At 39.4% G+C, this 115,343-nt stretch carries 98 protein-coding genes, 1 other RNA gene, 5 pseudogenes and 1 riboswitch (1 of these 105 running past the window's edge); of the genes and pseudogenes, 61 read left to right on the top strand and 43 right to left on the bottom strand.

All coding sequences use genetic code 11. The annotated features are described in order from the left end of the window. The 3 genes from mnmG to FTT76_RS12875 all read left to right on the top strand — a co-directional run. A protein-coding gene (mnmG, locus tag FTT76_RS12885) for a tRNA uridine-5-carboxymethylaminomethyl(34) synthesis enzyme MnmG (RefSeq protein WP_180003879.1) crosses the window boundary here: on the top strand, positions 1-1,578 show its 3' portion. It extends 303 nt beyond the left edge of the window; the window shows 1,578 of its 1,881 coding nt (coding positions 304-1,881); its start codon lies off the left edge, out of view; the stop codon is at positions 1,576-1,578. Positions 1,579-1,921: 343 nt separating this feature from the next. Then, complete coding sequence (gene mhpT, locus FTT76_RS12880; protein WP_180007765.1) at positions 1,922-3,127, top strand: 3-(3-hydroxy-phenyl)propionate transporter MhpT; 1,206 nt, start codon at positions 1,922-1,924, stop codon at positions 3,125-3,127. 114 nt (positions 3,128-3,241) lie between these two features. Further along, positions 3,242-3,568: a hypothetical protein gene (locus tag FTT76_RS12875; protein WP_078193710.1), complete on the top strand. Its 327-nt coding sequence runs from the start codon at positions 3,242-3,244 to the stop codon at positions 3,566-3,568. Between the two features lie 70 nt (positions 3,569-3,638). Here the strand turns inward: FTT76_RS12875 and glnG are convergent, their stop codons facing one another. Together glnG and glnL are read right to left on the bottom strand one after the other, a co-directional pair. After that, positions 3,639-5,114 carry a nitrogen regulation protein NR(I) gene (gene glnG, locus FTT76_RS12870; RefSeq protein ID WP_180007766.1) on the bottom strand — a complete coding sequence of 492 codons (1,476 nt, stop codon included), beginning with the start codon at positions 5,112-5,114 and terminating at the stop codon, positions 3,639-3,641. Continuing rightward, positions 5,104-6,210, bottom strand: a complete 1,107-nt coding sequence (gene glnL / locus FTT76_RS12865) for a nitrogen regulation protein NR(II) (protein WP_078188727.1) — start codon at positions 6,208-6,210, stop codon at positions 5,104-5,106. The genes glnG and glnL overlap by 11 nt, the downstream gene beginning before the upstream one ends. Positions 6,211-6,562: 352 nt before the next feature. On the opposite strand from glnL, the gene rimO reads away from it, so the two are divergent. From rimO to lpxA, 12 genes are all read left to right on the top strand, one after another. After that, the gene (rimO, locus tag FTT76_RS12860) at positions 6,563-7,906 is read left to right on the top strand and encodes a 30S ribosomal protein S12 methylthiotransferase RimO (RefSeq protein ID WP_180007767.1); all 1,344 of its coding nucleotides are present in this window, start codon (positions 6,563-6,565) and stop codon (positions 7,904-7,906) included. Positions 7,907-7,951: 45 nt separating this feature from the next. Then, positions 7,952-8,680: a UMP kinase gene (gene pyrH / locus FTT76_RS12855; protein WP_078193535.1), complete on the top strand. Its 729-nt coding sequence runs from the start codon at positions 7,952-7,954 to the stop codon at positions 8,678-8,680. 79 nt (positions 8,681-8,759) lie between these two features. After that, on the top strand, positions 8,760-9,314 hold the full coding sequence (gene frr, locus FTT76_RS12850; RefSeq protein WP_078188724.1) for a ribosome recycling factor: 555 nt from the start codon (positions 8,760-8,762) through the stop codon (positions 9,312-9,314). 6 nt (positions 9,315-9,320) lie between these two features. Further along, a complete protein-coding gene (uppS, locus tag FTT76_RS12845; RefSeq protein ID WP_078188723.1) occupies positions 9,321-10,076 on the top strand; it encodes a polyprenyl diphosphate synthase in 756 nt (251 codons plus the stop codon). Further along, a complete protein-coding gene (locus tag FTT76_RS12840) occupies positions 10,077-10,901 on the top strand; it encodes a CDP-archaeol synthase (protein WP_078193533.1) in 825 nt (274 codons plus the stop codon). Further along, the gene (ispC, locus tag FTT76_RS12835) at positions 10,902-12,098 is read left to right on the top strand and encodes a 1-deoxy-D-xylulose-5-phosphate reductoisomerase (RefSeq protein WP_180007768.1); all 1,197 of its coding nucleotides are present in this window, start codon (positions 10,902-10,904) and stop codon (positions 12,096-12,098) included. A gap of 3 nt (positions 12,099-12,101) precedes the next feature. Beyond that, positions 12,102-13,457, top strand: coding sequence for an RIP metalloprotease RseP (gene rseP / locus FTT76_RS12830; protein ID WP_180007769.1), 1,356 nt, complete (start codon positions 12,102-12,104; stop codon positions 13,455-13,457). Between the two features lie 40 nt (positions 13,458-13,497). Further along, positions 13,498-16,041: an outer membrane protein assembly factor BamA gene (gene bamA / locus FTT76_RS12825; RefSeq protein WP_180007770.1), complete on the top strand. Its 2,544-nt coding sequence runs from the start codon at positions 13,498-13,500 to the stop codon at positions 16,039-16,041. A gap of 41 nt (positions 16,042-16,082) precedes the next feature. Continuing rightward, the gene (locus FTT76_RS12820) at positions 16,083-16,583 is read left to right on the top strand and encodes an OmpH family outer membrane protein (RefSeq protein WP_180007771.1); all 501 of its coding nucleotides are present in this window, start codon (positions 16,083-16,085) and stop codon (positions 16,581-16,583) included. Between the two features lie 3 nt (positions 16,584-16,586). Next, positions 16,587-17,657, top strand: a complete 1,071-nt coding sequence (gene lpxD / locus FTT76_RS12815; protein ID WP_180007772.1) for a UDP-3-O-(3-hydroxymyristoyl)glucosamine N-acyltransferase — start codon at positions 16,587-16,589, stop codon at positions 17,655-17,657. Positions 17,658-17,662: 5 nt separating this feature from the next. Further along, on the top strand, positions 17,663-18,148 hold the full coding sequence (gene fabZ / locus FTT76_RS12810; protein WP_171263789.1) for a 3-hydroxyacyl-ACP dehydratase FabZ: 486 nt from the start codon (positions 17,663-17,665) through the stop codon (positions 18,146-18,148). After that, entirely contained in the window at positions 18,145-18,933 is a 789-nt protein-coding gene (gene lpxA, locus FTT76_RS12805) for an acyl-ACP--UDP-N-acetylglucosamine O-acyltransferase (protein ID WP_168377606.1), read from the top strand. The genes fabZ and lpxA overlap by 4 nt, the downstream gene beginning before the upstream one ends. A gap of 61 nt (positions 18,934-18,994) precedes the next feature. Here the strand turns inward: lpxA and FTT76_RS12800 are convergent. Beyond that, positions 18,995-19,856, bottom strand: a pseudogene (locus tag FTT76_RS12800) (YbgF trimerization domain-containing protein). 291 nt (positions 19,857-20,147) lie between these two features. Here FTT76_RS12800 and ffs point away from each other — a divergent pair. Further along, positions 20,148-20,244, top strand: an RNA gene (gene ffs, locus FTT76_RS12795) — signal recognition particle sRNA small type. Positions 20,245-20,351: 107 nt separating this feature from the next. Here the strand turns inward: ffs and FTT76_RS12790 are convergent. From FTT76_RS12790 to FTT76_RS12775, 4 genes are all read right to left on the bottom strand, one after another. After that, on the bottom strand, positions 20,352-20,996 hold the full coding sequence (locus FTT76_RS12790; RefSeq protein WP_180004627.1) for a regulatory protein RecX: 645 nt from the start codon (positions 20,994-20,996) through the stop codon (positions 20,352-20,354). A gap of 80 nt (positions 20,997-21,076) precedes the next feature. Then, on the bottom strand, positions 21,077-22,120 hold the full coding sequence (gene recA, locus FTT76_RS12785) for a recombinase RecA (protein WP_078193524.1): 1,044 nt from the start codon (positions 22,118-22,120) through the stop codon (positions 21,077-21,079). Positions 22,121-22,266: 146 nt separating this feature from the next. Beyond that, positions 22,267-22,707, bottom strand: a complete 441-nt coding sequence (locus FTT76_RS12780) for an RNA-binding S4 domain-containing protein (protein ID WP_180007773.1) — start codon at positions 22,705-22,707, stop codon at positions 22,267-22,269. Beyond that, positions 22,700-23,401: an HAD-IA family hydrolase gene (locus FTT76_RS12775; RefSeq protein WP_180007774.1), complete on the bottom strand. Its 702-nt coding sequence runs from the start codon at positions 23,399-23,401 to the stop codon at positions 22,700-22,702. The genes FTT76_RS12780 and FTT76_RS12775 overlap by 8 nt, the downstream gene beginning before the upstream one ends. A gap of 13 nt (positions 23,402-23,414) precedes the next feature. Here FTT76_RS12775 and FTT76_RS12770 point away from each other — a divergent pair, with 13 nt between their 5' ends. Together FTT76_RS12770 and FTT76_RS12765 are read left to right on the top strand one after the other, a co-directional pair. Then, positions 23,415-24,266 (top strand): 3'(2'),5'-bisphosphate nucleotidase CysQ, encoded by an 852-nt coding sequence (locus FTT76_RS12770; protein WP_180007775.1) that lies wholly within the window; start codon positions 23,415-23,417, stop codon positions 24,264-24,266. Positions 24,267-24,335: 69 nt separating this feature from the next. Further along, on the top strand, positions 24,336-25,079 hold the full coding sequence (locus FTT76_RS12765; protein ID WP_078188709.1) for a histidine phosphatase family protein: 744 nt from the start codon (positions 24,336-24,338) through the stop codon (positions 25,077-25,079). Between the two features lie 89 nt (positions 25,080-25,168). Here FTT76_RS12765 and FTT76_RS12760 read toward each other — a convergent pair whose 3' ends face one another. Beyond that, complete coding sequence (locus FTT76_RS12760; RefSeq protein WP_180007777.1) at positions 25,169-25,612, bottom strand: hypothetical protein; 444 nt, start codon at positions 25,610-25,612, stop codon at positions 25,169-25,171. A 444-nt stretch (positions 25,613-26,056) separates the two neighbouring features. Between FTT76_RS12760 and FTT76_RS12755 the strand changes: the two genes are divergently transcribed. After that, positions 26,057-28,651 carry a M66 family metalloprotease gene (locus FTT76_RS12755; RefSeq protein ID WP_180007778.1) on the top strand — a complete coding sequence of 865 codons (2,595 nt, stop codon included), beginning with the start codon at positions 26,057-26,059 and terminating at the stop codon, positions 28,649-28,651. 104 nt (positions 28,652-28,755) lie between these two features. Here the strand turns inward: FTT76_RS12755 and rpsT are convergent, their stop codons facing one another. Next, the gene (gene rpsT, locus FTT76_RS12750; RefSeq protein WP_078188707.1) at positions 28,756-29,022 is read right to left on the bottom strand and encodes a 30S ribosomal protein S20; all 267 of its coding nucleotides are present in this window, start codon (positions 29,020-29,022) and stop codon (positions 28,756-28,758) included. A 215-nt stretch (positions 29,023-29,237) separates the two neighbouring features. On the opposite strand from rpsT, the gene FTT76_RS12745 reads away from it, so the two are divergent. The 6 genes and pseudogenes from FTT76_RS12745 to FTT76_RS12720 form a co-directional block, all read left to right on the top strand. Then, a complete protein-coding gene (locus FTT76_RS12745; protein ID WP_180007779.1) occupies positions 29,238-29,903 on the top strand; it encodes an NAD(P)H-binding protein in 666 nt (221 codons plus the stop codon). A gap of 10 nt (positions 29,904-29,913) precedes the next feature. Next, positions 29,914-30,426 (top strand): ribonuclease E activity regulator RraA, encoded by a 513-nt coding sequence (gene rraA, locus FTT76_RS12740; RefSeq protein ID WP_180007780.1) that lies wholly within the window; start codon positions 29,914-29,916, stop codon positions 30,424-30,426. Positions 30,427-30,569: 143 nt separating this feature from the next. Next, the gene (locus FTT76_RS12735; RefSeq protein WP_180007781.1) at positions 30,570-31,349 is read left to right on the top strand and encodes a glutathione S-transferase N-terminal domain-containing protein; all 780 of its coding nucleotides are present in this window, start codon (positions 30,570-30,572) and stop codon (positions 31,347-31,349) included. 226 nt (positions 31,350-31,575) lie between these two features. Continuing rightward, positions 31,576-32,259 (top strand): response regulator transcription factor, encoded by a 684-nt coding sequence (locus tag FTT76_RS12730; protein ID WP_078188703.1) that lies wholly within the window; start codon positions 31,576-31,578, stop codon positions 32,257-32,259. Between the two features lie 53 nt (positions 32,260-32,312). Continuing rightward, positions 32,313-34,151 carry an ATP-binding protein gene (locus FTT76_RS12725; RefSeq protein WP_257224244.1) on the top strand — a complete coding sequence of 613 codons (1,839 nt, stop codon included), beginning with the start codon at positions 32,313-32,315 and terminating at the stop codon, positions 34,149-34,151. Between the two features lie 42 nt (positions 34,152-34,193). Further along, positions 34,194-34,628 (top strand): annotated as a pseudogene (locus FTT76_RS12720) (nitroreductase family protein); the annotation flags it as partial. A 156-nt stretch (positions 34,629-34,784) separates the two neighbouring features. Here FTT76_RS12720 and FTT76_RS12715 read toward each other — a convergent pair. Continuing rightward, positions 34,785-36,572 carry an acyl-CoA dehydrogenase gene (locus FTT76_RS12715; RefSeq protein ID WP_180007783.1) on the bottom strand — a complete coding sequence of 596 codons (1,788 nt, stop codon included), beginning with the start codon at positions 36,570-36,572 and terminating at the stop codon, positions 34,785-34,787. A 122-nt stretch (positions 36,573-36,694) separates the two neighbouring features. On the opposite strand from FTT76_RS12715, the gene FTT76_RS12710 reads away from it, so the two are divergent. Continuing rightward, entirely contained in the window at positions 36,695-37,681 is a 987-nt protein-coding gene (locus FTT76_RS12710; protein ID WP_180007784.1) for a GlxA family transcriptional regulator, read from the top strand. Positions 37,682-37,688: 7 nt separating this feature from the next. Here the strand turns inward: FTT76_RS12710 and FTT76_RS12705 are convergent, their stop codons facing one another. The 5 genes from FTT76_RS12705 to FTT76_RS12685 all read right to left on the bottom strand — a co-directional run bounded on the left by FTT76_RS12705 (position 37,689) and on the right by FTT76_RS12685 (position 42,111). Beyond that, positions 37,689-38,888, bottom strand: a complete 1,200-nt coding sequence (locus FTT76_RS12705) for an MFS transporter (RefSeq protein ID WP_180007785.1) — start codon at positions 38,886-38,888, stop codon at positions 37,689-37,691. After that, positions 38,872-39,321, bottom strand: a complete 450-nt coding sequence (locus FTT76_RS12700) for a MarR family winged helix-turn-helix transcriptional regulator (RefSeq protein WP_373686551.1) — start codon at positions 39,319-39,321, stop codon at positions 38,872-38,874. Before FTT76_RS12700 ends, FTT76_RS12705 begins: the two co-directional genes overlap by 17 nt. A gap of 188 nt (positions 39,322-39,509) precedes the next feature. Beyond that, the gene (locus tag FTT76_RS12695) at positions 39,510-40,283 is read right to left on the bottom strand and encodes a DUF805 domain-containing protein (protein WP_180007787.1); all 774 of its coding nucleotides are present in this window, start codon (positions 40,281-40,283) and stop codon (positions 39,510-39,512) included. A 139-nt stretch (positions 40,284-40,422) separates the two neighbouring features. Then, the gene (locus FTT76_RS12690) at positions 40,423-40,977 is read right to left on the bottom strand and encodes a thermonuclease family protein (protein ID WP_180007788.1); all 555 of its coding nucleotides are present in this window, start codon (positions 40,975-40,977) and stop codon (positions 40,423-40,425) included. 216 nt (positions 40,978-41,193) lie between these two features. After that, positions 41,194-42,111 (bottom strand): LysR family transcriptional regulator, encoded by a 918-nt coding sequence (locus FTT76_RS12685; RefSeq protein ID WP_180007789.1) that lies wholly within the window; start codon positions 42,109-42,111, stop codon positions 41,194-41,196. Positions 42,112-42,204: 93 nt separating this feature from the next. Here FTT76_RS12685 and FTT76_RS12680 point away from each other — a divergent pair, with 93 nt between their 5' ends. The 5 genes from FTT76_RS12680 (at position 42,205) to FTT76_RS12660 (ending at position 47,477) form a co-directional block, all read left to right on the top strand. After that, positions 42,205-43,446: an acyl-CoA dehydrogenase family protein gene (locus FTT76_RS12680; protein ID WP_180007790.1), complete on the top strand. Its 1,242-nt coding sequence runs from the start codon at positions 42,205-42,207 to the stop codon at positions 43,444-43,446. A gap of 110 nt (positions 43,447-43,556) precedes the next feature. Further along, positions 43,557-44,678, top strand: a complete 1,122-nt coding sequence (locus FTT76_RS12675) for a phosphotransferase family protein (protein ID WP_180007791.1) — start codon at positions 43,557-43,559, stop codon at positions 44,676-44,678. Next, entirely contained in the window at positions 44,675-45,373 is a 699-nt protein-coding gene (locus FTT76_RS12670) for a histidine phosphatase family protein (protein WP_078193820.1), read from the top strand. Before FTT76_RS12675 ends, FTT76_RS12670 begins: the two co-directional genes overlap by 4 nt. Before the next feature lie 19 nt (positions 45,374-45,392). Continuing rightward, positions 45,393-46,136 carry an SDR family oxidoreductase gene (locus tag FTT76_RS12665; protein WP_180007792.1) on the top strand — a complete coding sequence of 248 codons (744 nt, stop codon included), beginning with the start codon at positions 45,393-45,395 and terminating at the stop codon, positions 46,134-46,136. A 294-nt stretch (positions 46,137-46,430) separates the two neighbouring features. Further along, positions 46,431-47,477, top strand: coding sequence for a fatty acid desaturase (locus FTT76_RS12660; RefSeq protein WP_180007793.1), 1,047 nt, complete (start codon positions 46,431-46,433; stop codon positions 47,475-47,477). Positions 47,478-47,541: 64 nt separating this feature from the next. Here the strand turns inward: FTT76_RS12660 and FTT76_RS12655 are convergent, their stop codons facing one another. Next, positions 47,542-48,942 (bottom strand): alpha/beta hydrolase-fold protein, encoded by a 1,401-nt coding sequence (locus tag FTT76_RS12655; protein ID WP_180007794.1) that lies wholly within the window; start codon positions 48,940-48,942, stop codon positions 47,542-47,544. A 192-nt stretch (positions 48,943-49,134) separates the two neighbouring features. Between FTT76_RS12655 and FTT76_RS12650 the strand changes: the two genes are divergently transcribed. Together FTT76_RS12650 and FTT76_RS12645 are read left to right on the top strand one after the other, a co-directional pair. Next, on the top strand, positions 49,135-49,851 hold the full coding sequence (locus tag FTT76_RS12650; RefSeq protein ID WP_180007795.1) for an SGNH/GDSL hydrolase family protein: 717 nt from the start codon (positions 49,135-49,137) through the stop codon (positions 49,849-49,851). Positions 49,852-49,890: 39 nt separating this feature from the next. Next, complete coding sequence (locus FTT76_RS12645; protein WP_180007796.1) at positions 49,891-50,499, top strand: uracil-DNA glycosylase family protein; 609 nt, start codon at positions 49,891-49,893, stop codon at positions 50,497-50,499. Positions 50,500-50,538: 39 nt separating this feature from the next. Here FTT76_RS12645 and FTT76_RS12640 read toward each other — a convergent pair whose 3' ends face one another. Together FTT76_RS12640 and FTT76_RS12635 are read right to left on the bottom strand one after the other, a co-directional pair. After that, entirely contained in the window at positions 50,539-51,033 is a 495-nt protein-coding gene (locus FTT76_RS12640; RefSeq protein ID WP_180007801.1) for a pyridoxamine 5'-phosphate oxidase family protein, read from the bottom strand. 132 nt (positions 51,034-51,165) lie between these two features. Continuing rightward, positions 51,166-52,041 carry a DMT family transporter gene (locus FTT76_RS12635; protein WP_180007797.1) on the bottom strand — a complete coding sequence of 292 codons (876 nt, stop codon included), beginning with the start codon at positions 52,039-52,041 and terminating at the stop codon, positions 51,166-51,168. A gap of 253 nt (positions 52,042-52,294) precedes the next feature. Between FTT76_RS12635 and FTT76_RS12630 the strand changes: the two genes are divergently transcribed. After that, positions 52,295-53,686 (top strand): PLP-dependent aminotransferase family protein, encoded by a 1,392-nt coding sequence (locus FTT76_RS12630; protein WP_180040324.1) that lies wholly within the window; start codon positions 52,295-52,297, stop codon positions 53,684-53,686. 74 nt (positions 53,687-53,760) lie between these two features. Here the strand turns inward: FTT76_RS12630 and FTT76_RS12625 are convergent, their stop codons facing one another. Then, complete coding sequence (locus FTT76_RS12625; protein ID WP_180008896.1) at positions 53,761-54,198, bottom strand: hypothetical protein; 438 nt, start codon at positions 54,196-54,198, stop codon at positions 53,761-53,763. A 138-nt stretch (positions 54,199-54,336) separates the two neighbouring features. On the opposite strand from FTT76_RS12625, the gene FTT76_RS12620 reads away from it, so the two are divergent. Continuing rightward, positions 54,337-55,005, top strand: a complete 669-nt coding sequence (locus FTT76_RS12620; RefSeq protein WP_180008894.1) for a class I SAM-dependent methyltransferase — start codon at positions 54,337-54,339, stop codon at positions 55,003-55,005. A 94-nt stretch (positions 55,006-55,099) separates the two neighbouring features. Here FTT76_RS12620 and FTT76_RS12615 read toward each other — a convergent pair whose 3' ends face one another. Further along, a complete protein-coding gene (locus FTT76_RS12615; RefSeq protein ID WP_180008892.1) occupies positions 55,100-56,656 on the bottom strand; it encodes a phospholipase D family protein in 1,557 nt (518 codons plus the stop codon). Between the two features lie 125 nt (positions 56,657-56,781). On the opposite strand from FTT76_RS12615, the gene FTT76_RS12610 reads away from it, so the two are divergent. The 3 genes from FTT76_RS12610 (at position 56,782) to FTT76_RS12600 (ending at position 60,414) form a co-directional block, all read left to right on the top strand. Further along, the gene (locus FTT76_RS12610; RefSeq protein ID WP_078193885.1) at positions 56,782-57,897 is read left to right on the top strand and encodes an S-(hydroxymethyl)glutathione dehydrogenase/class III alcohol dehydrogenase; all 1,116 of its coding nucleotides are present in this window, start codon (positions 56,782-56,784) and stop codon (positions 57,895-57,897) included. A gap of 292 nt (positions 57,898-58,189) precedes the next feature. Continuing rightward, on the top strand, positions 58,190-59,209 hold the full coding sequence (locus FTT76_RS12605; RefSeq protein ID WP_180008888.1) for a flavin reductase family protein: 1,020 nt from the start codon (positions 58,190-58,192) through the stop codon (positions 59,207-59,209). Between the two features lie 35 nt (positions 59,210-59,244). Beyond that, positions 59,245-60,414: an acyl-CoA desaturase gene (locus FTT76_RS12600; RefSeq protein WP_180008886.1), complete on the top strand. Its 1,170-nt coding sequence runs from the start codon at positions 59,245-59,247 to the stop codon at positions 60,412-60,414. Between the two features lie 491 nt (positions 60,415-60,905). Here the strand turns inward: FTT76_RS12600 and FTT76_RS12595 are convergent, their stop codons facing one another. After that, positions 60,906-62,489: an ATP-binding cassette domain-containing protein gene (locus FTT76_RS12595; RefSeq protein WP_180008884.1), complete on the bottom strand. Its 1,584-nt coding sequence runs from the start codon at positions 62,487-62,489 to the stop codon at positions 60,906-60,908. A gap of 700 nt (positions 62,490-63,189) precedes the next feature. Here FTT76_RS12595 and FTT76_RS12590 point away from each other — a divergent pair. Beyond that, a complete protein-coding gene (locus FTT76_RS12590) occupies positions 63,190-64,272 on the top strand; it encodes a 3-deoxy-7-phosphoheptulonate synthase (protein WP_180008883.1) in 1,083 nt (360 codons plus the stop codon). A gap of 270 nt (positions 64,273-64,542) precedes the next feature. Beyond that, a complete protein-coding gene (locus FTT76_RS12585; RefSeq protein WP_168377534.1) occupies positions 64,543-65,733 on the top strand; it encodes a PilT/PilU family type 4a pilus ATPase in 1,191 nt (396 codons plus the stop codon). A gap of 97 nt (positions 65,734-65,830) precedes the next feature. Here the strand turns inward: FTT76_RS12585 and gcvH are convergent, their stop codons facing one another. The 11 genes from gcvH to FTT76_RS12530 all read right to left on the bottom strand — a co-directional run bounded on the left by gcvH (position 65,831) and on the right by FTT76_RS12530 (position 78,289). After that, a complete protein-coding gene (gcvH, locus tag FTT76_RS12580; RefSeq protein ID WP_180008881.1) occupies positions 65,831-66,205 on the bottom strand; it encodes a glycine cleavage system protein GcvH in 375 nt (124 codons plus the stop codon). Between the two features lie 72 nt (positions 66,206-66,277). Continuing rightward, positions 66,278-67,306: an AraC family transcriptional regulator gene (locus FTT76_RS12575; protein ID WP_180008879.1), complete on the bottom strand. Its 1,029-nt coding sequence runs from the start codon at positions 67,304-67,306 to the stop codon at positions 66,278-66,280. Between the two features lie 149 nt (positions 67,307-67,455). Then, positions 67,456-67,905 (bottom strand): MaoC family dehydratase, encoded by a 450-nt coding sequence (locus FTT76_RS12570; RefSeq protein ID WP_180008877.1) that lies wholly within the window; start codon positions 67,903-67,905, stop codon positions 67,456-67,458. Continuing rightward, the gene (locus FTT76_RS12565) at positions 67,883-69,757 is read right to left on the bottom strand and encodes an ABC transporter ATP-binding protein (RefSeq protein ID WP_078193808.1); all 1,875 of its coding nucleotides are present in this window, start codon (positions 69,755-69,757) and stop codon (positions 67,883-67,885) included. The genes FTT76_RS12570 and FTT76_RS12565 overlap by 23 nt, the downstream gene beginning before the upstream one ends. A 95-nt stretch (positions 69,758-69,852) precedes the next feature. Further along, positions 69,853-71,136: a sensor domain-containing diguanylate cyclase gene (locus tag FTT76_RS12560; RefSeq protein ID WP_257220935.1), complete on the bottom strand. Its 1,284-nt coding sequence runs from the start codon at positions 71,134-71,136 to the stop codon at positions 69,853-69,855. 635 nt (positions 71,137-71,771) lie between these two features. After that, positions 71,772-73,028 carry a mechanosensitive ion channel family protein gene (locus FTT76_RS12555; RefSeq protein WP_373686548.1) on the bottom strand — a complete coding sequence of 419 codons (1,257 nt, stop codon included), beginning with the start codon at positions 73,026-73,028 and terminating at the stop codon, positions 71,772-71,774. 241 nt (positions 73,029-73,269) lie between these two features. Beyond that, on the bottom strand, positions 73,270-73,806 hold the full coding sequence (locus tag FTT76_RS12550; protein WP_168377529.1) for a DUF2058 domain-containing protein: 537 nt from the start codon (positions 73,804-73,806) through the stop codon (positions 73,270-73,272). 12 nt (positions 73,807-73,818) lie between these two features. Next, positions 73,819-74,493 (bottom strand): YoaK family protein, encoded by a 675-nt coding sequence (locus FTT76_RS12545; protein WP_180008875.1) that lies wholly within the window; start codon positions 74,491-74,493, stop codon positions 73,819-73,821. Between the two features lie 34 nt (positions 74,494-74,527). Continuing rightward, a complete protein-coding gene (sstT, locus tag FTT76_RS12540; RefSeq protein WP_180008874.1) occupies positions 74,528-75,721 on the bottom strand; it encodes a serine/threonine transporter SstT in 1,194 nt (397 codons plus the stop codon). 204 nt (positions 75,722-75,925) lie between these two features. Continuing rightward, entirely contained in the window at positions 75,926-77,662 is a 1,737-nt protein-coding gene (locus FTT76_RS12535) for a SulP family inorganic anion transporter (RefSeq protein ID WP_180008872.1), read from the bottom strand. A 309-nt stretch (positions 77,663-77,971) separates the two neighbouring features. Next, complete coding sequence (locus FTT76_RS12530; protein ID WP_078193801.1) at positions 77,972-78,289, bottom strand: helix-turn-helix transcriptional regulator; 318 nt, start codon at positions 78,287-78,289, stop codon at positions 77,972-77,974. A gap of 282 nt (positions 78,290-78,571) precedes the next feature. Between FTT76_RS12530 and cysK the strand changes: the two genes are divergently transcribed. The 5 genes and pseudogenes from cysK to FTT76_RS12510 all read left to right on the top strand — a co-directional run bounded on the left by cysK (position 78,572) and on the right by FTT76_RS12510 (position 83,495). Beyond that, positions 78,572-79,570, top strand: a complete 999-nt coding sequence (gene cysK / locus FTT76_RS12525; RefSeq protein WP_180008870.1) for a cysteine synthase A — start codon at positions 78,572-78,574, stop codon at positions 79,568-79,570. A 570-nt stretch (positions 79,571-80,140) separates the two neighbouring features. Continuing rightward, positions 80,141-80,302: pseudogene (locus FTT76_RS17820) on the top strand (cation transporter); the annotation flags it as partial. Positions 80,303-80,374: 72 nt separating this feature from the next. After that, positions 80,375-82,813, top strand: a complete 2,439-nt coding sequence (locus tag FTT76_RS12520) for a copper-translocating P-type ATPase (protein WP_373686550.1) — start codon at positions 80,375-80,377, stop codon at positions 82,811-82,813. Position 82,814: 1 nt separating this feature from the next. After that, positions 82,815-83,234 (top strand): Cu(I)-responsive transcriptional regulator, encoded by a 420-nt coding sequence (gene cueR / locus FTT76_RS12515; RefSeq protein WP_180008866.1) that lies wholly within the window; start codon positions 82,815-82,817, stop codon positions 83,232-83,234. Positions 83,235-83,300: 66 nt separating this feature from the next. Beyond that, a complete protein-coding gene (locus tag FTT76_RS12510; RefSeq protein ID WP_180008864.1) occupies positions 83,301-83,495 on the top strand; it encodes a heavy-metal-associated domain-containing protein in 195 nt (64 codons plus the stop codon). A gap of 67 nt (positions 83,496-83,562) precedes the next feature. Here the strand turns inward: FTT76_RS12510 and FTT76_RS12505 are convergent, their stop codons facing one another. Then, positions 83,563-84,168 (bottom strand): TetR/AcrR family transcriptional regulator, encoded by a 606-nt coding sequence (locus FTT76_RS12505; protein WP_078190941.1) that lies wholly within the window; start codon positions 84,166-84,168, stop codon positions 83,563-83,565. Positions 84,169-84,774: 606 nt separating this feature from the next. Between FTT76_RS12505 and FTT76_RS12500 the strand changes: the two genes are divergently transcribed. The 4 genes from FTT76_RS12500 to FTT76_RS12485 all read left to right on the top strand — a co-directional run bounded on the left by FTT76_RS12500 (position 84,775) and on the right by FTT76_RS12485 (position 89,998). Beyond that, a complete protein-coding gene (locus FTT76_RS12500) occupies positions 84,775-86,553 on the top strand; it encodes an acyl-CoA dehydrogenase C-terminal domain-containing protein (RefSeq protein ID WP_180011711.1) in 1,779 nt (592 codons plus the stop codon). A 101-nt stretch (positions 86,554-86,654) separates the two neighbouring features. After that, positions 86,655-87,824 carry a thiolase family protein gene (locus tag FTT76_RS12495; RefSeq protein WP_180008861.1) on the top strand — a complete coding sequence of 390 codons (1,170 nt, stop codon included), beginning with the start codon at positions 86,655-86,657 and terminating at the stop codon, positions 87,822-87,824. 133 nt (positions 87,825-87,957) lie between these two features. Beyond that, the gene (locus FTT76_RS12490) at positions 87,958-89,457 is read left to right on the top strand and encodes a succinate CoA transferase (RefSeq protein ID WP_180008859.1); all 1,500 of its coding nucleotides are present in this window, start codon (positions 87,958-87,960) and stop codon (positions 89,455-89,457) included. A gap of 223 nt (positions 89,458-89,680) precedes the next feature. Then, a complete protein-coding gene (locus FTT76_RS12485) occupies positions 89,681-89,998 on the top strand; it encodes a hypothetical protein (protein ID WP_180048939.1) in 318 nt (105 codons plus the stop codon). Positions 89,999-90,089: 91 nt separating this feature from the next. On the opposite strand, the gene FTT76_RS12480 is transcribed toward FTT76_RS12485, so the two are convergent. Beyond that, a complete protein-coding gene (locus FTT76_RS12480; RefSeq protein WP_180008858.1) occupies positions 90,090-90,791 on the bottom strand; it encodes an HAD family phosphatase in 702 nt (233 codons plus the stop codon). Positions 90,792-90,981: 190 nt separating this feature from the next. Between FTT76_RS12480 and FTT76_RS12475 the strand changes: the two genes are divergently transcribed. The 4 genes from FTT76_RS12475 (at position 90,982) to uca (ending at position 97,224) form a co-directional block, all read left to right on the top strand. Beyond that, positions 90,982-91,875, top strand: coding sequence for a LysR substrate-binding domain-containing protein (locus FTT76_RS12475; protein WP_078190935.1), 894 nt, complete (start codon positions 90,982-90,984; stop codon positions 91,873-91,875). 198 nt (positions 91,876-92,073) lie between these two features. Continuing rightward, positions 92,074-92,185: riboswitch (guanidine-I (ykkC/yxkD leader) on the top strand. 29 nt (positions 92,186-92,214) lie between these two features. Further along, a complete protein-coding gene (locus tag FTT76_RS12470; protein ID WP_180008856.1) occupies positions 92,215-92,952 on the top strand; it encodes an urea amidolyase associated protein UAAP1 in 738 nt (245 codons plus the stop codon). 11 nt (positions 92,953-92,963) lie between these two features. Beyond that, positions 92,964-93,614, top strand: a complete 651-nt coding sequence (locus FTT76_RS12465) for an urea amidolyase associated protein UAAP2 (RefSeq protein WP_180109110.1) — start codon at positions 92,964-92,966, stop codon at positions 93,612-93,614. A gap of 4 nt (positions 93,615-93,618) precedes the next feature. Then, complete coding sequence (uca, locus tag FTT76_RS12460; RefSeq protein WP_180008852.1) at positions 93,619-97,224, top strand: urea carboxylase; 3,606 nt, start codon at positions 93,619-93,621, stop codon at positions 97,222-97,224. Positions 97,225-97,270: 46 nt separating this feature from the next. Here the strand turns inward: uca and FTT76_RS12455 are convergent, their stop codons facing one another. Next, positions 97,271-100,045, bottom strand: coding sequence for a TrlF family AAA-like ATPase (locus FTT76_RS12455; protein WP_180008850.1), 2,775 nt, complete (start codon positions 100,043-100,045; stop codon positions 97,271-97,273). Between the two features lie 105 nt (positions 100,046-100,150). On the opposite strand from FTT76_RS12455, the gene FTT76_RS12450 reads away from it, so the two are divergent. Beyond that, on the top strand, positions 100,151-100,354 hold the full coding sequence (locus FTT76_RS12450) for a hypothetical protein (protein ID WP_180008848.1): 204 nt from the start codon (positions 100,151-100,153) through the stop codon (positions 100,352-100,354). 8 nt (positions 100,355-100,362) lie between these two features. Here FTT76_RS12450 and FTT76_RS12445 read toward each other — a convergent pair. Both FTT76_RS12445 and FTT76_RS12440 read right to left on the bottom strand, forming a co-directional pair. Beyond that, a pseudogene (locus tag FTT76_RS12445) lies at positions 100,363-102,311 on the bottom strand (lipase family alpha/beta hydrolase). Positions 102,312-102,499: 188 nt separating this feature from the next. Beyond that, positions 102,500-103,582, bottom strand: coding sequence for a putative zinc-binding metallopeptidase (locus FTT76_RS12440; RefSeq protein WP_180008846.1), 1,083 nt, complete (start codon positions 103,580-103,582; stop codon positions 102,500-102,502). A gap of 447 nt (positions 103,583-104,029) precedes the next feature. On the opposite strand from FTT76_RS12440, the gene FTT76_RS12435 reads away from it, so the two are divergent. Genes FTT76_RS12435 through FTT76_RS12425 form a run of 3 tightly spaced genes read left to right on the top strand, consistent with a single transcriptional unit; the run spans position 104,030 to position 105,695 of the window. Beyond that, a complete protein-coding gene (locus FTT76_RS12435) occupies positions 104,030-104,470 on the top strand; it encodes a ribbon-helix-helix protein, CopG family (protein ID WP_180008844.1) in 441 nt (146 codons plus the stop codon). A gap of 11 nt (positions 104,471-104,481) precedes the next feature. Beyond that, on the top strand, positions 104,482-104,676 hold the full coding sequence (locus FTT76_RS12430) for a hypothetical protein (RefSeq protein ID WP_180008842.1): 195 nt from the start codon (positions 104,482-104,484) through the stop codon (positions 104,674-104,676). Beyond that, positions 104,673-105,695 carry an ABC transporter substrate-binding protein gene (locus FTT76_RS12425; protein WP_180008840.1) on the top strand — a complete coding sequence of 341 codons (1,023 nt, stop codon included), beginning with the start codon at positions 104,673-104,675 and terminating at the stop codon, positions 105,693-105,695. Before FTT76_RS12430 ends, FTT76_RS12425 begins: the two co-directional genes overlap by 4 nt. 67 nt (positions 105,696-105,762) lie before the next feature. On the opposite strand, the pseudogene FTT76_RS12420 reads toward FTT76_RS12425, so the two are convergent. Further along, positions 105,763-106,238, bottom strand: a pseudogene (locus tag FTT76_RS12420) (epoxyqueuosine reductase QueH); the annotation flags it as partial. Positions 106,239-106,858: 620 nt separating this feature from the next. Here FTT76_RS12420 and FTT76_RS12415 point away from each other — a divergent pair. The 4 genes from FTT76_RS12415 to FTT76_RS12400 all read left to right on the top strand — a co-directional run bounded on the left by FTT76_RS12415 (position 106,859) and on the right by FTT76_RS12400 (position 110,766). Next, the gene (locus FTT76_RS12415; protein WP_180008838.1) at positions 106,859-107,848 is read left to right on the top strand and encodes a putative oxygenase MesX; all 990 of its coding nucleotides are present in this window, start codon (positions 106,859-106,861) and stop codon (positions 107,846-107,848) included. A 270-nt stretch (positions 107,849-108,118) separates the two neighbouring features. Next, on the top strand, positions 108,119-109,147 hold the full coding sequence (locus tag FTT76_RS12410; RefSeq protein WP_106984404.1) for a methionine synthase: 1,029 nt from the start codon (positions 108,119-108,121) through the stop codon (positions 109,145-109,147). 104 nt (positions 109,148-109,251) lie between these two features. Beyond that, positions 109,252-109,746, top strand: coding sequence for a flavin reductase (locus FTT76_RS12405; protein ID WP_111884696.1), 495 nt, complete (start codon positions 109,252-109,254; stop codon positions 109,744-109,746). A gap of 219 nt (positions 109,747-109,965) precedes the next feature. Beyond that, on the top strand, positions 109,966-110,766 hold the full coding sequence (locus tag FTT76_RS12400) for a sulfite exporter TauE/SafE family protein (RefSeq protein WP_180008836.1): 801 nt from the start codon (positions 109,966-109,968) through the stop codon (positions 110,764-110,766). A 140-nt stretch (positions 110,767-110,906) separates the two neighbouring features. Here FTT76_RS12400 and FTT76_RS12395 read toward each other — a convergent pair whose 3' ends face one another. The 5 genes from FTT76_RS12395 to FTT76_RS12375 all read right to left on the bottom strand — a co-directional run bounded on the left by FTT76_RS12395 (position 110,907) and on the right by FTT76_RS12375 (position 115,046). Beyond that, complete coding sequence (locus FTT76_RS12395) at positions 110,907-111,236, bottom strand: multidrug efflux SMR transporter (protein WP_168377505.1); 330 nt, start codon at positions 111,234-111,236, stop codon at positions 110,907-110,909. Between the two features lie 7 nt (positions 111,237-111,243). Then, positions 111,244-112,125: a hypothetical protein gene (locus FTT76_RS12390; protein ID WP_180008834.1), complete on the bottom strand. Its 882-nt coding sequence runs from the start codon at positions 112,123-112,125 to the stop codon at positions 111,244-111,246. After that, on the bottom strand, positions 112,122-113,138 hold the full coding sequence (locus tag FTT76_RS12385) for an isopenicillin N synthase family oxygenase (RefSeq protein ID WP_180008900.1): 1,017 nt from the start codon (positions 113,136-113,138) through the stop codon (positions 112,122-112,124). Before FTT76_RS12385 ends, FTT76_RS12390 begins: the two co-directional genes overlap by 4 nt. An 82-nt stretch (positions 113,139-113,220) precedes the next feature. Next, complete coding sequence (locus FTT76_RS12380; protein WP_120367011.1) at positions 113,221-114,102, bottom strand: ABC transporter ATP-binding protein; 882 nt, start codon at positions 114,100-114,102, stop codon at positions 113,221-113,223. Next, positions 114,102-115,046 carry an ABC transporter permease gene (locus FTT76_RS12375; RefSeq protein ID WP_180008832.1) on the bottom strand — a complete coding sequence of 315 codons (945 nt, stop codon included), beginning with the start codon at positions 115,044-115,046 and terminating at the stop codon, positions 114,102-114,104. Before FTT76_RS12375 ends, FTT76_RS12380 begins: the two co-directional genes overlap by 1 nt. Positions 115,047-115,343 lie beyond the last annotated feature (297 nt).

Here is a 115,343-nt window from a genome sequence, read left to right as displayed (position 1 = left end):
ATTCGTTATAAAGCTGCGATTCGTGAAACCTTAGAAAATCAAGCGAACTTGGATATTTTCCAACAAGCAGCTGACGACTTAATCGTTGAGGGCGACACTGTAAAAGGTGTGGTTACTCAGATGGGTATTCGTTTTGATGCGAAAACTGTTGTATTGACTACAGGTACATTCCTAGGTGGTGTGATCCACGTAGGTCTAAATAATGCTTCAGGTGGTCGTGCGGGCGATCCTCCTTCAATTTCATTGGCTGCGCGCCTTCGTGAATTGAACTTACCTGTAGGTCGTTTAAAAACTGGTACACCACCACGTATCGATGCACGATCAGTTGATTTCTCTGTGATGACGCCACAGCCGGGTGATTTCCCATCTCCGACTATGTCGTTCATGGGTGATGCGTCGATGCATCCTGAGCAAATCAATTGCTATATCACACATACCAATGAGAAAACTCACGATATCATTCGTGGTGGCTTAGACCGTTCACCAATGTATACCGGTGTGATTGAAGGTGTGGGTCCACGTTACTGCCCATCGATTGAAGATAAGATTCATAAATTTGCCGATAAAGATTCGCATCAAGTGTTCTTGGAACCTGAAGGTTTGGACACACATGAGCTTTATCCAAACGGTATTTCAACTTCTTTACCATTCGATGTTCAGTTTGAATTGGTTCGCTCGATTCGTGGTATGGAAAATGCGCACATTTTGCGTCCAGGTTATGCGATTGAGTACGACTATTTCAACCCACAATCATTGAAATTCTCTTTAGAAACCAAATCGATTAATAACTTGTATTTTGCAGGTCAAATTAACGGTACAACGGGTTATGAAGAAGCGGGTGCGCAAGGTTTGCTTGCAGGCTTAAACGCAGCACGTCGTGCATGGGATCAAGAGCAATGGACACCAAAACGTGATGAAGCGTACATGGGTGTATTGGTTGATGACTTGATTACTTTGGGTACTAAAGAACCGTACCGTATGTTCACTTCGCGTGCGGAATACCGTTTGATGTTGCGTGAAGACAATGCGGATCAGCGTTTAACTGCCATTGGTCGTGAAATGGGTCTGGTAGATGATGCGCGTTGGGATTCGTTCTGCCAAAAAATGGAAGCTGTAGAAACGGAGAAAGGTCGTTTACAACACCTTTGGGCAGCGCCAAACAATCCACTAGGCAAAAAATTCGTTGAAATGACTGGTGATGACCTGTCTAAAGAAACCAATGCGATCGATTTGCTCAAACGTCCAAATATCAACTTTGCGCAAATTGCTGAATTGACTGGTTCAGAAGTTTCAGCATTTGTTGGAGAGCAAATTGAAATTGCTGTGAAATATGCGGGTTATATTAACCGTCAGCAAGAAGACGTTGCGCAAATGAAACGTTTGGAAGATACACGTATTCCTGCTGATTTTGATTACGATGTAGTTTCTGGTCTTTCACGTGAAATCACCATGAAGCTGAAAAATGTATTGCCTGAAACATTGGCACAAGCAAGTCGTATTCCAGGTGTAACACCTGCGGCTGTTCAATTGGTGATGATTACGATTCGTAAGAATAACCAAGCGAAAAAATCTGCATAAGATTTTGAGTTAAATAAAAAACCCGCTCAGTTGCGGGTTTTTTATTGCCAATAAATTATTGGCTGTTGCTATTTGATCGGATTAAATGAATATTTTGATCATCATTAGTTTTAGCTATGGTTTGATTATTAAAATCTTTCATAAACTTAAGTGATTGATAATGAATTATAAATACAAAAAATAAGATCTAAAAACTATTGATATACAAAGTTTTAGGTCTTAATGGTGGGCTTTTGGTCGTGTGAATTCCGACCTTTGTAGTGGTATTTATTCTACCCAATAAAGCCGAAACTTCAGGGCATGGCGTACAAGTGGGTTTACGCTACATGAATGGAGTTCGATTATGGCAAATCAACAATCGGGAAAAATGCAAAAATTTCTAACGGTATTTTTGTGTTTCTGGGTAGCATTTTTTGAAGGTTTTGACCTGCAAGCGCCCGGTATCGCAGCAAAAGGAATCGCAGCGACATTTTCCTTAGATCAAGTGCAAATGGGCTATGTATTTAGCTTAGGTGTGTTTGGTATGTTATTTGGCGCGTTCTTTGGGGGGCGTGTCGCTGACTATTTGGGACAGAAGAAAGTCCTGATGCTGTCGATTTTTATCTTCGGTGTATTTATGTCTATCACGGCAGTTGCACCAAGCATTGAAATTTTATATATCGCACGATTCTTTACAGGTTTAGGTTTGGGCGCTGCGATGCCAACGATGATCTCGGTGGTGGGTGATGAAGCGACGGATGCTAACCGTGGGCGCTTAAATAGTTTGATGTACTGCGGCTTACCTGTAGGTGCAATCTTTGTTGCTGGCTTGGGTATTATTTTTAAAGATATCTCTTGGCATACATTGTTTTTAATTGGTGGTTTAACGCCTTTAATCCTGATTCCATTCATGGCGCTTATCTTAAAAGATAAGCGTACTGAAAAAGTTCAGGCAGAAAGCAAAGAAGCGGTTCCAGCGATGGGGCAAATCCTTTTTGCTGAACAGCGTTATAAATATACATTGCCGCTATGGTTAAGCTTCTTCTTTACCTTAATGGTGAACTATATTCTGATCAGTTGGTTGCCTAACTTGCTTATGGAACAAGGGTTGGAAAAGCAACAAGCTTTCATGATCATGTTGATGTTCCAAGTGGGCGCAGTGATTGGTACGCTGGGTTTAGGCTACTTGCTTGATCGGCTAAAATTATGGCAAATGGCAGTGATTATCTATTCAGGTTTGTTTGTGGCATTGTTTGTGCTGTTTACAACAAATTCCATTCCTGTACTTATCGCAGCAGGCATCATGGGCGGAATTTTCTCTACAGGCGGTCAATCGATTTTGTACGGGATCTCTCCAATTTTCTATACACCAGCTGGGAAAGTAACAGGTGTGGGGAGTGCGATTTCATGGGGTCGTTTGGGTGCAATGACGGGTCCATTACTCACAGGTAAGATTTTGGCACTAGGACTGGGAACGACAGGTATTTTAATTGCAAGTGCGCCGGGTATTGCTTTGTCGGCTATCGCAGTGGCTGCATTGTCGGCCTATAAGTCATCTCTTAAGAAATAATCGAAATCAGTTATATTTAAAGGAGCTACGGCTCCTTTTTTATTGAATAAATACCTTTAGCTGAAACTAAGTTTTGTTAGAATAAATCTAATATTCATGAATAAATTTACTTCTATGTCTTATCAATTGATCGAACTTGATATTTCTCCTTCAGATAACATTCAGTGTCCACATTGTCAGCAGCAAGTGATTGATTGGTCAGAAGAGCAGTATGTGCAGCCATGTGAGCATGTGCTGTTTATTGCAATGGATATTGGTTTTGAGTTTATTACCGATGAATTTGAGCAAACTATGCAGCATACAGTCGATGACTTGCATGCCAATGATGATCAATATCATATGTTTACTGAAATTACCGCCTCGAGCTTCCCTGAGTTTCTGATTTATAAGTCTGATTTAGGGGTGGAAGGTTATTCACGTTATGTCGGCTTTACGGCATAAAATATTGCTAAAAAATCTCAAAATAAAAAAGCCAGTCAAGTGACTGGCTTTTTTAATGTAAATTAGAAAATTAACTTTCTAATTCTTCTTCGACATCATCTTCGGCACTGTCCATACCGAGTTCTTTAAGTTTACGGGTTAAGGTATTGCGACCCCAACCTAAAAGTTCTGCTGCATGGCGCTTACGGCCACGTGTTTGCTGTAGTGCTGCATTGATGAGGGTGCGTTCAAACATTGGTGTGGCAATGTCGAGAATTTTCATCTCACCGTTTTTCAGTTTTTGTACGGCCCATTGACCAAGTAATTCATCCCAATGATGCACACCAATACGATCAATCCCTTGAGCAGCAGGGTTGCCATCTGTGCCTTGAATTGGAATCTGTTTTAATTCAGACGGTAAATCTTCTGGATAAACTTCACGTCCTGTAATCATCACGGTGAGCCAGCGACAGGTATTTTCAAGCTGACGCACATTACCTTGCCACGGCAATTTTTGCATGTATTCTTGCGTTTCAGGACGCAGAATTTTCGGGCTTACCCCAAGCTCTTTGCCTGCACTTGCTAGGAAGTGCTGTGCAAGCATCGGAATATCTTCACTACGATGTGCAAGTTTTGGAATATGAATACGAATCACGTTTAGACGGTGGTACAAGTCTTCACGGAAGCGACCTTCATGTACTAATTTTTCTAAGTCTTGGTGTGTTGCAGCAACGATACGGACATCCACCTTGACTGGGATGTGACCACCAACGCGGTAGAATTCGCCATCCGCTAAAACACGCAGTAAACGTGTTTGGGTTTCAAATGGCATGTCACCAATTTCATCAAGGAAAAGAGTCCCGCCATTGGCTTGTTCGAAACGACCCTGACGCTGCGTATTGGCACCGGTGAACGCGCCTTTTTCATGACCAAATAATTCAGTTTCGATCAAATCTTTTGGAATTGCCGCCATGTTGAGCGCAATAAAAGGTTTGTTACCACGTGGTGAGTGTTTGTGCAACGCATGCGCAACCAATTCTTTACCCGTGCCTGATTCACCATTAATTAATACAGTAATGTGTGATTGAGAAAGACGACCAATGGCACGGAAGACTTCCTGCATAGCAGGTGATTCACCAATAATCTCTGTAGATTGAATCGGTTGAGCGGTTTTAGCAGATTCTTGTTGTTGCAATTTGGTAATATGCAAAATTGCACGGTTTACAAGTGCTAAGGCTTCATCAATATCAAAAGGTTTTGGTAGATATTCAAAAGCACCCGTTTGATAGCTCGACACAGCAGATTCTAAATCTGAATGTGCAGTCATAATGATCACAGGTAAGTCAGGGTAGTTGCCTTTGACTTTACCTAAAAAGGTCAGTCCATCAATACCCGGCATACGGATGTCTGTCAAAATAACATCTGGCGCATCGACACTTAACTGATCTAAAGCGGATTGTGCTTCTTCAAAACTGGTAACATCAAAACCTTCTTCTTTGAATGTTTTTTCCAGCACCCAACGCATGGCGCGATCATCATCGATGACCCAAATCTTATTACGCGACATGATCTGACTCCCAAGGTAAATATAGGCTAAATACTGTTTTTCCAGGAACTGATTGGCATTCAATCATTCCGTTATGTTGATGCATAATATTTTGTGCAATGCTCAGGCCGAGACCTGTGCCTTTCGCTCGTCCTGTCACTAAAGGATAAAATACGGATTCTAATATTTCTTGTGGGACACCCGGTCCATTGTCCTCAATGTCAATGCGTACCGCAGAACGTTTTAATACACCATTGATGGTGACTAAGCGTTGAATACGTGTGCGCAAGGTCAGTTCTGGTTGATGCTCAACAAAGAACTCTTTATTTTCAGTCATCGCCTGAACGGCATTGACGCTGATATTCAGCATGACCTGAATCAATTGATCACGATCTGCCAGAACATCCGGTAAAGAAAGGTCGTAATCACGGGTGATCTTAATTTTCTTTTTAGTTTGGTTGACGATCAGTGAACGGACACGTTCAAGTGGTTCATGCACATTGACTGGCTCGTAACTTGGCAATTGTCTTGAACCCAGCATGGTGTCAGCAAGATTTCTTAATCGATCCACTTCACTAATAATAATGTCGGTGAATTCACTGTACTTCGGATCATTTAAGCTACGCGCTAAAAGTTGTGTCGCCCCACGGATACCACCAAGTGGATTTTTAATTTCATGGGCAACGCCACGAATCAGTTGTCGTGCAACTTGATGTTGTTGAATCAGGTTTTCTTCTTTAGAGATTTTTAACATCCGGTCGATTTGATTGAGCTCAATCAATAGCAAAGGGTGGTAGGGTTTACCTGAGTTGAGCTGTGACACGGTGTAATCGACATGAATGTCTTTAAAGTTGACATTAATCGTTGCTTCTCGGCGCGTATAGTGTTGACCAGAAGTTAATGTATTCATTAATGCATCATGCGTATTGAATTCATCATCGGGCATATGAAGTAAATTTAATACAGGCTGACCTGATGCACGAAGTAAGCTTATGTCAAAAAGCGCTTCACAAGATGAATTTAAATAAAAAATATTCAGGTTGCTATCGACCAATAAAATGGCAGTGGTTAAATTATCCACTAAAAGCCGGTAATCAATCGTCATAGTCTGATCCATTAGCGAGAGGTTCCTGTCTTAAAATGGCGCAATGGCATCTTCATAAAGCAAATCGTTCAATCTAATAAGGTTCGAATTGATGCAAGTTATGCAAGATATAAGCCAACTATTTCAGAAATACGCTAAGTTTTGATGCTTATTTGAATAAATGCGCTTATTTAAGACTTTAAATAAAGTGTATAGCTGATTAAAAACAGGCTGTAAATCTAAAATGCATTAAAATGGTGCAAATGAAATTATATGGATGAATTTATAGCTTTATTTTGGTGCGTGATATAAAGAGTGACCTTTTCACCTGTTTTTATGTTTTGAAAAGACATACAATACGCGGATTATAGTGGAGCGCAGATTCATGAAATCCCCCAAAGTCGGTTTTGTTTCTTTAGGTTGTCCTAAGGCATTGGTAGATTCCGAACGAATTTTAACTCAGTTAAAGACTGAAGGTTATGATGTAGCATCAGATTATGATGGTGCCGATTTAGTAGTTGTAAATACCTGTGGTTTTATTGAATCTGCAGTACAAGAGTCGCTAGATGCCATTGGTGAAGCGATGAGTTCAAACGGTCGCGTAATTGTGACTGGTTGTTTAGGTAAAGACGAAGACAAAATTCGCCAAATGCACCCAAATGTCTTAAAAGTGACAGGTGCTGCGGCATATCAAGAAGTGATGGAAGCTGTGCACGAATACGTGTCTGAGCCACCGAAACACAATCCGTTTATTGATCTAGTACCTGAACAAGGTATTCGATTAACACCAAAACATTATGCTTATTTGAAGATTTCAGAAGGTTGTAACCATCGTTGCACATTCTGCATTATTCCGAGCATGCGTGGTGATTTGGTTTCTCGTCCAGTAGGTTCAGTATTGACTGAAGCTCAAGCGCTGAAAAAAGCAGGCGTAAAAGAAGTCCTTGTGATTTCTCAAGATACATCGGCTTATGGCGTAGACACCAAATACAAATTGGACTTCTGGAACGGTCAGCCCGTTAAAACCAAATTCTATGACATGTGTGAAGCATTGGGTCAATTGGGTATCTGGGTGCGTCTGCACTATGTATATCCATATCCACATGTAGACGCTGTGATTGACTTAATGGCACAAGGCAAAATTTTGCCGTATTTGGATATTCCATTCCAACACGCAAGTCCTAAGATTCTAAAACTCATGAAGCGTCCTGCGCACAGTGAAAATACACTGGAGCGTTTAAAAGTTTGGCGTGAGAAATGTCCTGATCTTGTGATTCGTTCTACATTTGTTGTGGGCTTCCCGGGTGAAACTGAAGAAGACTTCCAAATGTTGCTTGATTGGTTAAAAGAAGCGCAGCTTGATCGTGTGGGTTGTTTTACTTACTCACCAGTTGAAGGTGCGACTGCAAATGATTTGCCAGATCATGTGCCTGAAGAAATCAAACAAGAGCGTTATGAACGTTTCATGCAAGTTCAGCAAGAAATCTCTGCTGCGAAATTGCAAAGTCGTATCGGTCAAAAAATGACAGTACTTGTGGATGATCTTGAGGAAGAGTTCCCAGTTGCTGTTGCGCGTTCTTATGCAGATGCACCTGAAATTGACGGTAATGTTTTTGTTGAAGATATCGATAAGTCAGTGATTAAAGCAGGTGATTTACTTGAAGTAGAAATCACAGATGCAGATGAATATGACTTATTTGCAAAACTAATCTCGGTTAAGTCTGCTTAAACGATTCATTAAAAATAATTGAAATTAAATAATTCGGAGTTGATGATGCTTGATTCTAAAAAACCACGTTTTGGTCGCATCCTGCTTAAGCTTTCAGGTGAAGCTTTAGCGGGCAATAAAGAGATGGGTATCGATGCACAAGTGCTCGATCAAATGTCACTCGCAATTGCGCACCTTGTTGGTTTAGGTGTTCAAGTGGGGATCGTTGTCGGCGGTGGTAACCTTTACCGTGGTAGCCAATTACAAAAAGATGGTTTGGTTGGCCGTGTAACAGGTGATCAAATGGGTATGTTGGCCACTGTAATGAACGGTTTGGCACTTCGTGATGCTTTGGTGCGTCGTAATATCAAAACTCGTCTAATGTCAGCTTTACCTATTGGTGCTGTAGTTGAATCATATTCTAGCCGTGATGCTATTCGTCATTTAACTCGTGGCGAAGTTTGTGTATTTGTTGCAGGTACGGGTAACCCATTCTTTACAACAGATACAGCAGCTTGCTTACGCGGTATCGAGATTGAAGCCAATCTTATCCTTAAAGCGACGAAGGTTGATGGCGTATACAACAAAGATCCAAGCAAGTATGAAGATGCAGTGAAATACGATGCATTAACATTTGACCAAGTTTTAGATGAAAAACTGGGTGTGATGGATTTGACAGCGATTTGCTTGTGCCGTGACCACAACGTTCCACTTCAAGTATTTGATATGAACAAATCAGGTTCATTACTTTCAGTGGTAATGGGTGAAAAAGAGGGTACTCACGTTACGAACTAATGTACGTGGGCCCTAAAGCTCTTTATACTACAAGCTATTTTAGAATTTACATCTTTTCGAATTAAGTAAGGAAGATCACATGATTAACGATCTTAAAAAAGACGCAGAAGACCGTATGAACAAATCTCTAGATTCTCTAGAGCATGGTTTTGCCAAAGTTCGTACAGGCCGCGCGCACCCATCAATTTTAAACGGTGTTATGGTTCCTTACTATGGCTCTGATGTGCCATTAAACCAAGTAGCTAACGTGGGTGTAGAAGACTCTCGTACTTTACTTGTTCAGCCTTTTGAACGTTCAATGGTTGCTGCAATTGATAAAGCAATCCGTGAATCTGACTTGGGCTTAAACCCGATTACTGCTGATGCGATCCGTGTTCCAATGGCTGCATTAACAGAAGAAACACGTAAAGACATGCAGAAAGTTGCACGTAACGAAGCTGAAAATGCAAAAGTTGCGATCCGTAACATCCGTCGTGATGTTTTAGGTGATATCAAAGCATTGTTGAAAGAAAAAGAAATTTCTGAAGATGATGAGCGTCGTGCGGGTGATGACATTCAAAAAATCACAGACAAATTCGTTGCTGAAGTTGAAAAACGTCTGGCTGCAAAAGAAGCTGAATTGATGAAGGTCTAAGTTTTAATGACCTCATCTGAAGAAACTTCCCGTCTTCCAAAACATGTTGCCATCATTATGGATGGCAACAATCGTTTTGCCAAAAAGAATCAAATGCAAAAAGGTGAAGGGCATCGTTCTGGAAAGGACATCCTAGATCCCATCGTTGAACATTGTCGTAAAAGAAATATCCAAGCACTGACCGTTTTTGCTTTTTCGAGTGAAAATTGGAATCGTCCTCAGTTTGAGGTTGATTTGTTAATGGCTCTTCTCGAAGAAACCATTCATGAGCAGTTGCCACGCATGGAAAAATTTAACATTTCCCTACGTTTTATTGGTGATCGTTCTCGTTTATCTCCTAACTTACGTGACTTAATGTTGCAAGCCGAACAAAGGACTGCTAATTTCGACAGCATGACTTTAACTATTGCAATTAGTTACGGTGGTATGTGGGATATGGCACAGGCTGCAAAACAAATCGCAGCAGATGTTTTAACTAACAAAATAGATCTTGAAGCAGTGGATGCTGAAGTCTTTGGTCAATATGTCAGTTTAAGTGATCTACCTCCGGTAGATTTGTTAATTCGTACAGGTGGTGATTTCCGTCTCTCGAACTTCTTGCTTTGGCAAGCTGCGTATGCAGAACTTTATTTTACCCAGACATTATGGCCTGAATTTACCATTGAAGAATTTGACGACGCACTAGCAGTATTTGGTGGTCGTGAACGTCGTTTTGGTAAGACCTCAGAGCAGATTCAACAAGAGCAGTTTGAGAATAAATAAATGTTAGAGCGGATAATAACCGCATTGGTACTGGTTTCAGTTGTACTGAGTTGCATGTTTGCAACCGAGTCTAAATACCCAATGCTTGTGCTGATGATTATTGCATCAGCTGTCGCGGGTTATGAGTGGTTTAAACTCATGCCGCGTAATACACAAAATGTGATTAAACCTTTCGCTTGGGGCTATGGTCTAGTCACTGCTATTCTTTCAGCACTAGCATTGCATTTTACAGATGTTGCATTACTGCTTTGGGCGGCTTCGATCTTTACTTGGATCTTAAGTGTTTATTGGGTGAAGTCTTATCCTGATTACGATAACTGGTATAACCCGAGTCTGAGTGGTATTGGTTTAGTCTTAGTTCCTGCTGCTGTAACCGCTATTTTTTCTGTGTGGATGAACTCACCGTGGTGGCTCATGTATCTGTTCCTGTTGGTATGGGGTGCAGACAGTGGTGCATACTTCGTGGGACGTAAATTTGGTAAGAAAAAACTTGCACCAGATGTGAGCCCGAATAAATCGATCGAAGGTTTATACGGCGGTCTATTTACTGCAATGCTAATTGTCATTGTTGTTGAAATTATTTATCTAGATTTAAGCATCGCTGAACATATTTTATTTTTAATACTTTCAGTAATAACGGTATTTAGTTCAGTACTTGGTGATTTATTTGAATCGATGATCAAGCGTCGTGCAGGGATCAAAGATTCTGGTCGTATTCTTCCCGGACATGGTGGTGTGCTGGATCGTATTGACTCGTTGCTTGCTGCAGCACCTATCTTTGCAGCAGGTATGTATGTTTTAAAATTAATTGGCGTAGATTTATAGATGTCACAATCTGTTTGTATATTGGGTGTAACAGGATCCATTGGTCAAAGTACTTTAAAGATTCTGCAACAGCATCCCGAAGAGTATTCAGTTTTTGCAGTCACTGCACATAGCCGAATTGTAGAACTTGTCGAAATATGCAAACAATATCGACCGAAAATCGCAGTTGTTCCATTCAATAAAGTGGATGAACTGCGCCAATTACTCGTAGCTGAAAAATTAACTGATATTGAAATCCTGCATGATGAAGAAGGATTAATCGCAGTAGCAGAACATCCACAGGTTGATGTGGTCATGGCAGCTATTGTTGGTGCGGCAGGGTTGCTACCTACATTGGCTGCTGCGAAAGCAGGTAAACGCGTGTTGCTTGCAAATAAAGAAGCGCTGGTGATGTCGGGTGACATCATGATTCAGACCGCACGTGAAAATAATGCTTTGTTGCTGCCAGTCGATTCTGAACACAATGCAATCTTCCAATGCTTACCTGAAACTTATCTACAAGGTGAGCGTCATGGTCAGCCAAAGCTAGGTGTCAAACAAATTTTACTTACCGCTTCTGGTGGTCCATTTTTGCATCATAGTTTAGAACAATTGCAAAGTGTGACGCCTGCACAAGCCTGTAAGCATCCAAATTGGTCGATGGGGCAAAAAATTTCTGTTGATTCTGCAACGCTGATGAATAAAGGCTTGGAATTGATCGAAGCCTGTCATCTTTTTGCAGTTGAAGAACAATTTGTAACAGTTGTTGTCCATCCACAGAGTATCATTCATTCAATGGTTCAATATGTAGATGGTTCGACTTTGGCACAAATGGGAAATCCTGATATGTGTACGCCTATCGCTCATGCATTAGCGTGGCCAAAGCGTATTCAAACACATGTGCCTCCATTAGATTTATTTGTTCATTCACAGTTAAACTTTGAACAGCCTGATATACAGCGATTCCCAGCACTAAAATTAGCACGTCAAGCCATGAAGGCTGGAGGCTTAGCTCCTACGATTTTAAATGCAGCCAATGAAATCGCCGTGGCAGCATTTTTGCATGAGAAAATTGGCTTTACTCAAATCCCGCAAATTGTGGAACATGTGTTGGGGCAAGTTGAAAACTCAGCTGCAAATAATATTGATGTTATTTTGCATGCAGATAAATCGGCACGTATGGTTGCTGAAAAAGCAGTATTGAATTCAGGAAGTTAAGACATGAATGCCTTGTTTATGATTATTGCAGCAATATTGCTACTTGGACCGCTGATAGCGATTCATGAATTTGGGCATTATTTCGTTGCACGTAAACTGGGCGTAAAGGTTTTAGTTTATTCGATTGGTTTTGGCCCAACACTGCTCAAGTGGACGTCGAAGAAATCAGGTATTCAATATCAACTGTCTGCATTACCACTGGGTGGTTATGTCAAAATGTTAGATGAGCGTGAAGGTGATGTCGCAGCAGAAGACTTACCGAAAGCATTTAACAGACAACACCCTTGGAAACGTATTGCAATTGTTGCTGCAGGGCCACTCATCAACTTGGCTTTTGCTGTGGTGTTGTTTTGGATTTTATTTTTACCTGCACAGGAACAGCTCAATACGCGCGTAGGTAAAATTTTACCAAATACACCAGCAGCGGCTGCGCAAATGCAGTCTGGTGATAAAATTACTGCCGTAGATGGTACTCAAGTATCCACTTGGGAGCGCTTGAATTATGCCTTGGTTGATCGTGTGGGTGAAACTGGCAACATTCAAATTCAAGCTGAACGTGCAGGGCAAATTCAAAACTTCAGTTTACCAATTCAGAGTTTTTTACGCGATCAAACTCAGTCACCACTCGATGTTCTTGGTTTTACGCCATATCGTCCTGAAATTCCTGCAGTGGTTTCAAAACTCAGTGAAGATGGCGCAGCGATTCGCCAAGGGATGCAAGTGGGTGATCGAATTGTTTCGATTGATGGCGTAAAAATGAAAGACTGGTTTGATGTTGTACAAGTTGTACAAGCTTCTCCAGAAAAGTTACTTAAAATTGATGTTTTACGACAAAATAAAATTGTGCATTTAAACGTGATGCCGCAAGGTAAGCATGACCAAATGGGTAAAGTCACAGGGCTTTTAGGTGTACAAAGCGATCCGGGTAAAGTCAATATTCCAGCCGAATACAAACAAACCATTCAATACACGCCTGTAGAGGCGATGGGAAAAGCGGTAGAAAAAACAGGTCAGATATCTAGTATGATCCTGAATTCTATTGTAAAAATGGTGCGTGGTTTGGTGGGTTTGGATAATTTATCTGGTCCGATTACCATTGCGAAAGTGGCTGGACAAAGTGCCGAAATGGGGTGGCAAACCTTCATTTCATTTATGGCACTGATGAGTGTGAGTTTAGGTATTTTAAATTTACTACCGATTCCTATGCTCGATGGCGGTCATTTAATTTACTATTTTATTGAATTAATTCGTGGTAAACCTGTTTCTGAACAAATACAATTGGTTGGATTAAAAATTGGTATGGTATTGCTGGGTAGCATGATGCTACTGGCTCTATTCAATGACATTATGCGTTTATAAGAACGTTATACGAAATAAATTAACAGCGGAAAAGACTGGCATGCAGCACAAACATTTATTTATGCCATTGGCACTGGTTAGTGCTATGGCCGTAGCACAACAAGTATATGCAGCAGATGATTTTGTAGTACAAGATATTCGTGTTGATGGCTTAGTGCGTTTAACTCCTGACAATGTAGCCGGAATGATCCCATTCTCCGCTGGTGATCGTGTCAATGATCAAATCATTTCAAACTCAATTCGTAGCATGTTTGCATCGGGTTTGTTTGATGATGTGAAGTCTTCACAAGTCGGTAATACCCTTGTATATACAGTGGTTGAACGCCCAGTAATTTCTAAAGTTGAGCTAAAAGGCAATAAACTTATTCCTAAAGAAGCCTTGGAAGAAGGCTTAAAGAAAATGGGTCTGTCCGAAGGTGAAGTTTTAAAGAAATCATCTTTGCAAACGGTTGAAACTGAATTAGAACAACAGTACATGCAGCAAGGTCGTTATGATGCTGATGTCAAAGTTATTACAACCGCTCAACCAAACAACCGTGTTAATGTCTTAATCGAGTTTGAAGAAGGCCAATCTGCCAAAGTATTTGATATCAATATCATTGGTAATACGGTCTTTAAAGAAAGCGAAATTAAACAAATTTTTGCATTAAAAGAAAGTGGTTGGAACTCGATCATTTCTCGTAATGACCGTTATGCACGTGAAAAGATGGCTGCGAGTTTAGAAGCTTTACGTGCGATGTATCTCAACAAAGGTTACATCAACTTTAACATTACCAATTCAAGTCTGAATTTGAGTGAAGATAAAAAACACGTCTTTATCGAAGTTTCGGTGGATGAAGGTGAACAATTTAAGTTTGGTAAAACTCATTTCTTAGGTGATACGCTTTATACGCAAACTGATTTAAACGCTTTAAAACTCTATAAAGATGGCGATTTATATTCACAAGAAAAAGTGAATGGTGTTAAACAACTTTTACTTCGTAAATACGGTAACGCAGGTTACTACTTTGCAGAAGTGAACATTGTTCCTGAAATCAATAAAGACACCAAATTGGTCGATTTAAATTACTATGTGAATCCGGGTCAGCAAGTCACTGTTCGCCGCATTAATTTTACAGGTAACTCGAAAACAGCTGATGAAGTTCTACGTCGTGAAATGCGTCAAATGGAAGGCGCATTAGCAAGTAACGAAAAAATTGATTTGTCTAAAGTGCGTTTAGAGCGTACAGGCTTCTTTAAAACCGTTGATGTTAAACCTGCACGTATTCCGGGTACGCCAGATCAAATTGATTTAAATGTGAATGTTGAAGAACAGCATTCAGGTACAAGTACTTTGGCTGTTGGTTTCTCACAAAGTGGCGGTGTAACTTTCCAAGCAGGTTTGAGTCAAACCAACTTCTTGGGTACAGGTAATGCAGTTTCTATCGATTTGTCACGTTCTGAGACTCAAGATTACTACAACCTCAGTGTAACTGACCCGTATTTCACTATTGATGGTGTACGTCGTGGTTATAATATGTACTACCGTAAAACCAAGTTAGATGACGACTATAACGTTAACAACTACGTCACTGACAGTTTTGGTGGTGGTATCAACTTTGGTTATCCGATCGATGAAAACCAAAGTATCAGTATGGGCTTGAATATTGATAATACCGAAGTAACTACAGGCCCATATGTTTCTACTTATGTGCGTGATTATTTACTAGCAAATGGTGGGAAGGCGACGGATACCACATCATTCTGTCCTACGGATGCGTCTGGTAACTCACAATTAACTGTGCCTGTATACAAAACTGATGCGAATGGAGATTTTGTACTAGATAGTGAAGGTAATAAAATTGTTACTCACAACACTTGCGCAGTACCTGAAGAATCATACGATAGTGCGTTTAAAGGTGATTTCTTAACTTATAACCTTAACTTGGGTTGGTCATACAATACCTTGAATCGCCCGGTATTCCCTACATCGGGTATGTCACACCGCGTCAATGCCGAAATTGCATTACCAGGTAGTGATGTTGAATATCAAAAAATCACTTACGATGCACAAGCCTATTTCCCACTGGGTAAAGACTTTGTATTACGTGGTTACGGTAAGTTAGGCTATGGTAATGATTTGCCGTTCTATAAAAACTTCTATGCAGGTGGTTTTGGTTCGGTACGTGGCTATGATAACAGTACTTTAGGGCCTAAATATCCTGGTGTGTATTATGATGCGCAAAATAAGGTTGACTATGATCCAGAAGAAGTGGGTGGTAATGCTTTAATTCAATTTGGTACTGAATTAGCTTTACCTGTGCCATTTAAAGGCGATTGGGCTCGTCAAGTCCGTCCAGTTTTATTTGCTGAAGGTGCGCAAGTATTTGATACGCAATGTGACGTTCCTAAATCTAGTGAAGACCGTCAATACTGTAAAGATAACTACGGCTTTGATATGAACAATATGCGTTATAGCGTTGGTGCAGGCTTTACTTGGATTACGATGATTGGTCCAATTTCACTCAGTTATGCATTCCCGCTTAATGATAAAGCTGGCGATGAAACAAAAGAAATTCAATTCGAGATTGGTCGTACGTTCTAAGTACGACCCTTCTGGGAATAACAAAATTACAGGTTGATAAGATGAATAAATTATTTGCTAGTTTGGCGGTATTGGGTATGTCGTGTTCTGCTGTGGTAAATGCAGCAGGTTACGGTGTGGTTGATTTAGAAAAGGTGGTGGATCAAAGTACTTATCTAAAACAACAAAATGCTCAAATTCAACAGCAGTTGAAACCACAAACCACTAAAATTGAATCACTGGCTAAAGAGCTGGAAGCAATGCAGCAAAAAGCTCAGCAGGGTGGTGATAAGTTGACTGCTGCGCAAAAGCAGCAAATGGGTCAACAGTATCAAACTAAACTTAAAGAGCTGACTGATTTACAGCAAAAAGTTCAAGCTTCGGTTCAAGGGAATATTCAGTCTTTAAATCGCACGATGGATACACGAATCAAGCAAGTTGCAGAACAATTGCGCACAGAAAATAAGTTAGATGTTGTTTTGAATAAAAATTCAGCACTTGCGTATGACCCTAAGTTTGATTTAACTGATAAAATGATTCAAAAGGTTAATGCAATTAAATAATCAATGAATTCTCAAAAATTCAGTTTAGAAAAGCTTGCTCAACTTGTTCAAGGTCAATGTATTGGCCAGCTAGATTTGCTATTCAGTGGAATGGCAAGTTTAGAGAGTGCTCAACCGCATCAGCTTGCATTTTTAAACGCAGATAAATATCTGAATGAAGCTCAACAGTCTCAGGCTGGTGCGCTGATTGTGACTGCAGAGATGCAGTCACAAATCCCTTCACAGCAAAACTTCATTGTCGTACCCAATCCGTATCTGGCTTTCGCTATTCTGACGCATGTTTTTGAAAAAAAATCTGTAGAAACAGGAATTGAAAGTACTGCCCAAATTCATCCTTCTGCAATCATTTCTGATACTGCTTATATTGGGCATTATGTGGTGATTGGTGCGAATAGTGTGGTGGGTGAAGGAACGCGCATTGAATCACAAGTGAAGATTGATCACGGTGTTGAAATTGGTAAAGATTGTTTTATCGATTCGCATGTGACGATTACTGGTGAAGCCAAGTTAGGTGATCGTGTACGTATCCATGCGAATACTGTGATCGGTGGTGAAGGGTTTGGTTTTGCGCCTTATCAAGGGAAATGGCATCGTATTGCTCAATTAGGTTCTGTACGCATCGGGAATGATGTGCGTATTGGCTCAAATTGTAGTATCGACCGTGGTGCTTTAGATGACACAATTTTGGAAGATGGTGTCATTATTGATAACCTTGTGCAAATCGCACATAACGTCAAAGTTGGTGCAAATACAGCAATGGCTGCGAAATGTGGCATTGCTGGTAGTACAACTATTGGCAAAAATTGTGTGCTAGCAGGGGCTGTTGGTATCGTAGGTCACATTAATATTGCAGATAATGTGACAATTACCGGTATGTCAATGGTCACAAAAAGTATTTCCGTTGCTGGAAGTTATTCTTCAGGCACGCCAATGCTTGAAAGTGGTTCTTGGAAAAAGGCAGCAATCCGCTTTAAACAATTAGCAGATGTGCCATTGACCCAATTGGTCAAACGACTTGATCATATGCAGTCTCAAATTGAGTCCCTTGAATCAACATTTAAATTGCGTAAATAATTATGATGACAGAGTCGAATACCCCAGCTTTCACAAAACCTGAATTACCAATGACTATTCAGACTATTCGTGAATATTTGCCACATCGTTATCCGTTTTTATTGGTTGATCGTGTTGTTGAAGTGACTGACAACGGGATTGTAGGCTATAAAAATGTAACGATTAACGAAGAATTTTTACAAGGCCATTTCCCTGAATACCCAATTATGCCGGGCGTGCTGATTGTTGAGGCATTGGCGCAAGTATCGGGTATCTTAGGTTTCATTATGAATAATGAGAAACCTTCAGCTGGTTCGTTGTTCTTATTTGCTGGTGCAGAAAAGGTCCGATTTAAAAAACAAGTCGTTGCAGGCGATCAACTTGTATTAAAATCAGAATTAGTGATGCAAAAGCGTGGCATTTACAAATATAATTGTGTTGCCACTGTAGATGGCGTAGTCGCAGCAACCGCGGAAATTATGGTTTCGCATCAGAAAACAGAGACAGCATGAGCAATAACGAATTAATTCATCCTACCGCCATTATTGACTCATCAGCAGTAATTGCTCCGGATGTGCAAATTGGACCATATTGTATTATTGGTCCTCAAGTCACAATTGGAGCGGGTACTAAACTGCATTCACATGTTGTGGTGGGTGGTTATACCCGTATTGGTCAACATAACGAAATTTTTCAATTTGCCAGTGTTGGTGAAGTCTGCCAAGACTTGAAATATGCTGGTGAAGAAACTTGGTTAGAAATCGGGGATCATAACTCGATTCGTGAACACTGTAGTTTACACCGTGGTACTGTTCAAGATCAGGGTCTAACTAAAGTTGGTAGTCATAATTTATTGATGGTGAATACACATATTGCACATGACTGTGTGGTAGGTGATCATAATATCTTTGCTAATAACGTCGGCGTTGCAGGTCATGTCCACATTGGTGATTATGTCATCGTAGGTGGTAACTCTGGTATTCATCAATTCTGTAAAATCGATTCTTACAGTATGATTGGTGGTGCATCTCTTATTTTGAAAGATGTACCTGCTTATGTCATGGTATCTGGTAATCCAGCCCATGCTTTTGCCATGAACATTGAAGGAATGCGTCGTAAAGGTTGGTCTAAAAATGTGATTCAAGGTTTACGTGAATCCTTTAAATTGATCTATAAAGATGGATTAACGACGAATGAAGCGATTGAACGTATTCGTACTGAAATTTTGCCTGAAGTGGCAGAAGCGCAATTGTTGATCGACTCACTTGAGCAGTCTAAGCGCGGTATCGTACGCTAAATGCTGCGAATAAAAAAAGACACCTTATAAGGTGTCTTTTTTTTTTGCGTTAAAAAAAGTCCTATTTTTTAACAAAGCCTGCTTCTTCAGATTTTGGGTACTTTTGGGTAAGCTTGGTTTTGAGCTGCGTTGCTAAACTGCTGTTTCGATCTACGTCTTTTGCAATGCTATACAGTTGATATAACGCTCTAGGTGCACGAGTCGACTCAGGGTATTGATCTACTACAATACCATAGTTCTTTTTCGCTTCTGCGTAGTTAGTCGGTTCAACAGCAAGGTTGAATTCAGCTAGCCAAAAATATGCATTGCTAATATAAACACTGTTAGGATTATTTTTAATAAAATTTTTCATCGGTGCGATGGCTTTTTTCGCACCACCTTGTTTATATGCATCTAAAGCAACGGTATAAGCTGCTTTCTCAAGCTCAAGTGAGTCACCACCTGCATTTACAGGTTGTTTTGCAGATGAGCTTAATGTTGCTTGGGTCGTAGGTTGTTTAGCTGGTGTAGGGGCTATATTAGCTGCTACTGGGTGCAGTACCTTGTTGGTTATCCTCCGCGGCCTCTGTGTCTTCACTTGGATCTACTTTTTGTTGGAGTAGTTCTAAACGTTGATCTAAATCTGCATAGCGGTTTGTAAGTTCACTTTTTAATTGTTCGATAATATTGTCTTGCTCTTCCATTTTACCGCGTAAGCTACGCAATTCATTTTCAAGCTGTTGGTTCTTCTGCATAAGCTGCCAATTCAAATTGGTTGGAATAGGGGTAGAGCCAGCACCTGTTTGAATGGCCGTATTATTTGCTGTATACACAGTACCATTATTAGCGCCACTCAAACCACGAGATTCAATTGGAATATTGGCAAATAATGCACCTGAGCAAGTCAATGTAAGGGCACACAATACATGCTGTTTAAACATCATAAAAATTCCATGTAGTTGCAAGCATGTCCGTATTGAATAGTTTTATTACAGACTGCTTTAGATAAAACGATAAGCACATTAAAAACGCCAAAGTTCTGAATTGCAATAAGCTTTTACAATCTTGTTGTGTATTAAAGTAAAAATATAGTGATGATGTTTCACGTTTTCTACATCATCGACCATCATATTGATTTATAAATAATCAAACAGTGTTTTCTACTCAGGAATTCTTGGTTTTAGGCTTGCATGTTTATCAAAAATCTCTATACTCTGTTCTTGCAATGGTAGCCCTGCCGGTTACTTCGCAATTGTACTCTACAAACCCCGCCAGGACCGGAAGGTAGCAACGGTAGTAGAAATATGATGTGCCGAAGTCTTGCTGGTAGGGTTGCCACCAGTTTCAATCATAATAAATTAAACTTCCTCTCATTTTTTTAATCCTAGATTCTTCTTTATTTTATTTTTATTAATTCTTCATTTAGATCTATATCTTTGTTATTCGGCATCAAATTCTTTACGTGCAATCACTTTAAAAATCGTATCGAGATCGAATCCTCGATATTGTAAAAAACGTATTTGTTTGGCTTTTTGTTTTGGATCACGTTCAACAGCTTTGCCAAATTTTTTGATCTTGAGCTGGTAGGCTTCGGCGACCCAATCTGTTTCTTTTAATTCATCCTGAATTAATTCACTGTCTACTTTTTTATTTTTTAAAGCGAGCTTTATACGGTTGGGACCTTTACCTTTACGCTTTTGACTCGACAACAGCATTTCTGCTACACGTTGATCGCTTTGATAGTTCTCACGTGCGAGTTCTTCCACCAAGTGTATGACTTCTTCACGACTATCCGCATACAGTGCTAATTTTTCAATTAAATCCGCTTTTGAGTATTCTTTACGTGTGAGTACTGCAAAGGCGTAGGAGCGTAAACGAGAGCCGCGCAGTCCTGGTTTTTTTTCAGCATGAACATCTTTACCATTGGCATCAAAATGCAACGCAGAGTGATCGGTCACCGAAGTATTGTCATGTGAAATGTCAGTTTGTGCAGTATGATTTGCGCAGGTAGGTTCTTCAGCTTCTGCGAACTGTTGTTTTAGTGCTTCGTAGTCGAGCAAGAGTGGAAAATGGTCTTTAGTCATGGGGTCATTTTAATACAAATTTTGAGTGCAAAACAAAACGCCCCGTAGGGCGTTTCGTCTACTATTAAAGTATGCTGTAATTAAGCATCTAAAAAGTCTGGTTCTTCTTCGTCTTTGTCTTCTACAGGTGCTGTACCCGTAGTCAGAAGTTGTTCACGAATCAGTTTTTCGATAGTTTGCACAAGTTCAGGGTGTTCTTCTAAGTGGCGAATGGTATTGTTTTTACCTTGCCCAATCTTGTCACCTTGGTATGAATACCAAGCACCTGCTTTTTGAACAATTTCTTGTTGTACTGCGAGGTCAACAAGCTCACCTAAATGGTTCACGCCTTTACCATAAAGAATTTGGAAAATCGCTTCACGGAATGGAGGAGCCATTTTGTTTTTCACAACTTTCACTTTGGTTTCTGAACCAATGATTTCGTCGCCTTCTTTCACTTGACCAATACGGCGGATATCTAAACGTACAGATGCATAGAATTTAAGTGCATTACCACCAGTTGTGGTTTCTGGGCTACCAAACATTACACCAATCTTCATACGAATTTGGTTAATGAAGATCACCATACAGTTAGAACGTTTCGCATTACCGGTAATTTTACGCAGTGCTTGGCTCATCAGACGAGCTTGTAAGCCCATGTGTGAGTCACCCATTTCGCCTTCAATTTCGGCGCGAGGGGTCAGTGCAGCGACCGAGTCGACAACGATCAGGTCAATGGCACCTGAACGTACCAGCATGTCTGCAATTTCAAGTGCTTGTTCACCATTGTCTGGCTGTGAAACAAGTAAGTTATCAATATCTACGCCAAGTTTACGTGCGTATTGAGGGTCTAATGCATGTTCAGCATCGATGAATGCACAAGTACCGCCAGCTTTCTGACATTGTGCAATAGCTTGTAATGTCATAGTCGTTTTACCAGAAGATTCAGGACCGTAGATTTCTACGATACGACCTTTAGGCAAACCACCAATACCTAGTGCGATATCTAATGTTAAAGAACCTGTAGAGACAGCTTCAACTGCCTGTACGGTGTTATCACCAAGACGCATAACGGTGTTTTTACCAAACTGCTTTTCAATTTGGCTTAAGGCCGCATTTAACGCCTTGCTTTTATTATCATCCATCTTACAACCTCAATACGATGTCACGAAACAATATACTCAAGTGGATGTATTCAGTTTAAATCTGTTCCACGAGGGTATAGTGACAGAAATCATCCTTTTGTTCTATGAAAATCACAACAGGTGCGACATGTTGTGACGCTTTTAACTTAATCATCATTATAAGACCATTGCTGGTCAAACTGTTGATCATTTTCTCTTTTAAATTTACCAATATCTCGACGATCTTTTTTACTTGGTCGATGATCTGGCCGAGCTAGATTATGCAACTTTCTTTGTGATGCGAGCAATTCCCGTTTTGCAATACTGACCTCAGTTTCATCATAAAGCAGCTGAGCGGTTGGGGCAGGCCCACGAACATCCGACAGTGCTTTCACCACCACGGTTTTTTTCTCAAGGCCTTGTGCAATGGTTAATTCCATGCCTACACGAACTTCACGAGAGACTTTAACGCGTTCGCCATTATGATGAACTTTACCGCCTTCAATAGCATTTTTGGCAATAGAGCGTGTTTTAAAAAAACGTGCAGCCCACAACCATTTGTCTATACGCATACCAACCGCATCTTCGGATAGATTTGATTTACGCATATTTTTTCTGTTCCTCGGCTTGCTCAGTCGTTTGAGCTTCTAAAATAGGGATTAAATCTGTTAATGCGGACAGCATTGGGTAATTGCAAGTCTCGCGAGGCGCTTTGGCAGATGAAGGTTGCTGAATCGAATAGAGCTGTTCAATCCCAAAAAGTTTTGCACCATTGAGCACTTTTTCTGTGTCATCAATGAAGTAACAGTTTTTTGCATAGAAGGGGTGTTTGCTTGCTAATATTTGCCAAAACTCAATAAACTCTTTGGCATGACCGAGAGTTTCTGAACTGACGATAACATCAAAATAATCACGAAGACCGGTTTCTTCGAGTTTGAATTGTAAGCCTGCAAAGTCGGCATTGGTCGCAAGCCAAATAGGATAGCCATTTTCTTTTAGATAGGTAAGCAGCTTAATGCAGCCTTCGCGTTTAGCCACTTTGGCTTTTTGTTCTATTTGCATTGCCAAAACATCAACGCCAACTTGTGACGTCCAAAAGCGAGAGGAGTACCATTTTAGGGTATGATTATGCTGTTGATAAAAACTAAATAGCGTTTGCTTGCTTTGTTCGAGTGAGCATTGATGCTGTTCAGCATAACGAATTGGCAGCAGCTCATTCCAAATGAAATCATCATAAGCAAGATCGAGTAAAGTACCGTCCATATCGAAAATGATCGTCGGCTTTTCTGAGTAATTTGGCATATAAAGGTATTCTATGTTTAAAACAACAACAGCACCGCAAGACCCACTGATTTTGCAGTTGGTTCCCATTGTGACACAAGCTTGCGAAATTTTGCGAGAAGAATATCAGCGTTATTGCTCAGGTGCAGATTTTGATGTGGAACGTAAAAGTGATGATTCACCTGTAACGCAAGCTGACTTTCGTGCAAATAGCTATATTACCCAAGCATTATCTAAAGTTTCTAGCTTGCCTTTATTGTCAGAGGAAGGTGACAAGTCTGAACGTATGCAATGGCAAAAATTTTGGCTGCTTGATCCTTTGGATGGTACCAAAGAGTTTTTACATAAAAGACCTGAATTTACCATTAATCTGAGTCTGGTTGAGGGTGCTAATACTACCTTTGCCATATTGGCGATCCCTGGGGAATACAGCGTATATATTTGTCCCTTTGAGGGACTGCCGCTGAAATATGATAGCCAGTCAACCACATGGTATGAATATGTTCAAACCTCTGTAGAGAATGTCGTACACGTTGGCTTGAGTCAAAGTGCTAAAAATAAGCCGATTTATAAGCACTATCTAGACGCTTTAGAAAAACTTAGTCCTTATCAGGCATACCATGCTGGTAGTGCATATAAGTTTTGTATGATGTTAGAAGATCGAGTGGATATTTACCCGCGTTTTCATCCTACCTGTGAATGGGATACGAGCGCTGGACAATGTTTAATCGAGCGTATTGGTGGTGGTTTGGTTGATTTTAAAGGTCGCGCTTTTTTATATAACCAGCGCAAGACTTTATTAAATGGTGGATTTATTGCATTTAAAAATGCCGAAATGAAAGAATTGGCCTTAAATGCTTTGGCAAACATGCCTGACAAAACTTGAGCTAAATCGGGTTCATGCTATAGTGTCTGCACACTCCGTTAAATCTCCTGCATATAAGAACTGTCAATTATGGCCCTAGATTTGCTCCCTCCTAGTATGCTGAAAGCAATAGACTTATTGCCGGATGAAAAGACGCCTGTAACATTGTTTACACGTCATTCCATTCGTGAAGTTGTACAAGGACAGGGTTTGGCCGGTTATGACTTACAACTTACGCATCAAGGACGTGATTTAGCCGAAGCGTGGGGCAGCTATTTGGTTGAAAATACCGATCGTGTTATTCAACACTGTATTTCTAGTCCAATTCAGCGCTGTGTGGATACGGCAGCATTGATGATTCAAGGTGCAGATAACGTCACGATTGAGCCAAATACCCACCATATCGAGATCATTGAACAAGGATTATTGGTCGAGCCGGGAAGTTTTGTGCTGGATATTAAAAAAGCAGGACCATATTTTCAAAAGCAAGGTGCCTTGGGCTTTATCAATAGTTTTGTGAATAATGCTTTGCCGGGTATGAAACAGCCCATTCATGGGGTGGTAGATGTTTTGGAGTTGATTTACAACACTCATCCAACCAATGATTATGGTCTGAGTCTAGCGGTGAGTCATGATACGATTTTGGCTGCAATTCTTGCCATTATTTCAGGTAAAAATATCGTGACACGCGAAGACTGGCCGAAAATGATGGAGGGTTTATTTGTTTGGTTTGAAGGAGATGTATTCCTTGAGTCAAAACTGAAATGGATTTGGCGTGGTGAACTAAATGAATTAAATATTCGTGAATTTCAGCAGGCTGAGCAGCAACTTTAAGAAATTTTGCTAATAATAAAAAATTTATAAAAGGCATCCATGTGCGGATGCCTTTTATATCTGTTTTCAGTATTTCATTAAATAAAAGATTAAATATTGGCTTTAATTCGTGCAGGGTATTGATTTAAATCAATACTTGAACCGTCGTCACTATAAGGCCAGCGGCTAGTATTAACTGGGAGGTGCTGTTGGTGGATTCGACTGTATTTGTCTGCAGCAATCAATGTCGCAATGTCATGATCCTTAATGCTATACGCTTGTACGATTTCAACTGGATATTGTGTGCGTTCAAAAAATTCAGCTTCTGTTTCCCCTTGATGTAGCGCAAAGATGCGTTCTACAGCAGGTAAATACACGCCATATGCTAACCATGAGTCTACGCCTTGAGAGGCTTGAATCTCAGCGGTCGATTTCATATTTGAAATGACTTTACCTAAAATGTCTTTTTCACCTTTCGATGTAAAATATTCAATATATTGATGTTCTGCTTCTGCAAATTTTTCTAATGATGGCAAAAATTGGTTAATCGACATTTTTATCCCTCTTTTCATTTGTACAGCAATGGCTGCCTAGGATGAAAATTAAAATACCATAAAAAATATATGGGATTAAGCCATTTCTTAAAATTTTTATTTACAAAGTTTCTAAAAATATCCTGACAATTTTTGTCGGGAATATACGATTGTATTTAAAGGACTACACCTTAATTTTAGTTGATAAGTGAAGTACCTGTCACAGCAATCGTGATTCAGCCAATACTAAATATTTAGATTTAATTTGAATTGTTAATAAGTGACAAAACGCGGCAATTGAATGATTAATAAAAAGAAAATAGCATTATATTTGTTGTAACTTATTGATTTATATATTTTATGTAAGTCTCTTTATTGGATTTTTTTGTGGCTAATTGGGGAATAGTAGTGAAAAGTGTGATAGATTTTTCATATAACAAATTATCAATTTGTATTGTGTCATTCATGTTAGTTGCTTGTGGTGGTGGAGGCGGTGGTGATAGTTCAAGTGGTTCTGCATCAACTGCAAATTATCCAGAACCGACCCAAGACATAGTCGATGATACCAGTATTGGCTTTTATGACTACGATGCAAATGATGCTGTTCGTGAAATACGAAATGATTTAGTCGGCAACTTTTCAGCGCAAGTTCAATTTGGTCAAAGTCATGTCGTCGATCCGAATGCGAACGAAGCCAAGAAAATGCCACGGTTAACCAGTGAAAAAGAAGCGCTGCTTATCGTGACGCCAACACTTGATATGCAAAACATCAAGCAACTCAAAGTAGAAATCTATCAAAACAACCGCTTAATTCGTACCGCGACATTGGATGATCCGACGCAAATGCCTGTTTCAGACCAGAGTGGGCAAAGAGGTCGTCCAGATGTTTGGTACAGTAAACGCGCGTGGACCACGAAACTCAATTGGGATGAAGTTAAACCCGGTCTAAGATTAAAATTTATCGATGCAAATAAAGTCAGCGGTGAATTGGCTGAAGATAAAATCGATTTTGCTGCACCAGGTGAATTGGTTTTAAATAATATCCGTGTTGGTATGTTGGCAGATAAGCCAAATTCTACCGGTCACTATATGCTGCTTGAGCCTGAAAAAGCGGGTACCGATTATTTCCAAACCATTCCTGCAGCAGAAATGACCGTTGCACAATATGATGATATGCAGTTAACACGTGCAATGGTTTCCTCAGGTGTTATTTATGACAGTAAAAGTGCCGGAGATGGTGGTGTTTATGCAGGAGACATGCGTGAAGATGTCGGTAAATCAACCTTTAGTGTCGGTATAAACCTTGCCAACTGGGGTATTACCAGTGCATCTATGGCCAATCAAAGCCAGCCACAATTAACCCAAACAGTGGTTGTCCATCATACAAAGGGGAACTATGCCAATGGTGTGCATACCCATGGCCTGAGTGGTGGTAATGGTATGCTGACACTTTATGATTCTGTAGGGAATGAATTTAGCCATGAAATTGGCCATCATTATGGTTTAGGGCATTACCCTGGTCAGGTGGGTGACAATCTATTTTGGGCTGCACACCATGCAGATAGTGGATGGGGTTATATTGCCAACCGTCATATGATGCGTGGTAATTTATCGTGGACAGCGACATGGAAGTGGGATGGTAGCAATGGGATCCCTAATTTTAAAAATATGTTCCCGTACGGTAAAGATGCAATGTCTGGCGGATATACCGATAGTAATGTATCACGATATACGCACTACACGGGTTACAGCACATTCCTGAAAATTCAACCGCACTTTGACCGTTATGTCTGGGATGAAACATCTCCTACCGGCTACAAAAAGTGGAACAAAACCACTCGTGAGATGGAAGTCGCACAACCGAAAATGCCAAATTCGACGGCTCCAGTTTGGTATAACGCAGATCAAAATTATCCACGACCACGGGTCTTTGGGCAGCCTGTCATTACAATTTTAGGTGGTTATGATCCTGTCAATCAAGTCGGTTTGTTATATCCTGCGGCACGTTCAAACTGGGGTAATGTTTATGATTTAACGGCGGCCAATACGGCCTTAGATCAAGCGGCATGTTGGTTGAATGTGCAATACACTCATAAAGTCAACAATATTGCTTTAGCACCTGCACGATTAGGTAGTAATGCCAATAAACTGCATGTCAATTTAGCTTTGGCAGATCAACCACAGAAAGTTGATTTGTATTGTAAAAAAGCAGGTGAAGAAGCCAAGTTATTAGCAACTATTGATATTCCAGTTTACAGCACAGCGATCAAGCCGGCCGTCAAAATTGGGCGTCAGCATGGTTATAGTGCTTTGCGTGCTATCGAACTTCCTCAATTAGAAAGTGCTTTGGAAGCGCAAGCTGCAAATGCTGTTGTTGCACTAAATCCAACTGAAAAAATGCTATATGAGTCATATAAAAATGACAAGTCATTGATGAATAGTGTGGCGCGTCAGCAATTAACTCGTTATGAGTCGCAACAAAACACCGCATACCGACTAAATCGATGGATGAATGTGTATGCACAAGACCTAACCAATCAAGTACCTGAGGCGCAAAGCGCACTCGAAGCATTTATGAAAAAGCTTTCAGTCACTCAAGAGGGTTTGTTCGAGCAGGCGACATTGATCAAAAATGGTAACAACTGTTTGAAGTCTGAAACCTTAACTGATGGAACATTAAATTTATACATCAGTGGCCCAAGCGGATGCACGGCGGATGATACTGAACAGTGGGTATATGATGCGATTGGTCGTGTACACAGCAAGTCAAATCCAGATCAATGCATTACAGGTAACGGTGGTTCAGCTAAAGTGACGCTAGAACGTTGTGTGTTAAACCAAACCAACCAAATTTGGACCATGGACCCTGCGACTACAACGATTCGTCAAAGTGGTCAATGTATGGATTTAAATACGGGACGTTTGCAGAATAACCGTGCGGATTTAATTCGATATAGCTGTACCAATGGTGGCAATCAACGTTGGACAAATTTGACAGCAAGCCAAAACTTATTATGGACATATTTATCAGCGACGAATATGAGGCTGATCAATAAATAATCTGTAAATAGAAAATAAGGTCATTATTGGACCTTATTTTTTTGCCTTTAAAAATCGATAGGCACAAAAAAAGCCCTAAAAAGGGCTTTTTTCATCGCAACAAATTAGTTAGCTAAAGCTTTAACTTGTGCATTTAAACGGCTCTTATGACGAGCAGCTTTGTTTTTATGGATGATGCCTTTATCAGCCATACGGTCGATTACAGGAACAGCTTTTTTGTAAGCTTCTGTAGCGACAGCGTAATCACCAGCAGCAATAGCAGCTACTGTGCGTTTAAGATAAGTACGAACCATAGAACGTAAGCTTGCGTTGTGTTGACGTGCTTTAACGTTTTGACGAGCACGTTTTTTTGCTTGAGCAGAGTTTGCCACTCGTGCACTCCTTGAAATAGATTGGTCTGGGCGGGCTGAAATTACATCTGAAAACCAACATCAGAAGAACTATCACCAGCCCGTAAACAAGTGCCATATTGTGATTAAACTAAGCGCTTAAGTCAAGTCTTGACATGCTTTGACAACATTTTAGATGCAGAAAAATTTTAAAGAAAACGTTAGATTAGTCTAAAGTTATTGAGATTGTATGAAAAATGACTAAAAGTATAGAGAATGCAATTGTCATTGGGGCAACAGGATTGGTCGGGCGGGAGCTGGTTCGTCAGCTCAGTCAAAATACAGGATGTAAGAATATTACAGCTGTGGTACGTCAACGTGACCATGAACTGAATGGACTGGCAAAAGTTCAACAATTGGTGATCAGTGACTTTCTTTCCCTGACTCAGGATGATGTGCGAGATTATAGTCATGCCTTTAGTTGTTTAGGCTCGACCATTAAAAAAGCAGGGTCTAAAGATCATTTTTATCAGATCGATTTTAGCATCAATGCGCATTTCGCTGAATTATTAGAATATACAGAAACCCATTTGATCATAGTTAGTGCTATGGGTGCAGAAGCCAATTCCGCGTTTTTTTATAATCGAGTCAAAGGTGAATTAGAATATTATTTAAAAACCTTAAAGTTAAATCAACTTTCGATATTAAAGCCTTCGCTGCTACTTGGTGAACGTCATGAATCGCGACGTTTAGAAGATGCGACACAGAAACTTTATATGCGCTTTTCGCATTTTGTACCTGACCGTTTTAAATTTAAGCCAGTGACAGCACAGCAAGTGGCTCATACTATGGTCGAGGCGGCACAAACTCAGACTGAAAAGTTCGAGATTTATGATAATTTACGCATACTAACAATTAAATGAGGGAAATACCGTGTCTACAGTTCCATTCGTCACTTGTGATTTACTTGATGATCATCTAGACAAAAAATTACAAGTGGTGATCCCATCAATGGATGGTAAATTCTTTCAAAGTTATGGTGCACGAAAAAGTTTTGGCGGCCAGGTGGTGACGGTCAAATGTTTTGAAGATAACTCACGTGTTAAAGAATTATTGGCAACCGATGGTACGGGTAAAGTATTGGTTGTGGATGGTGGTGCGTCGATGCGCTGTGCCTTGATGGGCGATATGATTGCTGAATCTGCAGTCAATAATCATTGGAATGGTGTCATTATTTACGGCTGTGTGCGTGATGTCGATGCGATTGCCGAACTTGATTTAGGTGTGCATGCTTTGGCTGCGATTCCACAAAAAAGTAACCGCAAAGGCGTGGGTGAAACAGATATTCCATTAAGTTTTGGTGGTGTAAACATTCAGTCTGGTGATTTCATCTATGCTGATAATAACGGCATCGTTGTTTCAAAAGAGCAATTGGTTGCTTTATAAGCGTGTTTGAATTTTTAGTCGTGAAATGAAAGCGTGATTCTTGCTCACGACGATATAAATGTGAAAAAGTAAATACAAACATCAGCTGAGGACTCTCGGCTGTTGTATAAAAATACGAAATAAAAAAAGAAAGGAAAAAAAGTATGTTGTTGCATCAATTAAAAGTGGCGCAAGCGTTGCTCTCAGGCGTAGCAGAGGGCGGACGTGGTACAAATGGGACGCCTTATCCGAAACAACCTGAAAAAGCCCTTAAACTGTACGAATTTGAAGGTTCTCCGTATTGCCGTCGTGTGCGTGAAGTTTTGACCACACTTAATTTGGATTATGAGGTTTATCCATGTCCCAAAGGGGCTAAAAAGTACCGTTTAAAGGTACAGAAATTAGGTGGAAAACAGCAATTCCCTTTCTTGGTGGATGACAATACTGGGGATCGTTTGTACGAATCTCAGCAAATAATTCATCATCTATTTAAACATTATGGCAAAACAGGTCAGACTCCTAAGAAATATGCCAATTATCCTAAAATTCCGTATGTTGCCTATGTTGGAACCTTAATTAATGGGGCTCAAGGCGTGTGGGTGCACCGTAAAGTCATTCATCGTGATGCTCCAAGTCAACTCTTAGAACTATGGGGTTTTGAAGCGAGTCCATATACACGCATCGTACGTAGCGCATTGTCTGAAATGGAATTGGCATATACCTTTCATAATGTGGCTAAGGAACGTTGGCAAGATCAGGGATTAGCGGTAATGCGCTTAAAACCGGGTAAATATGTACCCCTGAAAGGTGGCAAGCGTGAACAAGTGTTAAAAATCATGGGGAACAATATTCAAGTGCCATATTTGAAAGATCCTAATACTGGTGTAGAACTTTTTGAATCTGAAAAAATTGTAAAATATCTGAAGAAGCAATATTTGAGCTAATCACACTCAAGTTTAAGCTAAGTGCAGTGTATAGTCAGACTGATGGCTATACACATATTGTAATGTTAAATGGATTTAAAATTAGAAGAAAAATGCATCATAGCTGCATCAATTGAATTAGAATAAATTGTTAAAAAATAAGAAATTTACTTAATTATAGGGATATCCTAAAAGGATTAAACTCATTAATGTAAAAGACATTTCATTTTTTCGGGGGAAGTAAATCATGTCACCACAAGAAGTCATACTACCCGTACCGGTGCTCGTCGTTGAAGATGAGGAAATTATTCAATTACGTTTACGTCAAATTTTGACAGAGCTGGGTTATAAGCGGGAAGAGCTTATCTTCACCAAAAATGTTAAAGAATCTATTCAAGCCGTAGAGACCCAACCGATATCCTTAGCCTTAGTTGACTTAGGTTTGCCTGATGGTAGTGGTATCGAAATTATTGAAAAAATACGTTCCCTCGAAAGTAATACCATGATCTTGGTTGTCTCTGCATGGAGTACACAAGAAAGCTTATTTGCCGCAATTAAAGCAGGTGCAACGGGCTATGTATTAAAAGAACGTGATGATGCTGAAGTACTTTTATCTATTCGGAGTATTTTACGTGGTGGGGCGCCGATTGACCCATTTATTGCACGAGAAATCCTTAAACAAATATCCGAAGCCGAAGCGCCAAGTCCAGAACAAACAGTCGCCGATGAAGCAGACTTGAACCTCTTGACCAGTCGTGAAAAAGAAATTTTATGTTTGGTTGCTCAAGGTTTGAGTAACCGTGAGATTGCTGAACAGCTTTTTGTTTCTCGCTATACGGTAGAAAGCCATATTAAACATATTTATCGCAAATTAGCCGTAACGAAACGAACCAAAGCCGTGAGTACAGCAAGATCTATGGGTATTCTATAATGCGTAAAGGAGGATATTTTTTCTTATTTATCCTCTGTTTAGTATGGGGGAGCTTGAGTCATGCAGAGCAAGTTTTCCCTGTAAATGATCAATGTAATGTAACTGTGAATAGCATTTCACGGGTGAAGACACCATCCAATCAAGAATTACCCAGAACTGGATGGAAAACCACGCAATTACCTGACCGTTGGAAAGAAGATAAAGACTGGGAGGGTTATCAAGGTGGTGCTTGGTATAAATTAGACTGGTCTTGGTACTGTAAAAATAATGCGCGTTTGGCAGAACCCATCGCACTATATATTGATTATATCATTAATACGGGTTCAGTCTTTCTGAATGGCGACTTGCTGTGGACCAATAAAAATCTTCAAGAACCGGTCTCTAAAAGTTGGAATGTTGCACGCTATTGGATTTTACCGATAAGTGGAATCAAGCATGATCATAATGAAACCTTGATCTATGTTTATGGCTACTCGAGTCTAAATGCTGGCTTGGGTCCGGTGAAATTTAACAATGTCATGGCAACAATAGAGCAGACCGAAGAAGCCACTTGGACTCGTCGAACCATATTACAATTAAATATTTTTCTTTCTGGGGTCTTGGGTCTAATTTGCTTCATTATTTGGTTGATGCGACGTCGGGATACTAGTTTTGGCTGGTTTGCACTTTCAACTGTTTTGTGGATTCTATTTCTCAGTAATGCTCTGACCACTGAAACCTTTCCATATCCAAATTCGGTTTTTTCCACCAAAGCTAATTTGATATTTTCAATGCTGTACTTTCAGTGTTTTAGCATCTATATTTTGCGCTTTCTTGGGCGTAAATTTCCTCGCATTGAGCTGTCATTTACCATGCTGACAGCATCTCTGATTGGTGTAGTGTGTATTTGGCCATTTGAACAAAATGCGGAAATTTCGAGCCTCATTTTCTTATTATATTGCATCCTCTTTTTTATCACTTACATTTATCTTTGCTGGATTAGTTTTAAAGAAAAACGTAGAGACTACACTTTATTAGCAATGTGTATGACTGCGATCATTGTGATTGTTATTGCAGACATCACAGCCTTGGTATTCTTTCCAAAAGAAGGTTTTACACCGTTATCTCCCTTTACTTCACCGATTATTACCCTATTTATCGTGGTGATTTTGGGGGCGAGGCTCAATCGTAATATTCAGAAAATTGAAAAATATAATGATGATTTGGCATTTGAAGTTCAGAAAGTCAGTGATGAATTATGCAGTAGCCTAAACGATAAACATCAGCTTGAACTCAGTAATGTACGCCTACAAGAACGAATTAAATTATCACATGATCTACATGACGGTCTGGGCGCATCTATTGTGCGCTCGATGATCTTGGTTGATCAGTGTGAAAGTAATATTCCAAACAGACAGTTCTTGTCGATGTTGAAATTACTACGGGATGATTTAAGGCAAATTATTGATAGTGGATCATCTTTGGACAGCAAAGTGCCAGATTCACCCTTGCTATGGATTGCACCAGTTCGACATCGTTTTAGTCAGTTGATGGATGAAGTTGAAATGAATGCCAAATGGTGCATTCCTTCGCAGTGGGCGATCAAACCAACAGCAATTCAGTGCCTGACTTTAATACGAGTAATTGAAGAAAGCCTGACCAATATTGTGAAACATAGCCAAGCTAATCATGTCAATGTAACGCTGTCACAGTTCGAGAATGGCGCATTGTTATTAACCATTGAAGATGATGGCGTAGGTTTTGATGTTGAGAGTGTTTCAAATCATGGCATGAGTATCGGCATGCGAAGTATGAAAATGCGTGTAGAACGGATAGGTGGGAATTTCAAAATTCATTCTCAGCAAGGCTGCACGATTATTCATACAGAAATTAATTTAAAATCAGCTGCATAAATATCTCTAGATGAGCATAATTAAATATCAACAGACTCTACTGGTGAAAGCGAAAAATTTTGGGGCTTAGTCGCTGACAAATTAAAATCTTATGCAAAAGATGAAGAAAGTGCTGCGAAGACCACGGCGAAAATGGCAAGTTTTGCAGCAGGTTTGGGTACGGTTCTGTTCTTTGAAGATTTGGATGTGGTCAGTGCTCTACAAGCACAGTTTCCTTCTTATGCAGAAAACTTTCCAATTTGGGCAGAACACTCAACTGCCATTGCCCAATTTGCAACTTGGACTGCGTTGCATACCGAAGGTTTAGGCGCATCACTACAGCATTACAACCCAATTGTGGATGAACAAGTGCATGCTGAATGGGACATTCCTGCGCATTGGAAACTTCGTGCTCAATTGGTTTTTGGTTCAGTGGAAGGTGAAGCGAAAGAAAAAGGTTATATGGATGATGCAGCTCGTTTTAAAATCTTCCAATAATTGCAGCGTATAGCACTCAATTTTGATAAAAAAGGAACGAAAAATAAGTTCCTATTTTTATAGCAGTTTTTATTGAAATAGATAGGGTTGGACAAGATTTTCATCCGTGAAAACCTTGTCCAGATTAGCCCATTGAGGACTGAGCTAAACGGGTGGCTAGAACCAACTTTCTTGCATGTTGAGGCAAGTATCATCAAGTTCTAGCAATAACTTGGCTTGGTGCTCTATTTCAGGTAATTCCCAGCGGATAAAATATTGCGCGGCTTGTAATTTACCGGCTAAGAATTGTTGATCTTCAGCTAAATCTGAATGTTCAAATTTCACAAGAGCTTGATTAGCCATTTCAAGCCATAGCCATGAAATGATGACTTTGCCCATCATGTCTAGATACAAGGCAGAATTACCCAGTGCCTGATCGACACGACCTTGGGCGAGGACTTGTCCCAAACTTTGTGTGGTTTTCTTCACCGTGTTTAAATGCGCTGAAAAAATTGCTGCAAGCGCCTGAGTTTTTGGATGTTGAGCTTGATCAATTGTATTTTGCATACGTTGTAATAACAGCATCAAACCTTTACTGTTGTGCTGCCAAAGCTTACGACCCAACAAATCCAAAGACTGAATGCCAAATGTGCCTTCATGGATCGGATTTAAGCGGTTGTCGCGATAGTATTGTTCAAGCGGATACTCACGGGTATAGCCCGCACCACCTAAAACTTGGATGGCTAAATCATTGGCTTTTGGTCCATAGGCGGAAGGGAATGATTTGACGACAGGGATAATCAAATCTAATAACAACGCGCTGTCTTCATTGTTAGCGGCTTGATGTTCATCAATTAATCGTGCAGCAAATAGGCATAATGCGAGTGCGCCTTCCACATAGGATTTTTGTGCCAAAAGCATCCGTTTAACATCTGTATGTTGAATAATATTGACAGGTTTTGAGGTAGGATTTTTATCTGATACTAAGCGACCTTGTGGACGGTTTTTGGCATATTCGAGTGACTCTAAATAGCCACGGTATCCAATCATGGCTGCACCTAAGCCGACACCGACTCGTGCTTCATTCATCATCTTAAACATATATTTAAGACCAGCACCTGCTTCACCAATCAGATAGCCAGTACATTGATCTTTTTCACCAAAGCTCAGTACTGTCGATGTTGTACCTCGGTAGCCCATTTTATGCAATAAGCCAGCCAGTTGTACGTCATTGGCATCTGCAAGTGAACCATCGCTTAGGGTTTTAAACTTCGGAACAATAAACAGCGATATACCTTTCACGCCCTGAGGTGCATCTTGGATGCGAGCAAGGACCAAATGCACGATATTTTCAGTGATGTCTTGGTCACCCCCTGAAATAAACATCTTTTGGCCTTTGATAAGGTAAGTACCATCGGCTTGTGGTATGGCTTTTGTGGTCAAATCACCCAAAGATGAACCCACATCAGGTTCAGTCATGGCCATCGTTCCAGCAAAGCGACCACTGAACATATGCGGTACAAACCTATCTTTTTGTTCAGTCGTACCGAAAGCTTGAATTACATTTGCAGCAGCAGCGGTTAGAAATGAATAAGCCACTGACGATGGATTTGCCGACATGAAATAGGCATTTGCAGCCATGTTAATTAAAGTCGGAAGTTGCATACCGCCTGCATCATAATCATGCTGCGCACAAAGCAGGCCGGCATCTGCAAATTGTTTCCATGCCGTTTTGACTTCAGCAATGGTTTTAACCTGTTGACTATCAAAGGCTGGTTCGTTTTGATCGGCTGTTGCGTTATGGGGTGCAAAAAAGTCTTGAGCAATACCTTGTGCAGTTTCTAGGATGCTTTTGAAGGTTTCAGCATCATGCTCGGCAAAACGTGGGTAATGCGTTAAGTCTTGCGCTTTAAACACGTCAAATAGCAAAAAATTTAAATCTTTGTCATTGATTAACTGCGCCATTGATCAATCTCTAATCGGGTCGAATTTTATGCCTTAAGCCTAGCAGTTGATTTTTAGATATAGAATTGTCAATAATGACACTTAATAAGTCAAAAATGACATTTTGATAATTTGAACTTTAAATGAAGAAAATCATAATTTTAGCATTTGATGGTGCTTTGGCTTCTGCGATTACAGGGGTTGTTGATCTATTTGCAATGGCGGGGGTCAGTTGGAACCGGATTCAAAAACAAAATGTGCAGCGGCTATTTCAGGTCAAAATTGCCTCACAACATGCTCAAGCTGTGCAATGTATCAATGGCATCAAGCTTTATGCAGATTTAGCATTTTCTGAAATAACAGATGCAGATATCATCATTGTCCCAACGATAGGCGCGCCGATCTTAGATGTTTTAGCGCAAAACTCAGCACTGATCGGGTTATTAAAAACTCGGCAATTGCAGAGCGGACTGATCGCAGGAAACTGTACGGGTAATTTTTTTCTGGCAGAAGCAGGGCTTTTAGATGGTAAGCAGGCAACGACGCATTGGGGCTTTCAGCAAATGTTTCGTGAACGCTATCCTTTGGTAAGACTGAATGCAGATCAGCTCATTAGCCATGATCAAAATATTTACTGTGCTGGCGGCGGCTTAGCATGGTTTGATTTGGGGCTGCATCTAATAGAACGTTTTTATGGTTTTGAAACAGCAATCCACACGGCAAAATCATTTGTATTGGATTATCGTCGTGATAGTCAGTTGTCCTATTCATTATTGAAAATATCTAAACCGCATCAGGATGGTTTGGTGCAAAAAGTTCAAGATTGGTTAGAACAGCATTATCATGAAAATATTGTCTTAGATGAACTTGCGACGCAGTTTAATGTGACAACGAGGACATTGATTCGACATTTTAAAGCGGCTTTGGATATTCCACCGAATCAGTACTTACAATCAATACGTATTGAAGCTGCACGAAAGCGTTTAGAAGAAACGGGACATGCTTTAGATCTGATTATGCGAGAGGTTGGCTATAGTGACTCAAGCTCATTTCGACGGTTATTTCAAAAAAAAACGGGGCTGAGCCCCTTAGAATATCGTCGACGTTTCAGCCGACGATTTGATGTTTAATTATAGTTTAAGCAGTTCGAACAGTATAACGACCATGTAAAATGTAGTAGGCACCAATACATGCAAAGGCAGCAAATGCGCTATACAAGTACAATTGTGAGTAGCCAATATGGTCGAGCAATTTACCGATAAAGTACGGTCCAAAGCCTAAACCGGCATCTAAAAAGATAAAGAAAGTTGAAGTGGCAAAGCCCATACGTTCAAGCGGCGCACTTTTCACGGCAACTGTTTGGCAGACCGACTGAATATTGCCATAACCGAGTCCAAGTAAGCTGGCACAAAGTAAAAGCATCCATGAGCTCTGTGTGATGCTGAGCAATACCAATGCTACGCCCATAATCACAAAAGCAGGGTAGATCACAATATTTTCACCTTTACGGTCCATCAACGGGCCAGTAAATGGGCGAGAAATTAAAATCGCAATGGCATACATTAAAAAGAAAAATGATGCTGTTTCAACTAAATCGATTTCTTTGGCGTAGAAGTTAATGAAAGATAAAACACCTGAATAGCAGATCGAAGCAAAAAGCATAATCAAAGAAATCGGTAATGCTTTAGGTTCTACAAATTGAGCAATCCAACTTGGTTTTTTGACGGCTTCAACAGTATCAAGAGGTTTATTGATTTTGGGTAAATCGGGCACTTGAATCAGCAAGGCAACCAATAGGCAGCTCAATGCGATAATCGTAGAAACGATAAAAATCGCATGATAACCAATATGTAACATCATCCAAATGGCAAGAAATGGCCCAATAGCCGTACCTAACGTACTACTCATGCTGTAGTAGCCAATGCCTTCACCGCGACGTGTCGCTGGTAAGGTTTGGGCAATTAAGGTACCCAGCACTGTTGATGCCATACCCATCATAAAGCCATGCATAAAGCGTATGAAGAGCAACATGCCGACGCCAAACTGAATGAAGTAAAAACCAGAAAAGACTAAAAAGCCAATTAAACCAACGATCAGTGTTGTTTTACGACCAAAACGCTCTAGGAACTTACCCACCAATAAACGCCCGACCAATGTGCCGACAATGAACAAGCCTGAAACTAGACCGGCTTGAGCAGTTGTTGCACCTAATTCAGCCACCGCATAGCCCACGATCACCACAACCAAGAGATAAAAGGTTAAAACCAATTGGAAGTTAATGGCGCTGACTAAAATAAAATTTCGAGTCCAAAGTGGTGCTTTATCTTGCATGATCATCACCTAGAGTTCTTTGTTCAAGTTCTTGCATGACACGGTGTAAAATTTGAATGGAATGTTGGATATCTGGACTGGCTAATGGCGCGATCAGGCGCTGCTCAAAGGCATCTATGTCTTTTGCACATTGTTGAAATAAATTAAGACCAGTCTCGCTGAGCATCATTTTCTTTTGACGTTTATCGTCAGTTTGCACATGAGTCAAAATATCCATCTGTACAAGAATTTTGACACGCTTAGTGATGGATGGCTTGGATACATTTAAATATTCCGCCATTTCAATAGATGTACAAGCGGTTTTTTCACGGATGACAAACATGACTTGCCAAAGCGAATAGTTCAATTGATAGGGCAATAAAATTGTGTTGATTTCATCACTCATCAGACGCGCACAGCGCAGAAGTGAAGAGCGAAAACCTAATGTGGGATTCATAATAGTTAACTAGGGTAACTAAATTATTGGCAACTTTACGCCTAATTTATTTTGAATTCAAGTGAACAACTTAAAGCATAAATAATAGGTATAAAAAAACCTGCGGGCACACAGGTTTTCTTGCATAGCATTTCATTTAAAGCTTATCGTTCAATGCATATCGTTGAATTGATACCTTAAACAATACGTGTTTATTCTACAGAAGCTTCTGCAGCTGCAATTGCAGCATCTTCCGCTGAACTGTCTGCATTTTCTGAAATTTCTACACTTTCACCATCTGCATAAGCAAGTTCTTCACCTTCTGATTCAGCTTGCTCTAAATAAGCCGCAATTTGTTCATCCGTTAATTCAGGTTCACCTTCAGACATCATCGCTTGTTCTTGTAATTGCGCTTGTTCTAAATTGTTCATCATACTTTGCATATTGAACATCAATGGGATCATGACCAATAAATAAACAATCATCAGGATTAGATACAATGACCCAATAACTTTCTCTGTTTGTTCCGTTGGACGTTTTATGCCATATTTATTTTCACCTTCGGTGCCTTTTGCAGCCATCACATAAATGCTAAAGATGGTTCCGACCAGTGGGATGAGAAAAATTAAACAGAGCCAACCGCTTTTATTTAGATCATGTAAACGACGAATCGTAATGCAGATCATTGCGACAAACATTGCAATAATGGAAACGACAATCAGAGCGATCGCACTGAGTCCTAAGAATGAATTAAAAAGTGCATCAATACTACGTTCTGCTGAATTGAAAAATGCAAAAAGACCCAGCGCGACGCTGATGCCCAATAGGCAGGTATAAATCATACTAATGATAAATAACCACGCTAAATAGGACAGGCGGCCAAAACGCCCTTCAGGAGACAGTGGATGATCGGCTTTTTGAATTTGAGGCTGAATATTTTGATCTTGTTGAAACGGATTCAATTCGCTTGAAGTAAGTTCAGTCATTATTATTCCAATTTTAATTATCTAATGTATTTTCTATGCCCCAAAGGGCAGCATTATTGTATAGCGAAGTAAAAAAAGGTCAAATATTAGACATGGCTAAGTCATCAAATATTCCTTAGCCATGCTGTAATGTGGTCTGTTATTTATGTAATTTACGATACTCTTTAGGGCGCATTGGACGACTGGCTTTCCACAAACCTTTCTTTTGTTTACGTGCTTTGCTTTGTAAATTCATCATATAGTTCAAATGCTTTTGGTCACGGATGTATTCTTCGTACACCCATGCAGCCCCACGTTTTACCATCTCTTCATTCATGCATTTACGATAGCGATAAATGACCCCAACGCAGCGGCCATAACGGTCTACATCAGTGATTTTTACGCGAACAAATTTCTTGTAAACCATAGATTTGATCAGGCGTGCAGACTCTTTACCGTAGGCTTGTGTCGATTCTGGCGCATCCACATAAGCAAAGCGAAGTTTGGTTTTAGAACGTCTTAGATTCATCCGATAGCAGGTGAGGGTATCGCCATCACTAATATCAGATACACGGCAGAGGTAAGATTTTCCTTTCTTAAAAGGTTGGAAAAAATCCTTTAGGAAAATGGAGACTTTATAAAGAACATAGACTGTGATCAGGCACAGTACTGCACCTAAAGCCATGAGCCAATTCGCGGAGAGATTTGAAAGCATACACAATGATATGAACGAGGTCATATCGCATAAAAACAGGAGTTTAGATTTTATAAGAACTCATGATATATGGCTGTCGAATAAACCGACGGTCAGTTAAAAATACCTTAAATAATCAGCATTTGATCTATAAATATACAGCAAGTTTCATCACGCAAAACTCTATCTAAATACATGCAAATAGCCTAAGTAAAGTGGTGTCCCATTAAAAATAGCCTAAGCAAATATTTTAGAAATTTCGCTTCGCAAAAAAACATGCCGTGAATTTAATTCCAAATCATTATGCCAATACATCCCTAATTTAATTTTCGGCAAGTCTACAGGTACATCAAAAATATTCAGTTCGGGAGCAACCTGTAAGTGCGTCAAAATATTTTGTGGAATCGTCAATATTGCCTTAGGTTGCTGTGCCAAAATTTGTAACGCTGTAGAGTAATGCTGACAGCGTAAAAAAATCTCTCTAGAGTGTTTTTTACGATTTAAATAAATATCTTCAACTAATACACCTGCACGTCGTGAAGAAACCCCAATGTGTGGTGCAGAAAGATAAATAGACTCATCCATCTTAGGATGTTGACTACAAACCACGAATTGGTCTTCAACCAAGGTTTGAAAATTAATCTTTTCACCAAAGTTTTGCTCTAGGTCAATCGCAAAATCAATTTGCTGTGCAGCAAGGTCAGCCACAATGGTTTTGCGGTCTAATTTAATACTGGAAAATTGGATTTGAAACTGTTGCTGTTGAAAGTGTTCAACTAACTTGGGAAAAATAATCGGTTCAATTTCATCATGTACCGCAATTTTTAAGCTCTGTACCATTGAAGGAGTAAATTGTTGTTTTTGGATAGAAATACTTTGAATCGCAATAAGCGCATTTTTAATTACGGGATAAATCTGTTCAGCAAATGGAGTCGGGAGCATTTTTGCCCCAGCACGTACAAATAAGTCATCTTGTAAATGTTGTCTTAAACGTTGAAGTGCATGACTCGCTGCAGACTGAGTGATACACAAAATTTGCGCAGCTTTTGAAATGCTTTTTTGTTCATAAATTGCGATATACAGTGGATATAAATTGATATCCATACGGTGAAACACACCCATATCGATGACGGTATTTTTATGAATACTATTCATGTTCATCTATTGAATTAAATCATTTTGTTCATATTAGATTTCAGGTTATGGTGTTGTAAAGCGTAAAGAACATAATATTTAAAGGATGTTGTCATGTTTGAACTTTCAGCACGTGCACAAGATTATATTGAAAGAACAAAAAAATTTATTAAAGATGAAATTGAGCCTGTAGAAACTGAGTTTTGGGCAGAAGTTCATGAGTTGAACCAAGGTGGTGATTGGACCAAATGGCAATGGCCGGCACAGTTAGAGGTTTTAAAGGATAAAGCCAAAGCTGAGGGCTTATGGAATATGTTTTTACCTTGTCCTGAACTTGGGCAAGGCTTATCTGTACAAGAATATGCACACATCGCAGAACTTTCAGGCCGTAGCTTACTTGCACCTACGGTATTCAATTGCAATGCACCTGACAGCGGCAATATGGAAGTGATTTGGCGCTATGGCACGGAACAACAAAAGCAGCAGTGGTTAACACCATTACTAGACGGAAAAATCCGTTCGGTGTTTTGTATGACGGAACCTGCAGTTGCTTCAAGTGATGCCACCAATATGGAAGCTACGGCTGTCGTTGAAGGCGACGAAATTGTGTTGAATGGCCGTAAATGGTGGTCTTCAGGTTTAGGTGATCCAAATGCCAAAATCATTATCTTTATGGCGCATACACCTGATGAAAGCAAAGACCGTCACCATCAGCATTCAATGGTTTTAGTTCCTGTCGATACGGCGGGTGTAAAAATCGAACGTATGCTTCCAGTATTTGGTGACTACGATGCACCACATGGACATGGTGAAATTAGCTTCACAAATGTTCGTGTTCCTGTTGCAAATTTCATTGGCGGAGCAGGTCAAGGTTTTGAAATTGCACAAGGTCGTTTAGGCCCAGGCCGTATTCATCACTGTATGCGTTGTATTGGTGCTGCTGAGAAATCACTAGAACTGATGATTGACCGCGGTATGAGCCGAACTGCGTTTGGTAAAGAAATTTTAAAACTCGGTGGCAATTTAGAACGCGTAGCAGAAGCACGTGTTGCGATCGATCAAGCACGTTTACTGACCCTATATGCAGCATATAAAATGGATACTCTAGGGAATATGGCTGCATTAACCGAGATTTCGGCAATTAAAGTGGTTGCGCCAAGTGTCTTAGAAAAAGTTGTCGATATGGCGATTCAAATCCACGGCGGTGCTGGGGTTTCTAGAGATACACCGCTCACAGGTTTCTTTGCGCAAGCACGTTCACTGCGTCTAGCTGATGGCCCTGATGAAGTGCATAAAGGCATGATTGCAAAATTAGAATTGGCGAAGCGCGGTTATAGCAGCCGTCGTAAAAAATAAACAAGTTGTAGCCACATATTTGGCATGGCAACCCGGAGTTGTCCATGCTATAAAACTATAGAAAATTATATTTTTATCATCATGATAGATTCAAGTTTAGGAAGAAAAGCATGTCAGTGATCGATGTAGGCGGTTCAGTTCGTGAGGGTGAAGAACTGGATGTACGTGCTGTAGGCAATTGGTTGATTGAACATGGCGTTGAAATAGAAGGGCCTGTAGAAGTCACTCAATATTCAGGCGGTGCATCAAATTGGACTTATCGCTTAAAATACGACAATGCTGATTTAATCTTACGTCGTCCACCGAAAGGCACCAAAGCCAAGTCTGCACATGATATGGCACGTGAATATAACGTACAGAAAGCATTATCTGAATTTTATCCTGTGCTCCCTGAAATGGTGGCACTATGTCAGGACGAATCAGTGATTGGCTGTGATTTCTACGTGATGAAGCGCGTAGAAGGCATCATTCCACGTGCAAACTTACCCAAAGAAATCAATTTTGATGAAACTCAAGTTCGAGCGTTGTGTACCAACGTCATCGACAAGTTAATTGAACTGCATCAAGTGCCTTATGAAGGCACAGCTCTAGAAAAAATAGGCAAGGGCGACGGATACTGTCGTCGTCAAGTGGAAGGTTGGGACGCACGCTATGAAAAAGCCAAAACCTTAAATGTTCCTTCTTTTAAATATGTCCGTAATTGGCTCAAAGACAATATTCCTGCTGACTCTAAAACCTGTGTAATTCATAACGATTGGCGTTTTGATAACGTGATTTTAGATCCAAATGATCCTACCCAAGTGATTGGTGTATTGGATTGGGAAATGGCAACATTAGGTGATCCACTGATGGACTTAGGCTCAGCTTTGGCGTATTGGGTTGAAAGTGGCGATAACGCAATTTTTAAAGCCACACGCCGTCAGCCGACCAACTTGAAAGGCATGTTTAGCCGTAAAGAAGTCGTTGAATATTATTTGGATAAAACTGGTCTACAAACAGACAACTGGACCTTTTATGAAGTGTTCGGCATTTTCCGTTTAGCGGTAATCGCACAGCAAATTTATTACCGCTTTTACCACAAGCAAACCAATAATCCAGCATTTAAAGATTTTTGGATTGTGATTCATGCTTTACATATTCGTGCCTTAAAACTTATCGGTTTGCAAAAACTTGAAGCCAATGAAGTGGCACAAAAATATATTGAAAAAATGAAGGATATTTTAGGGAAATGACCACGATATATTTAATTCGGCACGGTCAGGCTTCTTTTGGTGCAGAAAGCTATGACAAGCTTTCTCCCAATGGTGAGCTACAGGCTAAGGTGCTGGGACAGTATTTCGACCGTATTTTAAAAGAAAGTCCTTATGTGGTTGCGGGCTCCATGCAACGTCATCAACAAACAGCCAATCTTGCATTGGCTGAATGCTTTCCAGAAGCACAAGTTGATACAGATAACGCATGGAATGAATTTAATCATCAGCAAGTTTTTGCTCAGTATGAACCTCGATTTAACCAGCCGCATTTATTAAAAGAAGATGTATCTAAGCATGAAAACCCGCGTGCTTATTTATCTAAAATTTTTGAAGGCGCTATTGAACGTTGGACAGGCGGAGAATTTCATCATGAATATGATGAATCTTGGCCACATTTTAAAAGTCGAGTCGAAACAGCGCTAGAAAAGTTATGCACTCAACTGGCTGAAACCAAACCGCGTTATGCCGTTGTGTTTAGTTCAGGTGGAGTGATCTCCGTTGCAGTCGGTAAAATTTTAGGGCTGAGTCCTGAAAAAACATTTGCACTTAATTGGGCCATTGCCAATACCAGTATGACAACACTGCGTTTGGTTGGAAATGAACCGCAATTACTCAGTTTAAATGAACACCATTTTATAAAAGCAGTTGATCCAAATTTATTAACTTGGATCTAAGATAAACAAAGGAATTATCATGGCTAAAACAATTTTAATTACAGGTGCAAGCTCAGGGATTGGTGCAGGAATGGCACGCGAGTTTGCACAAAAAGGCTACAACTTAGCCATTTGTGCACGTCGTTTAGAGCGTCTAGAAACGCTAAAAAATGAACTGGAAAGCCAATATGGCATCAAAGTGATTGCGAAAACCCTCGATGTCACAAATTACGATCAAGTGTTTGAAGTGTTCCGTGCCTTTAAAGCAGATTTTGGCAGTATTGACCGTGTTATTGTCAACGCAGGTATCGGTGAAGGTCGTCGTATTGGTAAAGGCAATTTTGAAATTAACCGTGCCACAGTTGAAACTAACTTTATCTCTGCATTAGCGCAATGTGAAGCTGCGGTTGAAATTTTCCGTAGCCAAAATGCAGGGCATTTGGTGGTGATTTCTTCGATGAGTGCTATGCGCGGCATGCCTAAACATTTAACGGCTTATGGTGCGAGTAAAGCAGGTGTTGCTGCTCTAGCTGAAGGTATTCGTGCAGAACTGATTGATACCCCAATTAAAGTGACGACTATTTTCCCTGGTTATATTCGTACAGAGATCAATGAAGGTGCGAAAAAACTGCCATTTGAAGTCGATGAAAAAACTGGTTCACATCTTTTAGCAAAAGCCATTGAGAAAGCACCGGTTAAAGCTTATGTACCACAATGGCCCTGGTTGCCTTTAGGTCTTGCAATGAAAGTATTGCCGTTGAAAATTGTGAATAAATTGGGTTAAACCTTTATTCAATAATAAAGCTCCAATTTTGGGGCTTTTTTATTCTCAAATGATCTTCACCTTCCTCTGTAGGTTAAAAAGGAATACATAAAACCTGTGATCAAAAGACATTAAAAGCAGCCGATTTTGCAAAGAAAAATTGGAGTAATTACTCAGATTATTTATAAATAAGATATTGAAAATAAATAAAATGTTGAATATTTGAACAGACGATGATTTGTTCTCAAAATAGCGATTTCCTTTTTTTTAATTTGCTTTAATGTACAACTGTTCATTAATTTTTAGGTTTGTACTATGTCTATGTCTTCCGATATGACAGATCAACAGCGAATTAACAAAGTCAGAACTGTCGTAACGAAAGCTGGTGAAGACTTACGTCAGCAATATCCCATTTTAAAACATCAAAACTTTATAGGCGCAGCCATCCTTATTTTTGCGCTACTGGGAATGTTGGGTTCAGCTTGGGCGTTTGCTGTTGGCATTTTACCGGCATGGGCTTGTGTGATTTTGGTGGCGATGTTTGCTTCACTGACACATGAATTAGAACATGACCTGATTCATTATATGTATTTTAAAAAGACGCCATGGGCTCACCATCTCATGTTGGCTTTGGTTTGGTTAGCACGTCCCAATACCATTAGTCCTTGGGCACGTCGTCGTTTGCACCTCAATCATCACAAGTATTCAGGTTCCGAATACGATTTGGAAGAACGGGGCATCAGTAATGGCATGCCGTGGGGATTGCGTCGTCTATTGGTCATTAGCGATCAATTGATGACGGTGTATTTGCGCCCATTTCAAATGTTTAAAATGATTGGGAAATTCATTGAAAAACAACCTGAAAAAGAACGTAAAACTGCATTGATCTCTCAACTGACTGGATTTTTTCCTTTAAGTTTTGTTTATTACGGCATTTGGTATGTTTTTGTCATTTATCATGTGGTGAATGGTATTGGTCCAATGTTAGGACAAAGTATTAGTTGGTCAGTTAATTTAGTGAAGTTAATTCCAACGATTAATTTTCTAGCCGTGGTTTGGATTATTCCGAACTTTATACGCTCTTTCTGCTTACAATTTATCAGCTCAAATATGCATTATTATGGTGATATTGACCCACGTGATGTCATTAAACAAACTCAGGTGTTAAATCCGTGGTGGTTGTTCCCAATGCAATTGTTTTGCTTTAACTTCGGTTCGACCCATGCCATTCACCATTTTGTGGTCAAAGAGCCGTTTTATATTCGTCACCTAACTGCAAAAACGGCACACCAAGTCATGCGTGAAGTTGGTGTACGTTTCAATGATTTTGGAACCTTTAAACGCATAAACCGCTGGAATTAATTAAATACAATCTTCAAAAAAAGCCCTCAATTGAGGGCTTTTTTATGATCTAAACGTTTATAAACTACTTTTGCGCAAAAAAATGTTTGAGTGCATCTTGCAAGGCAACTTGCCATACCGCGTAGGAATGTCCGCCGATATACGATTGATAATGCACATCATGACCTTTATTTTTTAAGTCGGCTGCAACAATAGGCGAAGTCTCTAAAATACTCAGTTCATTATTATTTCGTGAGCTTTCATAACTATTGGCAGTAATAAACCAATGCTGTTTAGGTTGTGAGGTTTTATCACGAATGATTTTACTCATGCCATTTGGGAGGTCTGTCGCTTCATTTTGCCACCAAAATGATCCAGATAACGGTACGACGTGACTAATTTGATTTGGATTTTCTAAGGCTAAATAAGCTGAACTTAAACCGCCTAGGCTTGAGCCGAGTAATACCGTTTTTTTCGAATCGACTTTTGCCGGTGCATTTTTTTGAATCCAAGGCATCAGTTCATCACTAAAAAATGCTGAAAATTTAGCATTGGGTGTTAATTCTTTCGGTCGTTCCTGATCATTCGGTGGAGAAACAAAAATGGCTTGAATTGGCGGTAACTGACCTTGCTCAACTAATATATCTAATGCCTTTGGAACATTAAGCAACTCGTTATATTGCTGACCATCAAAAAATATAGCAGTGATATAGCTTTGGTTTTTCTTGGCTTTAGATTGGTAAATTAGGATTTTACGTGAGTTATTCAAAATTTTGCTATCTAGAACAAACTCTAGTAATTTGGGCTGTTTCACATTTGGATATTGTTTTGGATCAATAAAAGGCGGGGCATCTTTAAGCGCCACTAAATTTTCATTACGCAAGCCTGATGTATCATTACTTGCGAGATAAGTGTTTTTGTTGAAAGGATCAATCCGTTGCACTTGTATCACAGCACGACGCTGCGTTCTTGATTCTTTAAGTTTAGGATTCAGATGCGGACAATAATTTGACAGATAACCTTCTAAGTTCGGTAAGTCGACAGCAAAGCTATAACTGCCAATATAACGATGATCAATAATCGATTCTTTAAACCAAATATCGGTATTTGGTAGGCGTGTTAACCATTCATGGTCATTACTCGGGCCACCAATAAGGCGTACATTATGCTGCGCACCTTTCCATAAAAAAATTATACGGTCATGTTTTTCATCATAGTTTTCAATGATTGGTGTACCTATAAGCTCTACACGCTTCCAAAAATCTTCAATAATTTGAGCATGTTGTTTTGGATTTTGATTTAACTGATGTTGTAGGTTTAATAATATTTGGCTTTGCGCTTTGACATCTTCACATGCAGCAGCATAGGGAAAATGTTTTTTTTCTATTGTATCGGTTAAAGCGGGTGAATTTTGAGTTTGGGCAAAAGCAGAAGTAACAGCAAAGCTAATTGAGCAAGCTAAAAAAAGTGGGGAAAGTTCTTTCATTGAAATAATAAAATAGGTAGGATGAAAACCAATAAATGATAATCATTATTAATATAAAAAACTAGCAATATGCCCCAGAATGATGCTTTTAATAAAAGAAAATGTAGAAAAATAACAATAGAGTCAATGCTTTGTTTCTTAAACTATTTAAAATAATGAAGACGATAAGCTTTAAATCATTACCCAAATATTATGCTAGTCAAAGTATCAACACTGCTGCTGTTACCTGCGTTACTGATCCAAGGTTACCGTGTGAAAAAAAATACCCCACGTTTAGCAGAACCGATGGGAGAACGTTGTGGGATGAGTGGTCAGGGTAATCGACCATTATCGCTATTAATACTAGGTGATTCAGCAGCAGCAGGTGTCGGCGTCGAGCATCAGTCAGATGCGCTATTGGGACAATTGCTTAAAATTTTATCGCCTGATTATCAAGTTCACTTTTGCCTTGAAGCCACAACGGGGCTTAACAGCCAGCAAATCATCAATGCTTTGGATAATGTCACAACGCAGAACTTTGATGTCGTGATCAGCTCTGTTGGTGTCAATGATGTCACAGCATTAAAACAACCAGACCAGTGGTTGAAGCTCCAGCAGCGTTTATATCAAACTGTCGAGGAAAAGTTTCAACCACAGCTATTGATCATTTCAGGTGTGCCACCAATGGATGAGTTTCCAGCTTTACCGTTTCCATTGTCATGGCTGTTTGGACAATATTCTCAGAAGATGAATGCGCTGTTAAAAAATTTTATTAAAACAAAGCCTAATACGAGGCTAATTGAATACGATTTACAAGAATATCGTGAAAAAAATTTACAAATGGCAAAAGACGGCTTTCACCCGAGCAAAGAAATTTATCAGTTATGGGCTGAAAAAATAGCAAAACAAATCACTGAACAATTTTCATAGACATTTTATGATTCAACCACTGGGCGAAGTTAAATTTACATGAGCAAAGATATTTCAGGCGTGAATCCGCAAATCGAAACACATCCTTTAGCGCCATTTTTGCCATCAAATGGGAAACTCTTGATGTTAGGGAGTTTTCCACCTCCAAAAACCCGCTGGAAGATGGATTTTTATTATCCAAATTTTCAAAATGACATGTGGAAAATCTTTGGCCTATGTTTTTTTCAGGATAAAAATCATTTTCTCAATCTAGAGAGCAAGACTTTTAAAGAACAGCTCATTCGAGATTTTTTAAATGAAAAAGGTATAGGCATTTTTGATACTGCCTATCAAGTGATTCGTTTGAAAGGTAATGCATCAGACAAGTTTTTACAGATTTATCAGCCAACCGATATTGCGAAGTTACTCACGCAGATGCCGAATTGCCGCAGTATTATGACGACGGGAGACAAGGCGACTGATACGTTGATGCTCTCGATGCCAGAAAATACTGAAAAACCACGCATTGGGCATGCTGTTCGTACCGAATTTGCAGGCAGAGATTTGACTTTATACCGTATGCCGTCATCATCTAGAGCTTATCCACTAGCATTGGAAAAAAAAGCCGAAGCGTATAGTAAATTATTTAAAGAAATTGACTTACTATAAGAAAGCTTTGGTGTAATCTTTTATCAATGGTTGCTTTCCTTAGAAAGATGATTTAGGCATCATTGCAGGATATTGTACCCATTTGAAGTCATGTACAGAAAAATCACGCACTTGATGAAAATTATTCCAAATTAGGCGGCTACCTTTAGTCCATTTTAATGCCTTAATTCTTTGTTGAACCAAAGCGAATTCTGTTTCACTTGCTGGCCGTAACTCACCAATTTCAGCATATAGGCGTATCCCTGGATATTCTTGAAATTGACCATTGATTAATGATTTTAGCCAAAAGGCTTTGCTGCTATTTATCGCTTGTATGCAGGCTTTTGGATTCATTGTTAAATTATCCCGCAGTGACGCTGAATAAGTATCAAAGAAGAAACCTGAAAAGGTTGATTCATGTAAAAATAAAGTGCCAATTGGGGTGATTGTTGGTTGGTAATTTTGATCAACCGTAGCAATCGAGCAATGCATAGACGCACGTTGGGCATTTGCAACGACTTTACGAATTTGAGTCCAATTCTGATGATTCATGATTTTGCCTTTTTTATTATTGTCTATGCATATCACTCTATCAGAGTTTTTCACTATTTTTGTGCTAAACAATGGCAATAAACTGGTCATTCATGCCACTGTATTTGCTTTAAAATTAGGCAATTTAAAAAATATTTAAGCGTACTTTTTAGCTAGAACAACACAGCTCACTACAGCTAAAGATACCGCAATCATCAGTAGGCTAATCTGTTCATTTAATAATACGGCGCACAGCATAAGGCCAATAAAGGGCTGTACTAGCTGGATTTGACCGACTTTGGCAATTCCACCCAAAGCTAAGCCTTTGTACCAAAAAAAGAAGCCGATTAACATGCTGAACAATGACACATACGCTAAGCCAATATATGCGCTGAGAGGAATATGTTGAAAATCGTTTGGGAAATAGAGCCAGCAGAGTGGCAGCATCAGTGGCAAAGCAATGATTAAAGCCCAGCAAATGACCTGCCATCCACCTAAAGCTCTAGACAGTACGCCACCTTCGGCATAGCCCAATCCGCAGAGCAGAACAGCAATAATCATATAGATGTCACCGAGAGAAATTCCTTTAACACCAGATTGATGTAGCATGAAAAAGATGACTAAAGCACTGCCTGCACCTGCAAACAGCCAAAAGGCATTTTTAGGGATTTCTTTGGCACGTAGCACTGCAAAAAAAGCCGTGGCCAATGGTAGTAAAGCTACAAAAATTAAAGAGTGAGCCGCAGTTTCTGTTTGTAAAGCCAGTGCCGTAAATAATGGAAAACCAATGACAACACCTGTTGAAACAATACATAAGGATTTAATTTGCAGCATAGATGGCTTAGGCTGCTTTAAAACGAATAAAAGTATCAATGCTAAAATAGCTGCAATACAGGCGCGAGCGCCTGTCAGAAATTCGGGGCTAAAGCCTTGAACGGCAACACGGGTTGCAGGCATAGAACCTGCAAAAATAACAACGCCAATAAAACCGTTGAGCCAGCCCTGATGAACTTCTTTGAGGTCAAATTGCATGTTCATTCCATATTTTTGGTCTAAAGATATGTAATAAAATTTATACCGTACTGTATGACTGAAATAGATACAGTCAAATACAATTAAAAAGAACTGTTATGGATAAAATACCCATACAATTTGCATCTATAGCCATCTTTGAATAAGCTGTAAAGCCAAGATTTAGAACGATTAATAGACTGAACTGTCAGTTAATAAGTTCAAAGTGTGTCGTAATATTTCACTAAAACTGCATGAATAAGGAAATGAAAAGATGACAAAAATCGAATGGGTCATGCAGCAAGTCCAAACACTGATCGATCAGAAACAGCTTTCTGAAGGCTGCCGCATTCCTTCGGTACGTCAATTTTCCCAACAGTTGGGCTGTTCGGTTTCAACTGTTGTAGAAGCCTATGCACGGTTGGTCAGTAGCGGTGTATTGGAGTCAAGAATTGGAGCTGGCTATTATGTCTGCAAACGTTCTACTGCAAATGTTTTATTAAGTGAGCATGCTATTGAATATAACCGAGAGGTCGATCCGTTGTGGATTTCACGCCAATCGCTAGATGCTCATGAAGGTATGCTGATTCCCGGTTGCGGCTGGCTGCCAAAAGAATGGATGCCAGAGCAGACTTTACGTAAAGCCTTAAAAACGGCTGCTAAATCTGATAGCAGTTTCTTAATAGATTATTCGGCGCCACACGGTCATACAAATTTACGCCGCTATATTGCTCGTAAAGGTGAGGTTTATGATGTAATGCTTAATTTGAAGCAGATTTTCATTAGTGATTCTGCAACACATTCTATTGATCTGATTTTTCGGCATTTACTTAAAACTGGTGATACGGTTCTGATCGATGATCCATGTTACTTTAATTTTAGGGCACTGATTAAGGCACATGGGCTGAATTGCATTACATTACCGTATGGCAAAAATGGTCCAGATGTAGAAGTATTTAAGCAAGTGCTGCAGTTTCAGCCCAAAATCTATTTAACCAACTCAGGCATACACAACCCAACTGGTGCAGCACTTTCTATGCAAACGGCATTTGAAATTGCTAAATTGGCAGAGCAAAGTGGGTTAATCATCGTTGAAGATGATATTTTTGCCGAATTTGAGTATCTACATGCGCCACGTTATTTAACTTTATTGGGTTTAAAGCAGGTAATTCAAATTGGCAGTTTTACCAAAACGCTTTCTGCTGCGGTGCGCTGTGGTTATATCATTGCTCACGAATCAATAATTGATCAGCTGATTGATTTGAATATTGCAACTCATTTTAATACCAGTCATTTAAATGCAGAGATTATTTATCAAGCCCTTATGGACAGTAGTTATATAAGGCATATTGAATGGGTCAAAAAACAGCTACAAAAACATATGATGGATGCCGTAAAGAAACTTGCAGCTCTAGACATTCATCCAGTCGTTATGCCCAAAGCTGGCATTTTTTTATGGTGTCAATTACCTGCAAATATTGATGCAGCACAGCTATCAAAAAGCTGTTTGACGCAAGGTATCATTCTTGCACCAGGCAATTCATTCAGCTCAGCACAGAACGCAGGGCAATACATGCGTTTTAATGTCGCGCAGTGCATCGACAAAAAAGTATTTGATGTTTTGCAGCAGTGTCTGAATGAGCTGAAATTGCAAGATACAGCTTAACTAAAAAATGATGCAGATTTCAGGTCTGTGATTGATTACCTTTTTTAAGGCCAAACAGTTTTTCAGGCGAGGCATTAGCCATCATATTCAACATAATCCCAAAGGTTTAAACGCGCTTTAATTTCTTTGCGAATATTCGGCAGCATAGGTAGTAAAGTACCATCGATCCATAAACTCAGTGTCTGAGATGAAACTTTTTTGTTTGCATCATTTAAAATTTGTGCGCCTTTCACGATCACCAAAGTTTCTTCGCTAGCTGCAGTTTCAATGCCTTTAAATAAAAGCTGTAATCCATGACCTGTATCTTGGATTAACCATTCCAACTCAATTTGGATATTGTGATTAGATTTAAGCACAGCTTGGCCTTCAATCATGTCATTGTCAGATAAGCAGTCATGCTCAACCCGAACTTTCGACAAAAACCATTCTTGATGACCAAGTTCAGGAAGTGTCGTAAAAGGCGTTAAAATATCACTTAAATTAAATTGGCGGCTTAAATCAAAAAATTGCATTAGAAAACTTTAGGAGGAGATAAAACAAAATAAGAGGTGGATGTTAAAGCATCATCAAGTTTGAGTAAAACCTTTGCTTTTATTGAGATATTTTATGTATAAATAGCATTCAATCTATCTAAATTAAGTCTAAGAAAAATGAATTGCGAAAATAATATACACACAAACGATGTACCAAGCCCCATAGACTTAAAAGATCCAATCCAAGCTAAACAATGGGCTGCTGAAGTCAATCTTAAACGTCCGTGGCGTTATGACATCTTTCAAATGTATGTCGACTCTATTTTGGCTTTCAACACGAATGTGCACGTGCTTGAACTCGGTTCAGGCCCAGGCTATTTGGCTGAGTTTTTAATCAATCATTGTCCAAATATAGATTACACAGCATTTGATTTTTCCGAAGCTATGCATGACTTGGCAAAAGGAAAACTAAGTGCATCGCAACGCTTAAAATGTAATTTTACAACAGGGGATTTCAAACAATCTAATTGGGAAGAACCTCTTCATTTCAATGAGAAAAGCACCTTTGATGTGATTGTTATTCATCAAGCTTTACATGAGTTGAGGCATAAGGCGTATGCAGCAGAGTTTCATCGGACTGTAAAAACGTTGTTAAATACACAAGGCGTGTATATTGTGTGTGATCATCTATATGCACCAAATGCTCAGCAAAATCATGAGTTGTATATGTCTGTTAAGGAGCATTTAGATGCGCTGAAAGCAGCCAATTATGGCCAAGTGGAATGTCTGGGTGAAGTCAATGGTTTGGTTCTTTTCAAAAGCCAGCACTCATATGAACGAGATTGAACAAGAGCATTATTGAGTTGCTTGAAACTGCTTAAATCGTTCCTATTAGATCTTATCGATGAGAAAAACTTAACCAATTAGCAGTACATTGTCATTACATCATCCATTCAATAGGAAGATATGACACTGCTTTTATACTAAATCGCTGGAATCGAGTTGTTTCAGGTTCATGAGTATAGGTTTTGATTTTTCCATTTTTTTGTTGCTCTAACCAAATGATTTCGCCTTTTTCATCTAGTTTTAATTCATATGCAATTTGCGGTAAATACTGGTTTAATGCCGCCGAAATATCGTTTTGTAATCGATCAGATTTAACGACAAGGCCAACTTCCGAATTTAAATTTGCGGAACGTGGATCAAAGTTAAACGATCCAATAAACACCATACCGTCAATATCGAAAAATTTTGCATGCAAACTAGAGGCATTTTTGCCTTTCGCAGGGATGATATTTCCGGTCATGACCTCATACCATGTGCGTTTTGAACGCTCTATATAAGGTTTAAATTCATAAAGTTTCACGCCATTTTTGAGTAAGTCTTTGCGATATTTTTGATAAAACGCATGAACGACAGCGACGTCATTGGCTAAAAATGAATTGGTTAACACACGGACTTCTACATTTTTACCTGCAAGACCCGTTAGAAAGTCAGTTCCTTGTTGCGTGGGAACAAAATAAGCTGAAACCAATTCCATGCGTTCCTTGGGCTGTCCCATTAAGGTCGAAAATTGGTTATAAATTAATTCTTGCTCTTTAGCCTCACCACGAATTTTATTCGGACTATCCGCAATGAAATGTGCTTCGGCCCAGTTCACCGGTCTAAGTTTAAGCTGAGCCGCCAGTTGTTGCTGTGCATAGTTAATGCGCTGTTGATCTTTAGTCAACGTTGTAGAGTTTTCTTGGTACGTTTGTCTTAATTGATTTAAGTCTTTTTTTGTACCTGCACTAATCCATTGCTGAACAGAATAACTTAAATCATCATTCCAAAAGTTCAAAAACACTTGATTGGCTTGTTGAATGGCTTCCCCATAGAAAAGGATATCCAAATCTGTAAATTGAAAACTTTCACTGGCATCAAAATATTCATTACTGATGTTACGACCACCAGTTACGCCTATAAAACCATCGGCAACAATTAATTTATTATGCATACGATGGTTAATATGCTTTAAGCGAAATGCATAATCAATGACACGTAATTTTCTGAATTTATAGGGATTAAACAGTTTGATTGAAATGTTGGGATGAGCTGAAAGGGATTGTAAGGTCGGATCGAGTTTCGTCCCGTTTTGATCATCAATTAGTAGCCTTACTTTTACCCCACGGTCAGCGGCATGCAGTAATTCTTGAAACATCAGATGCCCAATAGCATCATTTTCCCAAATATAATATTGCAAATCGATGGTGTATTTTGCGTTTCGAATCAAATGCAGGCGAGATGCAATACTTAAGAAGGCATCATCTAAGGCTAAATAAGCCGTTTGTTTTTGTTGTAATTTTTCTAAATCCGTAGCAGACGTAATCCATTTTTCTGCATGTGATTGTATAGGGACATCTTTTTTTGACTGATTGCTAGGTAAGCTGCATCCAGTTAATAGGTTGATCGAAACAGTTAAACCGACAGTACAACTTATTTCACGTAATTGTATCATTCGAATAGCATTAATCATTCCTTGAAAAATTCATCATAACATCATGTTTTAAGGTTGTATCTAGGCTTAAAAAGAGGTTACTGTAACTCATCTGTTAATATAAGCCATACAGGATGTTTTTAGACATGAAATCACGTGCAGCCGTTGCTTTTGGACCGGGTCAGCCTTTAGAAATTGTTGAAATTGATGTGGCACCACCTAAAGCAGGTGAGGTTTTAGTCAAAATTAGCCATACAGGTGTGTGTCATACAGATGCATTTACATTGTCGGGTGATGATCCTGAAGGCGTATTTCCAGCAATTTTAGGGCATGAAGGTGCAGGTGTTGTGGTTGAAGTCGGTGAAGGTGTGACTTCAGTGCAACCGGGTGATCATGTAATTCCACTTTATACTGCAGAATGTGGTGAATGTTTATTCTGTAAATCGGGTAAAACAAATCTTTGTGTATCGGTACGAGCAACACAAGGGAAAGGTTTAATGCCGGATGGCACAACACGTTTTTCTTATAATGGTCAGCCGATTTATCACTATATGGGCTGTTCAACATTCTCTGAATATACAGTGGTAGCAGAAGTGTCTTTGGCAAAAATTAACCCTGAAGCGAACCACGAACATGTATGTTTGTTGGGTTGCGGCGTAACAACAGGCCTTGGTGCAGTCAAAAATACCGCTAAAGTTCAGGAAGGTGACTCAGTTGCAGTCTTTGGTTTAGGTGGTATTGGTTTGGCTGTGGTACAAGGTGCTAAAAAAGCCAAAGCAGGTCGTATCATTGCGGTAGATACCAATCCTGACAAATTCAAACTGGCTGAAGAATTTGGCGCGACGGATTTTGTTAATCCAAAAGATTATGATCGTCCTGTACAGGAAGTGATTGTAGAAATGACCGGCTGGGGTGTCGACCATTCATTTGAATGTATTGGCAATACCAATGTGATGCGCTCTGCTTTGGAATGTGCTCACCGTGGTTGGGGTCAATCTGTGATTATTGGTGTGGCAGGTGCAGGTCAAGAAATTTCAACCCGTCCATTCCAATTGGTTACTGGTCGTACTTGGAAAGGCACTGCTTTTGGTGGTGTTAAAGGTCGTTCACAATTACCGGGTATGGTAGAAGAAGCCATGTCAGGCGAGATCAAACTTGAACCATTCGTGACCCATACCATGGGGCTGGATAAAATCAATGAAGCCTTTGATTTAATGCATGAAGGTAAATCAATTCGCTCTGTTGTACATTTTGAAGATTAAACATTGATTTAAATATTTTTGATTAAACGACTAATCATTTAAATATTAATGCGTTAATTTTCACTTTTTTAAAAACTAGGCTTTGGCCTAGTTTTTTTTATTTGTGTCGTTATAACAAATCAAAACTTCAAATTAGGATTTGCAAAAAGTGACAGATTGTTAGACATAAAATGATAAAAAATGCCAAATGATAAATTTTGTCCCGAATTCACATGGTGGGAAATTAGCACTAAACATAAGGTAAGCATAATTTAAAAACAAATGTATATTAATGCATTATCCGAGGCAAAAAATGACAACTACAAGTTACAAGCCTGAGTGGATTCGGGAAGATTTTATTGATTTTATTTCAGAAAAATTTGATGCAATTTGGGCCTACAAACGTATAAAAGCACAATTGGTCAAATCACGTTGTGTGGGGATCGGGTTTTATGAACTGAGTTTTTTAGCGAATCACAATTTTAAAGTTGTAAATTATCGACCAGGCCAATGTGTTCTGGTGACAGTTGTCAAAGATGGTGTACGTCATCAACGTAGCTATAGCGTCGTCGAAATTAATACATCTGGTCATGTGGTGATTGCAGTTAAACAGCAAGGCAAAGTGTCCAATTGCCTGACGCAATTAAAAACAGGTGATGTTGTTGAATTATCGCAACCGCAAGGTGAGTTTGGCCTAAAGCTAAATTCGGATCGACCAATTTTACTGCTTGCTTCTGGTAGTGGCATTACCTCAATCATGACTTTGTTTAAACAAGCGATTAAGCTTGGGCGTACGGTTGACCTGATTTATTTCAATCGAGATGATGCGTATTTGGATGAATTGATTCAACTGGCGAAGCAATCAAACCATGCACATTTACATGCGATTAATACGCTGAAAACTAAATTACATATCTCACCAGAGGTGCTAAACCACATGGTCCCCGATTTTAAGCAGCGAGATTGCTATGCCTGTGGTGCAGCGCCAATGATGCAAAGCATTGAGCAACTGTATCGTGAGTTTAAGCTTTCAGAATATTTAAATACTGAATATTTTCAGATGATTGCTGATGATTCAGTGCCTGCTCAACCTGTCACTTTTAGTTTAGCCCAGCAAGATTTTTTGGCAGAGGGAAATTTACTGGAAAGTGCTGAAAAAGCCGGTTTAAAACCTGCGCATGGCTGTCGGATGGGTATTTGTAATACCTGTTCGTGTACCAAATTACAGGGTTCAGTGAAAAACTTACTCACTGGCGAAATGGATCATGCGAATAACACACAAATCAAGTTATGTGTCTCTCAGGCAATTTCACCCGTACGCATTCAACTCTAACCCAAGCCGCATAAAAACAAATCAGGGGCATCATCATGAATCAATCGATATATATTCGTCCGAATAGTAAGTCACGTTATTTATCACCCGAACAAACTGCTGAATTTGGTGAAAAAGTCGAGCAAATACGACGTGAAATCATGCAGAGTGTAGGTGAAAAAGATGCAGCGTATATTTATAAAATTCGCAATTTTGTCCGTTATAGCGAGATTGCTTCTCGTGGCATGTTGATGTTTGCAGGTTGGATTCCACCAGTTTGGTTAATGGGTACGGGTTTATTGGGTATTTCTAAAATCGTAGAGAACATGGAACTCGGTCATAATGTGATGCATGGTCAGTTTGATTGGTTAAATGACCCGAGTTTAAATGGTGCTAATTATGATTGGGATACCATTGCCACAGGTCAAGACTGGAAATATACCCATAACTATGTGCATCATACCTATACCAATATTGTCGGTATGGACCATGATGTCGGCTATGGCTTAATCCGTGTAAGTGAATCGCAAAAGTGGGAGCCACGTTTCCTTTTTAATATTCCACTGGCTGCCCAACTCATGGTTTTCTTTGAGTGGTATGTCGGCATTCAACGTTTACATTTAGAAGATGTTATCGCGTATAAAACCAAAACTTGGAAAGATGTATGGCATGAAGCGGCCGATGTACGTCAGAAAATTAAGCGCCAAGTGATTAAAGATTATGTATTTTTCCCGCTTATTGCAGGTCCCAATGCGATTCCTGTATTTGCAGGAAATGCTGTAGCCAACGTGATTCGTAGCTTATGGGCTTCCGCTGTCATCTTTAATGGACATTTTACTGAAGATGCGGAAAACTTTGAGATGGACAATACCGAAAATGAAACTCGAGCAGAATGGTATCTCCGTCAAATTCGTGGCTCAAGTAATTTTAGTGGAACGCAATGGTTACATATACTCAGTGGTAATTTGAGCCACCAAATTGAACACCATTTATTTCCAGATATGCCTGCGAATCGCTATGCCGAAGCTGCACCTAAAATTAAAGCACTCTGTGAGGAATATGGTATTCACTATAATGAAGCCAGTTTTATCAAACAGTTTTCCAGCGTTTGGGTTCGCCTCGCGAAATGTTCAGTGCCGAATGATTGGCGTGCCGAGCTCAAGGAACGCTCAATATCACTTCAGCAGCGTGTTAAACAAAAAATCATGAAGAAAATCGGGCATTAAAATAAAGTATTTTTTAAGCAATATTGTCCTAAGAGATCTTAAATTAGAAGTTGAAGTTACGTATTAACATCAGAAACGCAATTTGATTCAAATAAAAGAACGATACGCGGTAATGTCATCCGCAACTGTTTGAGACAGGACTACTTCTCATCAAAAATGTTTTTGCGATACTTTGAATAATTTGAAGGTAGTGAACGAGTTTTGTCGGTGAGGTGCATTGCACCGCAAGATGGTTTTCTTGCGAAGCTTTGCTTCTCATTTTGCCTAATGAGAAGCGTGCTTCGTAAGAGTACCTCCAGCCGAAGGCTAATCTCTTTATCTAAACCCTAGATGTAAGACTCCGTAGAATAGACTGAAAAAGTATTTTAAAAATGCGAAATTACTTTTACGTGCGTAATATCAGTTAAATAAGAACGATTTCTAAAGCAGTAAATTCGCCAAAGTAGCGTTCATCTACTTTGGCTTTTTTAAATATATCTAGCGAGCAAGAGTTATTCAACTAATTGCACGCTATTCTGAATACCACAAGATTCTACAAAATATGCATCATGTGAAACGAGGATCACCGCACCTGTATAATGCTGAATGGCTTGAGCCAATAACACTCTAGACTCTATATCTAAGTGGTTTTCAGGTTCATCTAACAATAAAAGCTCAATATTCGGTGTTAAATAATTTAAGCCTAACAAGGTCACTTTTAAACGCTCACCACCACTTAAACAGTGAAATGGCAGTTCCGTTTTTTGACCACGGATTCTAAGTTGACCGAGTTGATTACGCCATTCCGTTGAGGAAACCTCACGATTAAACTTTGCTAGATTGTCCAAAACACTCAGTTCAGGTGATAAATCACTCAAGTTTTGGTCTAAATACAGGGTATTCACAGACAAAAATATTTCATGGCTAGACTGTGATGTGGTCTGACTCAGATACTTTAGAAATGTAGATTTACCAATACCATTTTTTCCTTTTAAATGAATTTTTTCACCTGCCTGTAAGGCCAAGTCAAAAGGCTGGTGCTGAGATATTTTGCTATGAAAATGTTTAACTCTTAAGATTTCTCCAGTTTTTTCAGCGCGATGTTGAAAAACAAATTGCTGCTCTTTGACATGCTCAAGTTGTTGCTGTGATTGAATCAGTTGGGTTCTCTTTTCTTCCAATTGCTTCTGCTGTTGTGTTTGAACTGTTGCGAGGTTTTGACCGGCTTGTTCCTTTTTAAAATCGAGTAACACTTTGGCTTGGGAGCCCGACTTGCGTAGTGCATGACTTTGTTGTTCTCGTTTTTGTGCTTTCATTTGTGTTTCGTGTTGCTGTAATTTGAGCTGTTTTAACTCACGTTTATGCTGTAAAGCATTACGTTGTAAGGCTTTATTTTGCAGATCATTTTGTTGAACGTAGTCTTCATTGTTGCCAGTAACATGTGTGAGTCCAAACTCATTTAAAGCATAGATATGCTCTACATGTTGCAGTAACTCTCGATCATGACTGACAATAAATGCACCGGCAGGATGGTTTTCTAAACGATCGATGAGCCATAAGCGTGAGGATGCATCTAAATGGTTACTAGGTTCATCCAAAAGTAAATAATGGTCGGTTTTTAAAAATAATGCACACAAAGCCAATTTGGTTTTTTGACCCTCACTCAGCTGAGCGACAGGGAAATTTAAATCTGTCGTAAGTGACGCCTGCTTAAGTTGTTGCTGCCATAATGCAGGACGGTGCCACTGGTTTTCAGTCAGCTCAAAGTCTTCAAAACTGGCATTGCCTATTTCGATACGTTGAAATGCGCTAAATAAATCTTCCACACCGAGTGCAGAAGCAATCGTGTCAGCTTCTAGCCGAGAAAATTGTGATAAATAGGCATGTGGTACATTCCATGAAATTTCCCCTTCATAGGGGAGATCTTTCAGATTTTGTTCATGTAAGATTTTAAGGATGCAGGACTTTCCTAAACCATTGCGACCAATACATGCCGAAAGCTGCTGTTGATTGAGGTTAAATTTCAGGTTTTTAAAAAGTGTTTTAGAGGGAAATTCCAAGCTTAATTGGGAAATTGTACAAGCTGTTTGAGTCATAGATGCACCTTGCAATAGCAAAGATGCGCAATACAAATAACTAATTTTATTTTATAAAAAAGACAATATTTGAGAAAATGCAGTCAAAGTCATTAGCCATGTGTTTGCACATCAAAAAAATGGATTTGATGATGAAAAAACAGGGCTTACTTCATTGGCAAATACTCGAATTAAAAAATAAATGGAAAAAAGCTTGAGACAGCCTAATGTTGTGCATTCTAGTAAATGTTGATTTATTAATCAACACATCAAATTTTTAAAATAGGTCTCAATTATTGACAGTAGAGTTATTTAATACGACAAAATAGCAAAAAACTATTGTCAAACCGATGAATACAGCGTATTTTAATTTTCAGACAGATACTTTTTGATGAAATCAAGATGTTAAAGCAACCTTTAATCTTAAACGCATATTATTACTTTTGGCAGTTTAGATAATTGCCTGAACGCGTTCGGGCATGAAAAAGGTTGCCCACCAAGTTTATACCTGATCGGCAACCCTGATCAGGTTTTTTTATGTCTTGATTTTTATAATATTTTTGGAGAAATCTCATGTTTACAGTAAATAATTCATATTTTAGCAACGGTTATTGGTTTTACTTTAGTCAGTCTATGTCTAAAGCCCTGAAGTCCCAAAGTCCCATAACGCTCAGATAAAAGATCGGACTGTTTATACGTACAGTCCAAAGGAATAGAACCAATGAATGCGCTAAATACAGCTTTACAACAAACTCAAAATTCAGAAATTCAGAAATCTACACAGTCAAAAGAAACGCTTTTGAGCTTGCCACATCAACTGAAACAACAATTACCTTTATCAGTTCATGCTGCAGAACAAATTGCTGCACATCGTGCAACGATTCAAAATATTTTGACGGGTCAAGACCCGCGTCTAATGATTATTACAGGTCCATGTTCAATCCATGATCCGATTGCTGCTTTGGAATATGCTGAAAAATTAAAACAATTACAGGCACAGGTTTCAGATCAAATTTTTCTTGTGATGCGCGCATATATTGAGAAACCACGTACTACAGTGGGCTGGAAAGGCTATATGTATGACCCAAGTTTAGATGGATCATCTAATATGCAGTTGGGCTTAGAAAAATCACGTGAGTTGTACTTACAAATTATTGAAATGGGTTTGCCGATCGCCTCTGAAATTTTAAGCCCAATGGCGACAGGTTATTTTGATGACCTTTTGGCGTGGGGTGCAATCGGTGCACGTACCAGCGAATCACAAATTCATCGTGAAATCTCAAGTCATATGCCATACAGTATCGGTTTCAAAAACGGAACAGATGGATCAATCCAAATTGCTCTAGATGCCATTCAATCTGCTTCGCATCCACACCAGTTCTTAGGTATGAGCCAAACTGGCTTACCGTGTATTTTAGAATCCGTTGGTAACCCGCAAGCACATTTGATTTTACGTGGCTCCAATATAGGTCCAAATTATAGTTTGGCTGAAATAGACAAAATTCGTAGTAAAGTAAAAGGCGATTTACCGGCTTTAGTGATCGATTGTAGTCATGGCAATAGCCATAAAGACCCAATGAAGCAACCTGAAGTATTACGCACAATTGTAGCAGAGCGTGAGCATACTCAAGTGCGTGGCGTGATGTTGGAAAGTCATTTGGTGGACGGAAATCAAAAAATTAGTTGTGACATGACTTATGGTCAATCTGTAACAGATGGATGCTTAGGTTGGGACAAAACCATTGATTTGATTCAACAGGTTGCGAATGAACTTCGTGCATCACAAATCAAACGTAGTGCTTAACAATCAAAAGCATACTCACTCTGAATTGATGTAGCCCAAAGCCTTAGAATATTGATTGTTCTAAGGCTTTTATTTTGAAAAATCCTTTGTTGTTTACTGTGATATAAAAATTGAAAAATGGCATATTTACTAAAATATATACTGATAATTCAGTATTTTATGTTTGAGTGAATCAAATTTTTTATGCACAATAATGTCTAAGCTCAATACAGCGCCAGAAATAATGACAATCTGTGCTTGGGTATTTGAAATTTTATATTGGGGAAGTTGATGTACACTGCTGAATTGCTGGAAGAAGCACGCCGTTTTATGTTCCACATGTTAACCAAAGTGGTTGAATATGGGGGTTCTGATTTATTTATTACGGCAGATTTTCCACCAAGTATTAAACATCAAGGCATGATGAAACCCTTTGGGCAGCAAGAACTTGATGCTGAGAAAACAAAGCTTTTCGCCTATAGTTTGATGAATGAGAAGCAGCGCAAAGAGTTTGAAACAGAACTAGAATGTAACTTTGCGATTAGTGTGCCAAACGTTTCGCGTTTTCGTGTCAATGTATTTCAGCAACAGTTACATGTGGGTATGGTCATTCGTACCATTACGGCAGAAATTCCAAATTTTGAAAAGCTTAAATTACCGGCTTCGCTTAAGCACGTGATTATGGAAAAACGTGGTTTAGTTTTAGTGGTTGGAGGTACAGGTTCAGGAAAATCAACCTCTTTAGCGGCGCTGATTGATTATCGAAATGAAAATAGTGCAGGGCATATCATCACTGTTGAAGACCCAGTGGAATATGTGCATAAGCATAAAAAATCAATGATTACGCATCGTGAAGTCGGTGTAGACAGTCATTCGTGGCATAACGCTTTAAAAAATACCTTGCGACAAGCACCAGACGTGATTTTAATTGGTGAAATTCGTGACACCGAGACTATGGAACATGCAATTGCCTTTGCTGAAACAGGACATTTATGTTTAGGTACGCTACATTCAAATAACGCCAATCAAACCCTAGATCGAATCATTAACTTCTTCCCAGAAGAGCGAAGAAATCAATTGCTTATGGATTTATCGAGCAATATGAAAGCGATTGTTTCGCAGCGTTTAATCCGGACTGAAGATGGTAAAGGACGCCGTGCAGCCGTTGAAATCATGTTAAATACGCCGCTCATTTCAGATTTGATTTTGAAAGGTGAGTTTCATGAACTAAAAGCGATCATGGCAAAATCTCGTGAAATTGGGATGCAAACTTTCGACCAAGCTTTATTTGATTTATATAATGATGGCGCAATTTCTTATGAAGAAGCTTTAAGAAATGCCGATTCAACCAATGAATTACGTTTGCAAATTAAACTAAAAAGTTCACGTGCAAATGGTACTTCAGCGGCTGCGCAATCGTTTAGTATGGTTGAAGAAAAGAAAGAAGAACCTGAAAGCACCGAAGCTTCGGAAGAAATATAAGCTGCATATTCATGCAAATGGTATATAAGCCAATTTAGCTATCAAATTGAAATAAAAAAATCAGCCTGAGGGCTGATTTTTTAGATATTAGAAATATTTACAGACCAGCTTCGTATTGTTCGCTGGTCAATAAAGCATCTACATCAGCCATATTGTCTGGTTTAATTTTATAAATCCAACCTTTGCTATAAGGTGCATCGTTTACAAAATCAGGATCATCTTCAAGGTCTGGATTGACTTCAACAACCACACCAGAAATCGGTGCATGAATATCAGAAGCGGTTTTTACCGACTCGACCACACCCGCTTGTTCACCAGCAGTGATATGTTGGCCCACATCTGGTGCTTCAACATAAACTAAATCACCCAATGCGTCTTGTGCATGATCAGAAATGCCTGTAACAACAAGGTCACCTTCAATTCGCACCCATTCATGTGTACTTGCGTACTTTAAATCTGAAGGATGATTCATTGATAACTCCTTAAATCCATTAAATTCATTTTTGGCATGAGTTATACATGCTTTTTAGGTAAAACAAAAGACTTATAAGTACGGATCTTTACGCCAATTGCTTGGGCTACGACCACTCCAACGCTTAAAAGCACGGCTAAAATTGGCGACATCGCTATAGCCCAATTCATCAGCAATTTGCTCTAAGGTAAAATCAGTCCGTGATAGAAGCGAAGTAGCATGACGGTAGCGAACTTCGTCAACCAATGTTGAAAATGAAGTCCCTTCGGCAGCAAGTTGGCGTTTAAGGGTTCGATCGGACATGTGTAGCCATTCAGCAACACTTTCAATACTTAAATAGTGCTGCTCAGAGTTGGTTAAAATGTCACGAACGCGCATGGCAATACGGTGGCGTTCGCCCAAAGCAGAAAGTTCAGCTTCACATTGATTAATGGCGATTTGACTGGCAATCGGGTCTGCATGGACCAATTTATTGGTTAAATATTGCTTATCAAAACTAAGTAGGAGATGTGGCTGATCAAATCTAAATTGGTGTCGTGGATATTTGGCAATAAACCGCTCAAAACCTTCAGGTTGAGGGAAATCAAAATCAATTTCTCCCGCAGAATAATCCACACCAGTAATTGCTTTGCCCATGCTGATCATGCCAAAAATTAAGGCAATAGAAATCTCAGTACGTAAAGGCTCAATCGTAACGTCGGTTTGTAGTTGAACAGTAGCTTTGGTTCCAAAAGTTGAGAAAAAAAGCTGTAAAAAGGGCATGCGTAACTGAATAAAACGGTTTGCCAAGACTAAGGCATCAGTTATGTCCTTCGCCGTCATGATGGCATAGCCAATAAAACCATGAATTGAGATGCGCATTTGGTTGCCCAAATGAAAACCTAGAGTTGGCTCACCAGTTAATCGTAGTGCGTGCTCTACCAATTGATTGGCGATGGGTGTTGGAATACGGAAATCTGGTTCAGCCAATTGTTCGCTGTTTAATCCGAATGGACTAAATAATGTTTCTGCAGTGTAGCCCCATCGAGAGACCACATCTAAAAGGAGCAATCCATACACTCCGGGAATACCCTGATCCTGACGGGAATTAATTGTTTTCATAGCGTTCCGTTGCAATGCGGGTTTTTCTTCTGTTCAAGGTTATATTGGCATGATTCCGTGTTGTATCCCACAAAAATTGTTGGACAAACTGACTAGGCTCAACTATTTATAGCGGCCTACCTTAGCGTTGTAAAGTAGGCCGTTAAGGATTAATTCGGTTTAAAATCTTTGGAAAAGACCACAATTTTGGTCGTAGACATATAAAGAACGTCATTGTGCTGATTGAGCGCTTGCGTAACATAGGTCACAATGCCGCGGTCTGTCTTACTTTTCGACGGAGTAATTGCAGATATTTCAACTTCTACACGAATTTTATCCCCCGGACGTGTTGGGCGCGGCCAACGCAGACTTGATTCAGAGCCAATTAAGCCATAAGCCACAAGGAAACATTCAGTCCATAAGCGCATTGTTACAGCAGCAGTATGCCAACCACTTGCCGCTAGCCCTTGAAAGATCGGGTGCTGTTGGGCTTTGACTTCATCTGTATGAAATTCCTGAGGATCAAAAGCGTTGGCAAATTGCTTGATTTCTTCAACAGTCATTTCATATTCACGACTGCTAAAGTGATCACCAACTTTAAGGTCTTCCAGATACAGCATTTTCATCTTCCTTTGATTCTACTTTATGTTGTTCTATTAAAAATCCACCGGTTTGACGCTGCCACAAGTGTGCATAAATACCATTCAAAGCGACAAGCTCTTCATGGGTGCCTTGCTCAGCAATACGTCCTTGATCCAAGACAATCAATCGATCCATTTGCGCAATTGTTGACAGTCGATGCGCAATGGCAATCACAGTTTTGCCTTGCATCAAATCATCTAAACTCGATTGAATCGCAGCTTCGACTTCTGAATCGAGCGCACTTGTGGCTTCATCTAAAATTAAAATTGGTGCGTCTTTTAAAAATACTCGAGCAATTGCAATACGTTGACGCTGACCGCCAGATAATTTAACACCACGTTCACCAACAAATGCGTCATAGCCACGTTGACCACGTAAATCGATCAATTGAGGAATGAATTCATCAGCTTTCGCTTTGCGTACTGCATCATACATTTCTTCATCAGTCGCATTCGGACGGCCATATTTAATATTTTCTTCAACCGTGCGATGCAATAACGAGGTGTCTTGGGTCACCAAAGCAATATTTTTTCTCAAGCTATCTTGAGTAATATCTTCTATATTTTGGCCATCAATCGAAATACGACCATGATTGATATCATAAAAGTGGAGTAAAAGTTGAATTAATGTCGATTTTCCGGCACCTGAACGCCCGACTATACCGATTTTTTCACCTGGTCGAATGGTTAAATTAAATTGATTGATGACCTTTTTATCATTATAAGCAAAACTGACATCTTCAAATTTAATTTCGCCTTGCTGTACTTTTAAGTCGGTTGCATCAGCTTTATCTTGAATATGAATTGGGCGGCCCATGGTTTTCATCCCATCTTGAATGGTCCCGACATTTTCAAATAGGGCAGATGTTTGCCACATCATAAACTCGGAAATACTACTGAGTTTTAAAATCATGGCGGTCGCTGCTGCAATGACCCCAAGCTCAGCTTGACCATCCATCCAGAGCCAAACGGCTGTTCCAAGTACGCCACCATATAAAACAATGATCAGCAAATTCGTCGCGATGTTGTATTTTGCAGCAAGTCGCATTTGCTTATACACCGTCACCATAAATTCTTTCATTGAGGCTTTGGCATATTGGCTTTCACGGCCCGCATGGGCAAATAATTTCACTGTTTGAATATTGGTGTAGGCATCGGTGACACGACCAGTCATTACTGCGCGTGCATTGGCTTGTTCATTTGAAATTTTGCTTAATTTTGGGATGAAATAGCATGCAGAACCAATAAATAAAGCCAGCCAAAGTAATAATGGAACAATCAACAGTGGCGATATAGCACCTAAAATCACGGTGATCGAAATCAGGTAAATGAAGACATAGGCCAACATGTCACCAAGAATAATCCAAAACTCACGTACAGCCAGTGAAGTTTGCATGACTTTGGCAGATAAACGACCTGCAAAGTCGTTGTGGAAGAAATCTAAACTTTGTTTCAGTAATAAGTTATGAAATCTCCAACGTAGGCGCATTGGAAAGGTGCTATATAGAATCTGATGTTTAATAATGGTTTGAAGGCAAGAAAAGAAGATATTTGCCAATAAAATAAAGCTTAAAATGGTCAGATTCGTCTGGTGCTGCTGTAAAAAGGTTTCAGGTTGAGACTTACTGATCCAATTGACTAATTCGCCAATTTTGGAATAAAGCAGTGCTTCAAAACTCGCTACACCTGCTGTACAGAGTACCAATAACAATAGGTATTTTTTTACACCCGTCGCAGCTTGCCATACAAAGGGGAAAAATTTTGTCGGCAATGGTTTATTCAAGTCCTGTTCAGGATAAGCGTCAACTAAATTTTCAAACCATTTAAGCATGCAGATAACCTGAGAATTTTGCTGTAATTAATCTTTCTTTCTTCAGCTCTGAGTGTAATGGATTCGCTGGTTTTTCTCCATTTTGATTTGTTTATTTACTTAAAAGCTTGGCTGCAAAAGTTCATAGAATTAAAATGTACAACCCGATTACGACCTTGGCGTTTTGCTTCGTATAGAGCAATATCGGCTTGTTTAATTAACTGATCAAGTTTGGCGTGGTTAGGGTCAATTTTGGAAACACCAATGGAGATCGAAAATTTCACCAATTGACCATCTATATAAAACTGGTATTGTTCCATTTTATGTCTTAACCGTTCAGCAATTTTTAATGCATCTTCTGGGACGGTATAAGGCAAAAGTACAATAAATTCTTCACCTCCAAAACGTGCCAACATATCGTAAAACCGCATTTCTTTACGTGCAATTTCAGCAATTTGGCATAGCACTTGATCGCCGACATCATGTCCGTATTGATCATTAATCGCTTTAAAATGATCGACATCAAAAATCAATAGACTGGTGCAGACCGTCATCGGGGTTTCTTGGATTTTTTTATTGGCGGCATGTACAAATTGGCGACGATTACTTAACTGGGTTAATTCATCCGTATGGGCAATTTTGCGAAGGGTATGAAAGTTCCAGTCATCTAGCAGCGCTCTTAGAAAGGTTTTACGAGAGTTCAGCGTTGAGTTCCAGCAGATATACATACTGAATAGCAGCACAGGAATATACACCAATAAAAAAATCGTAAAATCACCAAAATCATTAGTGCGCCATGCGCCAAAAAGTATCGCTGCCGAGATCATGGCAGAGGTCATGATCGAAGGGCGAAAATGCACATGAATACTTAAATTACCCAATACAATCAAAATAATGGCGGCATATTGATAGCTATGCACCAGTTCATTTTGCGACTGAAGTAATATCTCAAACCAGAGAATCGCTGAAAGGCAAGTGGCGAGTGGCAAAATCAAATCGAGCAATTTAATCTGTTTGATATATTTAAACAGAACATAGTTCAGGCTAAATGCACCTATAATGGCAATAATACGAATCACACCTGAAAGCATTTCTACGTCTGGCAGCACATAGCGATCTGCCCAAAAATAGATTAAAAATGCCAATTGAGCGAAATAGTTGACCTGCTTTAAATAGTCTTTCTGGTTGTAGTACAAAAATTTGTAATAAGCATTTTTAAACTGTGCCGGAATACGTGCAATCGGGTCGGATAAAGCACGCTCAATACGGACACGATTCTCTAAATCACATGCTTCTGCCTGTATGAGCGTATGTTTGGCAGAAGTGCGATTCATCGATTCTATGAGTAATTGTGATTCGTTTTTAACTGATTTCTGAGAAGGTTTCTTGGGGCCTTCCATGACCAAGCTCCTATTTTAGAAGCGTTTTTATGCAACTGTTAACAAATAGTATCTAAAATTGTCTACATTTGTATAGTATTTGTTTGGGTTTTTTTAATTACTGATGTTACGCAGTAACACCAGAAGCGTAATTTGATTTAAATAAAAGTATGATACGCGGTAACGTCATCCGCAAGTGTTTGAGACAGCACTTCTTCTAATCAAAAATGTTTTTGCGATACTTTGAATAATTTGACGCTAGTGAACGAGTTTTGCGGATGACAATGGTTTTGGGTGCTTTTGCCAAAACAAAAGTACCTCCAGCCGAAGGCTAATCCCTTTATTCACCCCCTAGATGTAAGACTCCGTCGAATAGAATTAAAAATCATTTTTAAAATGTGAAATTACTGTTATGTGCGTAACATCAGTTAATTATTTTTAGTTGTTTCAGATGCATTATATTTTTAGGAAATTATACGATCAGCGCATTTATCTAGCCTGCTCTAAATCCTTGCATTGCGCGATAAAAAAGCACTAGCAGATGTCGAATAGCTTTTAAAGAAAACGCCCCCAATATATATTCAATCGACATTGTGAATTCTTTAACCTAAAGAATTTCTTCTTCAAATATACATGGGGAGATGCGCAATTAAGTCTTAGCTTTTATCGACATTTGGTTGAACGAGGGCTTTAAAATCGGCACTAGAAGGGGCTTGATAGATTTTAAGTCCAAACTCAGGTGTGATTGCGATCAGATGGTCAAAGATATCCGATTGAATCGCTTCATAATCTTTCCATGCAATAGTTTTACTAAAAGCATAAATCTCTAAAGGAATGCCTTCACTCGTGGGTTGTAACTGACGCACCAAAATCGTTTGGTGTTGGGCAATGCCTGAATGCTGTTGTAAATAAAATTCTACATAGGCACGAAAGGTCCCAAGATTGGTTAAACGGCGCTGATTATATTGCGACTGATTGGAAAGTTGCTGATTAAACTGAGCAAGCTCTTCATGCTTATGATCAAGATATTGATCTAATAATAAAAATTCTTTGAGTTTGTTTTGCTCATCCTGAGTCATGAAATGAATAGAGCTTTGATCGATATAAAGCGAGCGTTTGATACGGCGCACACCAGACTGTGCCATACCACGCCAGTTTTTAAAGGTGTCAGTCACCAGTTTATTGGTTGGAATCGTGGTAAAGGTCTTATCAAAGTTCTGCACGGTAATGGTATGTAATGACATATCAATGACATCGCCATCCGCATTAAGCGAAGGCATCTCAATCCAGTCACCAATTCGCACCATGTCATAAGAAGAAATTTGTACCGAAGCAACCAGTGATAAAATGGTGTTCTGAAAAACCAACATGAGCACGGCCGCCATAGCACCAAAGCCAGCAAGTAATGTAAATACATCTTTTTTCAGGAAAGTACCCAAGATCATTAGGCCACACACCAAAAAAATGATCAATTTGACCAACTGCAAATAGCCTTTAATTGGTTTGTTTCTAGATTTTGGATTACGTTGATAAATCAGATTAAAAATATTCAGTAATTCAGAAATGGCCAAAGCAATGGTCAGGAAGATAAAGGCCTGACAAGCCATTTGCACGATTGAGATGAACTTCACAGATAAATGCGGGACTGTGGTTATACCATTTAAGATCACAATTGCTGGAACAATGTTGGCAAAGCGTTTTATCACACTATGTTCTGACAAAATTTGACTGTGGCTAAAGGCCATTTTAGACACGAGCTTACGAATACCACGCACCACAATTTGCTTGGCGATAAAAGTTGCAATAATGGCAAAAACAATAATGAGACTGAGCGAAGTCAGCATTTCTAGCCAAGGGTATTGATCTGACCAATCTTGAATATTTTTAATGAACTGAATTTTTTCCAAAATCATCCTACTCTTATTGATGTAAATGAAAGGGTTAATGATCAAACTATTGTAATTATGATGATTATATAAGCAATTTTATACTCGTAAACTTTACGGAGTTACGACATGTATAGTCCATAATGTTACTTATTGGGTGCTAAGAAATGATTTTTTGAAGGTATAACCTAATTGATGAACTAAAATAAATAAATGTTGAGCTAAAAAAAGCCCCCTAATTAGGAGCTTCATTAGCGATATGAAATGCTTACCACATTAAATCATCAGGAATTACATAAGCTGCATATGGATCTTCTTCATCCGTGGTTTGCTCATTCACTTCAGAATTATTCACAATAATAAAGCCTTCCATTTTCGCATTAATACGGTCGGCTAATTCTTTTGGTAAAAAAGCATAGTTGCTATTTTCACGTGCAATAACAAGACTACCCGCAACAAGGGCATTATAAATTTGCTGATTGATATAAAGCTTTTTGATCTTGGCATCATCGATAAATTGATAGGTCGATTCGCCATCGGTATCACGAATTTTATGCTGATTAATCATTTGCATGATGGCAGCTTTTAATTCTTTTTCTTGCAACACTGCTTTACGATCTTGCTCTAAAGCATGATCTTTAGCCATTTTCTGCTGCTGATCTTGCTCAATTTTCGCCTTGATTTCAGCATCTTTACTTTCACCGGTACGTTTTTCATGTACGGCTTGTTTAGACAATTTTTTTGCCTTTTTATTATCGACCAGACCTGCTTTAAGCAGTTGCGCCTGTAATGCATTTTTAACCATAGTACGTTCCAACTAATCGTGTATATGTCGATAATGAAAATAGATGATCCAATATACCGCGCTCATGATTAAACTGAGTGCGGCAGGAATCAAGAATGCGTTTAATTTTAAATAAGGATAAAGCCAACTGGCAAGTATGCCACCGACGATAAATCCCGCCAAAATTAATAAATGTAAGACCACACGTTTCGACTCAACCGGAAGTCCACGGGCTTTATAACCCAAAGCCAAACCTAAGTCCGTCAAAACACCAGAAAGGTGTGTGGTACGAATAATGGTACCTTTATAGTGGCTAACCATTGCATTTTGTACACCCATAGCCACACATGCCCAAAGCAAAGCGTAACGTGGAAAATAGGGCAATAGTAGCCAACATAGGACAATAAAAAAAGCCACTAAGCTTAATGGGACGCCATAACGTCGCGTTAAGCTAAAGTGACTATTTCCTAGAATTAGCCCACTATAAAATGAGCCAATCACATAACAGAGCAACACTAAAATCAAATAAATAATTGTAGCCGGCTGCCCTGCAATTAAAGCCATGGCTAACATACTGACATTACCCGTCATGTGAGATACCGACTGGTGCAAGATCGTCACCAGGCCGAGTACATTAATCATTCCTGCATTCACTGCGAGAAAAAAAGCACCCAGTTGTATCCAAAGCGGTAAAGTCTGAAAAGGCATGGCCTCGCCTTAAAAAGTATCCAATATCAGGATATTATCTTAAACCACGGTCTACTGCAGCTGTAAATAATACGTCAGTCGAAGAGTTTAAAGCGGTTTCAGTTGAATCTTGAAGTACGCTAATAACCATACCAATGGCTACAACTTGCATCGCGATATCACTTGAAATACCAAACAGGCCACAAGCCACTGGAATAAGCAGCAATGAACCACCAGCAACACCTGAAGCACCACATGCAGAAACGGTAGCAACGACTGATAAAATCAACATTGTGCTGAAATCAACAGAAATGCCCAAAGTATGAACTGCTGCTAGTGTGAGGACTGTAATTGTGACCGATGCACCTGCCATATTGACAGTTGCACCTAAAGGAATCGCTACGCTTGCAGTTGACTCTGGTACACCAAGACGCTTCGCAAGGTCAAGGTTTACAGGAATGTTTGCAGCAGAACTACGCGTAAAGAATGCAGTGATACCACTTTCACGTAAACATTGGAAAACCAATGGGAACGGATTTGAGCGGGTCATAAATGCCACCATTAGTGGATTGATGACCAAGGCAACAAAGAACATGGTACCAATTAAGACCGCAAGTAAGTGTGCATAGCTGATCAGTGTTTTCAAACCTGAGTCGGCAAATGTAACAGCAACCAAACCAAAGATACCGACAGGTGCAAAGTTAATCACTAAACGGATTACTTTATTCACCGCATCAGCAGCATCGGATAAGAAAACTTTAGTGGTATCTGATGCATGGCGAAATGCAATACCCAAGGCAACAGCCCAAGCTAAAATTCCAATGAAATTTGCTTCTGAAATGGCTGTAACAGGGTTTGCGACAAAACTTAATAATAAGTTTTTCAATATTTCAGCAAGACTGCCTGGCGGAACAAGATTTTCTGCAGCAACATCCAAAATTAATGTAATTGGGAATAAAAGGCTTGCTACTACTGAACTTAAAGCAGCAAGGAACATACCAATAGCGTACATCAACATAATCGGTTTAATGTAAGAATTACTGCTGCCCACTTTGAAATTTGCAATGGATGACAGTACAAGTACAAAGACCAGTATCGGTGCTACGGATTTCAATGCCTTAATGAATAAATCACCAAGCAAACTTAAATAGGGTGCAACGCCTGGAGCAACAAAAGCAACCAATACACCTAAAATAATGGCGATAATAATTCGGGTTACTAAACTCAAGCGTGTAAATGCTGAAAACATAGGAGAGCCTTGTCAGAATTACAATGACAAAATGATGAAAATTAGCCCTGTATTTTATACGAAAATGTGGAATGCTTAAAAAATAATTTAATTTAAAAATAAACCTTTGTTTTTTATAATATATTTTTGTGTATTAAAATGTAAACCCTTCAAAACTCACTGTTTATCAAATTCGCATTGATTAAACAGTGAGCTAATAGGCCTTTAAATTTGGTACTCAGAACTGGCTGTCGCAAGCTCAGTAACGGCTTGATAGTGGGTGAGAAAAATTTGACCACTCAAATGCGTGAGTAATTTTGAGTGCTGCAATTTATCCATGACAGGACCTTTGACTTCAGAAAAATGCAGTCGAATATCTAATTTTGATAATTCAGCATTTAAATCTTCCAACATTTCTAAGGCACTTAAGTCAATTGAACTGACGCTTGAGCAATTGATAACAACATGCTCTAGGTCAATATTTTGACTGACTTCATTGATCAGGAAACCTTTAAGCGTATTGGCATTTAAAAACGAGATATTTTCATCTATACGGAGCGAGAGTATATGTGGTGCGGTATAGACATGATGACGCTGTACATTACGGAAATGCTGTGTGCCCTCAACCAAGCCGATCACCGCAATATGTGGACGACTAATGCGCCATAACAACAGAATAAAGGTAGAAATAATGCCAATAATGAGACCCGTAGAAATATCGATACACACCACACCGAAAAAGGTCACCCACATCGCAATACCATCAGCTTTTGAATAACGCCAAGTATCCACAAAAGGTTTAAAGTCGACTAATTTCCAAATAGAAACAATAATCGTGGCCGCCAAGATCACTAAGGGCAAGTCTTGGAAAAAACCAGTGAAGTAAAGACTGACAACGATAATCAGCAATGACGACAACACGCCAGCCATCGGGGTTTTTGCACCTGCATCTGCATTAACAACTGTACGCGATAAGCTACCTGTCACAGGAAAGGCGGAGCTAACCCCAGCGCTTAGATTGGCTAAACCTAGAGCGACCAACTCTTGGTTACTGTTGAGTTGGCTTCGTTGTTGTAAGGCAGTGGCTTGGGCAATAGACAGTGACTCAACAAAACTGATCATGGCAATCATTGTTGCACCGGGTAATAAGGTTTGTACCAGTTCCCAGTTCCAATGTGGAAAGCTTAAGGGTGGAAATCCTGAAGGAATTTCACCGACGGTTTTAATGCCGACATTTTGCAGGTCAAATAACATCACCGATGCAATTGAGATCACCACGAGTATCAATGGAAGTGCTTTACTTAGAAAGGCAGTAGAGCCGAATCGAGATTGAATTGATTGAGTGGCCAACATTTTTGGTACATAGATTAAAAACAGTATGGCCAGCACACCAAAGATGAGTGAAGCAAAGTGAGTTAAACTCAGGTATTCCCACAAACTTAAAACAAACTCAGGGATGTTGTTGGCTTTTAGCGGGACATCGACGAGAAACTTAAACTGACCCAGTGCAATGAGCAGAGCCGAAGCAATAATGAAGCTTTTAATGACAGGATGACTGATCAACTGAATTAAAAAACCAAAACGTAGTACACCTAGCAGCAGAGAAATCAGGCCGACCATTAAGGCCAAAAGTGTCGCTGCTTCAATATAAACAGGCGAACCAACTTCAAATAGCGGATTGAGCGTGGCGAAAGTCATCATCGAAATGATTGCCACAGGGCCAATCGATAAGGTTGAGCTTCCACCAATGAGTGCGTAGACAATCATCGGTAAAATACTGGCATATAAACCCATGATTGGGGGTAAACCTGCCAGCATGGAATACGCCATACCTTGAGGAACCAACATGGCAATCACGATCAGCGAAGCAAGTACATCAGATTTAAATTTCACAGTGCTGTAGTGCTGTAACCACTGCCAAGCAGGAAATTTCTGTAAGAAATGAGGTTTTAAATCTGACATAAACTTATCTAAATCACAATTTCATATATATTATGCATAAAAAGTGCTAAGAAGTCTTGTGCAATAAATTTTGACCGTACAATATTGCAGGAAATTTAAGGGGATATGTAAGAAACCATCATTTTAAATGAATTAATGAAAAGTATGAGCTGATTTAAAGCTTTGGATATTCGAAATAGATATAGATATTGAAATTTTGAAGAAGTATTGCGGGTAAATTGAGGTATTGAATTGCTGCCCATTGCGATAATTCATCTATAGTGGTGCAAGAACAGCATGTCTGGCTTGAAATTTTAAAATAACTAAGTGTTATTTATAAGATTGGTTGCAATACAATTGGTAAAGAGTATTGAGAACTTGAACTAAATTTGCATCTTTAATTGAATAATAAATTTGCTTTCCATCACGACGCGTGGTCACAACATCACTTTTGCGTAACATCATCAGTTGTTGTGAGAGGGTTGGCTGTTTAATATCAGTGATTTCTTCAATCTGAGACACATTCAATTCTTGCTGTGCTAGATGACATAAAATTAGTAGACGATCCGTATTTGCCAGCGACTTTAAAACGCCCACGACTAATTCGGCAGAATCACGCATAGTAGTGATTTCCAGATCGGTATTCATTGGATATGTCCATACGATTAACAACAGCTCAAGTATACGGATATCACGGCTTAATACATTGAATAAATAAGACAATTTCTATGGTTTTTTATGAAATCAAATATCATTAATTTTTATAAGTTTAAATTTAGTTAATCAGTTAAATTTATTGCTTGATTTTAGTACAAGCTTTCACAAAATGCACATAAATATAAGACATTAGCTTAAAAAATCATGCACACTTTGAAAATAATTGTATCATCTAAAGATCGTATTCAATAAATACACAAGGGATAAATAGTCATGACAACAGATTCAGCTTTTCCAGCAACGAGTAATTTAGGTATCGCAGTATATAGTAATAACGCTGAAGCGATTGGTAATACACCTTTAGTTCGTATTAATCGTGCGATTCAGTCAGAAGCAACCGTCTTGGCTAAAGTTGAAAGCCGTAACCCAGCATTTTCAGTGAAATGTCGTGTAGGTGCAGCTCTCATTGCAGATGCAGAAGAAAAAGGTTTATTAAAACCGGGTATGCATATTGTAGAACCTACAAGTGGCAATACAGGCATTGCTTTGGCATTTGTTGCAGCAGCGAAAGGTTATGCAATTACATTAACCATGCCAGCAAGTATGAGTATCGAACGCCGTAAGGTGTTGAAGTCTTTTGGTGCAAATCTCGTATTGACTGAACCTGCTAAAGGCATGAAAGGTGCGGTCGAAGAAGCACAGCGCCTCGTTGCCGAACATCCGGAAACGTATTATTTACCACAACAGTTTGAAAACCCTGCAAACCCTAAAATTCATGAATTGACCACAGGCCCAGAAATTTGGGAAGCAACTGGTGGTAAAGTGGATATTTTAGTATCGGGTGTAGGTACAGGTGGTACGATTTCTGGCATTTCAAGTTATTTTGAAAAAGTGAAAAATCAGCCGCTTTATTCTGTTGCGGTAGAACCGGCTGAATCTCCGATTATTGCCCAAGCGAAAAAAGGCGAAACACTGACTCCTGGGCCACATAAAATTCAGGGGATTGGAGCTAACTTTATTCCGGGTAACTTACATCTAGACCTTGTTGATGAAGTGATCGGTATTGAAAGTGCAGAAGCAATTGAGTGGGCGCGTAAAACGGCTACTCATGACGGTATTTTAGTGGGTATCTCTAGTGGTGCGGCAATGGCAGCTGCGGCAAAACTTGCTGCACGTCCTGAGAATGCTGGTAAAACCATTGTGGTTATTTTACCGGATGGTGGTGAACGTTACCTTTCTTCCGTTTTATTTGAAGATATTAGTGCTGACTAATAGTTCTGACATGAAAAAAGCCCATTCATTTGAATGGGCTTTTTTATTGATGATTTTGCTATTTGTACGTGTCTTAAGCCGCGTCTTGATCATCGTTTTTGGGATTTTGTTGTTTAATTTTTCGTTTAGGCGGTTCATGTCCTAACTTTCGAGCGATGTATTTAAACAGGAAGCCTAAGAGTATGCATATCGTGACAGCAGGGATAACCACTTGAGTGAGCCAAACATCAATATGATCTAGACTCCAACTTAAAATTAAAAATAAAAAAGCACACAAATATGCGCAGTTAAAGCAAATGTTCGACAGTTTGTACATGCGAAAGAGAGTAATTCGTTTGGTGGTCACGAATCTCTATCTTACTGAATAATGAGGAAATGTGTAGTTTTAATATCAGAAAAACAAACTAATTGAATAATGATTATTCAATATTATTGATTATATTTTTGAATATTCGCAATTTTTTATATCGTAAAGAAAAGCCTTGCTGTGAGCCAGAAAAACTTGACCTTCCCATTGTGGTAAAGTTTAAGCTATAGCCTAAAACAAGCACATATAATTGGGATGTTGCCATGACAGATTCGACAGAACGCAAACTTTTTGACGGCACACTTGCTATTGAAGGGATGACCTGTGCTTCTTGTGTGGCACGGGTGGAAAAAGCCTTAAAAAAAGTCGATGGCATCACTGAGGCTCATGTCAATTTAGCCACTGAAACAGCACATGTTCAGAGTGATAAAAATGTGGATTATTCTGCTGTAATTCAGGCCGTTGAAAAGGCCGGTTTTGGCGTTGCACAAAAGCAGATTGAGCTTGAAATTGAAGGGATGACTTGCGCATCGTGTGTTGCACGTGTTGAAAAAGCATTAAAGACAGTTCCAGAAGTCATCGATGCAAAAGTGAATTTGGCAACTGAAAAAGCCACGATTACGGCATTGGCATCTGTTGAAAATTCTGCATTGGCGAAGTCTGTAGAAAAAGCAGGTTTTCATATTGCACAGCCCAATATTGAATTAAATATTGATGGAATGACCTGTGCTTCATGTGTGGCACGGGTTGAAAAAGCCTTAAACGCTGTAGACGGTGTTAATAAAGCAACGGTAAATTTAGCCAGTGAAAAAGCCTTTGTTCAGGCTCCCGCTTCAAAAACACAAGAATTGATCGCGGCAGTTAAAAAAGCGGGATACAGTGCTAGCATTGCTACGCAGCAACAACCGACAATGGCAGAAAAAAAAGCCGACGAAGCTCGGTTACTCAAACGTGATTTAATCATCGCATTGGTACTCGCTGTTCCTGTTTTTATCTTGGAGATGGGATCACACATGATTCCAGCTTTTCATCATTTTATTGCGCATAATTTAGGGACACAAAATAGTTGGTATATTCAGTTTATATTAACCACTTTGGTCTTAATCCTACCCGGAAGACGCTTTTATCAGCATGGCATACCAGCACTTGCCCGACTTGCCCCGGATATGAATTCTTTGGTCGCAGTCGGGACTTTATCTGCTTATAGTTTTTCTTGTGTTGCCACGTTTGCCCCGCAATTATTACCGCAAGGTACCGTTCAAGTGTACTTTGAAGCAGCTGCAGTAATTGTGGCGTTGATTCTGTTGGGGCGTTTTATGGAGGCGAAAGCCAAAGGTAAAACATCGCAAGCTATTCAATACTTAGTCGGCATGCAACCTAAAACTGCACGTGTAGAGCAATCTGGTAGCTATATAGATTTGCCGATTAGTGATGTTGAAACAGGCATGCTGATTGAAATACGGCCTGGTGAACGTTGCCCAGTCGATGGTGCTGTAGTGTCTGGGAACAGTTATATTGATGAATCCATGATCAGTGGCGAGCCAATTCCTGTCGAGAAAAAAGCCGGTGATCAAGTTGTCGGTGGAACCATTAACCAAAATGGGGCATTGAAAATACAAGCCACTGCGGTGGGTCAAGATTCTGTTTTGGCACAAATTATCCATATGGTCGAACAGGCTCAGGGTTCAAAATTACCGATTCAAGCTTTGGTGGATAAAGTCACGTTATGGTTTGTACCAGTGGTGATGGCGTTGGCCTTGATCACCTTTTTAGTTTGGTATGTTGTAGGACCTGAACCGAGTTTAACCTATGCTTTAGTCAATGCTGTAGCAGTACTGATCATCGCATGCCCATGTGCAATGGGTTTGGCAACACCAACGTCTATTATGGTCGGTACAGGGCGAGGTGCAGAGCTTGGAGTATTGTTCCGTAAAGGTGAAGCCTTACAACAACTCAAAAATACACAAGTGGTTGCAGTTGATAAAACAGGGACATTGACGGAAGGTAAACCGAAACTAACTGATTTTGAAGTCACTGAAGCTTTTGATAAAGATCGCGTATTTCAGTTATTGGCCTCTGTAGAGCAGAAATCTGAGCATCCGATTGCCTATGCCATCGTTCACGCTGCAAAAGAGATGCAAGTGCAACTTTTAGAGGTTGAACAGTTTGACTCCGTGACTGGTGCTGGGATTCAGGCGGTTGTTGAAGGACAAAGCATTTATATTGGTGCAGATCATTTGATGCATAAACTCGGTTTAGAAACACAAGTCTTTTCAGCATTTGCAGAACGCATGGGCAATGAAGGGAAAACCCCGCTCTATGTCTCGATTGATCAACAGCTTGCTGCCATTGTTGCTGTAGCCGACCCGATCAAAGCCACAACCTTCGCAGCCATTCAAGCTTTGCATGATTTAGGGCTGAAAGTTGCCATGATTACAGGCGACAACCGACATACTGCTTCTGCCATAGCACGACAGTTGAAAATTGATCATGTGATCGCTGAAGTGATGCCAGATCAAAAAGTGCAATCTGTACAACAGTTGCAAAAAGAACATGGTGTTGTTTGTTTTGTCGGCGATGGTATTAATGATGCGCCTGCACTTGCGCAAGCAGATGTGGGCATGGCGATTGGTACAGGGACAGATGTGGCGATAGAGGCTGCGGACGTTGTGCTCATGTCGGGTAATTTACAAATGGTGCCGACAGCAATCGCACTGAGCACAGCGACGATGAATAATATTCGCCAAAACCTATTTTGGGCATTTATTTACAATGCAGCATTGATTCCTGTCGCTGCAGGTGTGTTATATCCATTCTTTGGCATATTGCTTTCACCTATGTTCGCAGCAGGTGCAATGGCACTTTCATCGGTGTTTGTTGTGTCGAATGCCTTACGTTTAAAAGCATTTAAAGGGCCAGTTTTTCAGGAGTCTTGAGATGAATATTGGACAAGCAGCAAAAGCTTCGGGCATTTCTGCAAAAATGATCCGCTATTATGAATCGATTGGGCTGTTAAATAATGCGCAGCGCACTGATGCAGGCTATCGAATTTATTCAGAAGCCGATATTAAAACCTTGAGTTTCTTAAGACATGCGCGCGATTTGGGTTTTTCTTCTGAACAAATGAAAGATTTACTTGGGCTTTGGAAAAATCAAAGTCGGCAAAGTGTAGAAGTTAAAGCATTGGCGTTAAAACATATCCAGACCTTAAATCAAAAAATCGCAGACTTACAGGCCATGGTTGAGATCTTGCAACAGTCTGTCGATGGGTGTGCCGGTAATGATCAAGCCGACTGTACGATTTTAAATCAAATTGAAACAGGCATGGCTGAGTGCTGCCATACAGCAAAGAATTAAACTCGCTTGACCTTACAATCGTGGCAAGGTTTATAGTATTGATATTAGAAAAGAAGGATGAATATCATGAAATTTCGTATTGATAATATGACATGTGGTGGTTGCGCACGTAGCGTGACAGCAACGATTAAAGACTTAGATGAAAATGCAACGGTCACTATTGATGTAGCCGCAAAATTAGTTGACGTTGAATCTAGTGCTAGTGCAGAGCAATTGATTAGCGCTTTAACCGAAGATGGTTTCCCACCTGTGATTGCATAACTTAGATATTGTCTAATGTATAAAAAAAGCCGAACAATTGTTCGGCTTTTTTATTTATAAATCAATTTTATACGGCTGAAATTTTATCTGGCGTCATCAGCGCCTGATTAATATATAGCTTGATTAAACGTTCACGTGAACCAATTGATTTTTGATAATGCGTTGAATTGAGGAGTAGGGACGCACCATAAGTGACAGTCCAAATATAGGATAAATAATCACGAATCGACATTGCGCTTTCAAGTGATTTTAAATAATCACTGGTCATGTCCTTAATTTCAATAATACGTTCTTCCCGAACACGATAGAGCTCTTCAAATAACTCTTTTAATTTACGTTCATTATTGGTTAGACGTTCTTCAATGACATGTAATAATATAGTTCGATTAGAATTCAACATATTATAAAGCATATATTGTGAAACATAAGTTTTAATATCATGATTATATTTTTTTGAAATTTCTAATAATCGTTTTTCATTTAAGATAATCAGTTCTAAATATAATTGGTTTTTACTTTTAAAATGTTTATAAATCGTGCCTTTGGCAATATCTAGTTCACAAGCTAACTCACTTAAGGTGATGTCTTGATTATTATCTAATAGCAGGGTTTCTGCCATGGCTAAAATTTTTTCCTTGCGAAGGATAAAATTTTGTTGGCGTACTGAACTCATGATACCTGTTCCATAAACAGCTTGAGGGTGAACAAGCCTAGCTTAAGCTAAATCTTGTGAATCTTACATTCCACTATGGTCTCAAATATTACATAAATTGGTTTAAAAATGAACACATTAGTAGAGTGCGTAAAGCATATAGAATTCATAGCATAAAATTAATGTCAATAAAACTGAACCCTTGAGGTCATTTTTTTGAAATAAAATTCCATTTTTATTTTTTTTAATTTATTGTCTTTTCGCTTTTACAACAAAAGCAGCATTTAACAAAACGGTCTTGGTTGTTATGTTATTAATACAACCTAAATTAAACATGATTATGGGTACTATTATGTTTGGTTTTAATCAATTACCAATTATAAATTTAGTCAACTCAATAAATTTATTTAAGTGTAATAAAATAATGCTGCTCAAAATATCAGGTGGTTATTTTTCACTTGTCGGTAAAAACACATTATCTATATTCTTTTTAGATATCTATCTGAAAAAACAGATCTTTAAAAAAATCCACACAAAATTGATTTGATGATTTTGTGCGGGAGCGTGCAACTTTAAAAAAGTACTTTGTCAAAGACGCTGACAAAGCCTGTAGAAAAGGAAAGTACAATGCCAATATACAATGCGCCGTTAAAGGACATGGACTTCATCTTAAATGATGTATTCAATGCAGATGAGTTCTGGCAGTCAAATGAAAACTTAGCTCATATTGATATGGCGACTGCAAATGCCATTTTAGAAGAAATGGCTAAGTTTTCTAAAAACGTTATTCTAGACTTGAACCGTACTGCAGATGAAGAAGGTGGTGCGCAGTTTAGTAATGGTGTTGTTACTACGCCTACAGGGTTTAAAGACGCTTTTAAACAATTCGCTGAAGGTGGTTGGGTTGGGTTAGGCGCTTCTGAAGAATGGGGCGGCCAAAACATGCCGAAAATGTTGACAGTACTTGCTGACGAAATGATTTGGAGTACCAATCCATCATTTATGTTGTATCCACTACTGACTGTGGGTGCAGGTATGGCGATTAATGACCGTGCTTCGCAAGAGCAAAAAGAAACCTATCTTCCAAAATTTTATACGGGTGAATGGTCAGGCACTATGTGTTTAACTGAACCACATTCAGGGACTGATTTGGGGATCATTAAAACCAAAGCAGAGCCGAATGAAGATGGTTCATTTAATATTACAGGCACGAAAATTTTCATCACTAGTGGTGAACATGATCTGTGTGAAAACATCATCCATCTTGTGTTAGCAAAAACGCCAAATGCACCTGCGGGTTCACGTGGTATTTCATTGTTTATCGTTCCAAAATTCCATGTCAATGCCGATGGCTCAGTCGGTGAACGTAATGCTGTTTCAGCGGGTTCAATTGAACACAAGATGGGTATTAAAGGTTCTGCAACGTGTGTTATGAACTTTGATGGTGCCAAAGGTTATATCGTTGGTAAAGAAAACGAAGGTCTTGCGGCGATGTTTGTCATGATGAACTATGAACGTTTATCGATGGGTATCCAAGGGATTGGCGCCGCAGAATTTGCTTACCAAAATGCTGCACAGTATGCGACTGATCGTCTACAAGGTCGTTCTGCGACAGGTGTGAAATCTCCTGAAAAACCAGCCGACTCTATTTTGGTACATGGTGATGTACGTCGTATGTTGTTGAATGTACGCGCCAACAACGAAGCATCGCGTGCATTTGCTGTGTATGTTGGTCAGCAACTGGATATTACAAAATATTCAACTGACGAAGCTGCAGTGAAAAAAGCCAATGACCGCGTGGCTTTATTGACACCTATTGCAAAAGCCTACCTAACAGATACAGCCCTACAAGCTACTTTAGAAGCGCAAATGTGCTTTGGTGGTCATGGCTATATCCGTGAATGGGGCATGGAGCAATGCATTCGTGACTTACGTATTTCGCAGATTTACGAAGGCACAAATGGCGTACAAGCGATTGATTTAATTGGACGCAAAACCACGAAATGTAATGGTGCATTTATTGCCGAATACATTGCTGAAATTCGTGACTTTGCTGCAACCATGGCTGATTCAAAAGTTAAATCTGCAGCATTGCAAGTTTCTGACGAAGTTGAAGCATTAACGCAATTCATTATTGAACAATCTAAGACCACTCCAGACTTTAGCAGTTCGGTGGCAGTCGATTACCTGCACGCTGTTGGTTTACTCAGCTTTGTGTATATGTTTGCGCGTATTAGCAAAGCTGCGGCTGCAAAACCAGAGAGCTTCTTCCAAAACAAACTGGTACTCGCAGATTTCTATGTTGAGAAAGTTCTACCTGACCTTGCTGCCCGTGCTCAACGCATTAAAGCAGGTTCTGAACTTATCATGCAGCTATCTGAAGAATACTTCACCGCTCAATCTTAAAGTTTCATCGAAACCACTGTGAAAAACATTAAGATGGAAAATCTGAGGAACCAGTCATGGTTCCTTGGGGTTAAAAGATTTAAAACAGGATGAAATAAGAAATGATTGTAATTGTAGATGGCGTACGTACAGCGATGGGTGGTTTTCAGGGTTCACTTTCATCTTGTACAGCCCCAGACTTAGGTGCTGCAGCGATTCAGGCTGTTGTTGCACGTGCAGGTTTAGAACCTACAGATATTGACGAAGTTATTTTTGGCTGTGTATTACCAGCAGGTCTTAAACAAGGTCCTGCACGCCAAGCGATGCGTCAAGCAGGCTTACCAGATACAACGGGTGCCACCACGATTAATAAAATTTGTGGTTCAGGCATGAAGGCGGTGATGCAAGCAGCTGATGCGATTAAAGCCGGTTCTGCTAATATTGTGGTTGCTGGTGGTATGGAGTCGATGTCAAATGCGCCATATTTACTTGAAAAAGCGCGTTCAGGCTATCGTATGGGTCATGGTAAAACCACAGATCACATGTTCCAAGAAGGCTTAGAAGATGCTGAGACAGGTTTATCGATGGGTATTCTGGCACAAGATATGGCAGATAAAAAAGGCTATACCCGTGAACAGCAAGATGCTTTTGCCATCAACTCACTCAATAAAGCCGTTGCCGCGATTCAAGGCGGTTTCTTCAAAAATGAAATCGTGCCAGTTACTGTTAAAAGCCGTAAAGGTGACGTCGTTGTTGACACAGATGAACAGCCATTAAGTGCTAAGCCTGAAAAAATCCCAACACTGCGTCCTGCATTCAAAAAAGACGGCACGATCACAGCTGCCAATGCCAGCTCAATTTCTGACGGTGCATCTGCTTTGGTGGTTACATCAGAAGAAACGGCTCAAGCACGTGGTTTAAAACCACTAGCAAAAGTCGTTGCTTATGCCACAAATTCACAGCATCCGTCAGAGTTCACGATTGCTCCAGTCGGTGCTATTGAGAAAGTGCTTGCACAAGCGGGTTGGGATGCACAAGAGGTTGACCTGTGGGAAGTCAATGAAGCATTTGCTATGGTTACAATGCTGGCGATTGATGGATTTAACTTAGATGAAGCAAAAGTGAACATTCATGGTGGTGCTTGCTCACTTGGTCACCCACTAGGTTCATCAGGTTCACGTATTATTGTGACGCTGATTCATGCCTTAAAACGCACTGGCGGTAAAAAAGGTGTCGCAGCACTGTGTATTGGTGGCGGTGAAGCAACTGCAATTGCGGTTGAACTGATTTAATTTGCCTCAATTTATATAAGTAAGCTTTTAGATAAGTACGTTTTTAGATAAGCAATAACAAACGCTATCTCAGTTCGCTGGGATGGCGAAAAAAGATGTTTATTTTGAGATATTTATTTTTTGAGATTTAATTATGAATGGTTTAGATCGCATTCGCTTACTCTCCCTTCGCGACAAAGTGATGTCTGCTGAAAAAGCGATTGAGTTAATTCAAGATGGTTCAGTGGTTGGTTTAAGTGGTTTTGGTGGTGCAGGTGAGGCAAAGACGGTTCCTTTGGCGCTTGCAGATCATGCAGTTTCACATCCTCTTCGTATCACTTTGGCAACGGGTGCTAGTTTAGGAAATAGTATCGATGGTCGTCTCAATGCGGCACATGCGATAGAACGTCGTTATCCGTATCAGGCAGATCCTGGTTTACGTAAAGCCATTAACGCTGGCGAGGTCATGTATATTGACCAACACTTGTCTGAAATGGCTGACAATATTCGTCATCATAATTTACCGCGCATTAATGTGGCCGTTATTGCAGCGACTGCAATTACCGAAGATGGTCAAATTATTCCGACAGGTTCATGTGGTAACTCAGCCAATTTCATTGAAATGGCAGATCATGTGATTATTGAAATTGATAATACGATTAACCCAGTGCTAGAAGGTGTACATGATATTTATGTGCCGAAAGCGCGACCAAACCGTGGGCCAATTCCACTGACTCAGGTCGGTGAACGTATCGGTACGATTGGGATCAATGTCAGCCCCGATAAGATTTCAGCTATTGTGTTGAATGATCTGCCAGATACCCAGTTTAAAATGGATGAACCTGATGCTGAAACCCTAGCGATTGCTCAGCATCTGATTGATTTCTTTGAAGGTGAAGTCGCAGCAGGGCGTTTGCCTGAAAATTTAGGCCCGCTACAGTCAGGTGTGGGTTCGATTGCCAACGCTGTATTTGCCGGTTTTGAGCATTCGAATTTTCATGATTTGGAAATGTATTCAGAAGTACTACAAGACTGTACTTTCCAGCTAATTGATTCTGGAAAAATGAAATTTGCTTCAGGCTGTTCAATGACGTTGTCTGAGCCTTGCGCACAGCGCGTGATGAACAATTTTGATCAGTACAAAGACAAAATTGTGTTACGTCCACAAGAGCTATCCAATAACCCTGAAATCATTCGACGTTTAGGCATTATCGCGATTAATACGGCGCTTGAGTTTGATATTTACGGAAACGTAAATTCGACCCATGTGACGGGTACCAAAATGATGAATGGTATTGGTGGTTCTGGAGACTTTACTCGTCATGCGCACATTGCCATTTTCGTAACCAAGTCGATTGCAAAAGGCGGTGCGATTTCATCTGTAGTCCCAATGGTGAGTCATACCGACCATACTGACCATGACGTTGATATCGTGGTTACAGAGCAGGGCTTGGCAGATTTACGTGGTCTTTCACCACGTGAGCGTGCACGTAAAGTCATTGAAATCTGTGCGCATCCAGATTATCGCGCAGCATTGTTGAGCTACTTTGAACGCGCATGTGAGCGTGGTGGTCAAACGCCGCATATTTTAAAAGAGGCTTTATCTTGGCATGCCACTTTTGAAGAAACTGGTTCAATGCGTCAAATCGTATAAATCTAAAGATTGAAAATTTTTAAATAAGCCCATGATCAAGTGGGCTTATTTTTTATGAAAGACTACAAATGTTTCAAAACATGACAAAAGAAAAACAGCAGCACTTGGTTTGAAACTTTTGCACAACACGAACGGTCTTAAGTTCTGTTCAAGGCTTTCTATAATGCAAAATTCATTGACAAAGAAGGTCAGTATTTTGAAAAAGATTCAATTTTTTTTTGCGATGTTGTTCGCAGTTCTCCTCACTGCATGTAAACAAAGTCCAGCGCCTGATTATGCTGGAACATGGCAAAATACCGCAGTAGATCCGCAACTTGAAAATGCGTTGATTATTAGTAAAAATGGTGAAAACTATTTCATTACCAATACTTTAAAAGATAAACAAAGTGGTAAATCTGAAAAGAAAAATCCTGTACCTGCATCTGTCGCTGAATCTGGTTTACTCGCTTTAAACTCTGGGACAGGTGCTGTTGAATTTGCAATTGACGAAAAAACTGGAAATTTAGTCGGATCTGGATCAATTTATAAAAAAGTAAAATAGATCAATTATCTATTGATGCAAAAATATCAAAAGCAGCCTCTAAATTGGGCTGCTTTTTTTAACTCTAAAGCGAATGATTGATTACTAGTCATTAGTTTAAGACAGAAGAGAAATCATGGATAAAGTAATCCGCTTTATTTTTGATTTGCTCAATTTCGTGCTCTGAATATGCGTCATACACGGCAACGACTTCAATGCCTGCGGCATTTGCGGCTTCTACACCAATGAGCGAATCTTCAAAAATTAAACATTCTTCAGGTTTTACTGCAAAATGTTCAATCGCCTGTAAATAGACTTCAGGATGCGGCTTAATATTTTTGACACTTTCACGGGTCAGGATCAGATCAAAAGTATTTTCAAAATGCAGCTTTGGATAAATGTTGATATTTTTTTGATATCGATAAATATTTTGCAAGCTGGTCGTGGTGGTAATTGCCACCTGAATACCTTGCTGAATGAGCTGTTGAACAAATAACGCTGCATGTGGTTTAAGCAAGATGATATGTTCTAAAAAATGCTGTGAAATGGCATATCGTTGCTGTTTGATTTGATCAGCCGTGTGTTGTTCAATTTTATAAGTATCTTTTAGATAGTTACAGTACATTAAGTAAGGGTCTGCGGTGTTTTTAAATAATTGCAGCTGAATGTCACGTTCACGTTGAATGAAATCCAATTGGATGGTTTGTCCAGTTAACTGTTGAATCAAATCTGCATCGACCTGATTCCACACGCCAACAGAATCGATAAGTGTGCCATCTAAATCAAAACAAACCAGTTTTTTTCCTTGAAGCATGTTGATATCCAAATTCGAGCTATGTCTATTATGCGGACTGATTGGAGTGTTGAAAAGCTGAACTCAACTGAGCAGGCTAAACTGGCGTTTCATCTGCAATAAAAGTAATATTTCGTTATTGGCTTTTTGTATAATTCAGCAGATGATGCACAGCATAACTTGCAATATTTAATTAGGGACTAAATCTTTCGTGTTTGAATTGGACTGTAAACTTCTTAGCATTTTTTTTCATGTTTATAAGTACAAAAATGTGTCGCAAGCTGCTGAACACTTGCAAATGAGTCAGCCTACAGTCAGTAATATTTTAAATAAAATACGACAGCATTATAACGACCCCTTATTTTTACGTATCGGCAATGAAATGGTGCCTACGGAGTTATCGCGTCAATTATTTCCTTTAGTCAGCGAAGCCTTGAGTAAAGTTGAAGCCATTAATAATTTTACGATTAATTTTGATCAAGCTATTTCAGATCAACAATTTACTTTGGCCATGACCGATGTTTCGCATTTGGTTTTATTGCCTAAAATCAGCCAATATCTAAAAAAACACGCGCCACAAATACGTCTGAATGTACGCCCGATTACCACTGAAACCAGTTATCAGATGGCGAATGGTGAAATTGATTTAGCACTGGGGTTTTTACCGCATTTGGAAAGCGGCTTTTATCAGCAAAAACTGTTTGAGCAATATTATGTGGTGATTGCAGCCAAGGACCATCCACGATTAACGGGTGACACCATTACAACTGAGCAATATTTATCAGAGTCGCACATTGATATTGATGCAGGGATGGGGCACTACCATATTGAAAATGAGCTGCTTAACCTTGATTTAAAACGTGATATTTTGATGCGTTTACCTAGTTATTTAGGTGTAGGCTTAGTCGTGCAAGACACTGATGCGATTGCTACTGTGCCGTATTACTTGAGTGAAGTATTGCTTTCGCGCGGCAACTTAAAAATATTTGACGCACCGATTGCATTTCCAACCTATGGCGTGAAGCAATATTGGCATATGTCTTGCCATCATAAAACCAGCCATCAATGGCTACGTCATATGTTCCATGAGATATTGGTAAAATAATTTTTATGCATTACATAAAGCCCAAAAATGATTTTGGGCTTTTTTTTTTGCAATTTTTGCAGCAATTTTGTGCATGGGCTGCACCCGATTTGGTCATGCTATAGCTCAATACTATAAAAAAGTCTAATAAATAGCAGTATTACTTTTATATAAATTGGTAATACTAAATTGGCACAGCCTTTGCATTTCTACATACATCATAAAGTGATCTAGGGTTCCGATACATGAAGTTTCATGTAGGTCTGCGACCGAGAGTTCACGGCTTAAGTTGCAAGCTCAAGCTACACGGAGGGATAAAAGCCCGGGAGGTAAATAGTTAAGAATTAGGCAGAGGCTGCAATGAGCACAACACATTATCATGATGATAAAGCACTATGGACTGAACTTTTACCGGGTGGACACCACTGGTCAGCGCGTATTCAGCGTGGGGCAGTATTACAGCTTAAATCGCTAGGGCAAAATGCCAATGTGGCATTCTACTGTGTAAATAGTGAAGATAAGCTTGAACGCTACAACATGCCAGATAGTCTTAAAGGGCAGCACACGGCATTTTTAAGCACTGGGCATATCCTTGCATCGGACCTTGGTCGCGCGATGATTTCCATTGTCAAAGATGACCACGGTTGGAATGATGCATTTTGTGCACCATGCAATGCACAGCAAATTGAACAACAATTTGGTTCAAAAACGTTTCAAGATGCACGTAATGATATGTACCGTAATGGCAAAGACAGCTTATTGCTTGAAATGACCAAGTTTGGTTTATCTGCAACCGACTTAAGTTCAACACTTAATCTCTTCTCTAAGGTTGCGCCTGATGATACAGGTAACTTGTCTTATATCGACTCCGATAACACCGATCAAATTATTGAACTGCGCTTTGAAATGGATTGTTTGGTCTTTTTATCTAGTGCACCACATGCTCTAGATAACAGCACGGAATATGCACCTGCGGATGTTCAATTGTCTTTATATAAAGCACTTCCTTTAGGCGACAGCGACGTTTGCCGTGATTCTTGCCCGCAAAATCAGCGTGCATTCCAAAATAATAACCGCTACTACGCTTTAACTGCTTAAGGGGAATGATCATGACTGCACTTGTCAACCTAGAAAAATCAGTGCTCAGTGAAGTATGTCCTGCCGGTGAAGCGTGGATGTGCGAGGTTAAGAAAGGGCAATATTTCCGTATTGTTGACCTTGAAGGCAACCAAGCGGTAGATACCTTGTTTATTTCTGCACAGAATCCTGAAGAGCGCTATAGCGCAACGGATACCTTAGCCATTAACCAACAGATTTATTTAGAAAAAGGTACAGAACTTTATACTAATTTCGGCAACAAAATTGCCACCATACATGACGACAACTGTGGCCGTCATGACACTTTGGGCGGTGCATGTTCATGTGAAAGCAACACTGTTCGTTATGCACATGACAAATTCCCAATGCACAGCTGCCGCAACAATTTCATGATTGCCTTATCACAACATCCGATTGCCAAAAAACATGGCTTAAACGTGCGCCATATCGGCCCAAATATTAATTTCTTTATGAATGTTCCTGTGACAAGCGAGGGTCATTTAAAGTTTGATGATGGTATTTCTGCACCAGGTAAATATGTCGAAGTGAAAGCGGAAATGGATCTCATTGTCCTCATTTCCAATTGCCCTCAACTGAATAACCCTTGTAATGCCTATAACCCAACCAAAATTCAATTGATCATCCGTGAAGGCGAGGAGTAATAGCATGTTTAATAAAGTCCTCATTGCCAACCGTGGTGCAATCGCTTGCCGTGTGATCCGTACACTCAAGAAATTAGGCATTCAATCTGTTGCTGTGTATTCCGAAGCAGACCGTGATTCTTTGCATGTGACCTTGGCGGATGAAGTTGTATTTATTGGTGATAGTCCTGCCAGCCAAAGCTATTTAAATGTCGATAAAATTTTAGAAGTCGCAAAACAAACAGGTGCAGAAGCGATTCATCCGGGCTATGGTTTCTTGTCTGAAAATGCAGAATTTTGTGATCTCTGTGAAGCTCAAGGCATTGTATTTTTAGGGCCAGACTCAAAACAAATGAAATCCTTTGGCTTAAAACATACTGCGCGCGAACTTGCGATTCAAGCCAATGTACCACTTCTTCCGGGCAGTCAGCTTTTGGCAGATGAAGCCGAAGCCTTAACGGAAGCTAAACGTATTGGTTATCCTGTGATGCTGAAAAGTACCGCAGGCGGTGGCGGTATTGGTATGCGTTTGGTGTGGAATGAAGAAGAGCTGAAAGATGCTTATTCTACGGTTTCATATCTTGCCCAAGCCAACTTTAAAGATGCAGGCTTGTACCTCGAAAAATTCGTACAAAATGCCCGTCATATCGAAGTGCAGATTTTTGGTGATGGCAATGGCTTAGTTTTAGCACTCGGTGAGCGTGATTGTTCGGTGCAGCGCCGAAACCAAAAAGTGATTGAGGAAACCCCAGCACCGCATATCAATGATGATCAACGTGCCTATATTCAATCGATTGCGATTGGGCTGATGCAGTCGGTAAATTACCGTTCGGCAGGTACAGTTGAGTTTGTGATGGATACCGACACACAGGAATTCTATTTCTTAGAAGTGAATACCCGTCTGCAAGTTGAACATGGCGTGACAGAGCAAGTGTTTGGTGTCGATCTTGTGGAATGGATGGTGACTTTAGGCAGTGGTGATTGGATTACACCAACAGAACAACTTGAATCGAAAGGTCATTCGATTCAAGTGCGTTTATATGCCGAAGACCCAATCAAAAACTTCCAACCTAGTGCAGGGCTTTTAACGCACGTTGAATTTGATGCCAATGCGCGTAATGAAACGTGGGTGGAAACGGGTTCAAATGTATCGTCATTCTATGACCCGATGATTGCCAAAATCATTGTCACGGCAGATGACCGCGATTCAGCAATTCAAGCCATGACCGAAACACTTGCCAAAACATCGGTTGCAGGCATCGAAACCAATCTTGAATATCTACAAAATATTATCGACTGCGATGTATTTAAAGCCGGTACGCAAACCACACGTTTCTTAAATACATTCGAGTGGAAAACTCAAAAAATTGAAGTGTTGCAATCAGGCATTCAAACTTCTGTGCAAGATGTGACAGGTCGTTTGGGGTACTGGAATGTCGGTGTGCCACCATCAGGTGCGATAGATCCATTATCACTGAATGTCGCAAACCAGTTACTTGGTAATGCCTATAACACTGCAGGCTTAGAATGTACGCTACAAGGTCCGACTTTAAAATTCCATTGTGACAGCCAAATCGTGCTTGCCGGGGGCGATATGCCATCAACACTAGATGGCGCTCAAGTTCCGATGTGGCAGAACGTGAATGTGCGTAAAGGTCAGGTGCTCAAATGTGGCAAAATTGCCACAGGTTGCCGCACCTATATCGGGATTAAAGGCGGTTTAAATGTACCTGAATATCTCGGCTCACAAGCAACCTTCACCTTGGGTCAGTTTGGTGGTCATGCTGGTCGTAATTTATTGATTGGAGATATGTTGCCAATCACGGCATTTACATCTGAACAAGTGACAGCACTTGCGCCTGAACAAGTGCCAACGTTTAGTCATGAATGGGAAATTGCGGTGATGTACGGCCCGCATGGTGCACCAGACTTCTTTACTAAAAAAGACATTGATACCTTCTTTGCCAATACTTTTGAGATTCACTTTAACTCAAGCCGTACAGGTATTCGTTTGATTGGTCCAAAACCTGAATGGGCACGTGAGGATGGTGGTGAAGCAGGTTTGCATCCATCAAATATTCATGACAATGCATACGCGATTGGTGCGATTGATTTCACGGGCGATATGCCGATTATCTTGGGTCCAGATGGTCCAAGTTTAGGAGGCTTTGTTTGTCCTGCCGTGGTGATTAATTCTGAGCTTTGGAAACTCGGTCAATTGAAAGCAGGAGACAAAGTCAAATTTATACCTGTGAGTTATCATCAAGCGAAACTTTTAAATGAAAAATATCATGCACAATTAGAAGCATCTGATACGCAGGTTGTGGCATTTGATGAGTCATTTTATCCTGAACTTTCCACCTTAAAAAATGCGGTGCTTGATACTTTAAAAGGTCAGAATGGTACGCCTGATGTGGTGTATCGTCCTGCCGGCAATAACTACATGTTGGTGGAATATGGTGAGTTAGTTTTAGATCTGAACTTACGTTTCCGTATTCATGCACTCATGCAATGGGTTCAAAAGCAAAATATCACAGGGATTATTGATCTCACACCGGGGATTCGTTCGCTACAAATCCATTTTGATTCGATCAAGCTTGATCAAATTGATTTACTTCGTTTACTGCAAGTCGCTGAAGCTGAATTGCCTGATGTGACCCAAATGCAAGTACCGTCACGGACTGTGTATTTACCACTCGCTTGGGAGGATTCACAAACCCAGCTAGCGACAGAGCGTTATATGCAAACAGTACGCCCAGATGCGCCATGGTGTCCTGACAATATTGAGTTTATCCGTCGTATTAATGGTTTAAAAGACAAACAAGCGGTCAAAGATGTGGTTTATGACGCGAGTTATTTGGTCATGGGTTTGGGCGATGTGTATTTAGGTGCACCTGTGGCAACACCACTTGATCCTCGCCAGCGTTTAGTGACAACGAAATACAACCCTGCACGGACATGGACGCCTGAAAATGCTGTCGGTATTGGCGGTGCGTATATGTGCGTGTACGGTATGGAAGGTCCGGGTGGCTATCAGTTCGTCGGTCGTACTACGCAAATGTGGTCTCGTTACCGTAAAAACCCTGACTTTGAGCAAGGTATGCCGTGGTTATTACGCTTCTTTGACCAAATTAAGTTTTATGAAGTCTCTGAGTCCGAGCTTATGCAAATGCGTGAGGACTTTAAAGCAGGACGTTTAAAATTACGTGTGGAAGAAGGTGTTTTAAACCTAAAAGAATACAATGACTTCTTGACTGAAAATGCAGAATCAATCTCAGCATTTAAATCCGTCCAACAAGCCAATTTTGATGAAGAACGTCGTCGTTGGCATGAAGCTGGGCTTGCAGAGTATGTTTCTGAAAGCTTAGATGCTGTAACTGATGATAGTGATGTTCAAATTCCAGAAGGTGGTTGTGCTGTGGAATCACACATGTCGGGAAGTATTTGGAAAATTGAATGCAAGTCAGGTGATATTGTTGAAGAAGGTGCAACGCTTGCGGTGATTGAAGCGATGAAAATTGAGATTCCAATTATTGCCCCTGAACGTATGAAGGTTTCTGAAATTACCATTGAAAAAGGGCAGACGGTGAAAACGGGGCAGGTGTTGTTTACGTTGGCGCCAGTGGCTTAATGATATACGAATAAAAAAGACCGCTTAGACGGTCTTTTTTTCTTTATTAAGCTAAATTATATTTTTGTTCTCGCAATTTAAAAGCGCGATCTCCGCCTTCTAATATTTCACAAATATGAGATTTAATAGTTTTCTGATTTAAAGTGGTCGTACACTCTGGATTGTGTTCTAATGATTCAATGCTTCCAAATTTGTATTGGAACTTTTTATTATCTAGATTTGTACTGTGTGTACCGTGTTGGTTAGCGATAATAACTAATTCACTATCAGCATTAACGACAACATTTGCGTTATGGGTAACCAGAATAATTTGCCGTGTTTTTTTCTTTTCTTTTAAATATGTTACGAGTTCTGTATAGATTGCACGATTATCTAGATCATCTTCAGGTTGGTCAATAATAATAGGACATTTGCTTTCGCTACAATCTAAACTCATTTTTAAAACAACAAAAGCTTTTTTACCTTGTGACATATCATTATAATTATCACCATCATAAGTAACTTCATACTTAACTTTGAACCAAGTATTATCAAAAAACTCTTTGGTAATCGTTTCAATTGAAGAGCCTTGTTTGAATCTAACCTCCTCATTTTTAACTGATTGAATAATTATGTCAAAATGCTCAAGTAATTCTTGCTCTGACTTGATAGTTTTAGAGGAAAAAGCCTTTGCTTTATCCGAAGACTGATTAATTACCTTTTGAATAAATTCAGAAAATGTATTTTGGTCAAAAATATTAGATGTCTGAATTTTAATATCCTTACTAATAGTAACTTGATTTATTAGTGAGGTGAGTTCAGAGAATTTATGAAACATTGATTCCCAATTTTTGCGTATTTCAGTAGATAATTCCATTAAATTTTTTTTTGTATCGGTAATTTTTTCTTCTATATCACGTATTTCTTTGAGTTTAGCTTCTTCTTCTTTTTTTCGTTCAAGAATTGGCTGTAAATGCTGTGAGACTTTTAAGTGATTATTAACTTTCAAGAAAATTTTATCATTGGTGATAATATTTTTGCGATCTTCAATTGTTTTAATTTGTTGATTAAGGTTACTGGTTGAGGAGTTTTTGAAATTAATAAGTTCTTCACTGGCTCTCAGATGTACAGCTTTAGTAAACTCATTGAATTCATTTTCAATAGTTGGAAATGCATTATAGATAGTTAATGGATTATTAAGAATAAAAAACTCTGCTAGCTCAATAAGAGCTATTCTCTTTTTCAAAGATTGAATTTTTTCTAGATTATTTTCTATAGAATGAAGCTCATCTGTTAACGTTTCATGTGTAATGATATCACTTTCACTAATACTTTCTGTAGTTTGATTTGATTTCAATTCTTCATTCAAAAGGAGGATTTGTTTTTCAATATCTTGAGGATTTCCTTTTTGAATAAGGGCTTCATTATTTGATATCAAAGTATTTCTTATTGAAAAATATTTAGAAAGTAGCCCTGAGTTTTCATGACGAATTGTATCTATATTTCCTTGGAAGTTTTCAAATATTTTAGGTTTTTTTTGAAGAATTAGGCTTTTCACAATATCTTCAATGCCTTCTTCAGTAGACTTTTTAAACATATGCCCTTGATAAAAATATTCAACGGGGCGACTGTTGTCACTTTCACCATCTTTCCACTTAATATTAAAATTTAGGCAAAGAGGATCAAGGTGCTTTGGTTTATCAATTTTATTTTCTGAAAATAAAGTTGGACGGAGTTTATTGGCTAAACATTGTAATAGGGTTGATTTACCTGAGGAACGACCGCCAATGATAGAAGTTAAATTACTATTGAAATATATTCTTTCATTTAGAACATCATTGCTATTTAATTCAATATAATCAATTACCTCATAATTGTTTTTAATTTCAGGACAACGCTGTCCAATATGAACGCGACTTTCAGGTTCATGAATAATTTGCTTTAAACCTTCAAAAGTTGGTTCAGCTTTGATCCAACAATATTTTTGATCTGTCGGTTCAAATAGAGTATTTAAATCATGAGCATCACTACCATGAATACAAGGTTTATATGAGCCATAACTATCTAGAAAACTTTGTTGATCTTCGGTTTTTTTTCCTAGAAAAAATGGTTTATCTGTAAGAGTTGATGAAAAAATTACTTCAGAAACTTTATAAAGAGATTCTCTTAATATACGGAGAGTAGCACCATCTTGACTATTCAAAAACTTTTCATGCCCTTGAAATGCAGATGCTCCATCTTTATTCGAGTTTGCAACTGCTACTAAGCAATTTTTTCTAAAATCTGGGTATTTCTTAAATGCATTAATAATTTCACTAGAATTAAGTACGAAAGAGGAGATACCACTCCGATATGCGGAATCATCACTTATTGTTTGTGACGATCCTTTTCTACCTAATCGTTTTAAATCATAAGGTGTAAGTTTATATTGTTCATCGTCTGAAACTATAAATGTTAAAGCATGACAATATAGGTTTTCGAAATCCTCAATAATTTTTGGATTTAAGAGAAGGTGCATATTTATAGCACTTCCTTTATCTGTACTCGGTGTAATTCTCAACTCCATATTTGGCATGACGAAAATTTTAGAAATAAGATCTTTATCTTCCTTATTAAACTCAGTACAAGAATAAATTTCATCTTGAAATTTTTTTACTTCTTTATAATTATCAATACTAAAATAGTCTGTGATACCAATAGCTTTTATATTTCTTTCTAAGGCTTTTTTGAAAAGCTGAATGCAGTATTTTTCAAGAGATATATCGCCAAATTTGTCATTTTTTGCTGTCCCTTTTGTGTGTACATGCAAATCCCAACGTCCCCATTCAGAACCACGTGACATAGCTATCCCCTAGTTAATTGTAGTTTTATGTAAATTTTAAACGCTCTTTGTATAAAAAGCATTCTTAATAAAAAAATATTTTAAAACTGCTAGATTTCATTAGTTATGGCTAAAAAATTACAAGAACTTTTAGATGCTCGTAGCTCTGAAAGTCGAAATCGAATTGTGGAAGATGCAAAAACAATTTTGAATGATTGTCTTTCGGAAGATGTGCATTTAACAGAACTAGCAGAAAAAGCTAAAGGGCAAAAAACGATAAAAATCACTTTAGACGACTTACGAGCTCGAGTTCACAAAAACCGCGCTTAAAATTTCACTTATTTATCCAAATGTTCTCTCAAAATGCGTCGCAATTCTAAAATAGCATCTGGAGACTCATGAATTGAATGTCCACCATGGAATATCTTTTCAGACACCGTGCCATCTAAATGAGAACTTGTATAGGGAACAATGCCATCCGACATTTTGCTCGGTTCAGTACTTTGCGTCTGATTTCCCATAATCGAATGATAAGGAATATCTTTATTTGGCATGATGTCAGCAGACAACAGCATAAAACGTGATTTTTGACTTAAATCTGCTGGCCCAGACTTAATCAGGCCCATAGTTGAATTTTTTGCATTCGGAATTTCAACATTGACATCATTTAAAAAACTTAAAGGCAATACCACGATTTTTTTCGCCAAATTTGTAAACCAGCGGTCTGCATAGTCAGTACCATGATGCGGTGCGGCAATGAAAATTGCACGACTAACTGGCTTCAAGGCTTTAAAGACAAAACGATCGCGGATAATTGGATGACGTTGTAACTGTGTGTTTTGTTCATAGTTCATGAGTGGAATAGCTTGAGCGGAAATATCTGCATCACTAACCAATAAACGACTGATGATGCCGCCCATACTATGTCCGATAATGACAGCATCTTGAGCCGAAGGCGTATTGGGCTGAACAGTTGCAAATGCCTGTTTGAGTAAAGCATTGATTTGAAAACGACTCTCAAATATTGGCATATTGGTTGAGTAAAACACTTGCCAAACTTGGTAATGATCACGTAGTTTTTGATCACCCATAATGTTATTGGTCAGGCCGATCCAAGTTTCAGGACTGCTGGCTAATCCGTGAACCATGACAATAATCTTTTTATGGGGTTGATACGGCTCTAACATAAACACATGTGGCATGCGCAAATGTTCTTCTTTATTCAGGAGTGTCCAATAGCCAGATTGTCCTAATTTATTTTCGGCTAACCAAAGTCCATAAGGCACAGAATAATTGGCCGTTAGCGTATAGGACTGAGATTCAATTTTTGCCTTTTTAAATTGATAGGGATTAAATAATTCAACATTAAAGTCTGATTGCGGCGACAAAATTTCACTAATGCTGCTATTAGTCTTGGCAGGCTCTGCGATTGCACTGACAGATAAATACCGTGCCGTATGGATATTGGGGTTGGGTTTATTTGCATAATACTGTTCAGGATCTAATACAAAAGGCTGCGCAGCAGACAGATCCGTGGCTTTTTTGACTAAGACAAATTCAGAGCCAATGCCTTCCTGACGATTAATGGTTTTTAAGCCTGAAAAATTAAAATTATAGCTCGATTGTAATTTATCAATGTCCGCATTTTTGATTTCAGGATAATGTCATAGTTAAAATGATAAAGCGATGAACCCAACATTAAACTTTCAGGCATTTGCTGATAGTCAAAGCGGGTGAATGATGAGGTGATCAGACGTGATAAAGCCACATTATAAAAGGTGCGGACTTGTCCCTGACGCAAATCAAATAAGCGTTCTTCTGGGGCTTGAGCGGATTTAAATAGATAGACATAGCTGTAACGCAGACTGAAATCAAAGTCTGCAAGCTGCTGATCCATACACATTTTAATTTTGCTTGAAGCTAATTTTCCGCTGTGTTGTTTTAAGCTTTTTTTGCATTGTGGATTTTGATCGGCGCTTAAAGCACGTGCCATGTACAGCTCACTTGCTGATGCATAGACTTGAGCAATATCTAAAGTTTCATTGTTACGCATTTTGTGAATACAACTTTCAAGCGCATTTAAACAAGATTGGTCGCTTTCATTCACCATTAACAGGATTTGATGGCTAAATGTACTGAGCTTTTGATGGGTTAATATGCTGTCTGTTTTATTATTTAGTGACGCACTGAGTTGATTTTTTTGTAATTTGACCAATTGGCATCCACTGAGCAAACTCAGGCTGATGATACACATAAAACGAGCGGGTAAATGCGTGAAAGGCATCATTGGAAAGGTCACAGGCATCTATTTATTGTTATTTTAACCTTTATAAAATAGTAAAAATAGGGCAGGTGTTACAGCGCTCAATCCAAGAAAATTACTACGTATACATCCTTTCTATAAGCTAATGTACGAATGCTGTAATACAGAAAAGTTGATCTGAGGTTCAAACAATATCACGTATTAAATTTAATCTAATTGTGCTGCTGGTTTTTTAAGGTCATGTTGAGCAGTTTGTGGTGAATGAATCGTAATTTATCCAATACTGGATTCGACAATGTAAATGGATATGCATCATCTAAGCCCATGCTGCGGTTCAATGCATTTAAATTAAAGGTCAACGTCATCCAATGTTGCAGCAAGAGGTCAAAATTCTGAGCGCCAATCGGGTTCTCTTTCAGTTCTAAATTATTCAAATCTGACTTATTGGTTTTGACCACTAATCCTGCATAGTAGGCGGTTTCAAGAGTGTCCATCATGTGCAAATAATGCGCCCATGTTTCCGCCCAATCTTCCCAAGGATGCGTACTGGCATAGGAACTAACATAGTAATCCGCCCAATTTTGCGGAGCACCGTCATTATAATGACGTTTCAAAGCTTCACTATAATCTTGTCGTTCATCACCAAACAGTTCTCGAAATTCATCAATCAGCTCTGGGTGTAAATGTTTAATCAAATCAAAATAATAATGACCACTTTCATGTCTAAAATGACCTAGAAGTGTACGGTAGTTTTCACCCATTTTTATACGCGTTGTTTCGCGGTAAATCACATCTGCTTCACTGGCATTCAAGGTAATAATTCCATTGGCATGACCGGTCATAACAGGTGTATTTTCTGTTGGCATCAGAAAATCAAAACGAAGTCCAAAACGGTCATCTTGGCTGCGTTTAGGACGCGGCATGGTATTGAGCTGCTGCATTAAATACAAAAAACGCCGTTTAGCATGTTCCAATCGTGCCCAGTACACAATATGGTCTGGGTTATCTAAGTTGGGAATTGTGTGCGTGAGCAGGCAAGACTCACAATAAATTTCCTCACTGTCAGCAGGCACCATCCAGTTACATATCTGATGATGCTGATAATTATGACAAGGTTTAAAGCGTTTTCCCTTTATTTCAGGATTTAACGCAAGCCACAGCGTAGTGCTGTGCTTTTCAAAACAGCCCATTTGCTTTTCAGAGGCAATATAACCCAGCGCAGTCTGACAATTGACACAGTGTGAATTGGCAAAAAAGATTTGGTTAGAACATACCGCGCAGCTGAAATATTTCATAGGCGTTGAGTGATGAATAGAATGATCAATCAGTATAAATGATGTTCAATGTTGATGAAATAAATTGAACTTCGAGTTTGTTACATGTCGGTCAATGCTCTTGTTTAAGAACAACGACCTTAATAAATGGTCCTTCATCAAATAATACATCGCAGTATTAGTGCAAATGGGGCGGTAGGAGTGCGTTTATCGCACAAATAATGAACAATAAAATCTAAAAGAAAGTTAAGAGTCCCAAAAAACGATCATTTTTCATGTTCCTCACTTGGCACAGTTTCTGCATTTCTATCGATATTACGAAATAAATATTTCGTATTACTTAAACAGGAGATGCATATGAACCGCCATCAATCTGCAACATTTCTGCATCAATTAAAGCAATTTTTTATTGAGCTACTGAGCGCCCGTGCGGGTTTCTATATTCAGCAAAAAAAATAAGGAACAACAGTGCCTAAACAAAAGCTGGCGCGTATCAGTATTACAGTACCTGAAAAAACAGTCGATGCTTTGGATCAAAAAATTGCCGATCAGCATTATGAAAGCCGTTCTCAGGCCATTGTCGACATGATCAATAAGCATCTGATTGCCGATCAGGAGCAACGAAATGAAGTGATGGTCGGCACATTTACCTTACTTTATGACGCAAGTAGTACGGCGCTACGTATTCAGCTTTTAGATTTACAGCAGCAGTTTTTAGAACAAGTAGTGAGCTCGCTGCATATTCAACTCGATGACCACAAAATTTTAGAAGTCATGATTCTGCAAGGCGTCAGTTCAGAGCTCAAAGTTATCAGTCAGCATTTTTCAGCACTTAAGAGTGTGATTAAAGGACATTTGGAGTTGATGGACGCTGTGATGCCGCCAATTCCGCAAAATGCAAAGAATTAAGGAGTTTTAAAATGGGCCAATTATATCGATCACAAGGTCATAAAGACCAAATCACAAATAAACAGCAAGCACATGCTATTGCAGCCAACCATAGACCAAATCGTGCAAAGCACAATGCTAAATCAGTCAGTAATCCGAATACACCATCGTTTTTGTACACCAATACCAAATTTAACTGTAATGCCATCGGGGAAATCGCACTATGATCAAAAAAGCCTGCTTATCTGCATCCGTTTTGACCGCCATCTTACTGGGTGGTTGTGACAATACAGCCAAAACACCTGAACCAAACGCGCAAGCAGAAGGCACAGTCAATACAAAAGCCATCACAATTGGCTATAGCGACTGGCCTGGTTTTGTCGCATGGCAAGTTGCTATTGAAAAAGGCTGGTTGAAAGAAGCCGGTGTCAATGTGGACTTTAAATGGTTTGATTATTCAGCTTCATTATCTGCATTTGCGGCTAATCAGTTGGATGCTGTTTTGGTCACTAATGGCGACAACTTAGTCACGGGTTCTGGCGGCACGAAAGGCGTCATGATTATGGCGACGGACTATTCTGCGGGTAATGATGTCATCATTGCTAAAGATGGCGTCAATAGCCTTGCCGATTTAAAAGGAAAAAGTGTCGCGACTGAAAAAGGCTTGGTTGATCATTTGCTTTTAGCGACGGCTTTGGATGATGCAAAAATTCAAGCTTCTGAAGTGAAGTTGGTCAACACCATGACCAATGAGCTGCCACAAGTATTTGCAAGTCCTGATATTGCAGCGATTGCCGTGTGGCAACCGGTCGCAAATCAAGCTTTGAAAGCTGTTGCTGGCTCTAAAATTATTTATACATCGAAAGATAAACCCGGTCTGATTTACGACACATTAACCGTCAACATGACGCATTTATCTGCCAACAAAGAAGAATGGAAAAAAATCATTCAAGTTTGGGATAAAACGGTTAAATACATCAACGACCCTGCAACGCATGCCGATGCAGTGAAAATCATGTCGACCCGTGTTGGCGTTGATCCTGCACAATATGAACAGTTTATTGGAGGGACACATTTACTGGATTTAGCTGCCAATAAACAAGTCTTTAAAAAAGGTACAGGATTTGATTCACTTTATGGCTCGAGTTATCACGTGAACAAATTTAATGTTGCCAATGGCATTTATAAAACCGAAATGGATGTCGATGGATCAATCTATCCAACGTTGGTTGAAGAACTGAAATAAGTTGAAATATAGCTAAAAAAAGCCCTGAATGATGTAAAAATTTCAGGGCTAACAACATCAATTTAATGTCCCAATAACTTATGCCTTCATAATATGAAGCGGAGCGATGACCACAGTCATTAATCTGCTTTATATTTTTCCAGCGTGAAATTCCCAGTGAGCTACTAATTAAGCTAAAACCATGTTCTGCCGCATAAAGTGCAGTACGCTCGAAGCGCATATCAAAACACATCGTGCAACGAATGCCTTTTTCAGGCTCATTTTCATAGCTTTAGCGCGAGCAAACCAATTGTCTGTGTCATAGTCAGAGTCAATAAACGGAATATTGTGTTTTTCTGCAAAGCGGATATTTTCCTCTTTACGGATTTCATATTCTTTTACTGGATGAATATTGGGATTGTAAAAAAAGATCGAAAAATCAATACCAGATTCAATTAAAGTTTCCATGACTTCGCCAGAACAGGGCGCACAGCAAGAATGCAATAAAAGCTTGTCATGACCTGTTGGGAGCGTCAGTTTCTGACGGTCAAGTTTGTTAGACATAATCATAAGCTATAAGTATAAACTTTATATTTTAGCGATTCATGGACATATCAAAGCTCGAATATGCTGATTTTTTCTAAGTACAAGTTGAGTCATATTCAGTATATTGACTAAAAAGCTGAAACGACATGAATATATGCTTATTTCATATTTTGTTTATCTATTTATGGCAAGGTTTAAGAACTTTATAGCTCAGGACAAAAGTATATTAGTGTTACAGATTCAATATTAAAACAATTAGTGATTTGATCTTTTTTCATTTTAAAGTTAGAAAAATTCACCCTAATGAATAAATCGCTAAATTTTGAGAGTTGAGATATTGAGCCAATCTGTACGATTCGACACATTTCAGATGTGTGTTTGAATGAAAAAATTTTCATTGAATTTTTTTTAAGCCCTTATTTACATTAAATAAAATTTAAATGCTACCTGGGTGGCAGTTTTTTTATCGCCAGTTGAATGATGCATAGTTGAAGAAAATTCATTGTATTTAAATCTTAAACATGAATTTATCTCACTTTTAGTTGAGGTTAAATCATTTTTATTCATCTTAAGTTTCACGTATAAATTACTTCATACAGAAATTTTGATTATTTTTAATTTTAGGGTAGTGAATCTCCATGAGTCATAAATTTGCATGTTCAATCAAACGTATCCGCTTTGATGAAAACTATAAACCAGCTGACAATACACGTTTAACAACGAACTTTGCCAATTTGGCACGTGGTGAACACCGTGAAGAGAATCTGCGCCGTACTTTGGCAATGATTAATAACCGTTTCAATAGTTTAGCTACTTGTGACAACCCAAATGCAGATCGTTATTCACTTGAAATTGACATCATTTCGGCTGAACTCGATGTGGAAGGCAATGGTCAAACTTTCCCATTTATTGAAACTTTAAAGAGCACCATCATCGACCATAAAACCAATGAACGCATTGAAGGCATGATCGGCAACAGTTTTTCATCGTATGTACGTGACTATGACTTCAGCGTGGTATTACCAGCACTCGGCTGTAAGTTCAATGAAAAACCTGAAGATTTTGGTGATTTACATGGCAAGCTATATCAACATTTGATCAATTCAGATGTATTCAAAGCTGAATTTAAAAAACAGCCTGTCATCTGTTTAAGTGTTTCAACGACAAAAACCTATTACCGTACTGCAAATGTGCATCCGATCTTAGGTGTGGAATACACTAATGATGATTACTCCCGTACAGATGATTATTTTGCAAAAATGGGCTTAAGCGTTCGTTACTTTAAACCTGAAAATGCAACTGCACCATTGGCATTCTATTCGGCAAATAACTTGCTCAGCGACTATACAGATTTCGAACTGATCAGCGCGATCAGCACCATGGAAAGTTTCCAAAAAATCTACCGTCCTGAAATTTACAATACCAATGCGACAGCAGGTTTAGTGTATCAACCAAGCTTAAGCTTCGGTGATTATTCATTAACCCGTATTGTGTATGACCGTGTTGAACGTGGTCAGTTGGCGGTTAAACAGGGCAAATGGACAGAAAAGAACTTTATCCAGCCATATAAAGACATTCTGAATGAGTGGGCGGCTAATTTTAGTATTGAAAATGCAGCCGCAGCTTAATTTTAAATCACTTGTGATTTAAAGCACCTGTTTTAAAGAATATGTTTCATGCATCAGTTAATTTGTGATCAATATTTATTTCGTAAAGAAATTTCCCTCTCCTTTTAAGGAGAGGGTTAGGGAGAGGATATATATGAAATATTCCCTCATCCTCTTGCGGAGCATGCTCCTCATCCCATAGGGAGAAGGGACTTTCAATATGAATTTAATAATCAATTGATAACTTTTTGGTTTTTGCAAAATTTAGAATATAGAGATAGAAGATCGAATATGGCCATTTTACTCCCAACTTCAACTGCTGGCAGCTTACCTAAACCATCTTGGCTGGCTGAACCTGAAAAACTGTGGTCAGCATGGAAGCTTGAAGGCGAAGAATTATTAGATGCAAAACGTGATGCGTTGAAATTATCTTTGCATGAACAAATCCATGCAGGCATTGATATTGTCAGTGATGGTGAACAAACCCGTCAGCATTTTGTAACCACATTTATTGAACATCTTGAAGGTGTAGATTTCGAAAAGCGTGAAACGATGCGTATTCGTAATCGTTACGATGCAAGTGTACCGTCTGTGGTGGGCGAAGTATCGCGTAAGAAAGCAGTGTTTGTTGATGATGCAAAATTCTTACGCAGCCAAACCAATCAGCCGATCAAATGGGCTTTGCCTGGCCCAATGACGATGATTGATACTTTGTATGATGGTCACTACAAAAGCCGTGAAAAATTAGCTTGGGAATTTGCTAAAATCCTCAATCAAGAAGCGCTAGAGCTTGAAGCGGCAGGCGTGGACATCATTCAATTTGATGAGCCTGCATTTAACGTATTTTTTGATGAAGTCAATGACTGGGGTATTGCGACATTAGAGCGTGCGCTTGAAGGTTTGAAATGCGAAACAGCCGTTCATATTTGCTATGGTTATGGCATTAAAGCCAATACCGATTGGAAACAGACTTTGGGTAATGAATGGCGCCAATACGAAGAATCATTCCCGAAACTGCAACAATCGAAGCTCGATATCATCTCACTTGAATGCCAAAACTCTCGTGTACCAATGGATTTAATCGAACTCATCCGCGGTAAAAAAGTCATGGTTGGCGCAATTGATGTTGCAACCAATCAAGTTGAAACAGCAGAAGAAGTAGCTAATACATTACGCAAAGCATTGCAATTTGTAGATGCCGACAAGCTATATCCTTCAACAAACTGCGGTATGGCGCCTTTACCTCGCCACGTGGCGCAAGGCAAACTAAATGCGCTAAGCGCAGGCGCTGCCATTATTCGCCAAGAATTGACCGCATAAATTCGAGCTGACTCAATTTCATGTAAGGGCAATAAGGAAATTAAATTTGCTATTGTCCAAACCTGAGAAAGAGATAAGCCATATAGACCATTGAGATTGAAGAGATGATTGAAGCAACTGATTTTAGAAATGCAATGTCTTTATTGACGACTGCAGTCAACGTGATTACGACTGAGGGCGAAGCAGGCATGCATGGATTTACAGCATCAGCAGTATGCAGTGTGACAGATACACCGCCAACTTTGCTGGTTTGTATGAATCAATCATCTCGTTCTCATGCGCATTTTCTTGAAAATAAAGTTCTGTCTGTCAATGTTTTGGGCGCACAGCATGAGCAGATTTCCAATGCTTTTGCTTCAAGCAAATTCAATTCGGAAGAGCGGTTTAAATTGGGTTCTTGGACCACATTAGAAACAGGTTCACCAATATTAAAAGATGCTTTGGTCAGTTTTGACTGTCAGATTGAACAGATTCAAGAAGTGGGTACGCACAGCGTGTTTATGTGCCGTGTGGTCGCAATCAAGCAAAGTCAGCAGGAGGAAAGCTTGGTGTATTTCAACCGTGCTTATCATGCTGTGGGTCAAGTGGAGTTGGCTTAATCACTTCGTAAATTATTTATAATCAATATTAGATTTCTTGCCAAAGTCAAAAAACATTCAGAATGTGATTTTAAATGAGTAACTAAAAGTTGCTTCTCCCTTTGTGATGAGGAGCATGTTCCTCATCCTTTAAAAAAGAGAGGGAACATTCATTATTCACCGAATGATAGTACATATTTGATTTATACAAGATTTCTCTTCATTTTAAATCGGTATATTGTGGAACTCATTACTTTCTTAATTATTGGTGCATTTGCTGGTTTTGCTGCGGGGCTGTTTGGCGTTGGCGGCGGTACTATCATTGTGCCTTTGCTCTATATTGTTTTTAGCCAAATGGGCTATAGTCCCGATGTGATTATGCATTTGGCGCTCGGCACATCTTTGGCTACGATTGTTGTGACATCGATCAGCTCCTTGATGGCGCACAATAAAAATGGTGCTGTGATTTGGCCTGTATTTAAAAATTTAGCTCCGTCTATGGCGATTGGCTGTTTTGCAGGCGCAGGGATTGCAGGCTGGCTGTCAGGTTTACATCTGCAAATGATTGTCGGTGTATTTTTACTTTGGGTGGCTTATACCATGTTTATGGGAGCAAAAAAGCCAGTCGATCCAAATAAAACACTACCATCTACAGCTAAACAAATTGCAGCAGGTTCGGGTATCGGCGTTGCATCGGCCATCTTCGGGATTGGCGGCGGCAGTATTACGGTGCCGTATTTAACGGCAAATGGCGTGGTGATGCAAAAAGCGGTCGGGACGTCTGCCGCTTGCGGTTTACCCATTGCCATTGCTGGCGCATTAGGTTTTATGTTCTTCGGCATGCAGCAGCATGTTGAAATTCCAAATACCATTGGCTTTATTCATATCTATGCCTTTTTGGGCATTAGTGTGATGAGTTTCTTTACGGCTAAATATGGCGCGAAAACTGCGCATGCGCTTTCACCAGCAGTACTGAAAAAATGTTTTGCTGTGCTGTTATGTATTGTTGGATGCTTTTTTCTAGTGAAAGGCATCTTATAAAATCCGACAGATTATAGTTTATTCATTCGAAAAGTATGCTCTAGTGTGCAACAGCTAGCTAGAGTATTTTTATCTATAGCAATTTAAGTCTTTAAAATTTCAGAGATATTATTTAAAAACTTCATTTTAAAACTGACATTTCAAAGCTCTGTGCTTTTAGAAAAAACATTAATAATCACAATACCCAATAAAATAAAGGCCAAACCAATCATGGCAGGTAGGTCTAAATTTTGTTTAAACACAATCCAGCCCACACAAGAAATCAGTACAATGCCTGCAGCGGACCACATGGCGTAGGCCAATCCCATAGGAATCGATTTAAAGGTCAAACCTAAAAAGAAGAGCGCAATGGCATAGCCCAACACGGTAAAAATAATCGGCACAAGTTCAGTAAAGCCATTACTGGCTTTTAAGGCGGACGTGGCAATCACTTCCGCAATGATTGCGATAAGCAAATATATAAACGACATTGATTTCCTATAGACATTCTACGGCATGGTACAAGAGGTGCTGTTTTTCATTTTGCAACCAATCTGTACTTTCTGTCGTGGTATCAGTGCGACGCTGAAATGCATAATGTGGAACATAAATATCCACCTCGAATATCAGCTGTACTGCTTGACCATTAATAATGACGTTTTGCATCAAATGTGTTTCATCAATAACTTTAAAATCATCAAATTTAAACACTTGATTTTGCTGAGAGGAAGTCGTTGTATAGTACTTATGCAGACCATCTACAGCGATGGACACTTCAAAGCTTTCAATCAACTTTTCATACATAGTAGGTGCAGATGATATGTTGATGCTGGCAACTGTTTGCTGATCTGTAGGTAAACGGCTCAGTGCGAAGGCCACATGCTTATCACAAATAATTAAACCGCCATCCATCTGCAAGGGTTGATGACTTTCTACATCGAGGGCTGACTGCAACCGCAGGCCTAAAAATAGCCCTTCATGAACTTGTTGACGCCAGTCTTCAACATAGGCATTGCTTGGAGAGAATTCTAAAATACAGTTGCCAATCGCATGCAGTTTTGCAGGTTCTGGCCATTGCACATGATTTTGATAATTTGAGTGTGCTTTAACGTCCCAAGACAATAATTGTTGTTTAGCATCCCAAAGAGTGTTGCCAATCCAGCCTTGACGCTCATTCACTGGCGTATTTTCTTGGCTTTTTAAACGTAGATCGATGGTGAAACTACGTGATTGAAACCAATAAACAATGGTTTTTTCATCCGTTAAACCATTTGAAAAACTGATACTTTTACGACGAAATGCACCATACAAATAGTCTGGAATAGGACCTGAAATCTCTTGGCTGGCTGGAAGCTGTGCTAAAGCCTGAAATAAATTCATGCGTTTGCTCCTTGTACTTCTGTATTTTCATCCATACCAAATGAGGACAAAGGCACAGCATTTCTTAGACTCAGCTCTCCTGAAGCGATACGTTTTTTAAGATAACTAAAGGTTTGCGCGGTTTGATTAAATAAATGTTCACCACCAATTAAGGGCTGATATTTAGGCGCTTCAGTTGAATGTACTGGCTCAATGATCGTGTCGTAATTGCAGGCGCAGAATAAGGGGAAAGAGTAGCGTTCTTCAGAGACTTTTTTAACACGGTGTTTAGTGGCCAAATATTTGCCATTCGAAAAAATTTCCATCATATCGCCAATATTCATCACCAAGGTATTTTCAATCAATGGAATATCCATCCATTCACCTTGTTTATTGAGTACCTGCAAACCTGGTGCAGTCGGTAAGAGCAGTGTAAAGCACTCATAATCTGTATGCGCGCCAATACCTTCGGCATCTTTCACTTCAGGGTTATACGGATAATGGATTAGACGCAGCTGGCTGGTCGGATGGGTAATTTTGCAATCAAAAAAATGCTCATCGACATTCAATGCTAAAGCAAAGGCCTGAAAAATCTGCTCGCTAATACTGCGTAAATGGCAGTAATAATCACTGACCGTACTTTTAAATGTGGCATCATCTGGCCATAACGTAGGGCCAAGCAAAGGAAATGCTGTCGCTTCGCCGTGATAATCATAATTGACGTCATAGGCTTCTTTTAAGTCGTAGCTGTTGCCTGCAAATTGTTCTTCACCAATTGGCACATAGCCACTATGATTTTTCGACAGTCCAACATAGTGTTGCATTTTACTTGCGGTATCTTGTTGAAAATAACGCTTTGCCACCTGAATTAGTGATGTCGCAAAATCAAAATTGAACTGATCACCCTTTAAATATAGAAAACCAACATCTTTACAGGCTTGATCCAATGCAGAGGCTACTTCTAAGCGTTCTGACAGTACCGTACTTTGCATTTTCGATATATCAACAAGTGGCAAAACATAAGATTCATTCATCTTCAATTCCTGTAATGTTGGCCGTCCAACGCTGTAGTACATCATTTAGGCCGTCCTAAAGATGAAGAGGGATTTAATCCAGTTATTTTTGCGTACTGACTTGGGTCATACGTGGAATTTTCGGTAGGTTTTCCATCGCTGGGTCGAGCTCGTCTTCCTGCGCATGTACCAAGAAATCCACCCGTTCACGCAGTTGTTTAAATTCAGGACTCAGCATGAGTTCAGGATTACGAGGACGGGGTAAATCGACCTCAATAATTTCTTTAATTTCACCAGGATTGGCTTTGAGCGCCACAATACGATCCGCCAATAAAATCGCTTCATCCATATCGTGGGTCACAAAAATGATGGTGATATCAATGTTTTGCCATAGATCCATTAAATGCTTTTGCATTTTTTGACGGGTATGCGGGTCAAGTGCGCCAAAAGGCTCATCCATCAATAATATTTTTGGTTCATTGACCAATGCGCGGGCAATAGCAACGCGCTGTTTCATCCCGCCAGAAAGCTGATGCGGATACTGATCTTGGTATTTTTCTAGACCAATAATATCAATCCATTCTCGGGCGCTGGATTCGGCCGAAGCATTGCTGGCACCTTTCATTAAAGGGCCAAACATCACATTTTCTTTGACCGTTTTCCATGGAAAAAGCGTGTAGCCTTGAAACACCATGCCACGCTCAGGGCTTGGGCCTTCAATCGCTTGGCCATCGACCAGCAATTCACCGCTACTGTAAGGATCAAGCCCAGCCACAATTCGGCTAAAGGTCGATTTACCGCAACCCGATGGGCCAATCACGCAGATAAATTCACGTTTATGAATCTTTAAATCCAACTGATTTAAAATAGTGCGTTCAGTTTTGCCGTGCTTGAAACTTTGTGTAAGTTTTTTTGCTTCTAAAATGACAGGGCGTGCATAAATTGCATCGAAATAAGTGGTGGCATTAAACTCTGTGCTGTTCATTATTTTGCTCCTGCTTTCCATTTAAATAGACGTTGACCGAGTTTCATTAGCACCACATCGCACACCAAACCAATCACCCCAATGATGAGGATCGCGGCATAGACATTGTCAAAGTTTTGGTAACGCGCTTGTTGGGTGATAAACCAGGTAATCCCAGAGGTTGTGCCGATCAGTTCAGATACGATCAGATAGGTCCAAGCCCAGCCGAGCAATACACGCAAGTCGCGGTAAATATCAGGAAGCGCTGCTGGAATCACCACATAAAATAAGCTTTTTATTTTATTGGTGCCCAGCGTAAAACCTGCTTCAATCAGGCCACGGTCTACCATCCGTGTGGTGTTGGCGATAATTAGAATTTGCTGAAATAGCGTACCAATCACGATAATGGCAATTTTAGGTGCATCATTAATGCCTAAAATCGCAACGGCTAAGGCGCCAAAAGCAGGAGCGGGCAAGTAACGGAAAAACTCAACAAAGGGTTCGGTCAGTAGAGATATTTTTTGAGAAAAACCGCAAAGAATACCCAGTGGAATACCGATGAGAGAGGCAATAAAAAAAGCGCTGAACACAATTTTAATACTGTGCCATAAGCTTTGATGAAACCATGGGGCATCAGGTTGGGCAGGTGGAGTTATAAAAGCCGTAACTAATGCTTTTGCTACTTCGTGCGGTGCAGGTAGATAGATCGGATTGACCAGTTTGCCTTGCGGTGGTTCTGCACCTGCATTGACCGCAGATTGTGCTTCGGCATAAAACACCGCTTTGTCGACACGGCTATCAACCTGAAAATAAGGCACACTGCCAGACTGCGTAATTTGTACCTGAGGATGCCATAAAAATGGCAAATAACTCACTGCACACCAAATGAGCACAGGAATTAAAAATGATCCTAAGCCAAGCAATAGCTTGCTTTTTGGACTGAGCTCTCTTGCGACATAACCCATACTGACCAAGCCCCAATATTACTTTTTTAATAAAACGTAATACTGTTAAGCAATTTGAATGCCAAACGCGTGTATGCCGTGTTTTATTGGCCTTATGTAAAGTTAGATAGGCTATAAACAGCAAAAAGCCTGCAAAAGAAGCAGGTAATATTAGGGTCTGTTGACATTTATTGATTAAAAAAATAGCGAGATAGTAAAATTAAATCGCCAAACCCAATTTTACACTCGCTATGCCTCGAACAATGCTAAATGATCAACACTGGTCCAAGTTACTTGCTATTTTCCGTCACTTTAATA

Origin of the sequence: Acinetobacter sp. YH01009, assembly GCF_013420765.1 — a bacterium.
Taxonomy (GTDB): domain Bacteria; phylum Pseudomonadota; class Gammaproteobacteria; order Pseudomonadales; family Moraxellaceae; genus Acinetobacter; species Acinetobacter amyesii.
Note: the sequence above shows the minus strand (reverse complement) of the source record. Positions and strands in the feature narration are given on the sequence as shown.

Bases quoted from the DNA above. Each gene is read 5' to 3' on its own strand.
- mhpT (WP_180007765.1), top strand. From the start codon at position 1,922: ATGGCAAATCAACAATCGGGAAAAATGCAAAAATTTCTAACGGTATTT.
- FTT76_RS12875 (WP_078193710.1), top strand. From the start codon at position 3,242: ATGTCTTATCAATTGATCGAACTTGATATTTCTCCTTCAGATAACATT.
- glnG (WP_180007766.1), bottom strand. From the start codon at position 5,114: ATGTCGCGTAATAAGATTTGGGTCATCGATGATGATCGCGCCATGCGT.
- glnL (WP_078188727.1), bottom strand. From the start codon at position 6,210: ATGGATCAGACTATGACGATTGATTACCGGCTTTTAGTGGATAATTTA.
- rimO (WP_180007767.1), top strand. From the start codon at position 6,563: ATGAAATCCCCCAAAGTCGGTTTTGTTTCTTTAGGTTGTCCTAAGGCA.
- pyrH (WP_078193535.1), top strand. From the start codon at position 7,952: ATGCTTGATTCTAAAAAACCACGTTTTGGTCGCATCCTGCTTAAGCTT.
- frr (WP_078188724.1), top strand. From the start codon at position 8,760: ATGATTAACGATCTTAAAAAAGACGCAGAAGACCGTATGAACAAATCT.
- uppS (WP_078188723.1), top strand. From the start codon at position 9,321: ATGACCTCATCTGAAGAAACTTCCCGTCTTCCAAAACATGTTGCCATC.
- FTT76_RS12840 (WP_078193533.1), top strand. From the start codon at position 10,077: ATGTTAGAGCGGATAATAACCGCATTGGTACTGGTTTCAGTTGTACTG.
- ispC (WP_180007768.1), top strand. From the start codon at position 10,902: ATGTCACAATCTGTTTGTATATTGGGTGTAACAGGATCCATTGGTCAA.
- rseP (WP_180007769.1), top strand. From the start codon at position 12,102: ATGAATGCCTTGTTTATGATTATTGCAGCAATATTGCTACTTGGACCG.
- bamA (WP_180007770.1), top strand. From the start codon at position 13,498: ATGCAGCACAAACATTTATTTATGCCATTGGCACTGGTTAGTGCTATG.
- FTT76_RS12820 (WP_180007771.1), top strand. From the start codon at position 16,083: ATGAATAAATTATTTGCTAGTTTGGCGGTATTGGGTATGTCGTGTTCT.
- lpxD (WP_180007772.1), top strand. From the start codon at position 16,587: ATGAATTCTCAAAAATTCAGTTTAGAAAAGCTTGCTCAACTTGTTCAA.
- fabZ (WP_171263789.1), top strand. From the start codon at position 17,663: ATGACAGAGTCGAATACCCCAGCTTTCACAAAACCTGAATTACCAATG.
- lpxA (WP_168377606.1), top strand. From the start codon at position 18,145: ATGAGCAATAACGAATTAATTCATCCTACCGCCATTATTGACTCATCA.
- FTT76_RS12790 (WP_180004627.1), bottom strand. From the start codon at position 20,996: ATGACTAAAGACCATTTTCCACTCTTGCTCGACTACGAAGCACTAAAA.
- recA (WP_078193524.1), bottom strand. From the start codon at position 22,120: ATGGATGATAATAAAAGCAAGGCGTTAAATGCGGCCTTAAGCCAAATT.
- FTT76_RS12780 (WP_180007773.1), bottom strand. From the start codon at position 22,707: ATGCGTAAATCAAATCTATCCGAAGATGCGGTTGGTATGCGTATAGAC.
- FTT76_RS12775 (WP_180007774.1), bottom strand. From the start codon at position 23,401: ATGCCAAATTACTCAGAAAAGCCGACGATCATTTTCGATATGGACGGT.
- FTT76_RS12770 (WP_180007775.1), top strand. From the start codon at position 23,415: ATGTTTAAAACAACAACAGCACCGCAAGACCCACTGATTTTGCAGTTG.
- FTT76_RS12765 (WP_078188709.1), top strand. From the start codon at position 24,336: ATGGCCCTAGATTTGCTCCCTCCTAGTATGCTGAAAGCAATAGACTTA.
- FTT76_RS12760 (WP_180007777.1), bottom strand. From the start codon at position 25,612: ATGTCGATTAACCAATTTTTGCCATCATTAGAAAAATTTGCAGAAGCA.
- FTT76_RS12755 (WP_180007778.1), top strand. From the start codon at position 26,057: ATGTTAGTTGCTTGTGGTGGTGGAGGCGGTGGTGATAGTTCAAGTGGT.
- FTT76_RS12745 (WP_180007779.1), top strand. From the start codon at position 29,238: ATGACTAAAAGTATAGAGAATGCAATTGTCATTGGGGCAACAGGATTG.
- FTT76_RS12735 (WP_180007781.1), top strand. From the start codon at position 30,570: ATGTTGTTGCATCAATTAAAAGTGGCGCAAGCGTTGCTCTCAGGCGTA.
- FTT76_RS12730 (WP_078188703.1), top strand. From the start codon at position 31,576: ATGTCACCACAAGAAGTCATACTACCCGTACCGGTGCTCGTCGTTGAA.
- FTT76_RS12715 (WP_180007783.1), bottom strand. From the start codon at position 36,572: ATGGCGCAGTTAATCAATGACAAAGATTTAAATTTTTTGCTATTTGAC.
- FTT76_RS12710 (WP_180007784.1), top strand. From the start codon at position 36,695: ATGAAGAAAATCATAATTTTAGCATTTGATGGTGCTTTGGCTTCTGCG.
- FTT76_RS12705 (WP_180007785.1), bottom strand. From the start codon at position 38,888: ATGATCATGCAAGATAAAGCACCACTTTGGACTCGAAATTTTATTTTA.
- FTT76_RS12695 (WP_180007787.1), bottom strand. From the start codon at position 40,283: ATGACTGAACTTACTTCAAGCGAATTGAATCCGTTTCAACAAGATCAA.
- FTT76_RS12690 (WP_180007788.1), bottom strand. From the start codon at position 40,977: ATGCTTTCAAATCTCTCCGCGAATTGGCTCATGGCTTTAGGTGCAGTA.
- FTT76_RS12685 (WP_180007789.1), bottom strand. From the start codon at position 42,111: ATGAATAGTATTCATAAAAATACCGTCATCGATATGGGTGTGTTTCAC.
- FTT76_RS12680 (WP_180007790.1), top strand. From the start codon at position 42,205: ATGTTTGAACTTTCAGCACGTGCACAAGATTATATTGAAAGAACAAAA.
- FTT76_RS12675 (WP_180007791.1), top strand. From the start codon at position 43,557: ATGTCAGTGATCGATGTAGGCGGTTCAGTTCGTGAGGGTGAAGAACTG.
- FTT76_RS12670 (WP_078193820.1), top strand. From the start codon at position 44,675: ATGACCACGATATATTTAATTCGGCACGGTCAGGCTTCTTTTGGTGCA.
- FTT76_RS12665 (WP_180007792.1), top strand. From the start codon at position 45,393: ATGGCTAAAACAATTTTAATTACAGGTGCAAGCTCAGGGATTGGTGCA.
- FTT76_RS12660 (WP_180007793.1), top strand. From the start codon at position 46,431: ATGTCTATGTCTTCCGATATGACAGATCAACAGCGAATTAACAAAGTC.
- FTT76_RS12655 (WP_180007794.1), bottom strand. From the start codon at position 48,942: ATGAAAGAACTTTCCCCACTTTTTTTAGCTTGCTCAATTAGCTTTGCT.
- FTT76_RS12650 (WP_180007795.1), top strand. From the start codon at position 49,135: ATGCTAGTCAAAGTATCAACACTGCTGCTGTTACCTGCGTTACTGATC.
- FTT76_RS12645 (WP_180007796.1), top strand. From the start codon at position 49,891: ATGAGCAAAGATATTTCAGGCGTGAATCCGCAAATCGAAACACATCCT.
- FTT76_RS12635 (WP_180007797.1), bottom strand. From the start codon at position 52,041: ATGCAATTTGACCTCAAAGAAGTTCATCAGGGCTGGCTCAACGGTTTT.
- FTT76_RS12630 (WP_180040324.1), top strand. From the start codon at position 52,295: ATGACAAAAATCGAATGGGTCATGCAGCAAGTCCAAACACTGATCGAT.
- FTT76_RS12625 (WP_180008896.1), bottom strand. From the start codon at position 54,198: ATGCAATTTTTTGATTTAAGCCGCCAATTTAATTTAAGTGATATTTTA.
- FTT76_RS12620 (WP_180008894.1), top strand. From the start codon at position 54,337: ATGAATTGCGAAAATAATATACACACAAACGATGTACCAAGCCCCATA.
- FTT76_RS12615 (WP_180008892.1), bottom strand. From the start codon at position 56,656: ATGATACAATTACGTGAAATAAGTTGTACTGTCGGTTTAACTGTTTCG.
- FTT76_RS12610 (WP_078193885.1), top strand. From the start codon at position 56,782: ATGAAATCACGTGCAGCCGTTGCTTTTGGACCGGGTCAGCCTTTAGAA.
- FTT76_RS12605 (WP_180008888.1), top strand. From the start codon at position 58,190: ATGACAACTACAAGTTACAAGCCTGAGTGGATTCGGGAAGATTTTATT.
- FTT76_RS12600 (WP_180008886.1), top strand. From the start codon at position 59,245: ATGAATCAATCGATATATATTCGTCCGAATAGTAAGTCACGTTATTTA.
- FTT76_RS12595 (WP_180008884.1), bottom strand. From the start codon at position 62,489: ATGACTCAAACAGCTTGTACAATTTCCCAATTAAGCTTGGAATTTCCC.
- FTT76_RS12590 (WP_180008883.1), top strand. From the start codon at position 63,190: ATGAATGCGCTAAATACAGCTTTACAACAAACTCAAAATTCAGAAATT.
- FTT76_RS12585 (WP_168377534.1), top strand. From the start codon at position 64,543: ATGTACACTGCTGAATTGCTGGAAGAAGCACGCCGTTTTATGTTCCAC.
- gcvH (WP_180008881.1), bottom strand. From the start codon at position 66,205: ATGAATCATCCTTCAGATTTAAAGTACGCAAGTACACATGAATGGGTG.
- FTT76_RS12575 (WP_180008879.1), bottom strand. From the start codon at position 67,306: ATGAAAACAATTAATTCCCGTCAGGATCAGGGTATTCCCGGAGTGTAT.
- FTT76_RS12570 (WP_180008877.1), bottom strand. From the start codon at position 67,905: ATGCTGTATCTGGAAGACCTTAAAGTTGGTGATCACTTTAGCAGTCGT.
- FTT76_RS12565 (WP_078193808.1), bottom strand. From the start codon at position 69,757: ATGCTTAAATGGTTTGAAAATTTAGTTGACGCTTATCCTGAACAGGAC.
- FTT76_RS12560 (WP_257220935.1), bottom strand. From the start codon at position 71,136: ATGGAAGGCCCCAAGAAACCTTCTCAGAAATCAGTTAAAAACGAATCA.
- FTT76_RS12555 (WP_373686548.1), bottom strand. From the start codon at position 73,028: ATGATTTTGGAAAAAATTCAGTTCATTAAAAATATTCAAGATTGGTCA.
- FTT76_RS12550 (WP_168377529.1), bottom strand. From the start codon at position 73,806: ATGGTTAAAAATGCATTACAGGCGCAACTGCTTAAAGCAGGTCTGGTC.
- FTT76_RS12545 (WP_180008875.1), bottom strand. From the start codon at position 74,493: ATGCCTTTTCAGACTTTACCGCTTTGGATACAACTGGGTGCTTTTTTT.
- sstT (WP_180008874.1), bottom strand. From the start codon at position 75,721: ATGTTTTCAGCATTTACACGCTTGAGTTTAGTAACCCGAATTATTATC.
- FTT76_RS12535 (WP_180008872.1), bottom strand. From the start codon at position 77,662: ATGTCAGATTTAAAACCTCATTTCTTACAGAAATTTCCTGCTTGGCAG.
- FTT76_RS12530 (WP_078193801.1), bottom strand. From the start codon at position 78,289: ATGAATACCGATCTGGAAATCACTACTATGCGTGATTCTGCCGAATTA.
- cysK (WP_180008870.1), top strand. From the start codon at position 78,572: ATGACAACAGATTCAGCTTTTCCAGCAACGAGTAATTTAGGTATCGCA.
- cueR (WP_180008866.1), top strand. From the start codon at position 82,815: ATGAATATTGGACAAGCAGCAAAAGCTTCGGGCATTTCTGCAAAAATG.
- FTT76_RS12510 (WP_180008864.1), top strand. From the start codon at position 83,301: ATGAAATTTCGTATTGATAATATGACATGTGGTGGTTGCGCACGTAGC.
- FTT76_RS12505 (WP_078190941.1), bottom strand. From the start codon at position 84,168: ATGAGTTCAGTACGCCAACAAAATTTTATCCTTCGCAAGGAAAAAATT.
- FTT76_RS12500 (WP_180011711.1), top strand. From the start codon at position 84,775: ATGCCAATATACAATGCGCCGTTAAAGGACATGGACTTCATCTTAAAT.
- FTT76_RS12495 (WP_180008861.1), top strand. From the start codon at position 86,655: ATGATTGTAATTGTAGATGGCGTACGTACAGCGATGGGTGGTTTTCAG.
- FTT76_RS12490 (WP_180008859.1), top strand. From the start codon at position 87,958: ATGAATGGTTTAGATCGCATTCGCTTACTCTCCCTTCGCGACAAAGTG.
- FTT76_RS12485 (WP_180048939.1), top strand. From the start codon at position 89,681: ATGTTGTTCGCAGTTCTCCTCACTGCATGTAAACAAAGTCCAGCGCCT.
- FTT76_RS12480 (WP_180008858.1), bottom strand. From the start codon at position 90,791: ATGCTTCAAGGAAAAAAACTGGTTTGTTTTGATTTAGATGGCACACTT.
- FTT76_RS12470 (WP_180008856.1), top strand. From the start codon at position 92,215: ATGAGCACAACACATTATCATGATGATAAAGCACTATGGACTGAACTT.
- FTT76_RS12465 (WP_180109110.1), top strand. From the start codon at position 92,964: ATGACTGCACTTGTCAACCTAGAAAAATCAGTGCTCAGTGAAGTATGT.
- uca (WP_180008852.1), top strand. From the start codon at position 93,619: ATGTTTAATAAAGTCCTCATTGCCAACCGTGGTGCAATCGCTTGCCGT.
- FTT76_RS12455 (WP_180008850.1), bottom strand. From the start codon at position 100,045: ATGTCACGTGGTTCTGAATGGGGACGTTGGGATTTGCATGTACACACA.
- FTT76_RS12450 (WP_180008848.1), top strand. From the start codon at position 100,151: ATGGCTAAAAAATTACAAGAACTTTTAGATGCTCGTAGCTCTGAAAGT.
- FTT76_RS12440 (WP_180008846.1), bottom strand. From the start codon at position 103,582: ATGAAATATTTCAGCTGCGCGGTATGTTCTAACCAAATCTTTTTTGCC.
- FTT76_RS12430 (WP_180008842.1), top strand. From the start codon at position 104,482: ATGGGCCAATTATATCGATCACAAGGTCATAAAGACCAAATCACAAAT.
- FTT76_RS12425 (WP_180008840.1), top strand. From the start codon at position 104,673: ATGATCAAAAAAGCCTGCTTATCTGCATCCGTTTTGACCGCCATCTTA.
- FTT76_RS12415 (WP_180008838.1), top strand. From the start codon at position 106,859: ATGAGTCATAAATTTGCATGTTCAATCAAACGTATCCGCTTTGATGAA.
- FTT76_RS12410 (WP_106984404.1), top strand. From the start codon at position 108,119: ATGGCCATTTTACTCCCAACTTCAACTGCTGGCAGCTTACCTAAACCA.
- FTT76_RS12405 (WP_111884696.1), top strand. From the start codon at position 109,252: ATGATTGAAGCAACTGATTTTAGAAATGCAATGTCTTTATTGACGACT.
- FTT76_RS12395 (WP_168377505.1), bottom strand. From the start codon at position 111,236: ATGTCGTTTATATATTTGCTTATCGCAATCATTGCGGAAGTGATTGCC.
- FTT76_RS12390 (WP_180008834.1), bottom strand. From the start codon at position 112,125: ATGAATTTATTTCAGGCTTTAGCACAGCTTCCAGCCAGCCAAGAGATT.
- FTT76_RS12385 (WP_180008900.1), bottom strand. From the start codon at position 113,138: ATGAATGAATCTTATGTTTTGCCACTTGTTGATATATCGAAAATGCAA.
- FTT76_RS12380 (WP_120367011.1), bottom strand. From the start codon at position 114,102: ATGAACAGCACAGAGTTTAATGCCACCACTTATTTCGATGCAATTTAT.
- FTT76_RS12375 (WP_180008832.1), bottom strand. From the start codon at position 115,046: ATGGGTTATGTCGCAAGAGAGCTCAGTCCAAAAAGCAAGCTATTGCTT.